The sequence below is a fragment of the Mycolicibacterium chengduense genome (assembly GCF_033741155.1).
Taxonomy (GTDB): Bacteria; Actinomycetota; Actinomycetes; order Mycobacteriales; family Mycobacteriaceae; genus Mycobacterium.
This window is the reverse complement of record NZ_JAWQNH010000003.1, coordinates 735,218-850,560: the sequence shown is the minus strand read 5'-3', so window position 1 is coordinate 850,560 and position 115,343 is coordinate 735,218. Positions and strand designations below refer to the sequence as shown.

At 64.8% G+C, this 115,343-nt stretch carries 92 protein-coding genes and 5 pseudogenes (2 of these 97 running past the window's edge); 57 read left to right on the top strand and 40 right to left on the bottom strand.

The genetic code is table 11. From position 1 onward, the window contains the following. Positions 1-2,260, bottom strand: partial view of a DUF6049 family protein gene (locus SBI67_RS14555; RefSeq protein WP_318981214.1) — the 5' portion only. It extends 131 nt beyond the left edge of the window; 2,260 of the gene's 2,391 nt are visible here — the first part of the coding sequence; the start codon lies at positions 2,258-2,260; its stop codon lies beyond the left edge, outside the window. A gap of 23 nt (positions 2,261-2,283) precedes the next feature. Continuing rightward, positions 2,284-3,057, bottom strand: a complete 774-nt coding sequence (locus SBI67_RS14550) for an NUDIX hydrolase (protein ID WP_318981213.1) — start codon at positions 3,055-3,057, stop codon at positions 2,284-2,286. A 111-nt stretch (positions 3,058-3,168) separates the two neighbouring features. Here SBI67_RS14550 and SBI67_RS14545 point away from each other — a divergent pair, with 111 nt between their 5' ends. Continuing rightward, positions 3,169-4,644 carry a CCA tRNA nucleotidyltransferase gene (locus tag SBI67_RS14545; protein ID WP_318981212.1) on the top strand — a complete coding sequence of 492 codons (1,476 nt, stop codon included), beginning with the start codon at positions 3,169-3,171 and terminating at the stop codon, positions 4,642-4,644. A gap of 16 nt (positions 4,645-4,660) precedes the next feature. Beyond that, positions 4,661-5,161, top strand: a complete 501-nt coding sequence (locus SBI67_RS14540; protein ID WP_318981211.1) for a pullulanase — start codon at positions 4,661-4,663, stop codon at positions 5,159-5,161. Positions 5,162-5,179: 18 nt separating this feature from the next. Here the strand turns inward: SBI67_RS14540 and SBI67_RS14535 are convergent, their stop codons facing one another. Both SBI67_RS14535 and SBI67_RS14530 read right to left on the bottom strand, forming a co-directional pair. Then, entirely contained in the window at positions 5,180-5,956 is a 777-nt protein-coding gene (locus SBI67_RS14535) for a TIGR03084 family metal-binding protein (RefSeq protein WP_318981210.1), read from the bottom strand. Between the two features lie 10 nt (positions 5,957-5,966). Further along, positions 5,967-7,265: an MFS transporter gene (locus SBI67_RS14530; RefSeq protein WP_318981209.1), complete on the bottom strand. Its 1,299-nt coding sequence runs from the start codon at positions 7,263-7,265 to the stop codon at positions 5,967-5,969. Between the two features lie 129 nt (positions 7,266-7,394). Here SBI67_RS14530 and SBI67_RS14525 point away from each other — a divergent pair, with 129 nt between their 5' ends. Beyond that, positions 7,395-8,000, top strand: coding sequence for a YqgE/AlgH family protein (locus SBI67_RS14525; protein ID WP_266047978.1), 606 nt, complete (start codon positions 7,395-7,397; stop codon positions 7,998-8,000). A gap of 9 nt (positions 8,001-8,009) precedes the next feature. Here the strand turns inward: SBI67_RS14525 and SBI67_RS14520 are convergent, their stop codons facing one another. Together SBI67_RS14520 and SBI67_RS14515 are read right to left on the bottom strand one after the other, a co-directional pair. Beyond that, positions 8,010-8,375: a hypothetical protein gene (locus tag SBI67_RS14520; protein ID WP_318981208.1), complete on the bottom strand. Its 366-nt coding sequence runs from the start codon at positions 8,373-8,375 to the stop codon at positions 8,010-8,012. Positions 8,376-8,406: 31 nt separating this feature from the next. Next, a complete protein-coding gene (locus SBI67_RS14515; RefSeq protein ID WP_318981207.1) occupies positions 8,407-9,462 on the bottom strand; it encodes an LpqN/LpqT family lipoprotein in 1,056 nt (351 codons plus the stop codon). A gap of 184 nt (positions 9,463-9,646) precedes the next feature. Between SBI67_RS14515 and leuS the strand changes: the two genes are divergently transcribed. Together leuS and fdhA are read left to right on the top strand one after the other, a co-directional pair. Then, a complete protein-coding gene (gene leuS, locus SBI67_RS14510; protein WP_318981206.1) occupies positions 9,647-12,499 on the top strand; it encodes a leucine--tRNA ligase in 2,853 nt (950 codons plus the stop codon). A gap of 184 nt (positions 12,500-12,683) precedes the next feature. Continuing rightward, on the top strand, positions 12,684-13,901 hold the full coding sequence (gene fdhA, locus SBI67_RS14505; RefSeq protein ID WP_318981205.1) for a formaldehyde dehydrogenase, glutathione-independent: 1,218 nt from the start codon (positions 12,684-12,686) through the stop codon (positions 13,899-13,901). A gap of 4 nt (positions 13,902-13,905) precedes the next feature. Here fdhA and SBI67_RS14500 read toward each other — a convergent pair whose 3' ends face one another. Continuing rightward, positions 13,906-14,571, bottom strand: coding sequence for an SDR family oxidoreductase (locus SBI67_RS14500; protein ID WP_318981204.1), 666 nt, complete (start codon positions 14,569-14,571; stop codon positions 13,906-13,908). Positions 14,572-14,639: 68 nt separating this feature from the next. Between SBI67_RS14500 and ggh the strand changes: the two genes are divergently transcribed. After that, positions 14,640-15,980, top strand: a complete 1,341-nt coding sequence (gene ggh / locus SBI67_RS14495; protein WP_318981203.1) for a glucosylglycerate hydrolase — start codon at positions 14,640-14,642, stop codon at positions 15,978-15,980. Here the strand turns inward: ggh and SBI67_RS14490 are convergent. The 11 genes from SBI67_RS14490 to SBI67_RS14440 all read right to left on the bottom strand — a co-directional run bounded on the left by SBI67_RS14490 (position 15,977) and on the right by SBI67_RS14440 (position 27,314). Next, positions 15,977-16,444, bottom strand: coding sequence for a MarR family winged helix-turn-helix transcriptional regulator (locus tag SBI67_RS14490; protein ID WP_266047984.1), 468 nt, complete (start codon positions 16,442-16,444; stop codon positions 15,977-15,979). The genes ggh and SBI67_RS14490 overlap by 4 nt on opposite strands. 69 nt (positions 16,445-16,513) lie before the next feature. Beyond that, positions 16,514-17,335, bottom strand: coding sequence for an amino acid ABC transporter ATP-binding protein (locus SBI67_RS14485; protein ID WP_318981202.1), 822 nt, complete (start codon positions 17,333-17,335; stop codon positions 16,514-16,516). Then, positions 17,335-19,095: an ABC transporter substrate-binding protein/permease gene (locus SBI67_RS14480; RefSeq protein ID WP_318981201.1), complete on the bottom strand. Its 1,761-nt coding sequence runs from the start codon at positions 19,093-19,095 to the stop codon at positions 17,335-17,337. Before SBI67_RS14480 ends, SBI67_RS14485 begins: the two co-directional genes overlap by 1 nt. 82 nt (positions 19,096-19,177) lie before the next feature. Continuing rightward, positions 19,178-19,840: a GntR family transcriptional regulator gene (locus tag SBI67_RS14475; RefSeq protein WP_318981200.1), complete on the bottom strand. Its 663-nt coding sequence runs from the start codon at positions 19,838-19,840 to the stop codon at positions 19,178-19,180. Between the two features lies 1 nt (position 19,841). Continuing rightward, positions 19,842-20,618 carry an LLM class F420-dependent oxidoreductase gene (locus SBI67_RS14470; RefSeq protein WP_318981199.1) on the bottom strand — a complete coding sequence of 259 codons (777 nt, stop codon included), beginning with the start codon at positions 20,616-20,618 and terminating at the stop codon, positions 19,842-19,844. A 45-nt stretch (positions 20,619-20,663) separates the two neighbouring features. Continuing rightward, entirely contained in the window at positions 20,664-22,718 is a 2,055-nt protein-coding gene (locus SBI67_RS14465; RefSeq protein ID WP_318981198.1) for a PhoX family protein, read from the bottom strand. A gap of 58 nt (positions 22,719-22,776) precedes the next feature. After that, positions 22,777-23,673 (bottom strand): Rv0045c family esterase, encoded by an 897-nt coding sequence (locus tag SBI67_RS14460; protein WP_318981197.1) that lies wholly within the window; start codon positions 23,671-23,673, stop codon positions 22,777-22,779. A gap of 39 nt (positions 23,674-23,712) precedes the next feature. Then, a complete protein-coding gene (locus SBI67_RS14455) occupies positions 23,713-24,801 on the bottom strand; it encodes an inositol-3-phosphate synthase (protein WP_266047990.1) in 1,089 nt (362 codons plus the stop codon). A 49-nt stretch (positions 24,802-24,850) separates the two neighbouring features. Next, positions 24,851-25,411: a PadR family transcriptional regulator gene (locus tag SBI67_RS14450; RefSeq protein WP_318981196.1), complete on the bottom strand. Its 561-nt coding sequence runs from the start codon at positions 25,409-25,411 to the stop codon at positions 24,851-24,853. A 135-nt stretch (positions 25,412-25,546) separates the two neighbouring features. Beyond that, positions 25,547-26,407: a DUF1707 SHOCT-like domain-containing protein gene (locus SBI67_RS14445; RefSeq protein WP_318981195.1), complete on the bottom strand. Its 861-nt coding sequence runs from the start codon at positions 26,405-26,407 to the stop codon at positions 25,547-25,549. Between the two features lie 37 nt (positions 26,408-26,444). After that, positions 26,445-27,314: a DUF1707 SHOCT-like domain-containing protein gene (locus SBI67_RS14440; protein ID WP_318981194.1), complete on the bottom strand. Its 870-nt coding sequence runs from the start codon at positions 27,312-27,314 to the stop codon at positions 26,445-26,447. A gap of 79 nt (positions 27,315-27,393) precedes the next feature. On the opposite strand from SBI67_RS14440, the gene SBI67_RS14435 reads away from it, so the two are divergent. From SBI67_RS14435 to SBI67_RS14380, 12 genes are all read left to right on the top strand, one after another. Then, positions 27,394-27,825 (top strand): DUF5318 family protein, encoded by a 432-nt coding sequence (locus SBI67_RS14435; RefSeq protein WP_318981193.1) that lies wholly within the window; start codon positions 27,394-27,396, stop codon positions 27,823-27,825. Continuing rightward, positions 27,818-30,226, top strand: coding sequence for a transglycosylase domain-containing protein (locus SBI67_RS14430; protein WP_318981192.1), 2,409 nt, complete (start codon positions 27,818-27,820; stop codon positions 30,224-30,226). The genes SBI67_RS14435 and SBI67_RS14430 overlap by 8 nt, the downstream gene beginning before the upstream one ends. After that, positions 30,223-31,869, top strand: coding sequence for a glycosyltransferase family 87 protein (locus SBI67_RS14425; RefSeq protein ID WP_318981191.1), 1,647 nt, complete (start codon positions 30,223-30,225; stop codon positions 31,867-31,869). The genes SBI67_RS14430 and SBI67_RS14425 overlap by 4 nt, the downstream gene beginning before the upstream one ends. Positions 31,870-32,052: 183 nt before the next feature. Further along, positions 32,053-32,343 (top strand): 30S ribosomal protein S6, encoded by a 291-nt coding sequence (rpsF, locus tag SBI67_RS14420; RefSeq protein ID WP_018603055.1) that lies wholly within the window; start codon positions 32,053-32,055, stop codon positions 32,341-32,343. 79 nt (positions 32,344-32,422) lie between these two features. Further along, complete coding sequence (locus tag SBI67_RS14415; RefSeq protein WP_062657614.1) at positions 32,423-32,920, top strand: single-stranded DNA-binding protein; 498 nt, start codon at positions 32,423-32,425, stop codon at positions 32,918-32,920. Between the two features lie 40 nt (positions 32,921-32,960). Further along, the gene (gene rpsR, locus SBI67_RS14410; protein WP_024452435.1) at positions 32,961-33,224 is read left to right on the top strand and encodes a 30S ribosomal protein S18; all 264 of its coding nucleotides are present in this window, start codon (positions 32,961-32,963) and stop codon (positions 33,222-33,224) included. A 15-nt stretch (positions 33,225-33,239) separates the two neighbouring features. Continuing rightward, the gene (gene rplI, locus SBI67_RS14405; RefSeq protein ID WP_266047995.1) at positions 33,240-33,692 is read left to right on the top strand and encodes a 50S ribosomal protein L9; all 453 of its coding nucleotides are present in this window, start codon (positions 33,240-33,242) and stop codon (positions 33,690-33,692) included. A gap of 442 nt (positions 33,693-34,134) precedes the next feature. Then, positions 34,135-36,762: a replicative DNA helicase gene (dnaB, locus tag SBI67_RS14400; RefSeq protein ID WP_318981190.1), complete on the top strand. Its 2,628-nt coding sequence runs from the start codon at positions 34,135-34,137 to the stop codon at positions 36,760-36,762. Between the two features lie 182 nt (positions 36,763-36,944). Then, on the top strand, positions 36,945-37,718 hold the full coding sequence (locus SBI67_RS14395; protein WP_318981189.1) for a TnsA-like heteromeric transposase endonuclease subunit: 774 nt from the start codon (positions 36,945-36,947) through the stop codon (positions 37,716-37,718). Then, a complete protein-coding gene (locus SBI67_RS14390; RefSeq protein WP_318981188.1) occupies positions 37,715-39,871 on the top strand; it encodes a TnsB C-terminal domain-containing protein in 2,157 nt (718 codons plus the stop codon). The genes SBI67_RS14395 and SBI67_RS14390 overlap by 4 nt, the downstream gene beginning before the upstream one ends. Beyond that, positions 39,868-40,995 carry an AAA family ATPase gene (locus tag SBI67_RS14385; RefSeq protein WP_318981187.1) on the top strand — a complete coding sequence of 376 codons (1,128 nt, stop codon included), beginning with the start codon at positions 39,868-39,870 and terminating at the stop codon, positions 40,993-40,995. Before SBI67_RS14390 ends, SBI67_RS14385 begins: the two co-directional genes overlap by 4 nt. Before the next feature lie 27 nt (positions 40,996-41,022). Further along, positions 41,023-43,656, top strand: a complete 2,634-nt coding sequence (locus tag SBI67_RS14380) for a TniQ family protein (RefSeq protein WP_318981186.1) — start codon at positions 41,023-41,025, stop codon at positions 43,654-43,656. A gap of 141 nt (positions 43,657-43,797) precedes the next feature. On the opposite strand, the gene SBI67_RS14375 is transcribed toward SBI67_RS14380, so the two are convergent. Further along, a complete protein-coding gene (locus tag SBI67_RS14375) occupies positions 43,798-44,184 on the bottom strand; it encodes a hypothetical protein (protein ID WP_318981185.1) in 387 nt (128 codons plus the stop codon). Positions 44,185-44,189: 5 nt separating this feature from the next. On the opposite strand from SBI67_RS14375, the gene SBI67_RS14370 reads away from it, so the two are divergent. Next, positions 44,190-44,339: a hypothetical protein gene (locus SBI67_RS14370; RefSeq protein ID WP_318981184.1), complete on the top strand. Its 150-nt coding sequence runs from the start codon at positions 44,190-44,192 to the stop codon at positions 44,337-44,339. 43 nt (positions 44,340-44,382) lie between these two features. Here the strand turns inward: SBI67_RS14370 and SBI67_RS14365 are convergent, their stop codons facing one another. Beyond that, positions 44,383-45,228, bottom strand: a complete 846-nt coding sequence (locus SBI67_RS14365; RefSeq protein WP_318981183.1) for a hypothetical protein — start codon at positions 45,226-45,228, stop codon at positions 44,383-44,385. 165 nt (positions 45,229-45,393) lie between these two features. Between SBI67_RS14365 and SBI67_RS14360 the strand changes: the two genes are divergently transcribed. Together SBI67_RS14360 and SBI67_RS14355 are read left to right on the top strand one after the other, a co-directional pair. Beyond that, entirely contained in the window at positions 45,394-46,782 is a 1,389-nt protein-coding gene (locus SBI67_RS14360; RefSeq protein WP_318981182.1) for an AAA family ATPase, read from the top strand. A 504-nt stretch (positions 46,783-47,286) separates the two neighbouring features. After that, positions 47,287-48,036: a hypothetical protein gene (locus SBI67_RS14355; RefSeq protein ID WP_318981181.1), complete on the top strand. Its 750-nt coding sequence runs from the start codon at positions 47,287-47,289 to the stop codon at positions 48,034-48,036. On the opposite strand, the gene SBI67_RS14350 is transcribed toward SBI67_RS14355, so the two are convergent. Next, on the bottom strand, positions 48,037-49,044 hold the full coding sequence (locus tag SBI67_RS14350) for a hypothetical protein (protein ID WP_318981180.1): 1,008 nt from the start codon (positions 49,042-49,044) through the stop codon (positions 48,037-48,039). Positions 49,045-49,646: 602 nt separating this feature from the next. Here SBI67_RS14350 and SBI67_RS14345 point away from each other — a divergent pair. Further along, positions 49,647-50,120, top strand: coding sequence for a hypothetical protein (locus SBI67_RS14345; RefSeq protein ID WP_318981179.1), 474 nt, complete (start codon positions 49,647-49,649; stop codon positions 50,118-50,120). On the opposite strand, the gene SBI67_RS14340 is transcribed toward SBI67_RS14345, so the two are convergent. Next, positions 50,114-50,797 (bottom strand): DUF1889 family protein, encoded by a 684-nt coding sequence (locus tag SBI67_RS14340; protein ID WP_318981178.1) that lies wholly within the window; start codon positions 50,795-50,797, stop codon positions 50,114-50,116. The two genes, SBI67_RS14345 and SBI67_RS14340, sit on opposite strands and share 7 nt — an antisense overlap. A 377-nt stretch (positions 50,798-51,174) precedes the next feature. Between SBI67_RS14340 and SBI67_RS14335 the strand changes: the two genes are divergently transcribed. The 4 genes and pseudogenes from SBI67_RS14335 (at position 51,175) to SBI67_RS14320 (ending at position 57,596) form a co-directional block, all read left to right on the top strand. Further along, positions 51,175-52,899 (top strand): ATP-dependent nuclease, encoded by a 1,725-nt coding sequence (locus SBI67_RS14335; RefSeq protein WP_318981177.1) that lies wholly within the window; start codon positions 51,175-51,177, stop codon positions 52,897-52,899. Further along, complete coding sequence (locus SBI67_RS14330) at positions 52,896-54,539, top strand: UvrD-helicase domain-containing protein (RefSeq protein ID WP_318981176.1); 1,644 nt, start codon at positions 52,896-52,898, stop codon at positions 54,537-54,539. The genes SBI67_RS14335 and SBI67_RS14330 overlap by 4 nt, the downstream gene beginning before the upstream one ends. Before the next feature lie 30 nt (positions 54,540-54,569). Then, positions 54,570-55,729, top strand: a protein-coding gene (locus SBI67_RS14325; RefSeq protein ID WP_318981175.1) for an IS3 family transposase whose coding sequence is annotated in 2 segments (ribosomal slippage) — positions 54,570-54,861 and positions 54,861-55,729 — 1,161 coding nt in all. Because the reading frame shifts where the segments join, the coding sequence is not laid out codon by codon here. 591 nt (positions 55,730-56,320) lie between these two features. Beyond that, a pseudogene (locus SBI67_RS14320) lies at positions 56,321-57,596 on the top strand (ISL3 family transposase). A 181-nt stretch (positions 57,597-57,777) separates the two neighbouring features. On the opposite strand, the gene SBI67_RS29125 reads toward SBI67_RS14320, so the two are convergent. Together SBI67_RS29125 and SBI67_RS14315 are read right to left on the bottom strand one after the other, a co-directional pair. Then, entirely contained in the window at positions 57,778-58,404 is a 627-nt protein-coding gene (locus tag SBI67_RS29125; protein ID WP_413232474.1) for a class I SAM-dependent methyltransferase, read from the bottom strand. Positions 58,405-58,597: 193 nt separating this feature from the next. Further along, the gene (locus tag SBI67_RS14315; protein WP_318981174.1) at positions 58,598-60,853 is read right to left on the bottom strand and encodes a YcaO-like family protein; all 2,256 of its coding nucleotides are present in this window, start codon (positions 60,851-60,853) and stop codon (positions 58,598-58,600) included. A gap of 553 nt (positions 60,854-61,406) precedes the next feature. Between SBI67_RS14315 and SBI67_RS14310 the strand changes: the two genes are divergently transcribed. From SBI67_RS14310 to SBI67_RS14300, 3 genes are all read left to right on the top strand, one after another. Further along, a complete protein-coding gene (locus SBI67_RS14310) occupies positions 61,407-61,916 on the top strand; it encodes a hypothetical protein (protein ID WP_318981173.1) in 510 nt (169 codons plus the stop codon). Positions 61,917-62,299: 383 nt separating this feature from the next. Then, on the top strand, positions 62,300-63,493 hold the full coding sequence (locus tag SBI67_RS14305) for a hypothetical protein (protein ID WP_318981172.1): 1,194 nt from the start codon (positions 62,300-62,302) through the stop codon (positions 63,491-63,493). 1,255 nt (positions 63,494-64,748) lie between these two features. Next, positions 64,749-69,284 carry a helicase-related protein gene (locus SBI67_RS14300; RefSeq protein ID WP_318981171.1) on the top strand — a complete coding sequence of 1,512 codons (4,536 nt, stop codon included), beginning with the start codon at positions 64,749-64,751 and terminating at the stop codon, positions 69,282-69,284. Between the two features lie 293 nt (positions 69,285-69,577). Here the strand turns inward: SBI67_RS14300 and SBI67_RS29120 are convergent, their stop codons facing one another. The 3 genes from SBI67_RS29120 to SBI67_RS14290 all read right to left on the bottom strand — a co-directional run bounded on the left by SBI67_RS29120 (position 69,578) and on the right by SBI67_RS14290 (position 70,877). Continuing rightward, on the bottom strand, positions 69,578-69,682 hold the full coding sequence (locus SBI67_RS29120) for an integrase core domain-containing protein (protein WP_413232491.1): 105 nt from the start codon (positions 69,680-69,682) through the stop codon (positions 69,578-69,580). Between the two features lie 548 nt (positions 69,683-70,230). Then, positions 70,231-70,464 (bottom strand): hypothetical protein, encoded by a 234-nt coding sequence (locus SBI67_RS29220; RefSeq protein ID WP_318981170.1) that lies wholly within the window; start codon positions 70,462-70,464, stop codon positions 70,231-70,233. A gap of 95 nt (positions 70,465-70,559) precedes the next feature. After that, entirely contained in the window at positions 70,560-70,877 is a 318-nt protein-coding gene (locus tag SBI67_RS14290) for a hypothetical protein (RefSeq protein ID WP_318981169.1), read from the bottom strand. 50 nt (positions 70,878-70,927) lie between these two features. Between SBI67_RS14290 and SBI67_RS14285 the strand changes: the two genes are divergently transcribed. Then, on the top strand, positions 70,928-72,001 hold the full coding sequence (locus SBI67_RS14285; protein ID WP_318981168.1) for a nucleotide kinase domain-containing protein: 1,074 nt from the start codon (positions 70,928-70,930) through the stop codon (positions 71,999-72,001). Between the two features lie 242 nt (positions 72,002-72,243). Here the strand turns inward: SBI67_RS14285 and SBI67_RS14280 are convergent, their stop codons facing one another. The 4 genes from SBI67_RS14280 to SBI67_RS14265 are packed head-to-tail and all read right to left on the bottom strand — an operon-like array spanning position 72,244 to position 74,648. Beyond that, positions 72,244-73,077, bottom strand: coding sequence for a thymidylate synthase family protein (locus SBI67_RS14280; protein ID WP_318981167.1), 834 nt, complete (start codon positions 73,075-73,077; stop codon positions 72,244-72,246). Next, a complete protein-coding gene (locus tag SBI67_RS14275) occupies positions 73,074-74,009 on the bottom strand; it encodes an ImmA/IrrE family metallo-endopeptidase (RefSeq protein ID WP_318981166.1) in 936 nt (311 codons plus the stop codon). Before SBI67_RS14275 ends, SBI67_RS14280 begins: the two co-directional genes overlap by 4 nt. A gap of 4 nt (positions 74,010-74,013) precedes the next feature. Then, positions 74,014-74,373, bottom strand: a complete 360-nt coding sequence (locus SBI67_RS14270; RefSeq protein ID WP_318981165.1) for a helix-turn-helix domain-containing protein — start codon at positions 74,371-74,373, stop codon at positions 74,014-74,016. Continuing rightward, a complete protein-coding gene (locus SBI67_RS14265) occupies positions 74,370-74,648 on the bottom strand; it encodes an acyl carrier protein (protein ID WP_318981164.1) in 279 nt (92 codons plus the stop codon). Before SBI67_RS14265 ends, SBI67_RS14270 begins: the two co-directional genes overlap by 4 nt. Positions 74,649-74,749: 101 nt before the next feature. Between SBI67_RS14265 and SBI67_RS14260 the strand changes: the two genes are divergently transcribed. The 17 genes and pseudogenes from SBI67_RS14260 to SBI67_RS29110 all read left to right on the top strand — a co-directional run. Then, entirely contained in the window at positions 74,750-75,640 is an 891-nt protein-coding gene (locus tag SBI67_RS14260) for a nucleoside triphosphate pyrophosphohydrolase family protein (protein WP_318981163.1), read from the top strand. Between the two features lie 431 nt (positions 75,641-76,071). Continuing rightward, on the top strand, positions 76,072-76,806 hold the full coding sequence (locus SBI67_RS14255; RefSeq protein ID WP_318981162.1) for a TnsA-like heteromeric transposase endonuclease subunit: 735 nt from the start codon (positions 76,072-76,074) through the stop codon (positions 76,804-76,806). Next, positions 76,803-78,947, top strand: a complete 2,145-nt coding sequence (locus SBI67_RS14250) for a TnsB C-terminal domain-containing protein (protein ID WP_318981161.1) — start codon at positions 76,803-76,805, stop codon at positions 78,945-78,947. Before SBI67_RS14255 ends, SBI67_RS14250 begins: the two co-directional genes overlap by 4 nt. Beyond that, positions 78,947-80,072, top strand: a pseudogene (locus SBI67_RS14245) (ATP-binding protein). Before SBI67_RS14250 ends, SBI67_RS14245 begins: the two are co-directional and overlap by 1 nt. Continuing rightward, entirely contained in the window at positions 80,069-82,684 is a 2,616-nt protein-coding gene (locus tag SBI67_RS14240; RefSeq protein WP_318981160.1) for a TniQ family protein, read from the top strand. The pseudogene SBI67_RS14245 and the gene SBI67_RS14240 overlap by 4 nt, the downstream one beginning before the upstream one ends. A gap of 256 nt (positions 82,685-82,940) precedes the next feature. Then, positions 82,941-84,449 (top strand): DUF3375 family protein, encoded by a 1,509-nt coding sequence (locus SBI67_RS14235; protein WP_318981159.1) that lies wholly within the window; start codon positions 82,941-82,943, stop codon positions 84,447-84,449. Further along, the gene (locus SBI67_RS14230; protein WP_318981158.1) at positions 84,446-85,177 is read left to right on the top strand and encodes a DUF4194 domain-containing protein; all 732 of its coding nucleotides are present in this window, start codon (positions 84,446-84,448) and stop codon (positions 85,175-85,177) included. Before SBI67_RS14235 ends, SBI67_RS14230 begins: the two co-directional genes overlap by 4 nt. Further along, complete coding sequence (locus tag SBI67_RS14225) at positions 85,170-88,523, top strand: ATP-binding protein (protein ID WP_318981157.1); 3,354 nt, start codon at positions 85,170-85,172, stop codon at positions 88,521-88,523. Before SBI67_RS14230 ends, SBI67_RS14225 begins: the two co-directional genes overlap by 8 nt. Continuing rightward, entirely contained in the window at positions 88,510-89,727 is a 1,218-nt protein-coding gene (locus SBI67_RS14220) for a Wadjet anti-phage system protein JetD domain-containing protein (protein ID WP_318981156.1), read from the top strand. The genes SBI67_RS14225 and SBI67_RS14220 overlap by 14 nt, the downstream gene beginning before the upstream one ends. A 341-nt stretch (positions 89,728-90,068) precedes the next feature. Further along, positions 90,069-91,046: an AAA family ATPase gene (locus tag SBI67_RS14215; RefSeq protein ID WP_318981155.1), complete on the top strand. Its 978-nt coding sequence runs from the start codon at positions 90,069-90,071 to the stop codon at positions 91,044-91,046. A 156-nt stretch (positions 91,047-91,202) separates the two neighbouring features. Then, the gene (locus tag SBI67_RS14210; RefSeq protein WP_318981154.1) at positions 91,203-93,557 is read left to right on the top strand and encodes a S8 family peptidase; all 2,355 of its coding nucleotides are present in this window, start codon (positions 91,203-91,205) and stop codon (positions 93,555-93,557) included. Positions 93,558-93,902: 345 nt separating this feature from the next. Next, positions 93,903-94,748 (top strand): helix-turn-helix domain-containing protein, encoded by an 846-nt coding sequence (locus SBI67_RS14205; RefSeq protein ID WP_318981153.1) that lies wholly within the window; start codon positions 93,903-93,905, stop codon positions 94,746-94,748. A gap of 117 nt (positions 94,749-94,865) precedes the next feature. Next, positions 94,866-95,609 carry an SDR family NAD(P)-dependent oxidoreductase gene (locus SBI67_RS14200; RefSeq protein WP_318981152.1) on the top strand — a complete coding sequence of 248 codons (744 nt, stop codon included), beginning with the start codon at positions 94,866-94,868 and terminating at the stop codon, positions 95,607-95,609. A 21-nt stretch (positions 95,610-95,630) separates the two neighbouring features. Next, the gene (locus tag SBI67_RS14195) at positions 95,631-96,032 is read left to right on the top strand and encodes a VOC family protein (RefSeq protein ID WP_318981151.1); all 402 of its coding nucleotides are present in this window, start codon (positions 95,631-95,633) and stop codon (positions 96,030-96,032) included. A gap of 2 nt (positions 96,033-96,034) precedes the next feature. Further along, a complete protein-coding gene (locus SBI67_RS14190; RefSeq protein ID WP_318981150.1) occupies positions 96,035-97,015 on the top strand; it encodes a saccharopine dehydrogenase family protein in 981 nt (326 codons plus the stop codon). 24 nt (positions 97,016-97,039) lie between these two features. Beyond that, on the top strand, positions 97,040-97,426 hold the full coding sequence (locus SBI67_RS14185) for a nuclear transport factor 2 family protein (RefSeq protein ID WP_318981149.1): 387 nt from the start codon (positions 97,040-97,042) through the stop codon (positions 97,424-97,426). A 90-nt stretch (positions 97,427-97,516) separates the two neighbouring features. Further along, positions 97,517-97,705 (top strand): annotated as a pseudogene (locus SBI67_RS29110) (VOC family protein); the annotation flags it as partial. Positions 97,706-97,838: 133 nt separating this feature from the next. On the opposite strand, the gene SBI67_RS14175 reads toward SBI67_RS29110, so the two are convergent. Beyond that, positions 97,839-98,294 (bottom strand): Rrf2 family transcriptional regulator, encoded by a 456-nt coding sequence (locus SBI67_RS14175; protein WP_318981148.1) that lies wholly within the window; start codon positions 98,292-98,294, stop codon positions 97,839-97,841. Between the two features lie 141 nt (positions 98,295-98,435). Here SBI67_RS14175 and SBI67_RS14170 point away from each other — a divergent pair, with 141 nt between their 5' ends. After that, positions 98,436-99,488 carry a zinc-dependent alcohol dehydrogenase family protein gene (locus SBI67_RS14170; RefSeq protein ID WP_318981147.1) on the top strand — a complete coding sequence of 351 codons (1,053 nt, stop codon included), beginning with the start codon at positions 98,436-98,438 and terminating at the stop codon, positions 99,486-99,488. 39 nt (positions 99,489-99,527) lie between these two features. Further along, positions 99,528-100,454 (top strand): LLM class F420-dependent oxidoreductase, encoded by a 927-nt coding sequence (locus SBI67_RS14165; protein ID WP_318981146.1) that lies wholly within the window; start codon positions 99,528-99,530, stop codon positions 100,452-100,454. Positions 100,455-101,099: 645 nt separating this feature from the next. Here the strand turns inward: SBI67_RS14165 and SBI67_RS14160 are convergent. The 4 genes from SBI67_RS14160 to SBI67_RS14145 all read right to left on the bottom strand — a co-directional run bounded on the left by SBI67_RS14160 (position 101,100) and on the right by SBI67_RS14145 (position 106,038). Continuing rightward, positions 101,100-102,047, bottom strand: coding sequence for a hydroxyquinol 1,2-dioxygenase (locus SBI67_RS14160; protein WP_318981145.1), 948 nt, complete (start codon positions 102,045-102,047; stop codon positions 101,100-101,102). Beyond that, positions 102,044-103,105 (bottom strand): maleylacetate reductase, encoded by a 1,062-nt coding sequence (locus SBI67_RS14155; RefSeq protein WP_318981144.1) that lies wholly within the window; start codon positions 103,103-103,105, stop codon positions 102,044-102,046. The genes SBI67_RS14160 and SBI67_RS14155 overlap by 4 nt, the downstream gene beginning before the upstream one ends. Continuing rightward, positions 103,102-104,901 (bottom strand): FAD-dependent oxidoreductase, encoded by a 1,800-nt coding sequence (locus tag SBI67_RS14150; RefSeq protein WP_318981143.1) that lies wholly within the window; start codon positions 104,899-104,901, stop codon positions 103,102-103,104. Before SBI67_RS14150 ends, SBI67_RS14155 begins: the two co-directional genes overlap by 4 nt. A 171-nt stretch (positions 104,902-105,072) precedes the next feature. Then, positions 105,073-106,038, bottom strand: a complete 966-nt coding sequence (locus SBI67_RS14145; RefSeq protein WP_318981142.1) for a helix-turn-helix transcriptional regulator — start codon at positions 106,036-106,038, stop codon at positions 105,073-105,075. Positions 106,039-106,104: 66 nt separating this feature from the next. Here SBI67_RS14145 and SBI67_RS14140 point away from each other — a divergent pair, with 66 nt between their 5' ends. Both SBI67_RS14140 and SBI67_RS14135 read left to right on the top strand, forming a co-directional pair. Continuing rightward, the gene (locus SBI67_RS14140; RefSeq protein WP_318981141.1) at positions 106,105-107,382 is read left to right on the top strand and encodes a PucR family transcriptional regulator; all 1,278 of its coding nucleotides are present in this window, start codon (positions 106,105-106,107) and stop codon (positions 107,380-107,382) included. A 162-nt stretch (positions 107,383-107,544) separates the two neighbouring features. After that, entirely contained in the window at positions 107,545-109,074 is a 1,530-nt protein-coding gene (locus SBI67_RS14135) for a carotenoid oxygenase family protein (RefSeq protein ID WP_318981140.1), read from the top strand. Between the two features lie 36 nt (positions 109,075-109,110). Here the strand turns inward: SBI67_RS14135 and SBI67_RS14130 are convergent, their stop codons facing one another. The 4 genes and pseudogenes from SBI67_RS14130 to SBI67_RS14115 form a co-directional block, all read right to left on the bottom strand. Continuing rightward, positions 109,111-109,389, bottom strand: a complete 279-nt coding sequence (locus tag SBI67_RS14130) for a lysophospholipid acyltransferase family protein (protein ID WP_318981139.1) — start codon at positions 109,387-109,389, stop codon at positions 109,111-109,113. After that, positions 109,386-109,700 (bottom strand): annotated as a pseudogene (locus tag SBI67_RS14125) (integrase core domain-containing protein); the annotation flags it as partial. The gene SBI67_RS14130 and the pseudogene SBI67_RS14125, both read right to left, overlap by 4 nt. Positions 109,701-110,151: 451 nt before the next feature. After that, positions 110,152-110,292 (bottom strand): hypothetical protein, encoded by a 141-nt coding sequence (locus SBI67_RS29215; RefSeq protein ID WP_489685558.1) that lies wholly within the window; start codon positions 110,290-110,292, stop codon positions 110,152-110,154. A gap of 100 nt (positions 110,293-110,392) precedes the next feature. Further along, positions 110,393-110,761: pseudogene (locus tag SBI67_RS14115) on the bottom strand (AMP-binding enzyme); the annotation flags it as partial. A gap of 48 nt (positions 110,762-110,809) precedes the next feature. On the opposite strand from SBI67_RS14115, the gene SBI67_RS14110 reads away from it, so the two are divergent. The 6 genes from SBI67_RS14110 to SBI67_RS14085 all read left to right on the top strand — a co-directional run. Then, positions 110,810-111,364, top strand: a complete 555-nt coding sequence (locus tag SBI67_RS14110) for a helix-turn-helix domain-containing protein (RefSeq protein ID WP_318981138.1) — start codon at positions 110,810-110,812, stop codon at positions 111,362-111,364. 343 nt (positions 111,365-111,707) lie between these two features. Then, positions 111,708-112,148: a hypothetical protein gene (locus SBI67_RS14105; protein ID WP_318981137.1), complete on the top strand. Its 441-nt coding sequence runs from the start codon at positions 111,708-111,710 to the stop codon at positions 112,146-112,148. A gap of 3 nt (positions 112,149-112,151) precedes the next feature. Beyond that, complete coding sequence (locus SBI67_RS14100; RefSeq protein WP_318981136.1) at positions 112,152-113,147, top strand: fumarylacetoacetate hydrolase family protein; 996 nt, start codon at positions 112,152-112,154, stop codon at positions 113,145-113,147. Further along, positions 113,147-113,788 carry a TetR/AcrR family transcriptional regulator gene (locus SBI67_RS14095; RefSeq protein ID WP_318981135.1) on the top strand — a complete coding sequence of 214 codons (642 nt, stop codon included), beginning with the start codon at positions 113,147-113,149 and terminating at the stop codon, positions 113,786-113,788. Before SBI67_RS14100 ends, SBI67_RS14095 begins: the two co-directional genes overlap by 1 nt. A 28-nt stretch (positions 113,789-113,816) precedes the next feature. Further along, positions 113,817-114,236 (top strand): nuclear transport factor 2 family protein, encoded by a 420-nt coding sequence (locus tag SBI67_RS14090; RefSeq protein ID WP_318981134.1) that lies wholly within the window; start codon positions 113,817-113,819, stop codon positions 114,234-114,236. 400 nt (positions 114,237-114,636) lie between these two features. Continuing rightward, on the top strand, positions 114,637-115,343 hold the 5' portion of the coding sequence (locus tag SBI67_RS14085; RefSeq protein WP_318981133.1) for a spinster family MFS transporter. 574 nt of this gene lie beyond the right edge of the window; 707 of the gene's 1,281 nt are visible here — the first part of the coding sequence; its start codon is at positions 114,637-114,639; its stop codon lies beyond the right edge, outside the window.

The following is a 115,343-nucleotide window of genomic DNA, read 5'->3' as shown; positions in this document are numbered from 1 at the left end:
GGCCGACCAGCAGGGCCAGGATCACCCCACCGGTGAGGGTGATGAAGAACAGCACCTTGCCATAGGCGTTGGAGTGCACCGACAACCGGACCTGCTCACCCAGTGGCATGCCGTCGGCGGTGCTCAACCCGACGTCGACGGCGACGCGTTGGGTGAAGTGCACCTCGATCGGCACGCGCAGCGGCAGATAGCCGGGCGGCAGTTCGATCTCCCCGGGATCGGTCACCGTCATCCCGGGCGGCGCGTCGATGTGCAACCGCACCCGGATGGGCACCGGAAGGTCGTTGCGCAGGGCCAGCGGCAGCGGGCTGCGTTCGGTCGCCAGGGTGTACGAGCCGCCGGGGTTGACGATGGTGACCGCGTGGACGATGTCGGACACCGTGCGGGTGACGGTCGAAAGCCGCTGCTGCGCAAGCCCGTTACGGGCATCGGGGAGTACGGTCTGGCTCAGTGCGCGCAGCATGTCCTCACGCAGCGGCGCGGTGTAGGTCGCGCCGGTGAGTCCGGTCTGCTGGTCGGTGGTCAGCGCGGAGGTGAGCTGCGACAGCCGCCCGGTGGTCAGGCCGATGCCGGCGATGACGTCGTCGTCGATCCGGGCGCGCGGGTTGGCGTCGATGGCCGGGGGGCCGCTGTCCACCGGCGGCGCGCCGGCCGAGGTCTCGGCGATCAGGGCGGGCAGTGGTCGTGGCACCGCCAGCCCGGCGCGGATGGTGCTGGAGATCGCGCTGAACACCGCCTGGGCTTCGTCCGGCCGCAGATTCCACCCCAGCGGCGGCATGACGATCTGGGTGCGGGGTTCGCTGTCGGGTAGCAGGCCACGCCACAACAGCGCGCCCAGCGCGTCCTGCAGGCGGGCCACCGCGGAGTCGTGTTTGAGCGGGATGGTCAGCGCCGAATCGACGTAGGTAGGGGTTTGCGGATCGCTCCCGGCGCCGGCCAGCGCGGCTCCCACCATGGGATCGAACGGGGCGGTGACCAGCTGCGGTCCGTCGCGGCGCGGCTGCAACGCCACCGTGCCGGAACCGTCACCGGTCAGTGGGGCGGCGGCGATCGCGACGGTCGGCCCCTGGGTGCCCAGAACCTGGGCCGCCCGCTGGGTCAGCGGTCCGTCACCGAGCAGCGTCGCCCCCCGCACCGACTTCACCCCGAGGATCTGGTCGACGATATCGGCGGCCGAGGCGATGGCGGTGCCGTTCAGCGCGGCGTCCCCGACCCGGTCCAGGGCGTCCAGATCGGCTTGGGCGTAGACCGTCGAGGTCACACACGTGCGCTGGGCCAGCACCTTGAGCCGGTTGAGCCAGTCCACCGCCGCTTCCTTGCCGGTGCCGGGCCGGGTCGGCGTGCCCATGCCGCCGTCGGGTTCGGCGCTGACCACATAACCGGCGGTCATCGCGTTCACGGTGACCAGCAGGTCCGGGTCCACCGCCAGGCACAGCGCGGTGCGCACCGTGCCGTCCGGATCGACCTCGGGGCTGGTCGCGAAATCGGCCGCCGACAGCAGGGTGTCCAGGCGACCGCCCGAGGCCAGCGAGGCGGCCAGGTCGTCGTCGATCAATCGCACCGGTGTGGTGCCGCCGGGAATGCCTGCGGCCAGCCGGGGCCGGTCGGCCAGCGGCCACAGCACCGTGGTGGCCACCGGCTTGGTGGTGTCGGGTGCGACGACGGCGCCGAGCGCGGCGCCCTCGCCCGGGTCGGCGCTGGCGGTCGGGTCGGCAGGCACCCCGAGCACCGGAAGCAGGAAGCGGGCGTCGTCAAGGCGGGCCGGCTCGCCGTAGTCGGGGGTGCCGTTGACGTTGACCAGCACCGGATAGACACCGGGCTTGTCGATGCGCAGCGATGGTGTCCGGTCGGCCCGCACGGGATAGCTCAGGGTGAACGGGACTTGCTGTCCGCGTTCCAATTCCGGTGCCACCGTGATGAAGTCGGCCACCGGTTCGTACTGATCCAGGTTCCCGGACAGATTGGTACGCAGCCCCGGTGCGGCCGTCACGGCGGCGGCGTGCTCGAGCCGCACGACGATATCGCGCACCGGCCGGTCGCCGACATTGCTCACGGTGCCGGTCACGGTGACCACCGCGTCGCTGGTGGTCGTGACGATGTCGGGGGTGATGCGGTCGATCTGCAGGTGCAGGAACTGCGCCGAGCCGGGTTCACCCGCGGCCGCGCGCGGCGAGATCGCGGGGGCGGCGAAAAGGATGAGCAGCGCGGCGGCGGCGAGGAAGCGCAGGATCGGCGGGCAGGAGCGGAGCGACAGGGACATGTGGGCCGCCACCGCCGTCGACGTCACGGGCCGTTTCCGCATCCGTTCGCCCGTCGCCTGGGTGAGTCCTCCTGGCGCCGGTTCCTGGTGTGCGAATGGGTCTGCGGGCGCCGTCTCGGTGAGCTGTGCGGTAAGGGCGGCAGTGCTGCGGGGCCGTCGGTCTGCAGCTTGTCGATGAGTTCGCCGGCGACTTCGGCGAGCCGCCGCTCGTCGGCGTAGGCCAGTCGGGCCGGCAGGTCCTCCAGCGGGACCCACGCGACCTCGGTGACCTCGACATCGTCATCGCACAGTTCGCCGCCCAGGAAACGCATCAGGTAATGGTGCACCGTCTTGTGTACGCGGCGCCCCTCGGTGACGAACCAGTAGTCGATGCTGCCGAGGGCGGCTAGCACGCTGCCCTGGATACCGGTCTCCTCGGCGACCTCGCGGATGGCGGTCTGTTCGGCGGTCTCACCCATCTCGATATGGCCCTTGGGCAGCGACCAGAGCATCCGCCCGCGCCGGTCGATCCGGCCGATCAGCGCGGCGACCTGGCCCTCCCTCGGACCGTCGATTCCGTCGATGACGAGTCCGCCCGCGGAGGTCTCGTGCACCGTGCGTAACCGTTCCTGGGCCCGTCGCGGCGGACGTTGCTGGCGGTTCTGGCCGGGTTTGGCCGGACTGGCGGTCTTCTCGGTGGCCGGTTCGTCGGCGTTCGAGGCGGACTGCTCGGATGCGGGTGTCGGGGGACCGGCAGCGCGGCGTCCGCGGCGACGCCCTCGGCGCCGTCGCGGTTTGGCTTGTTCGCCGTCCGACACCCAAGCGATAGTAGCTGCCGCGGCAGGCCGTCCTCGCCACACTGGCCCGGTCGTGGCCGGGCTGTCGCCGGGTCGTTATCGCCGGGATGGTCGTCACTAGACTCACCGAACGTGCCGAACCACCCGACCCCGGAAGCCGCCGACGCCGAACTGCTGGCCGGCGCCTGGGTGGCGCTAAGCGAATACCGGCCGCTGCTCGCCGACCTCGGCGCGGTGTTCACCGCCGCCGGACATGAGCTGTACCTGGTGGGCGGGAGCGTCCGCGACGCCCTGCTCGGCCGGGGGTGCACGGACCTGGACTTCACCACCGACGCGCGGCCGGAGCAGATGCAGAAGCTGCTGCGCGGCTGGGGCGACGCGCTGTGGGACACCGGCATCGAGTTCGGCACGATCGGCGTGGCCAAGGGTGCGCACCGGCTGGAGATCACGACCTTCCGCTCCGACAGTTACGACCAGGTGACGCGTAACCCGCAGGTCCGCTTCGGTGACACCCTCGACGAGGATCTGGTGCGCCGCGATTTCACGGTCAACGCGATGGCCGTGCGGATCACCGCGGACGGGCCGACCGAGTTCTGCGACCCGCTGGGCGGGCTGGCGGCGCTGCGCGCCAGGGTGCTCGACACCCCGTCGGCGCCGCAGGTGTCGTTCGGCGACGATCCGTTGCGGATGCTGCGGGCGGCCCGGTTCGTCTCCCAGCTGGGCTTCACCGTCGCACCGCGGGTGCTGGAGGCGCTGCTGGACATGGCGCCGCAGCTGGAGCGGATCACCGCCGAGCGGGTGGCCGCCGAACTGGACAAGCTGCTCTTGGGCGTCGACCCGGTCGCCGGGGTGGATCTGATGGTGCAGACCGGTCTCGGTGATGTGGTGTTGCCCGAGGTCGGCGAGATGCGGATGGCGATCGACGAACACCATCAGCACAAGGATGTGTATTGGCATTCGCTGACGGTGCTGCGCCAAGCCGTCGACCTGGAGGACCCCTTGCCCGAGGGCGGCCCGGATCTGGTGCTGCGCTGGGCGGCGCTGCTGCACGACATCGGCAAGCCCGCCACCCGCAGGCACGAATCCGACGGCGGGGTGAGCTTCCATCATCACGAGGTGGTCGGCGCCAAGATGGCGCGCAAGCGGCTGCGCGCGCTGAAGTACTCCAAGCAGATGGTCGACGACGTGTCCCAGCTGGTGTACCTGCACCTGCGCTTCCACGGGTATGCGGATGCGGCCGGGACGGGCCGGTGGACCGATTCGGCGGTGCGCCGGTACGTCACCGACGCCGGGCCGTTGCTCAGCCGGCTGCACAAGCTGGTGCGGGCGGACTGCACCACCCGCAACAAACGGCGGGCGGCCCGGCTGCAGGCCAACTACGACGACCTGGAGGCGCGGATCGCCGAACTGGCCGAGAAAGAGGACCTGCAGCGGGTGCGCCCCGATCTGGACGGCAACGAGATCATGGAGATTCTCGGCATCCCGGCGGGTCCCGAGGTCGGCCAGGCGTGGAAGTACCTCAAGGAACTACGGCTGGACCGCGGACCCCTCGAGCACGACGAGGCCGTCGCCGAACTCAAGAAATGGTGGAACGCGCGCCCACGCTGATGCGTCTGTAAAGGGCATGGACTATTGCTTGGCCGACGGTGACGGCGGCGCCACCATGTTCTCCGCGGAGCCGGTCGTCGACGTCGACGCCGACGGCCTGCTCGACGGTGTCGGACTCGATCTCGACGGGGACGGTCTGGTCGATGACGCGCTCGCCGATCTGGACCGCGATGGGCTGGCCGAGCACGGGGTGCACGACGTGGGGGCCGCCGGCGCCGCGTACTTCACCGACGACGGTTCTGGCACTTGGGCTTTGGCGGCGGATGCCGGCGCTCGGGGTGGGCAGCTGCGCTGGTTCGGGCTGGACGGGGTCGAGCAGAGCGGGGGCCCCGTCGTGGATTTCGACGGCGACGGTCAGGTGGACGACCGGCTGCTGGACACCGATGGCGACGGACTGGCCGACCGGGCGTTGGCGGGGGAGGCCGCCTACGCCGATCGCGATGCCGACGGGCACTGGGACATCAAGCTCGTCGATACCGACGGGGACGGGGCCGCGGATTCGGCGAGCGAGATGTAGGCCCGCGGGCCCCGCTGCTCAGCCCCGGCCGGCGCCGGGTGGTCCCGCGAACGCCTGCGCGATGGTCAGCCAGGTCGCGGCGTCCGCGCCGACGGCTGTCACGTCCAGTTCGGCCGGGGCCCGGCGCTGGGTGACCAGCATGCAGAAATCCTCGGCCGACCCGGTCACCGACTGGTCCGCATCGTCGGGCCCCCAGGTCCACGAATCTCCGTCTGGCGCTTGCAGTTTCACGTGAAACGGTGCGGTTGGCGGCGTCCGGCCGTGCACGGTGAAGGCGAAGTCGCGGGTCCGTACGCCGATGTGGGCGATGGACCGCAGCCGTGCCGTCGGCTCGCGGCGCACGCCGAGCGCGTCGGCGACGTCGAGGCCGTGCGCCCAGGTCTCCATCAGCCGGGCGGTCGCCATCGACGCAGCGCTCATCGGCGGTCCGAACCACGGCAGCTTGCGACCGTCCTCGACGGTGCGCAGGGCGTCGTGCAACCGGGACCGGTCGGTGCGCCAACCCGCCAGCAACTCCGCCGGGGGAGTGCCGGCCAGCAGCTCGGCACCTTCATCGACGAAGCCGAGCGGGTTCTTGGCGGCCTCGGCCAGCACCCGCCCGAAGGCGGCTTCGTCGGTGACCGCCTGCAGCGAGGTCTGGTCCGTCCACCACAGATGGGCGATCTGATGCGCGATGGTCCAGCCGGGGGCGGGGGTCGGGGTCTGCCAGGCCTGCTCGGGCAGCTCGGCAACCAACGCGTCCAGCACGTCGCTCTCGGCCTGCAGGTCGGCGATGATCGGTCCGGCTCCAGCCACGGGTGACACCCTAGCCCCGGTCCGGCACCGGTCTGCCGCGTCTACCGATCCAGGCGTGCAGCGCCAGTCCGATCAGGTAGAGCGCCGCGCCGGCACAGACCAGTGCCGGCGACCGGCCGTCGGCCGGGATCACCGCGGCCGCCGCGGTGACGGCCAGCACGAACGACATCCAGAACAGCGCGTCCTGGACGGTGAACACGTGCCCGCGCAGGGCGTCGTCGACGTCGATCTGCATGGCACTGTCCGCGCACAGCTTCACCACCTGTCCGGCCGCACCCAAGATGAAGCCGCAGACGATCATCACCGGCACGGCGAGGGTGATCGCGCACAGCTGCACCGCGGCCGCCAGCGCGAGTGCCCCGTTGGCCGCGCGGTACCGGCCCCAGCGCCCGACCAGGGCCGGGGTCAGCAGGGTGGCCAGCAGCGCACCGGCCCCGGCGGCGCCGACGAACAGCACCGTGGTGCCTAATCCGACGCCCGCGACTTCCTGATCACCGATGTGCCGAACGATCACCAACACCATCAGGGTGTTGATGCCGAAGGCCATCCGGTGCGCGGCCAGCCCACTGAGCGTCGCGGCGACGGTCGGCACCGACAGCACCGTGCGCGCCCCGTGCACCCAGCCGGTGAACACGGCGTAGGCCACCGACCCGTGTACCGCGCGGGCGCTGTCGTCGGGGCCCAGCACGTGCGGGGAGAAACGCACCGACAGCCACAGTGCACCCAGGATGGGCACCGCGGCCAAGAAGATCACCACGGCGGCCCCGGCGTCGTTCGCGCCGAGCAGCCACCGCGGCAGCAGCATGAAATTGGCGCCGAGGAAGGTCGCCACGGAGGCCGTCGCGGTGGCCACCGAGTTCATGGCGACCACCTTGTCGCGCGGCACCACGTGCGGCAGCGCGGCCGACAACCCCGACGACACGAATCGGGTGAACCCGTTGACGAGCAGCGCTCCGAGCAGCAGCACCAGATTGGGTGAGTCGACGGCCAGCGCGGTGGCCACGGCAAGCACCAGCGCCAGCCGGCCGGCATTGGCGCCCACCAGCACCCAGCGGCGGTCCCAGCGGTCCAGCAGCGGGCCGGCGAACGGGCCGAGGATCGAATAGGGCAGGAACAGCACGGCGAACGACAGTGCGACCTCCCACGGCCGCGCCGCCCGTTCGGGGTTGAACAGGATGGCGCCGGCCAGGCCGGCCTGGAACAGTCCGTCGCCGAACTGGCTGACTGCCCGCAGTTCCAGCAGTCGCCGGAATTCGGGCATGCCGCGGACCGCCTGCCAGCCGGTGTCAGGTGGGCGGGTGTCGGTCATGTGGTTTCAGATCCTGTCCGGGCCGGGCGGTGCCAACGAGCCGTCCGCACCCGGAATCCACCCTACAAATATCCCGGCGGGCCGTGCTTGTTCGTCACGACGCGCGGCCGCTGGTGCGATGATGGACGGGTGGCGCACCCAGAGGATCCGGAGGATTACCCGACTCCGACGGCACCTCGGGTGCGGGCCGGAACCCTGTTGCTCGCCGAGACGGATCTGCTCGAGCCGACGTTCCGGCGCAGCGTCATCTACATCGTGGAGCACAACGAGGGCGGCACGCTCGGAGTGGTGCTCAACCGCGCCAGCGAGACGGCGGTGTACAACGTGCTCCCGCAGTGGGCCAAGCTTGCGGTGAAGCCCAAGACGATGTTCGTCGGCGGACCGGTGAAGCGCGATTCCGCATTGTGTCTGGCCACCCTGCGGGTCGGGATGAGTGCGAGCGACGCGCCCGGATTGCGTCACGTGCAGGGCCGGGTGGTGATGGTCGACCTGGACGCCGATCCCGAGGCGATCGCCCCGGTGGTGGAGGGCGTGCGGATTTTCGCCGGTTACTCCGGGTGGACCATCGGCCAGCTCGACGGCGAGATCGAACGCGACGACTGGATCGTGCTGTCGGCGCTGCCCTCGGACATCCTGGTGGAACCGCGGGTGGACCTGTGGGCCCGGGTGCTGCGGCGCCAGCCGCTACCACTGTCCATGCTGGCCACCCATCCGATCGACCTCAGCAGGAACTGACTCCGGCGGTCAGCCGCAGGACAGGGTGCACGAGGCGCATGACCCGGCGCAGCTCGAACCGGTCTGCGCCTTGGCGAGTTCCTCGGCGGCCTCGGCCCTGGCGACCAGCTTGGCGTTCTGCCAGCACCCGGCCGCGACGGTGCCGATCGCACCCAGCACGCACACCACGAGCACCAGCAGCGCCGTCGACCCCGGCTTGACCAGGGTCACCACCCCACCGGCGGCGAGCATCGCCGCGGCCGCGAACTGAGTTGGCGCGACGGCGCGCAGCACCTGACGCACGGGATCGGCGGCGTGCGGGCGGGTCAGCGTCCAGCCGGCAACACCGGCCGTGGCGGCCGCGGCGCACAGACACAACACGGCGGCGACGAGCATGCGCCCCAGGATACGAGGCGCCCGGAATCCGTCAGCGGGCGAGGCCCAGCGCCGCCGGTGCGACGGCGCCGGCGCCGGTGGCCAGCGGCGTGGCGGAACCCGCCGGAGCCGCGGGTGCGGGCGCTGCCGGTACCGCAGGACTTGCCGGCGCAGCGGGAGCCGCGGCGGCACCGGGAACCCCGGGAGCGGCCGGTGCGGCCGGAGCCGCGGCGGGCACCGCACCGGGCGGCAGCACCTTGAAGCCGTTGATGATCGCGTCGGTGGCATCTCCGGAGGCAACCGCCACGCTCGCCCCGGTGGTCACCGCGAGCGACACCAGGTAGCGGTCCGGCCCGGAGGTGGCGATCAGGTTGTGCCGCGACGTGTTGAGCGTCATGTTGTTCTCGCGGTACGTGCCTTCGATCCACGAGGTGGGCACGTCGTTGATGACCGAGATCCGGCCGTCGGTGGGACGCCACGCGGTGAGCTGCTGGCTGTCGACGAACCCGTGCCGGATGGCTTCGCGGGGGTCGAAATCGCCGACCAGCTTGTAGACCACCACCTGGGCGTTGGAGGTGTACAGCCCGTCACCGCCGGTCCGGTCGGCGATCACGGCGAAGGCGTCGGGCACGTTCGGGTCGGGCACCTGCGACCAGCCGCTCGGCATGGGCAGCACGATGTGCAGCGCCGTGAAATCGCGGGGGTTCTGCGGCTCCAGCGTGACGCCCTTGGAGGTGAGGTAGTCCCTGATGGTGCCCGAGTTGTCCGGGTTGAGCGGGATGGCGACCGGCTGAGTGATCGCCTGGGTGACCGGCGCCGTGCCGGCCGGGGCCATCATGGCACCGGCCGCGGCGGGTGCTACCGGGGCGGCCGGGGTGCCGGCCAGCCCGGCGGCGGGGACACTGGCCGCCTGTGCGGGTGCAAGCCCGGCGTTCGGGACGACGGTGACGGTCTGGGTCACGGTGGCAGGAGCGGGCAGCACCGGCTGCGGCGCCAGCGGCTCGGCGGCGGCGGTGTTGCCCGCCAGGCCGACCACACCGGCCAGTCCTGCCGCGGTGCCGGCGAGCACCATCCGCCAACGGTGCCGCACGCTCGGATTGTCGGCCATCTCCCTCATCTGACGTCGGTCCTTCCCCTGCTCGTTCCCAAGTCAGGGGCCGACTGTATCCACGCCCGCGGCGTGCTCACCAGGGCCGGAATCGAGCTGCAACCGTGCGCTGACCGCTCTGCAACGCAACCTTTATCAACCCGTGGCCGAAGCCTCCCTCAGCGGCGCTTATACCCTGTTTGGCGTGACAGACGCCCCGGCCGGCCCCGAGACCGCCACCGATGTTGACGCCCCGACCCATCGCTACACCGCGCAGTTGGCCGGTGCGATAGAGGCCGACTGGCAACAGCGCTGGCACGCCATGGGCACCTTCAACGTGCCGAATCCGGTCGGCTCGCTGGCGCCGGCCGACGGCGGCCCGGTGCCTGCGGACAAGATGTTCGTCCAGGACATGTTCCCGTACCCGTCCGGCGACGGCCTGCACGTCGGGCATCCGCTGGGGTACATCGCGACCGACGTCTATGCCCGGTACTTCCGGATGACCGGTCGCAACGTGCTGCACGCGCTGGGGTTCGACGCGTTCGGTCTGCCCGCCGAGCAGTACGCGGTGCAGACCGGGACCCACCCCCGCACCCGCACCGAGGCCAATATCGTCAACTTCCGGCGCCAATTGGGACGCCTGGGCCTGGGGCACGACACCCGGCGCAGCTTCGCCACCACCGATGTCGACTTCTACAAGTGGACCCAGTGGATCTTCCTGCAGATCTTCAACGCCTGGTTCGACCCCGAGCTCAAGCGGGCCCGGCCCATCGCCGAACTGGTCGACGAGTTCGGCTCGGGTACCAGGACACTGCCCGATGGCCGGGACTGGGCGAGCCTGTCGGATGCCGAACGGGCCGACGTGGTGGACGGCTACCGGCTGGTCTACCGCGCCGACTCGATGGTCAACTGGTGCCCGGGGCTGGGCACCGTGCTGGCCAACGAAGAGGTCACCGCCGACGGCCGCAGTGACCGCGGCAATTTCCCGGTGTTCCGGAAACGCCTGCGGCAGTGGATGATGCGCATCACCGCGTACTCCGATCGGCTGCTCGACGACCTGGACGTGCTGGACTGGCCCGACAAGGTCAAGACCATGCAGCGCAACTGGATCGGCCGGTCCACCGGTGCGTCGGTCGAATTCAGTACGCCGGCAGGCGATGTCGAGGTGTTCACCACCCGGCCGGACACCCTGTTCGGCGCCACCTACCTGGTGCTGGCGCCCGAGCACGACCTGGTGGACGCGCTGGCTGCGGCCGAATGGCCGGCCGGCGTGGACCAGCGCTGGACCTACGGCGCGGCCTCCCCGGCAGCGGCGGTGGCGGCCTACCGCGCCGCGATCGCGGCGAAATCTGATCTGGAACGCCAGGAGAACAAGACCAAGACCGGGGTGTTCCTCGGCGCGTATGCCACCAATCCGGTCAACGGCGCCCAGGTGCCAGTCTTCATCGCCGACTACGTGCTGGCCGGCTACGGTACCGGCGCCATCATGGCGGTTCCCGCTCATGACCAGCGGGACTGGGAGTTCGCCACCGAGTTCGGTCTGCCGATCGTGGAAGTCATTGCCGGCGGCGATATTTCGGAACAGGCGTATTCCGGCGACGGCCAGCTGGTCAACTCCGACTACCTGAACGGGCTGGCGGTGCCTGCCGCCAAGGAGGCGGTGGTGGCCCGGCTGGAGGCCGACGGCCGCGGCCGGTCCCGGGTCGAATACAAACTGCGTGACTGGCTTTTCGCCAGGCAGCGTTACTGGGGCGAACCGTTCCCCATCGTCTACGACGCCGACGGCCGCGCCCACGCTCTGCCGGAATCGGCTCTGCCGGTAGAACTTCCGGATGTCCCAGACTATGCGCCGGTGTCCTTCGACCCTGATGACGCCGACAGTGAACCATCGCCCCCGTTGGGCAAGGCCACCGAGTGGGTGCACGTCGAACTGGACCTCGGCGACGGGCTGCAGACCTACACCCGCGACACCAACGTGATGCCGCAGTGGGCCGGCAGCTCCTGGTACGAGCTGCGTTACACCGACCCGCACAACCCGGATGAACTGTGCGCCAAGGAAAACGAGGCGTACTGGATGGGTCCGCGGCCGGAGATCCATGGGCCGGGCGACCCGGGCGGCGTCGACCTGTACGTCGGCGGTGTCGAGCACGCGGTGCTGCACCTGCTGTATTCGCGGTTCTGGCACAAGGTGCTCTACGACTTGGGCTTCGTCAGCTCCGCGGAGCCCTACCGGCGGTTGGTCAACCAGGGCTACATCCAGGCCTTTGCCTACACCGATGCCCGCGGCAGCTATGTGCCCGCCGCCGACGTGGTCGAGCGCGACGGCAAGTTCTGGTACGGGGATCAAGAGGTCAACCAGGAATTCGGCAAGATCGGCAAGAGCCTGAAGAACTCGGTGTCGCCGGACGAGATCTGCGACGCCTACGGCGCGGACACCTTGCGTGTCTACGAGATGTCGATGGGTCCGCTGGAGGCGTCGCGACCCTGGGCCACCAAGGACGTGGTCGGCGCACACCGTTTCCTGCAGCGGGTCTGGCGCACCGTCGTCGACGAGACCACCGGCGGGCAGCGGGTCGTCGAGCACGAGGCACTGTCGCAGGACACACTGCGCCACCTGCACAAGACGATCGCCGGAGTGGCCGAAGACTATGCGGCACTGCGCAACAACACCGCCGCGGCCAAGCTCATCGAGTACACCAACCATCTGACCAAGGAGGGGGTGGCCGCCCGCGCGGCCATCGAACCGCTGGTGCTGATGGTGGCCCCGCTGGCGCCGCACCTGGCCGAGGAACTGTGGCGCCGGCTCGGCCACGACACCTCGCTGGCGCACGGACCGTTCCCGGTGGCCGACGAGCGCTATCTGGTGGACGACACCGTCGAACTGCCGGTCCAGGTGAACGGCAAGGTGCGGGGCAAGATCACCGTCGCCGCCGATGCCGACAAGGCGGCGCTGGAGGCGGCGGCGCTGGCCGACGAGAAGGTGCTGGCATTCCTGGACGGCGCCACCCCGAAGAAGGTCATCGTGGTGCCCGGCCGGCTGGTGAACCTCGTCGTCTGAGGTCGACCGCCGGCGCGGTGGGGGCAGTCCCCACCGTTCGGTTAGTTTCCGCCGCCGATATGCACACATTCGCCCGTGCGCATATCGGCGCGCGGATACTGGACGGCAGGGCCGCGCTGGTGCGGGCGGAAATCCCGCCTGAGAGAACGACGTACGGTGTCCGCGGCCCAGTATGGAGTGTGCCGTGTCTGACAACCGGATCGTCGTCTACAAGGGTCCCGGCAAGGTGGCCGTCGAGACGTTGCCGTATCCCAAACTCGAAGTTCCCGCCGAGGTTGCCGATGCGATGGGCATGAGTCGCAAAGCCGACCACGGCGTCATCCTCAAATGCGTATCGACCAACATCTGCGGGTCGGACCAGCACATGGTTCGCGGGCGCACCACCGCGCCGGTCGGTCAGACCCTCGGCCATGAGATCACCGGGGAGATCGTCGAAAAAGGTTCCGACGTCCAATTTCTGGAAGTCGGGGACATCTGCTCGGTGCCCTTCAACATCGCCTGCGGGCGGTGCCGCAACTGCCGCGAGGGCCAGACCGGCATCTGCCTGAACGTCAATCCCGCCCGGGCCGGATCGGCCTACGGGTACGTCGACATGGGTGGCTGGCTCGGTGGGCAGGCCGACTACGTCATGGTGCCGTTCGCCGACTTCAACCTGCTCAAGTTCCCCGATCGGGATGCCGCTCTTGCCAAGATCCGCGATCTGACCATGTTGTCCGACATCTTCCCCACCGGTTACCACGGAGCCAAGACGGCGGGCGTCACCACGGGATCGACGGTGTACGTCGCCGGCGCGGGCCCGGTCGGTCTGGCGGCCGCGTACTCGGCGCACCTGCTGGGGGCCGCGGTGGTGATCGTCGGCGACCTGAATGCCGACCGGCTCAAGCAGGCCGCATCCTTCGGCTGCGAGACCATCGACATCAGCGCCGATGCCACGCTGGAAGAACAGATCGCCGACATCCTGAACACCGATGAGGTGGATTGCGCTGTGGACGCGGTGGGATTCGAGGCCAGCGGCCACGGACACGGGGCCGGGGAGCAGCCGGCCGCGGTGCTCAACTCGATCATGAACGTCACCCGTGCCGGCGGATCACTGGGCATTCCGGGCCTGTACGTGACCGGGGATCCGGGCGGCACGGACGACGATGCCAAGCACGGGACGCTCAAGGTGCGCCTGGGCCTGGGCTGGGCGAAGAGCCACAGCTTCTACACCGGCCAGTGCCCGGTGCTGAAGTACAACCGCGGGCTGATGATGAGCATCCTGCACGACAAGGCCCATATCGCGGACGCGGTGAACGCGACCGTCATCGGACTGGACAAGGCGCCGGAGGGCTATGCCGCGTTCGACTCCGGGGTCGCCCAGAAGTTCGTGCTCGACCCACACGGAATGGTGCCGGCGGCCTGACCGGTCAGCGCGGCCGGACCACGATCTCGTGCACGTGGCCGTCCGGCGGGGTGGCCACCGCGTGGGCGACCAGTTCGGCGACGGTCTCCGGCCGCAGGAAATGCTCGGGCTGGTAGTCACGTTCCTCGTAGGCGACCAGGTCGCGCTGCATCTCGGAGTCGGTGCGGCCGGGGAACACCGACGTCACCCGCAGCGACGGTTCGTCGGCGCGCAGTGAATCGGCGAACGCCCGCAACGCGAATTTGCTCGCCGAGTAGGACGCCATCCCGGCCGACACCGTGCGGCCGGCGCCGGAATTGACGAACACCACATGCCCGCGGACGGCCCGCAGCGCCGGCAACAACGCCAGGGTCAGCGCCACCGCGCCGGTCACGTTCACCTCGAAGCTGGCCCGCCACTGTTCGGCGGTGGACTCGGCCACCCGCCCCGGATAGAGCACACCGGCGTTGTGCACCAGCACGTCGAGTTCGGAGAGCACCTCGGTGGCCGATTCGATCGATTCCGGGTCGGTGAGCTCCAACGGCCAGGTCGGAGCGCCGAGGCGGTCGGCGAGAGCGTCCAGGCGGGCCGACGGGCGACCGGCCAGCAGCACGGTGTGGGTGGGGGCGAGCGCGGCGGCGATGGCGGAACCGATGCCGCCCGCCGCGCCGGTGATCAATGCGGTCGGCACACCGTCGAGGGTAGCGATATGCCCGGTCCAATCTGCACGATGCCGCCCGGCGACGCATTATGGATGCGATGCCACCCGACCCGAGCTTTGCGCCCACGCAGCTGGCCGCCCGCGCCGCCTATCTCCTGCGCGGTAACGACCTGGGCGTGATGACCACCGCGGCCCCATTGCTGTACCCGCACATGTGGAGTTGGGACGCCGCGTTCGTCGCGATCGGCCTGGCGCCGCTGAGTGTGGAGCGGGCCGTCGTCGAACTGGACACGCTGCTCTCGGCGCAGTGGCGCAACGGCATGATCCCGCACATCGTCTTCGCCAACGGGGTCGACGGTTACTTTCCCGGCCCCGCCCGCTGGGCTACCTCGGCGCTGGCCGCCAACGCCTCGCGGGTGCGGCACACCTCAGGTATCACCCAGCCGCCGGTGCATGCCATCGCCGTGCAGCGGATCCTGGATCATGCCAAGACCAGGGGGCGCAGCACCCGGGCGGTCGCCGAGGCATTCCTGGACCGGCGCTGGCCCGACCTGGTGCGCTGGCATCGCTGGCTGGCCGAGTGCCGCGATCAGCAGAGCCGCGGCCGGGTGACCCTGTACCACGGCTGGGAATCCGGGATGGACAACTCGCCGCGCTGGGACAGCGCCTACGCCAACGTGATTCCGGGCAACGTGCCCGAATACCAGCGCGAGGACAACAAGATCAACACCGACGCCACCCAGCGCCCGTCGGATCTGGAGTACGACCGCTATCTGTGGCTGGTCGAGGAGATGAAGTCGGTCCGCTACGACGACGAGCTGCTGCCCAAGGTGATGAGCTTCGCCGTGGAGGACGTGTTCGTCTCGGCGGTGTTCTCGGTGGCCTGCACCGTGCTGGCCGAGATCGGCGAGGACTACAAGCGCCCGCTCGCCGACGTCCGCGACCTGCACTCGTGGGCCGACCGCTTCCGTACCGGTGTCGTCGAGACCGCTGACGAAAGAACGGGTGCGGCAAGGGATTTCGACGTACGGGCGGAGAAGTGGGTGGCCACTGAGACCGTCGCGCAGTTCGCCCCGCTGCTGTGCGGCGGGCTGCCGCACGACAAGGAACGCGCCCTGCTGAAATTGCTTGAGGGGCCGCGGTTCTGCGGCCACCCGGACCTGAAGTACGCGTTGATCCCGTCGACCTCGCCGGTGTCGCGGGACTTCCGGCCGCGCGAATACTGGCGGGGTCCGGTGTGGCCGGTGATGACGTGGTTGTTCTCGTGGTGTTTCGCCCGCCGCGGCTGGGCAGAGCGGTCGTCGGTGTTGCGCCGCGAAGGTCTGCGGCAGGCCAGCGACGGCACCTTCGCCGAGTACTACGAACCGTTCACCGGCGAGCCATTGGGCAGCATGCAACAGTCCTGGACGGCGGCCGCCGTGCTGGACTGGCTGGGTTAGTTCGGCTTCTCGGCCGGGGCCTGGTCGCCGAGGCGGTCCAACGAGCCCAGCGCGGCGGCCAGGGTGCGCTGATCGTCCTCACTGAGGTTGCTCACCAGTTCGGCCAGGAACGCCCGCCGGGCGTCGAGGGCCTCCCGGTGCTGAACCAGCCCGCGCGGGGTCACCTCGACCAGTACGGCCCGCAGGTCGGAGGGGTCACGCGACCGCTTGACCAGCCCCAACTTCTCCAGCCGGCGGATCGCCACGGTGGTGGTCGGGGTGCGGACGCGCTCGTGCGCGGCCAGCTCGGTCATCCGGATGGGGCCGCAGTCGAGGAGGGTCAGCAGGATCGACAACTGAGCCAGCGTGAGGTCACCGGCCTGACCCTTGTTGGTGTCACCGCGACGCAGCACGGAGAACAGCTTCGAGAGCACTCGTTGGAGCTCTCCGGCCAGCTCAGCGACCTGCGGTTCGGTCTCGACCATAATTTCGCTAGTCTAACCTGTCAGGGCATGCCAGGTCGGTTCCGCACCGATTTTCCCCTGCCGGAATGCTCACAGCACCTGCGACAGGAAGCGACGCAACCGGTCGGTTTCGGCGGCCTCGAAAATCTGCTCCGGCGGCCCGGATTCGACCACCTTGCCGTGATCCATGAACACCACTGCGTCGGCGGTGGACCGGGCGAAGCCCATCTCATGCGTGACCACCACCATGGTCATGCCACCGGAGCCCAGCTCGGCGATGAGTTCCAGGATGCCCTTGACCAATTCGGGGTCCAGCGCGGAGGTGGCCTCGTCGAAGAACATCACCTGTGGTGACATGGCCAGCGCCCTGGCGATCGCCACCCGCTGCTGCTGGCCGCCCGACAACGTCGACGGACGCACGTCGGCCTTGTGCCGCAAACCAACTCGATCCAGCTGGGCCAGTCCAAGCTCGCGGGCGGCGTCGGCGGCCATGCCCTTGAGTTTGCGCGGCGCCAGGGTGACGTTGTCCAGCACCGTGCGGTGCGGAAACAGGTTGAACTGCTGGAACACCATGCCGATCCGTTGCCGCAGCACATCCGGATTGTCGGCCAGCACCGAGCGGCCGTCGAGCAGGATGTCGCCGCGGTCGGGTTCGTAGAGCCGGTTCAGGGTCCGCAGCAGTGTGGACTTCCCCGAACCGGACGGTCCGATCACCACGGCCGTGCTGCCCGCGGGCACCTCAAGGTCCACCCCGCGCAGTACCGCGTTGGGACCGAACGACAGATGGATGTCCTTGGCACTCAGGGAAACCGCAGCATTCCCCGTCGCTTCGCTCGCCCCTGGACCTTCCCCCGTCGCTTCGCTCGCCCTGGAATCTTTCCCCGTCGCTTCGCTCGCCCTGGAATCAGCCATCAGATCATCTCCTCTTGCACCGGGGCCGGCTGACGGCCGGTGCGCAGCCGCTCGTCGATGAGATTCACCACGTGGGTCAGTGGGATGGTGAGCATCAGATAGAACAATCCGGCCGCCACCAAGGGGGACAGGTTGCCGGTTTGGGCGTTGAGGTCGCGGCCGACCTGGAACAGCTCGCGCTGGTTGGCCACCAGCCCGAGGAAGTACACCAGCGACGAGGCCTTGAGCAACGAGATGAACTGGTTCACCAATGCCGGGAGCACCCGGCGCACGCCCTGGGGCACCACGACCAGCCGCATCGACGAGCGGTAGCTGAAACCCAGCGCACGCGACGCCTCCAGCTGACCGGCCTCCACGCTCTGGATGCCGGACCGGAAGATCTCGCCCACATAGGCCGCCGACATCAACCCCAGTGCCGCAATCCCCAACGGGTACGGGTTGTTTCCGGTCAGGCCACCGACGACCGGCCCGATGCCCAGCCCGATCACCAGGATGATCACCACCTCGGGCAGACCGCGGAAGATGTCGGTGTACACCCGCGCCGGCCAGCGCAGCCAGCGGGACCGCGAGATACCCGCCATGGCGAGCACCAGCCCGAGCAGCACGCCGATGACGGCGGCGCAGACGGTGAGGATCAGCGTGTTCGGTAATCCGGTCTTGAACAGGTCCGGGATGGCCTGCCGATACAGGTCCCAGTCCAGGAAGGCCGCACCCAGTTGCGCCAGAGTCGATTTCGGTGCCGCCGCGCCGGCGGCCGGAGCACCGGCGTGCTGGGCGGCGATGGCCGCGAAGTCGGGGAGCTGCGGGACGGGAGCGGCTTTGGAGCCCGGCTTCCAGCCCGGCGGCAGCGCGCGCGGCACCCAGTCGGAGTACAACCGGGCCCAGGTGCCGTCGGCGATCACGGCGTCCAGACCGGCGTTGAGCGCATCGATGAGCGGTTTGTTCTCCTTGGCGACCGCCCACGCCACGAAGTTGTCCAGGCTGAAGGTGTTCTCGACGATCACCGTGGGGTCCCCGGCCTGCACCGTGCCGACGGCCTGCTGTGACGGCGCCACCCAGGCGTCGATCTGGCGGGTCTTCAGGCTGGCGTAGACGGTGTTGTAATCCGGGAATTTCACCGGGTCCAGGTGCAACGTGTCGACGACGTAGGCCTCCTGGACGGTGCCCTGCACGACACCGATGCGCTGCCCCTTCGCCAGCTGGGAGAAGCCGGTGATGGCCGATCCGGTCGGCACGACCAACGAAAAGTAGCCGAAGTCATAGCCGTTGGTGAACCCGACCGTCTTGCGGCGGGCGTCGGTGGTGGTGATCGACGAGGAGCCGACATCGAACCGTCGGGAGGCCACCTGGGCCAGCAGCCCGGAGAAATCGGTGCCGACGAAGTTGATCTTCAACCCGATCCGGTCGGCGACGGCGCGCAGCAGCTCGTTGTCGAATCCGGTGAACTGACCCTTGGCATCGATGCAGATGCTCGGTGGCGCGTCGGACAGGGTGCCGACGGTGAGCACGCCGGGAACGCCGAGCCCGAGCGCGTTGACGTCGATGCTCTGCAACGGCTCGACCGAAGCCGTGGTGTATTTGTCCGCGCCTGGACCCTTGGCGGCGGCCGCCAGGTTCGTCGGTAGCGCGCTGGCGCTGTCGACGCCGGGTGGGGCGCACTGGTCGGCGTTCGCCGGGGCGGCCAGTGCCAGCCCGCCCGCCAGTACGGCGACCAGCACGCAGACCACCGCCCGGAGAATGCGGTTGGGTACAGACGTCATCGTGGAAACCTAACCGGTCGGTGGCCAACGGAGAATGCTTCGGCTCAGGGCTGCGTCATTTCGGTGCCTGCCGGGCCCCGCCTCAATCGGAGCCGGACGGGATCAGCGGGGCCAGCACCCCGCGCCGCACCAGCTCGGTGAGCATCACCCGGCCCATCAGCGCCGCGCCCGTCTGGCATGCGACGCGGGCGGCGTCGGGGTCACCGTCGGCGATGGCGTTGGTCTCGTTCTCGTAGTGCGCCAACAGGGCTGGCCCGGCGTGCAGGTGGTCGGCCCAGAAGGCGCGCGGGATGAAGGTCTGCGCGGCGTCGATCGCGGCCTGCAGCCGCGGTCCGGCGTGCTGGTCGGTCAGCAGCTGCCGATACTCCCACGCGATGTCGTGAAAGTTCTCGGCCCGCAACTGGCCGGTCAGGTCCTTGAGCCGGTCGATGGTTTGCGGGGTGGCCTCGGCCGCCGCGCCAGCGGACACCAGGCCGTTGAGCACCCCGAACAGGTAGTAGTGCTCCAACAGCACGTGCGCGTCGAACCGCGCGATGAACGCGCCGCGGTGGTAGCGGGTGACCACGATGCCGTCGTGTTCCAGCTGGGCCACCGCCTCCTGGACCGGTACCCGGCTGACTCCGAGAGACGCGGCAAGATCGTTGCGGTCCAAGCGATCTCCGGACCGGAGCTTTCCGGTCAGGATCAGCTGCGCAACGTGCCCGACGACCTGCTCGCGCTCGTTGACGCCGTACCGCTTGGGCAAGTCAGCTCCGGCTGTCGCGCCACCGGACCAGTTCTTCGGCCTCCGACAGGTCGTAGTCCGGGCCGTTCACGCCGACGGTCAGTAGCGAAACCCCCAGCGCGGTGAGCGCTTCGGCATTGGCGATCAACCCGGCGCCGCTGCGGTCGACGCCGGCGGATCGTTCGATGGCGCCCGGATCGCGGCCGGCGTCGGCGCAGTGCCGGTCCAGCACCGCGGCCTTGTCCGGATAGCTTTCCGCGGTGGTGAAACCGTGCCAGATGTGGGCGTACTGCGCGACGAGCTTGAGCGTCTTGCGTTCACCCTGGCCGCCGATCAGGATCGGGATCTCGCGCACCGGTTGCGGGTTGAGTTTCGCCAGCCGTCCGGTGATGCGGGGCATCGCGGCGGCCAGGTCGTCGAGTCTGCTTCCTGCCGTGCCGAATTCGTAGCCGTACTCGTCGTAGTCCTTCTCCTTCCAGCCCGACCCGATGCCCAGGATCAGCCGGCCGTCGGAGATGTTGTCGACGGTGCGGGCCATATCGGCCAGCAGTTCGGGATTGCGGTAGGAGTTGCACGTGACCAGTGCGCCGATCTCGATGCGCGAGGTCTGTTCGGCCCAGGCGCCCAGCATGGTCCAACACTCGTAATGCGCCCCGTCCGGGTCGCCGTACAACGGGAAGAAGTGATCCCAGTTGAAGGCGATGTCCACGCCGAGGTCCTCACAGCGGCGCACGGCGTCGCGGAGGTGACCGTAGTTGGGGGAGTGCTGGGGTTGCAGCTGGACGCCGATCCGAGTCATGACCTCAACGGTAGCCCGCCGCGGCGTTTTCCAAACTCGGTCGGCCTACACGCCGATGGCGCCGCCGTCCCGCCACACCGCCACCACGGCGGGCCGCGCCGGGGCGGTACCGCCGTCGGGCCAGTGCGACAGCGGGTTGTCCAGGCTGTGGTCGTCGCCTTCGCCGGGGTGCTGCACGCTGACGGTGATCAGGTCGTCGGTGATCACCGGACCGCAGGTCTCCGCGCCCACCGGCACGGTGAGGAACTGTTTGGTCTCGCCCCGCCGGTCGCCGTCGAGTGCCACCGCGAACAGTCCGTCGTTGGAGTCCAGCGCATTGCCGTCGGTCGAGATCCACAGGTTGCCGTACCCGTCGAAAGCGACATTGTCCGGGCAGGAGATGGGGCTGACCTGCGTCTTGTCGAAGCCGCCGTAATACGTGTCGGCCGCCGCCGGGTCACCGCAGACCAGCAGCAGGTCCCAGGTGAAGGTGGTGCCGGCGTGGTCGTCGGTGATCTCCAGGACCTGGCCGTTCTTGTTCTCGCTGCGCGGGTTGGCCGCATCCGGCTTGGCCTTGCCGTCGGCGCCGCGCTTGTCGTTGTTGGTCAGCGCGACGTACAGCTTGCCGGTCGCGGGGTTGGCCTCGAAATCCTCGGGGCGGTCCATCTTGGTGGCGCCGGCCTTGTCGGCGGCCAGCCGGGTGAACACCGCGACATCCTGCGCGGAGAATCCTTCGACCAGGGACTCGGCCTTACCGGCGGGCCCGCAGTGCAGCAGCGGGAGCCAGGTGCCGGAGCCGGCGAAGCGTCCCGTGGCGGGCAGCGTGCCGCTGCCGTCGATCTGGTCGGTCGGGATATCGCTGGACAGCTTGGCGACGTACAGCGTGCCCTCGTCGAGCAGCGTCATGTTGTGTGCCATGTTGCCGGGCTCGATCTTCTTGTCCGACACGAATTTGTACATGTAGTCGAAGCGTTCGTCGTCGCCGGTGTACACCACCACGGTGCCGTCCCCGGTGACGTACACGTTGGCGGCCTCATGCTTGAACCGGCCCAGCGCGGAGTGTTTCACCGGTGTCGAGGCGGGGTCCCAGGGGTTGATCTCGATGACGTAGCCGAATCGGTTCACCTCGGTCGGTGTCTTCGCCAGGTCGAAGCGCGGGTCGAAGTTCTCCCACCGTAGTTCCGACGGTTCGGTGAGAACCCCGTAGCGCTTGTACCGGTCGGGGTCCGCCGGCGGTGTGCCCGCGGCGGCACCGAAATACGTATGGAAGTTCTCCTCGCCGGAAAGAATTGTGCCCCAGGGTGTTACGCCGCCGGAGCAGTTGGCGAAGGTGCCGATCACGGTGCGCCCGGCCGGGTCGGCGGCGGTCCGCACGGCGGGAGCGCCGGCGGCCGGCCCGGTCAGGGTGAAGGGCGTGTCGGCGGTGATGCGGCGGTTGTACCGGCCCATGACGGGACGCAATCCGCCCTGCGGGCCGCGCTCGACCTCGACCACCGACAGGCCGACCGCGCCGGTCTCGACGTCGAACTGTTCGCGGGTGGGGGCGTCGGCGTCGTAGCCGTGAAACATGAACTGCGGGCTCACGTACTCGTGGTTGGACACCAGCAGGTAGCGCCCGGACGCGCCGCGGATCGGCAACAGCGCGGCGAAATCGTTGTTGAAGCCGAACTGCTGGCGCTGTGCGGCACCCGTCTGCCGGTTGATATCGAACACCGGGGCGCCGGGCAGCACCGGGTCGCCCCAGGCGATCACGACGCGCTGTTGGTACCCCGCTGGCACGACGACGGTGTCTTCGGTGTTGGGGGCCACGCTGTCGAATCGCATACCGGCCGGTGGCTGCCCCTGCGGTGCCGGCGTCGTGGATGCGGTGCCTTCGGTCGGTTTGTCGCCGGAACAGGCGGCCAGCGCCGAACCCGCTCCCACGGCGAGCACCGCGATACCGGTGGCCCGCAGCACCGACCGGCGCGACATCTCGGTCACGAGGTCACCGAAGTACTCGTTGGCACTGGTGTTGGGTGCCGGCCTGGCGCAGGCGTCCCCGCAGCGATTGCGGCAGGTCACATGCTGGCGGCCAGAGCGGCCGTGGTGGGAGACAAGCAGATTCAGCGGAACGAGGGCCATGGCCGGCGAACCTACGCGAGCCTGGCAATCAGCTGGTGAACTGCTGGGAAAGTCCCGGTTATCCGAGGATCTCGCGCAGCAACTCGACCAGTTTCGCCGGCTGGTCACCCTGGACGGAATGCCCGGCGCCCTCCACCACATGGGTGCGCTGGAATCCCGGTGCGGTGCGGGCGAACGTCGCGGCGTCCTCGTCGTTGACGAAGAACGACTTGGCCCCGCGGATCAGGGTGGTGGGCATGGTGATCGCCGGGACCTCGTCCCACAGGCCGGTAAAACCGTCCCCGTTGCGCAACGAGTCGTAGCGCCAGGTCCAACTGCCGTCGTCGAGTTGCTTGGAATTGTGGAACACGCCGCGCCGCAACGAATTCCGGTCCCGGTGCGGCGCCGCGGCGACGGTGACATCGAGCATGTCGGCGAACGTCGGGAAGGTCCGGTTCTCGTTGACCAGCGCGACGGTGCCCATCTGCGCCTTGGTCATCTCGGTGTGCCGTTCCGGCGCGGACGGGGTGACGTCGACCAGCACCAGTTCGCGCACCAGCTCCGGGGCGGTGGCCGCGATGCGCAGCGCGGTCAGCCCGCCCAGTGACATGCCGACCACCAGCCGCGCGTCGGGGGCGTGTTCGCGCAGGATCGGGGCGATCAGCTCGGCCGCCCGCTTGGGGCCGTAGTCGCCGTCGGTGCGCCAACCGGAGCGGCCGTGGCCGGGCAGGTCGATCGCGAGAGCGGGCACACCCAAGCCGAGGATGACGGTGTCCCAGGTGTGCGCGTTCTGCCCGCCGCCGTGCAGGAACACCACCTCGGGTGCGTCGGTGCCCCACTTGAGAAAGCTGATCGTCCCGGAGTCCGCGCGCGTCACCGGCGGGATCCGGGTGGCCCCGATCTGCGCGGCGTTCTCGGGCAGCAGGCCGAACTCGTCCAGGCCGGCCAGCTCGTCATCCGAGATTTGTGGAGTCATACCCGCAATCATTACGGGTAGGACTCCACAAATCACCGACTAGCCCTGAATGAAGGTTTCCAGCTCCGCGCGGGCGATATCGTCGGCCAGCTGCTTGGGCGGGCTCTTCATCAGGTAGGCCGAGGCCGGGATGATCGGGCCGCCGATGCCGCGGTCCTTGGCGATCTTCGCGGCGCGCACGGCGTCGATGATGATGCCTGCCGAGTTCGGCGAGTCCCACACCTCGAGCTTGTACTCCAGGTTCAGCGGCACGTCACCGAAGGCGCGGCCTTCGAGGCGGACGTAGGCCCACTTGCGGTCGTCGAGCCAGGCGACGTGGTCGGACGGGCCGATGTGCACGTTCTTGTCCTCGACCTTGCCGGCCAGCGAGCCGGTCAGGTTCGACGTCACGGCCTGGGTCTTGGAGACCTTCTTGGACTCCAGGCGCTCACGCTCGAGCATGTTCTTGAAGTCCATGTTGCCGCCGACGTTGAGCTGGTAGGTGCGGTCCAGGGTGACACCGCGGTCCTCGAACAGCTTGGCCATCACGCGGTGGGTGATGGTCGCGCCGACCTGGCTTTTGATGTCGTCGCCGACGATCGGCACGCCGGCATCTTCGAACTTCTTGGCCCACACCGGATCGGAGGCGATGAACACCGGCAGCGCGTTGACGAAGGCCACGCCGGCGTCGATCGCGCACTGGGCGTAGAACTTGTCGGCCTCTTCGGAGCCCACCGGCAGGTAGGACACCAGCACGTCGACCTTGGCGTCCTTGAGCGCCTTGACCACGTCGACGGGCTCGGAGTCGGAGATCTCGATGGTCTCGGCGTAGTACTTGCCGATACCGTCCAGCGTCGGCCCGCGCTGCACGACGATGTCCATCGGCGGCACGTCGGCGATCTTGATGGTGTTGTTCTCCGAGGCGAAGATCGCCTCGGACAAGTCGAAGCCGACCTTCTTGGCATCGACGTCGAACGCGGCGACGAACTTCACGTCGCGGACGTGATACTGCCCGAACTTGACGTGCATCAGGCCCGGGACGGTTCCGTTCTCGTCGGCGTCCCGGTAGTAGTGCACACCCTGCACCAGCGAGGACGCGCAGTTGCCCACGCCGACGATGGCGACCCGAACCTCATTCGACTCAGACATGTGACGCTCTCCTTTTCTTACTTAGGTGCTTGTGCCGGATGCGGGCTGATCAGGGCTGATTGTCGGGGCGGCTCTGCCCCACCCGTTCGGCTGCGATCAATTCGTTGAGCCACTTCACTTCACGCTCACTGGACTCCAGACCGAGCTGGTGGAGTTGCTTGGTGTAGCGGTCCAATGAACTGCTCGCCCGGGCCACCGCCTCGCGCAGACCTTCCCGGCGCTCCTCGACCTGACGCCGCCGGCCTTCCAGGATGCGCATCCTGGCTTCGGCGGGGGTGCGGTTGAAGAACGCCAGATGCACACCGAAACCGTCGTCGGTGTAGTTCTGCGGGCCGGTGTCGGCGACCAGTTCGGTGAAGCGTTGGGTACCGGCCTCGGTGAGCTGGTACACCCGCCGCGCCCGGCGCACTTTTGTCGCACCGAGGACGGTGCCGACGGGTGCGGCGTCCTCGACGATCAGACCGTCGGCTTGCATGCGCCGCAGAGCGGGATAGAGCGAGCCATAGGAGAACGCGCGGAACGCACCCAGCAGGCCGGTCAGCCGCTTACGGAGCTCGTATCCGTGCATCGGCGATTCGAGCAGCAACCCCAGAATGGCGAGCTCCAGCATCGAATCACCTCCTCCTTGGTGGGAACCCAGTCAAAGCCGAACAAATGTCACGTCGGCTCGACACGTCGCGCAATTGTATCGCGCCGATATATTGAGTGCCAGCTGAGGTTGCCAAAGGTGTCGATTTGTCAGGTGCTATTTCTTGGCTTCGTTGACGCGCTTGACGGTGCCGTCGCCGTTGAGCTCGATATAGCCGCTGTTGCCGAACTTCGGGGTGACGTAGATGGAGATCTCGATGCTGCCCGGCGGCTGGGTGATATCGCTGTTGGGTTCGATGCTGACGTGGGTGTTCTTGACCTCGGCGGGGTTGATGCCGACGCTCTCGGCCGCCCCCCGGATCAGCCCCACCATCTTCGGGATGTCGAATGCGCCGAGGTCGACCACCTTCGCGTCACTGCTGACGCTGGTCTCCGACGGGTCGTCCCAGCCGCCGCGGTAGTAGTAGTTCAGGGCGCGCCGCGGTTCCGAGGGATCGGGCCGGGTCAGTGAGGCGTAGTCCTCGAAGATGGTGATGCTGTAACCCTTGGTGTCGCCGAACTTCTGCCGCATCTGCTCGAACAGGCCCGTCAGCCCGCCGAGCGACTGCAGCTGCCGCGGCGGGGTGAGCACCGTGCCGGTGATGCCGTCGGCCTTGGCGCCCGGATCGGTGGTGAAACTCAGCGGGGACGACGTGTTGCCGTACAGCCCCCACCCGATGGCGATGCCCAGCAGCACCAGCACGGCCGCCGTCGCCACCCGCAAACCCCAGCCCGCGCCGGGGGCCAGGCTGCGTTCGGGCTTGAGGTTCGGCAGCTTGACCGGTGCGTTGGCCACCTGTAGGTCGCTGACCAAGCCTTGCAACTCGCCGAGCGTGGCGGCATTGGTGGCGGCGCTGACCCGCTGCCGATGTTCCTCCATGGACAGCTGGCCCTCGGACAACGCGGTGTCGAGCACCTTGCAGGTGTCGTTGCGGTCGCTGTCCTTGGCCCGCGTGCCTGCGGTCTGCCGTGTCGCCACGCGATGATCGTAAGAGCTGCTGTACGCCCGCTGCTGGTCAGCTGGGATTCTTCTCGACGCGTTTCACGGTGGCGGCCGGATCCAGATACAGGTAGCCGGTGGAGCCCGACTTGGTGGTGATCTTCACCAGCAGCTCCAGCCCACCCTGTTCGGCGATGTAGTCGACGTCCAGATAGGTGCTCGCCACGTCGGCCGGTGCGATGTTGAGCGTCGCGGGCGCGGCGGCCACCGCGGCGGCCGTGGCCGCGGTGTCGAATGCGGCCACGTCGGTCAGGTCGTCGGTGTCCGACCGATCGCGCCGGGACGGGTCATCCCAGCCGCCGCGATACGGGTACACCATCTTCTGCTGATCGTCGGCCGGATCGGGGCGGGCGAGGTAGGCCTGGTCGGTGGTGATGGCCAGTTCGTAGCCCGTGGTGTCGCCGAACCGGCCGCGGATCGAGTCGATGATCGCGCTCAGCCCTTCGGCGGTGAGCAGGTCGCGCGCCGGTTTGACGACCACGGGCGGCACGGTGTCCGGGACGGCAACGGTGCTCAGCGCCTTGTGCGATTCCGGGACCGGCACCGCGGAGCTCGGCTGCGGGCTCGGGCTGCTCGCCGGAGTGGTGGCATCGGGCCCGCCGCTGAATGCGACGACGGCGATGACGATGGCGGCCGCCGCCCCGACGCCCGCCAAGATCAGGTTTCGGCGCCGCCGTCCCTGGCGTACCGGCGCCGGACGCTGCTCGTCGGGAATCTGAAGATCGGCCAGCAGCGGATCGAGCTCGCCGAGGGTGGTGGCCGTCACGGCGGCGCTCACCCGGCGCCGGTGCTCGTCCCCGGACAGCTGCCCGTCGGCCAGGGCGTTGTCCAGTAATCGGCAGGTCGCGTCGCGGTCGCTGTCCTTCGCCCGAGTCCATGCGGCCATGGCGAAGATCGTATTCCTGGGGTACGTGTGGCGCTGGTCCTCCCTCGACTGCCCAGACGACCGACGTACTCTGGTCATCGTGCGATTGCAGCGACAGGTGGTGGATTACGCGCTTCGGCGCCGATCCCTGCTGGCCGAGGTGTATTCCGGACGGACCGGAGTCACCGAGGTGTGCGACGCCAATCCCTACTTGTTACGCGCCGCCAAATACCACGGGAAGCCCAGTTCGGTGATGTGCCCGATCTGCCGTAAGGAACAGCTCACCCTGGTGTCCTGGGTTTTCGGCGACCACCTCGGTCCGGTGTCGGGTTCGGCCCGCACCGCCGAAGAGTTGGTGCTGCTGGCGACGCGTTACGACGAATTCGCAGTACATGTGGTGGAGGTATGTCGGACCTGCAGTTGGAATCACCTGGTCAAGTCCTATGTGCTCGGAACGCCGAGGCCGCCCAAGGCCCCCAAGGCGCCCCGCACTCGAGCGGCGCGCTCCGGCGCGCGTACGGCCAGTGAATAACGAAGGGCGCCATTCGAGGTCAGCGGGGGATGCCGAACGGGAGCCTTCCGCTGCCCCGGGCGCACACCGCCGGGCCAACGTCGCGCCCGATGATCGGCAGACCACTCTGCTGCCCCCGGTGCGCAACCCCACCGAGCCGCATCTGCGTGATCCCATCGACGTCGTCAAGGCGGCGCTCGACGGTGCGCCCCCGCGCAAACCACCGCCTCCGGTGCCACCGCGCCCGCCTGTCGGTGGGCCGCCGCCCGGCCCCACCGGGCCACCCAAGCCGGCGCGTGCCCGCTTCCAGTGGAAGTGGGTGCGCCGGGCGGTCTACCTGGGCCTGGTGTTGTTCCTGGTGCTGCCGTCGGTCACGTTCGCGATGGCCTATCTCATCGTCGACGTGCCCAAGCCCGGTGACATCCGCACCGCGCAGGTGTCGACGATCCTGGCCAGCGACGGCAGCGAGCTGGCGAGAATCGTTCCGCCGGAAGGCAACCGCGTCGATGTCAGCATCAACCAGATCCCGGTGCACGTGCGCGACGCCGTGATGGCCGCCGAGGACCGGGACTTCTACAGCAATCCGGGCTTCTCGCTGTCCGGGTTCGCACGGGCGTTCAAGAACAACATCTTCGGCGGCGATCTGCAGGGCGGGTCGACCATCACCCAGCAGTACGTCAAGAACGCCTTCGTCGGCGATGCCCGATCCGGGGTGGGCGGCCTGGTGCGCAAAGCGAAAGAACTCGTCATCTCGACGAAGATGTCGCGCGAGTGGAGCAAGGACCAGGTCCTGGAGTCCTACCTCAACATCATCTATTTCGGCCGCGGCGCCTACGGCATCTCGGCCGCCGCCAAGGCCTATTTCGACAAGCCCGTCGAACAGCTCAATGTCGCCGAGGGCGCCCTGCTGGCCGCGCTGATCCAGCGGCCGTCCACCCTGGACCCCGCCGTCGACCCGGAGGGTGCGGCCGACCGGTGGAACTGGGTGCTCGACGGCATGGTCGACATCGGTGCGCTGTCCAAGGCCGACCGGGCCGCGCAGGTGTTCCCGCCGACGGTGCCGCCCGAGCAGGCCAGCCAGCAGAACCAGACCACCGGGCCCAACGGCCTGATCGAACGCCAGGTCACCAAAGAGCTGATGGATCTGTTCAACATCAACGAGCAGACGCTGAATACCGAAGGCCTGCAGGTCACCACCACCATCGATCCGACCGCGCAGAAGGCGGCCGAGGACGCGGTGACCAAGACGCTGGACGGGCAGATGCCCGATATGCGGTCGGCGGTGGTCTCGATCGACCCCAAGACCGGCGGGATCAAGGCCTATTACGGTGGCTCGGACGCCCAGGGCTTCGACTTCGCGCAGGCGGGGTTGCCGACGGGATCGTCGTTCAAAGTGTTCGCGTTGGTAGCGGCCCTTGAGCAGGGCATCGGGTTGGGGTACCAGATCGACAGCTCCCCGGTGACCGTAAACGGCATCAAGATCACCAACGTGGAGGGCGAGGGCTGCGGCGTCTGCAATATCGCCGAGGCGCTCAAACGCTCGCTCAACACCAGCTACTACCGGCTGATGCTGAAGCTCAAGAACGGGCCGCAGGACGTCGCCGACGCCGCGCACCAGGCTGGTGTCGCCGAGAGCTTCCCCGGCGTCGACCACACCCTGAGCGAGGACGGCAAGGGCGGTCCGCCCAACAACGGCATCGTGCTGGGCCAGTATCAGAGCCGAGTGCTCGATATGGCTTCGGCGTACGCCACGTTGGCGAACTCCGGCGTCTATCACAAACCGCACTTCGTGCAGAAGGTCGTCGACTCCGACGGCAAGGTGCTCTTCGACGCATCGCAACAGAGCGATCAAGGCGAGCAGCGTATCGACAAGGCGGTCGCCGACAACGTGACCGCGGCCATGCAGCCGATCGCCGGCTGGTCCAGAGGCCACAACCTGGCCGGCGGCCGGCCCTCGGCGGCCAAGACCGGCACCAACCAGCTGGGAGACACCGGCGCCAACCGGGATGCCTGGATGGTCGGCTACACCCCGTCGCTGTCGACGGCGGTGTGGGTGGGCACCACCTCGGGTACCGAGCCGCTGGTCAATCAGGGGGGTGGCCCGGTGTACGGATCCGGCCTGCCGTCGGACATCTGGAAGGCGACGATGGACGGTGCGCTCAAAGGCACCGACAATGAGTCGTTCCCCAAGCCCACCGAGATCGGTGGCTATGCCGGGGTGCCGCAGGCGCCTCCGCCACCGCCGCCGGCGCCCTCTCCGCCGCCGGGCATGCCCTCGGAGACGGTCATCCAGCCGACGCTGGAAATCGCGCCGGGAGTGACCATCCCGTGGGGTCCGCCGACGACGGTGCCCGTCGCGCCGCCCCCGCCGGGTGATCCCAATGCGCCGCCCGCGCCGCCCGGAGCGCCGCCGCCACCGTGACCGAACCCGAAGAGCCGCAGACGGTTTCGCCTGCGCCGCTGGCGCGCGATGTCCGCAGTGCCGACGACCGAGACCTGCCCAGCCGCACCGACGTGCTCGGGTCTGCGCTGTCGCAGACCATCGGTGGCCCGGTCGGGCGGCACGCGCTGATCGGACGGGCGCGGTTCTTCACCCCGCTGCGAGCCATGCTGGTGATCGGTGTCATCTTCCTGGCGCTGGGGTATTCGACGAAGGCGGCGTGCCTGCAGTCGACCCACACGGGCACCGCGGCGCAACGCGTCGCCAACTGGGAGAACCAGCGGGCCTACTACGAGCTCTGTTACTCGGACACGGTGCCGCTCTACACCGCGGAACTGTTGAACCTGGGCAAGTTTCCGTACAAGTCCAGCTGGGTCGACGTGGACAGCACCGGTAAGCCCAACGTCCAGTACGACGGCAGCCCGGCCATCCGCTACATGGAATATCCGGTGCTGACCGGTATCTACCAGTACCTGTCGATGACGCTGGCCAAGACGTACTCGGCGCTCACCACGGTGGTATCGGTGCCGAAGGTGGCCGAGGTGGTGATGTTCTTCAACATCTCGGCGTTCGGGCTGGCGCTGGCGTGGCTGGCGACGGTGTGGGCGACGGCGCTGCTGGCCGGGCGCCGGATCTGGGACGCCGCCCTGGTTGCCGGGTCACCACTGCTGATCTTCCAGATTTTCACCAATTTCGACGCGCTCGCCGTGGCCTGCGCCACCGGTGCCCTGTTGGCGTGGGCGCGGCGAAGACCCGCGTTGGCCGGTGTCCTCGTCGGCGTCGGGGTGGCGCTCAAGCTGTATCCGCTCTTGCTGTTGGTGCCGCTGGCGATGCTGGCGCTGCGCACCGGCCGCTGGCGCGCGGTGGTGACCACGGCGCTGACCGCGGTGGTCACCTGGATCGTCGTGAATCTGCCTGTGCTGGTGCTGTTTCCCCGCGGGTGGTCGGAATTCTTCCGACTCAATGCCCGCCGCGGCGACGATATGGATTCGCTGTACAACGTGATCAAGTCGTTCACCGGGTGGAAGGGCTTCGATCCGAACCTCGGGTTCTGGGAGCCGCCGTCGGTGACCAACGCGGTATCTGCGGCGCTGTTCGCGCTGTGCTGCATCGGTATCGGCTACGTGGCGCTGACCGCGCGGCAGCGGCCGCGGGTGGCGCAGCTGGCCTTCCTGGTGGTGGCTGCGTTCCTGATGACCAACAAGGTGTGGAGTCCGCAGTACTCGCTGTGGCTGGTGCCGCTGGCCGTGCTGGCGCTGCCGCACCGCCGAATCCTGTTGGCGTGGATGACCATCGACGCGCTGGTGTGGATACCGCGGATGTTGTTCCTGTACGGCGAGCAGAATCGTGGCCTGCCCGAACAGTGGTTCACCGCGACGGTGCTGCTGCGCGATATCGCGGTCGCGGCACTCATCGCCTTGGTGATCCGCCAGATCTACCGGCCCGAGCTGGATCTGGTACGCCGCAACGGCACCATCGACGACCCGTCCGGCGGGGTGTTCGCCGACGCGCCGGACGCCTTCCCGACGTGGGTACCGGCCTGGCTGCGGCCCCGTCCCGTCCCGATCGGGCCCGAGCCGGCGCCCGAGGGCAACTCCGACGTCGAACCGGCGCGGGTCGGCTGAGTGCGGTTTCATCCGCAGCACGCGGCTGCGGCTGTATCGAATCGCACATTCGCGGCCGAGCATTCGGCGTGATTTCGCAGATCAGCGGGCGGACCTGTAGCCTGGGCAGGTTGCCGACGCAGGCGACCCTCCTGCCACGGAACGACCGTGGCCGCAACGACCATAGGAGGTGATGGGTTTCTCATGCGTCCATACGAAATCATGGTCATTCTCGACCCCACTCTCGACGAGCGCACCGTAGCTCCGTCGCTGGAGACGTTCCTGAACGTCATCCGCAAGGACGGCGGTTCCGTCGACAAGGTCGACATCTGGGGCCGTCGCCGGCTGGCCTACGAAATCGCCAAGCACGCCGAGGGCATCTACGCCGTCGTCGACGTGAAGGCCGAGCCCGCCACGGTGTCCGAGCTGGACCGTCAGCTCAACCTGAACGAGTCCGTGCTGCGGACCAAGGTGATGCGGACCGACAAGCACTAGGCCGATACCCGCCGCCGATGTCGGGCGACTTGCGTAGGCTCGCGCCCAACATAGGCTGCCCACTGCCCAGGAGGATCTTGTGGCTGGTGATACCACCATCACTGTTGTCGGAAATCTGACCGCCGACCCGGAACTGCGTTTCACGCCGTCCGGCGCGGCTGTCGCGAACTTCACGGTGGCGTCCACGCCCCGGACGTTCGACCGCCAGACCAATGAGTGGAAGGACGGCGAAGCGCTGTTCCTCCGCTGCAACATCTGGCGGGAAGCGGCCGAGAACGTGGCCGAGAGCCTGACCCGGGGTTCCCGCGTGATCGTCACCGGCCGGCTCAAGCAGCGGTCCTTCGAAACCCGTGAGGGTGAGAAGCGCACCGTCGTCGAGGTCGAGGTCGACGAGATCGGCCCGTCGCTGCGGTACGCGACGGCCAAGGTGAACAAGGCCAGCCGCGGTGGCGGCGGCGGCGGTGGATTCGGCGGCGGATCGAGTCAGCCGCGCAGTGCGGAGCCGAAAGACGATCCGTGGGGCAGCGCCCCCGCGGCCGGCTCCTACAGCGGCGCTGACGAAGAACCGCCCTTCTAAATCAACACTGACACGTTTGAACTGAGAAAGAGATAGACCCATGGCCAAATCGAGCAACAAGCGGCGGCCGGCCCCCGAGAAGCCGGTCAAGACCCGCAAGTGCGTGTTCTGCTCCAAGAAGGGCAAGAACCAGGACATCGACTACAAGGACACCGCGCTGCTGCGCACCTACATCAGCGAGCGCGGCAAGATCCGTGCCCGCCGGGTGACCGGCAACTGCGTCCAGCACCAGCGCGACGTCGCCGTCGCCGTGAAGAACGCCCGTGAGGTGGCTCTGCTGCCGTTCGGTTCGTCGACGCGGTAAGGGAGGAACCACATCATGAAGCTGATTCTCACCGCTGAGGTCGATCACCTGGGTGTCGCCGGCGATGCCGTCGAGGTCAAGGACGGCTACGGCCGTAACTACCTGCTCCCGCGTGGGCTGGCCATCGTGGCCACCCGTGGCGCCGAGCGTCAGGCCGACGAGATCCGTCGGGCCCGCGAGACCAAGGAAATCCGCGGCGTCGAGCACGCCAACGAGGTCAAGCAGGCCATCGAGGCCCTCGGCCCGGTCACGCTGCCCGTGCGGGCCGGCGAGGGCGGCAAGCTCTTCGGCTCGGTCACCCAGGCCTCCGTGGTCGCCGCCATCAAGAAGGCCGGTGGCCCGAACCTGGACAAGCGCACCGTCGAGTTGCCCAAGGCGCACATCAAGAGCGTCGGAACGCACCCGGTCGGGGTGCGGCTGCACGCGGGCGTCACCGTGTCGGTGCCGCTCAACGTCGTCGCCGAGTAGTCAAGCGATTCTGGTAACGCCCGGGTGGGTCACCACCCGGGCGTTGTCATGTCTGCAGCGAACGCGTACCGGAATTTGCTCCCAGCAACCGCAACCGACTGTTAACCGCGACGGCCCTTCCGGGCAACACAACACGCCCGAGATGGCAACCCTGGGCGACACGCCGGAGATGTTTGCATCCACAACTATGGACGGTTTGACGATAGCCTTGACCTGCGGGTTATTCGATTACCGATGAGTTGATCCACAAGTTCTCCCCATCCGCTCAACACGGTTGTCCACGGCTGTCCACACGCCATCCACAGAGGTGTCCACAAGCTCGTTTGCATGCCGTCCAGCAACGTCTAATGTTGGCCGTCGCGAGCCGATGGCACCGCACCATCACGGCAGCTATAATCGAACAGGTGTTCGACACCTTTGAACTCAGGGGGAGGGACGCTTAGTGGCTGTCGTGGACGATCTCGGTCATCACGGTGTGGACGAGCCGCCCAGCGAGGATTTCGGGCGTCAGCCACCCCAGGATATGGCGGCCGAGCAGGCGGTGTTGGGCGGCATGATGCTCAGCAAGGACGCCATCGCCGACGTCCTGGAACGCATGCAGCCGGGCGACTTCTACCGACCCGCGCACCAAGATGTCGCGATGGTCATCCTGGACCTCTATGACCGCGGCGAGCCTGCCGATGCGGTCACCGTTGCCGCCGAGCTGGACCGCCGCGGCCAGCTGCGCCGCGTCGGTGGGGCGCCGTACCTGCACACGTTGATCTCCACCGTGCCCACCGCCGCGAACGCCGGCTTCTACGCCGGGATCGTGGCCGAGAAGGCGCTGCTGCGCCGGTTGGTGGAGGCCGGCACCCGGGTGGTCCAGTATGGGTACGCCGGAGCCGACGGTGCCGATGTGCACGACATCGTGGACCGGGCCCAGGCCGAGATCTACGACGTCACCGACAAGCGGCGCCAGTCCGAGGATTTCGTCCCGCTCGAGGACCTGCTGCAGCCCACCATGGACGAGATCGACGCGATCGCCTCGCAGGGCGGCATCTCGCGCGGCGTGCCGACCGGGTTCATCGACCTCGACGAGGTGACCAACGGTCTACATGCCGGGCAGATGATCATCGTGGCGGCGAGGCCTGGTGTTGGGAAGGCGTTGGCGTTGGACACCCTGCTGCCGACGCCGACCGGCTGGACCACCATGGGTGAGGTCGAGGTGGGCGACCAGTTGATCGGCGATGACGGGCAGCCGACCCTAGTGGTCGCCGCGACCGACGTGATGACCGACCGCCCGTGCTATCGCGTCGAGTTCTCTGACGGAACGGTGATCGTTGCCGATGAGCAGCACCAGTGGCTGACCGAGACCCGTGCCTCTCGGCGGTCCGCACAAGCTGCCGCAGCAGGCTACAACCGGATGAGGAATCAGCGCACCTTCTCCGAGGTCAGGACCACCCGGGAGATCCTGGATACGCTGCGGTGCCCGACGGCCGATCGACGACTGAACCACTCTGTGGCGAATACGAGGGCAATCGAGTGCCCGGATGCTGATCTGCTGGTTCCGCCTTACACGTTGGGCGCATGGCTGGGTGATGGCACGACAGCGTCCGCACAGATCACGACCGCCGACCCTGAAATCGTCGCGCGCATCGAAGGCGAGGGGATCGTTGCCGTCCCGTCCACCGTCTCGCCCATGCGGTATCAGCTGACGTTGCCGCCTGCACCGGAGATCGAAGCGCGCGCGTGCGTGGTGTGCGGTGCCCGGTTCGTCCCGCGGACCAGCCAGGTCCGTACCTGTGGACGGCGTTGTGGCGGTGCCGCCCGCACTACCGCCTCGGTGCCGGCACCGACGTGTTCGCATTGTGGTGGACCATCGATCGGCTTGGTGTTGTGCCAGCGGTGCCGGAACACGGTCGGCACGTTGCAGGCCCGGCTTCGCACCATCGGGGTGTTGGGAGACAAGCACATTCCGCTGCAGTATCTGCGTGCTTCGGAATCGCAGCGCCGGGCGGTCCTAGCGGGCCTCCTCGATACCGATGGCACCGTCACACGCGGTGGCTCGGTGCAGTTCTCGGTGACCAACCGTCGGTTGGCCGCCGACGTGTACGAGCTGATCGTGAGTTTGGGCTATCGCTGCCAGACGTCGACGAAGCGGGTTGCCGGTCGAAGTGAGGAATCCTCGACCGCCTACACACTGACCTTTGCGACCGATGACATCGTGTTCGGTCTCGAGCGGAAGGCGATGCGGCACAAAGAGCGTCGTGCGGTGTGCGGGACTAGCCGGCACACATCGCGATTCATCGTCGACGTGCGCAAGGTCGACTCGGTGCCCGTGCGGTGCGTTGAAGTCGATAACGCCAGTCACATGTACCTCGCGTCGAGGTCCATGGTGCCCACCCACAATTCAACCCTCGGACTGGATTTCATGCGGTCCTGCTCCATCAAGCACCGGATGGCCAGCGTCATCTTCTCGCTGGAAATGAGCAAGTCCGAGATCGTGATGCGGCTGCTGTCGGCCGAGGCCAACATCAAGCTCGGTGACATGCGCTCCGGCCGGATGAACGATGACGACTGGACCCGGCTCGCCCGCCGTATGAGCGAGATCAGCGAGGCACCGCTGTACATCGACGACTCGCCGAACCTGACCATGATGGAAATCCGCGCCAAGGCTCGGCGGCTGAAGAAGAAAGCCGATCTGCAGCTGATCGTCGTGGACTACATGCAGCTGATGACCTCGGGCAAGAAGTACGAGTCGCGCCAGCAGGAGGTGTCGGACTTTTCCCGAAGCCTCAAGCTGATGGCCAAGGAACTCGATGTGCCCGTGGTGGCGATCAGTCAGCTCAACCGTGGTCCCGAACAGCGCACCGACAAGCGGCCCCAGGTGTCGGATCTTCGCGAGTCGGGTTCACTCGAGCAGGACGCCGACATGGTCATCCTGTTGCATCGCCCGGACGCGATCGACCGCGACGATCCGCGCGGCGGTGAGGCCGACCTGATCCTGGGCAAGCACCGTAACGGGCCGACCGCGAATATTACTGTGGCGCACCAGCTTCACTTGTCGCGGTTCACGAATATGGCGCGGTAGTTCGGGCTCATTTGTAGGGTCTCATTTCAGATGGCCAAATCTCAACCGTACTGGCCACTGATTGGCCAATTGGCCACAAGTTGAGATTTTCCGGGGGTGCACCCGGCGTGTCGTAGCTGGTGGAGCCTGTCGCAGGCGCAATCTGGTGGCTGGAGATACCCAGCTCGCGCAAGGGGCGGCCGATGGCTACCACCCAACTTCCCTCGAATGCGGCAGACGGCGGCCCGGCGTCGGTAGTGGATCTCACATCGGTGATAGTGAAAGTCCGGTCTCGGCTCGATTGCTCCGAACGGTCAGGACCGTGGAAGGACGTGACGACGCAGCGTCTGCGTGCGGCGGCTCCGTGGAGGACGTTCCGGTGGTTCAAGGGGCAGAAGCATTACTCGGGCACATACTGGACTGCGACCTGCGCCGGCCACGTGACTTATGAGTCACGTCTGGAGCTTGGCCGATTGCTGCTCGCCGACTTCGATAAGTCGGTGTCGTGGGTAGTTTCGCAACCGTTCTTGTTGGAGGCGGTCGTCGAAGGCCAAGTGCGGCGCCACGTTCCGGACTACTTGCTGTTCACCGATGACGGCCCAGTGGTCGTGGACGTGAAACCAGCAGCGCAGATACTTAAACCTGTTGTCGCACGGACATTTGCGTGGACGCAGGAAGTTGTTCACTCGCGAGGTTGGTCCTATGAAGTGTGGACTGGTGACGCGTCGGTGCATCTGTCCAACATCCGATTCTTGGCGGGATTCCGTCGGCATCAATACTTCCGTGAGGAGGCGATCGAGCGAATGTCTCTACCCCATTTGATTGGAATGACTGTCAGAGAGGCGATTTCACAGGAGCAACATCTGTCGGCCGATACCGCCCGTGCGGCGTTGATGCATGTGCTGTGGCGCCAGCAGTTCGCAGTTGACCTCTTGCGACCGTTGAGTGGGGCTCGGGTACTGGAGAGCGCCGTATGACTATGCATGTCTCGGTGGGGGTGGGGACGCGTCTCGTCTATGACGGTGAAATCGTCGAAGTCACTGAGCTATTACCGAGTGCGGCAGGCACGGTAGTCGTCGTGCGCTACAGCAGGACCCAACGAGTTGCACAACTAGCGGTCAAAGAGATCTTTGGCGGTGAGCGTGTCCGGATACTGTCGGGCAATCCCGGCCCATCTGCCGATGATCCGATCGAGCTACCCGCGGTCGTGTTGTCGAATTTAACTGCACCCGAACGCGAAACCGTGTTGGAGCGCGCGGCCCATCTGCATGAGATGCTGACCGGCTACCGGTCAGGGCATCCGGAGACCGCAAACGCAGATGAGCCACGTCCCCAGTACCGACCAGACGTCCCGCTGATGAAGCGCTACCAATCGAAGGCAGCAGAACTTGGCGTCGGGGTCCGAACGTTGCGTCGCTGGACGAGCGAGTTTCGTCAGACCGGAGAAGCGGGATTGGTGGAAGCCAAGCCGCCGTCGTCACCGACAGGCAATGTTGACGATCGCTGGGTGCAGACAGCGATTGAGGTCATGGTCGAACACCGAGACCAATCCAAGCCGTCGCAGACCATGGTGATCAAACGCACGAACGCGCGCGTCGCTGCCCGCTTCGGCGAAGGAACGGTGGAATTGCCCTCGCGCGCCACCTCTTTCCGGGTGTTGGACAAGCTCGAGCGTCGTCACCCGACGTTTCACCTGAGTGCAAAGCGCAATCGGGATATCGCTGACCGTCCCGACGGGGTATATGGAAAGTTACGGCCGACCCGCCCGGGCGAGTACCTCCTGATGGACACCACCCGCTTGGACGTCTTCGCATTGGATCCGCTCACGCTGCGGTGGATGCAGGCCGAGCTGACCGTCGGGATGGATTGGTACACCCGGTGTATCACCGGAGTTCGGGTCACGCCGGTGTCCACGAAAGCTGTCGATGCTGCCGCTGTGCTCTATCAGGGATTCCGGCCGCTACCCGCGGACGAGGAATGGCCAGCACGAGCGGTGTGGCCCGAACATGGCGTGCCACGATCGGTCCTAGTTGATCCTGAAGCGATCGAACGCCCCTCGGCCAGAGGCAAAGCAGGCCCGGCGATCCTGCCCGAGACGATCGTCGTTGACCATGGCAAGATCTACATCTCCGAACACCTCACCAGTACGTGCGAAAGATTGGGTATCTCGATTCAGCCAGCACGGCTGCGCACTGGCCGAGACAAGGGGCCAATCGAACGGTTCTTTCGCACTCTACGAGAAGACCTACTGCAGACACTGCCCGGATACAAAGGTCCCGACGTGTATTCGCGCGGCCTCGATGTCGAGTCGGAAGCATTCTTCTATCTCGATGAGCTGGAAGCGATCATCCGGGAGTGGATCGCGGTGGTGTACCACCATCGCCCGCATGACGGCTTACTGGATCCTGGCTTACCTGGCCTTGAGCTATCGCCGGCGATAATGTTCGAACATGGCATCGCCCGCGCCGGATACATTGAAGTGCCCAACGATCCGGACCTGGCGTATGAGTTCCTAGATGTCGAATGGCGCACCATCCAGCACTACGGCATCGATTTCGACAACCGGCGATACAACGGGGCCGGGCTGAATCCGTATCGAAACATCAGCAGTCCGTACACGGGAAAGGCGAAAGGCCGTTGGCCGATCCACCACAACCCCGACGACATCACTCACGTGTACTTCCGCGACCCTGAGAACCGCAAGTGGCACACCCTGACCTGGGAGCATGCTGCTGGTTTGACGATGCCGATGAGTGCGGATGGGTTGCACTTCGGCCGAAAGTTGGCCGCGTCGAAATACCGCTACCCGGACGATCGCCTTGCTGTCGCGGACCTGTTGGAGCGCTGGAATCTGGGCCTCGGTAAGACGCTTGCCGAACGGCGAATCGCACTGCGTTTGGCCCGAGATGCGGCCGCCCTCGTGGGTCGCGACGAGGGTGAGATCGCCGTGACGAGCTTGCCGTCGGTGGCAAGAGTTCTTGCCTCCACCATTCCGACGCAGTCCTCAGACGCCGGCGAGGACGATCAGGAAATCGTCCCGGAGATCGGCGACGACGATGACGCCGACTTCGACGTCGACAACGACGCGGAGTGGGGCAACTTCTACGCCGAAGCGCTGGAGGACGTATGACAAGTCCGAAGGAGTCGGATGGGACGAGTGCGGGGCCTGCGCGTCTGGACAATCTGACTCTGGCCCGCAAAGAAGGATGGCGGCAATTCGTCAACACCCCGGCTCGGATCCCGCCGGAGTCGTTGACCCGAGCCGAATTCGATGCGCTCAGAGATGCGGCGGCCGAGGACTATAACCGGCAGCGCCGCGAGTGGCACGCCAATCTTGGTCCCATCAAGACACCCCAGCTGGCTGCGCTCCACGAGGATCTGTGGGACATCGTCGACAGTAACGCCCAGGACGGAGACAAAGCCAAGGGCGCGGTGGCAATCGATGCGTTTCCGGGTCTGGGAAAAACCACATCGGTGCTGGCATTCGCGCGTCAGTACCACCGTCGTGAGATTACTGCGTTGGGACAGACCACCGAATCCGGTGACGAACGGTGGCCCGTCTGCCGGGTCGGGTTGACGGGCAACACCGGGATGAAGGAATTCAACCGCGCGATGCTGGAGTTCTTCGCCCACCCCGGCGCGCGACGCGGGACCGCTGCGGACTATGCCCGCCGCGCTCTGGACTGCGTATTGACATGCGAAGTACGGGTCTTGATCATCGACGACCTCCATTTCCTGCAGTGGCGCAACAGCTCCGGGATCGCCATTAGCAACCACTTCAAGTACATCGCCAATGAGTTCCCCGTGACCATGGTCTTCATCGGTGTCGGACTCGCGGCTCGAGGCCTGTTCTCCGAGGGCAGTGATTACCAAGACGCCGTGCTGGCCCAAACCGGCCGTCGCACCACCGCTTTGGACATGGAACCGTTCGCCGTGAACAACGAACGCGGTCGACGCCAATGGCGCCAGCTGCTGCTGGCCATCGAGCAGCGCGTGGTCCTGACCGAGAAGTATCCCGGCATGGTCGCCGATGACCTCTGCGACTACCTCTACGCGAGATCAACCGGCCACATCGGATCACTCATGACCTTGATCAACCGCGGATGCCAACGCGCAGTCCGCAGCGGCGCAGAAAAACTGAGCACTGAACTGCTCGACCAGGTCAAGATCGACGCCGCCTCCGAAAAAGCACGCCAGGAACTCGAACTGGCGATCAATACCGGCAAGATCAGAGCCCGCCGCAAAGCCGGATAGCTCCCCGCACATCATGGAGGTACGGCTATGGACACGTCGGTTCGAACACTACCCCTGCGGACCGAACCCCTCGACGGGGAAGCCCTGGACTCCTGGCTTGAAGCGATCAGTCACCGACTCTCAACGGCATGGGGAGATCTCGCCGAAGCCGTCGCGCTGCCGGTAGCCGCCGGAAGCACCGCATGGCTGTGTCGACTGACACCCGAGCAGGCCGCCGCGATCACCACGGCCACCGGGCAACCGACAGCTCGACTGCACGCGATGACCTTGTCACACTACGACGGCACAGGGCTGCGGATCCGCACAGACACCGGAGCCGCGGACCGGACCTTTCCCTGGGCGAGGGCCCGCTTCACCCGCTTCTGCCCCGACTGCTTGCAGGAGAACGGCGGTCGCTGGCAGCTGTCCTGGCGGCTCGGGTGGACGTTCCTGTGCCCGCGGCACCGATGCTTGCTCATCGATGAATGTCCGTGCTGCGGGCAACGCCAAGGTGAGCGCCGCTGTCCTGCCGAGCTGACTCCCGAGCCCGGCCACTGTGCGCTACCCGCGCCCGGGGCCACCGGTCGGGCACCACAACGCTGCGGCGCCGAACTGTCCGCTACCTCGACCGTGCGATTCCCGCAGGGACACCCCGTCATATCGGCACAACGAACAATCTTCGACGTCATCGATTCCGGCAAGGCAGCTTTCGGCATCTACCGGCAGTACCCCCAGACCGCCGAGGCGATGCTCTCCGACGTCCGGGCGGTGGCCGGACGCATCCTGTGTTATGCCACCGATGACGATCTCGGCCGAATCTTGGCACCCGATCTGGTCGAGGTATATCGAGAACTGAAGAGCCGAGGAAGAGAGCGTGGCGCCGCACCTATGCCCGAGGACAAGCCTGGGTTGGCCGCACCCGCGCACGCGATCACCGCTGCGGTGGGGGTCACTGCCGCGATAGATGTACTCAACTCAGCGGATAGCGCCGCGGCGGGTGAACGGCTGCACTGGCTGGTTAACAGTGGGCGAGCCAACGGCCTGGCCGTCAACACCAGCAACATCGGGTGGGGACGCAGCACAACAGCGGTACTGACCGGGGCGCAGATCGACGCGCTCGCGCCACTGCTGAAGCCCAGCGAACAGTTGCGCTACCGGGTAGGAACCCTTTTGCCTAGTAAGCCTTCCCACGCCGCCGTCGACGTTGCCGCTCTCGTTGCGAAGTTGCCAGCCGCGATGTGGCCGTCCTGGGCGCTACGGCTGTGCCTGCCCCGGCAAGATTACCCACATCTATCGACTGCATTGCCTTGCGCGACCCTGCTGGTCAACAGCCGACTATCACTCAGGGAAGCCACTGCGGCGATGGGCCGCCGCGATGTCGAAGGCCCCTCTCTGAGTTACACGCTGCAGCAATTCCACGAGAATTCACGCTGGAATCACCTGCGGGACGCCCTCGTTCGGCTCGCCGACTACCTGTACGTCCACCATTGTCCTATCGACTACCAGCGCCGCCGCGAGCTGGACTACAGCACCTTGCTGACACCGGGCACCTGGAAACGGATCTGCCGCGAGGTCGACATCCGCACTGGCGGCGATCGTCGACCCCGGCTGGCGCGCTGCTATCTGTACGGCACAGTCAGCGGAAGTCCGGCGCGCTGGGCACCGTGGTTCACTGACGTCTACGACTTCGCATCGATGTTGGCGAACTTTCCGGCCGTGCTCACCCCGCCCCTGGCGTCGGCGCTGAACGCCGAAGCCCAACGATTCCTGGCAGACATGGGCATCGACGAGCCCGTCACCTGGAGCCCACCCCTGGATCTCCTGGCCGGTCTAATACTTCCTGGATCCGATCCAAACGACATCGACACCGTCCGACTGCACCGACTAGCGCGAAAGCCATTGCCGCTAGGCGATATTGCCGGACAACTCTCCACGCCCCTTGAGTGCGTCAGGTATGCACTCAGTGTGCGGCCCGCAGCCGACCCCGAGCGCGGTCCGTCCTCCAGACCAGCGCCGGCGTTGTCCGACCTTGCCCAGGTGCTGTCGGCAGCCGAACTGGCAGATCTTTATCAGGAACAGAGATCCTCGCTCAAGCAGATTGCCGACCGCTACGGTGTCGGGCGCCAACTTGTCGCGCGGCTGGCCCGCCAGTACGGGATCGAGCTGCGCCCTCCGCAAGGCCCCCGGCGGCACGACGAGATCGACCGGGACTGGCTCTACACCGAGTACGTCGTCCATCGGCGTGCTCTGCCCGACCTGGCGGCCGAGAAGGGCATGAGCACCGCGAACATGTCACGGTGGGCCAAGACGCATGGGATACCGCTGCGGGGACGGGGCGGTCCGAGCCATACTGCCAACATCAACGCCGCCGAAGCCGCCCGAAATGCTCCCGCCCTCCTTCGGCCCGCCCTCACCACGATCGGCGGGGCCGAACGACTCTCAAGATTCGCCGCCGCGGCCAACTACTCCACCGTGACGGCCGCCGCGGCCGCTCTCGGGTTGAACCAGCCGGTGCTGCAGGGCCAAATCGCCCGGCTTGAAGCCGAACTCGGCGGCCCACTGTTCACCCGGGCCCAGCGAGGACACCCCATGGCGTTGACTTACCTGGGCACCCGAGTCCTACACGCTTGGACTGGTCGCGACCCAGCAGGCGCCGGCAGCGGTACCGTCGAGCACAGCTAGCTGGGTATAGAGCGATCTTGGCCGGCGAAGCCGCCGCCGCCGCGGATAATTCATCAACGATCACGAGTAATAAAGTGGCACTGATGATTTCAGGACATTCACCCAAAGCGGACGCTACGTCGCTGCGCCATACACGTGGGACTACGTGAACTCTTCACGCGTCGGCATCCATACCACCCCGGGAGCACGGTCGCGGTAGTGCGCAACGTCGTCGACACCACGAACCACGACCGCTCCCTGGCTGGCTGGCATATCGGTGTCTGCCGGCGTCGGGTTGTCCAGACCAGCCACCAGCGACTGGAGTTCGTCCCGAGTGAGCTCGATAACTCCTTCTGCCGCCAACGCCGCCCGTGCAATCGAGTCACCGCGAACGCTGGCCGATTCGACCGCCCGGACGAGAATCTTTTCGTCCGGGTCAACCAACGCCCTGGCCGACAACGGATCATCCAGCTTCGCCAATAGCGCCTGAAGGTTGCGGCGCGTTAATTCAATTACCCTGCAGCCAGTCTCGTTATCGATGACCTTCATAACTGATGAGTACCTCTTCTTCCGCGCTGGACATGCTGGTGGCGATAGGCGACGCCGCGTTCGCGAACCACTTCAGCCATGACTCTAAAACCAAGCGCCGACAACGGGCCTTGCTGGGCGAGATGCGCCGCCGCCTATCCGAAGTGAGGACGTGACCGATCCGAAGCTCGGCCGCGCTGGGATACAGCGCCACGGTCGCTACCGAGCAGGCAGGCGAGTTCCGCACGCTGGGCACCAGCGGGCCCCTGCACCGAGAAGGGCATCGATCGCTGGCAGATCGTCGAGGTGATGTGGGCACTCCTGGCGGCCAAGGTGGACCCGGATGGTGTCGACGACGAACTGTGCCCGCTCGACCGGGGTTCTCCCGTAACCGGCCGCAGACGTCGTGCCCTCGGCGATGACGTCACTGTCTTCCAGCTCGCGCTGCCCGTACCGGACGCTGCCGTCATCGTTGGTGCCCGCGATGGTGCGCACGAAGCGACCGCTGGGCCGAAGATCGAGCTCAATGCGCCACTCGTCGTGACGCTCACGAAAGTAGAAGCTGTGACCGTCGACCTGGCCGGTCCACTGTTCGGGTGCCAGCCCGCCGTGACTACCCACGACCACTCCCGGCTGGTCAGCGAGCCAGGCTTGCAGCTCGGCCTCGGCGGCCTGCTCGGCTTCGGTGATCCGCCGGCCTTCGGGTGATTGCCAGGAGGACTCAATGTCGTTGCGCCACTGGTCGAATGCGCGACGGCGCTCGGGGGGCGTGCGTGCGCAGACGCAGTCGAACCCGTAATCGTGCAGATCGCTCTCGGGCAGCCGCGGATGGCACGAACACCGACACACCTCACCGCTGTCGATGTGCCGCCACACGGTAAGCGCATCCAGCGCCGCATCGGCCAGATCTTCGGGCGCCGTGACACCGTGCTGGTCGAACACCGCCACCAGGTGCTCACGGTAACGCCCGCGCGCCTCGCCGCGGGCGCGGGCGATGCGCTCTCGATATTCAGCCGCGGGCGAACCGGAGAAGTCGGTCACCTGCAGCTCCGGTTCTGGGTCCACGATGATCGAGGGTGACACGCCGTGACGGCTCGTGTCGCTCGAATTTTGCGGCCCGCCGCGGACGGCGCGTCCAACACTTCGATATGGACAGCTAAAACCAGTTGACCGATGTCTGTCGGGGTGGGATTCTGTTCGGCTGCCTTGTCCCCCGACTACTTGAACGCGATGACTCTGACTGACGACGAACTGTCCGACCCGACCGCCGGGATGACCGGCCGCGCTGATGCGCACCGCCGACCGATCACCGACGTCAGTGCTTGGCTGGATGGTCTGGAAGGCGGTGTGCGGCCTGCGCTGCGCGCACTCGGCGAGCTGCTGATCGGCGTCACCGAGCGCGAGGGCGCCGAGACCGCCGACGGGTTCACCGCCCGCTGCCTCGGCGTGGCCGACTGCGGCCACCTGCTCGACGAGGAACGCCCCCTCAACCCGGTGTCTCGGTTGACCACTGCGGTCGCACTCGCGGAATGGATCAACGAACACGCCGACGGCTGCGAGATCGGGCCGGGCCAGCACACCCACCCGCCGAAGTGGACGCAAACCGAGATCGGTGGCCAACGCTACCGCCACCCACTGTGTCTGCGGGTGCACTTCCCCGCCGGATCGCTACTTGATGACACCGGCTGCGTCATCGGCATCGAGGCACGCGAGAGCATCATGCGTTCTGCCGAATTGAGCGCCTACGTGATGCCGGAGGCCCAGGATCGCGCCCGGGCGGTGTTGGAGCGGCTCGCGCAGCGGGCTAACGAGCTCAACCCATACCGCGGCCGCGCCCTGCGCGCCACTCACACCCACGGCCTGGAATTGGCTGTCATCGACCTACCTTCGACGGTGAACCGCGACACCGTCGTCGTGCCCGACGAGGTATGGACCGAGGTCGACCTCGGTGTGAGCGCCGTGCGCGACCGTCACGGGTTGCTCAACGCGCACGGCCTGGGTGCACGGCGCGGCGTGTTGCTGTGCGGCCCACCCGGCACGGGCAAGTCAGCGGTCAGCGCCGTCGTCGCCAGGGAGGTGGCCGGCGAATTCACCGTCATCTACGTCGAGGCCAGGGCCGGCGCTCAACTGCTGACCGCGGTGGTTGAAGAGGCGCAGCGCCTCGGCGGTCCTGTGCTGCTCGTGCTCGAAGACGTCGACCTATGGTGCCGGGACCGCGCCACCGGCGGCGGCGGTTTGTCCGAGTTGTTGCAAGCCATGGACATTCAACCCGAGGCCCGCATCCTGACTCTTGCCTCCACCAACGACGCCAGCACTCTCGACAAGGCCGCCATCCGCACCGGTCGGTTCGACTCCATCGTCGAGGTCGGCTACCCCAACCGCACGGATGCCGCCCGAATCCTGGCGGCGCTGATTAACGACCTACCGGGTGCACAAGCCATCGACCCTGCAGCTGTGGTGGCTGCCCTGCCCGAGGGCACCAGCGGCAGCGATATCCGCGAAATCGTCCGTCGCGTCGTGTTGGTCCGCGACGACGGACACGTCACGACGGCCGCGCTGCTCGCCGAGGTGGGCAGCGGACGGTACCGCGCCACCGTTCCGCACGGACAGTATCTGTGATTTAGCACCACCTCACGTTCGCCAACTCGCCGATGCGTGAAGAGATGTCGCCAGTTTGTGTTAGCGGGTCGGGCCTTTTACTACCGAACGCGTCATCATCAACATACGGGTGCCCGTAGCCGGGGTGGGAGCACTGGCTAGGTACTGCTGGTAACGGAAGCCGCAGCAGCGCGTCAATCAGAAGTCTGCAACCGCATCGATCGCGTTGTCGGCGTTCATCTTTAGCAGCTACCGTAAACGCGTTGTTGAGGTCGCCGAGCCACTCGTACGCGTCGAGGTCGACAGTCATCGTGAGAGGCTTGGGCCGACTGAAGACACTGCGTTAATGTGAGTGACTCCGAAGCAGACGGCTCACACGGCGACGGCTTCTGGCCACACACTTGTTGTGTGGCGACTTCGGAACATCACGCGCAGATCGGTGAGTCGTGGGCATATCGTGCCCGCCAGATCGATGATGTCGTCGAAGTTGAGGTGCTCAAACGCGGTACGCAACGACCACCCCGAATGTTGGTGCGGTTTGTCGACGAAAAGTTCGAGGGCCGTCAGGAGTGGGTCCCGCCGGCACGTTTGAAGGTGCGCTGGGCCGCGGTCGAGGGGTTCCGGGCTCATGAGGCGCGCTGGAACCGCATCGACGAGTTAGGTATCGGTGACGATTCGGTCGGCAGGGCCGCCGAGGTGGTCTTCGAAACGGTGATCGATAGCGATGTCGCGCGCATGGAGTATCGGGAGTCCGGTGCTTGTCGGATCACCAACTCAGCTCGACTCGTCGAGATCACCGGCCTGGATGAAGTGTTGTGGATGCAATGCTCGGACGGATTCACCCAGGGTGACGATTGGGTAGTGCCTTGGCCGGTGACCGAAGCGATCGCGACGGCCGCTGCACGGCGTCACCCGAACCCGATCCTCGAGGCCGTGGAGAAAGAGGAGGGCGAGGCCCGCTATCAGGCAATCCACGGCCATTGGTATCGCGGTCGAGGCTCCCGGCCGGACTACACCATTCCCGCCGACATCTGCATCCAGACCGACAACGAGTATTACAAGCCGCGCCGGGCGCTCTTGCGACAGTGGTGCGGCATCGAGGCGGCCGATCGGTACGACGAGTTGGTGGAACTGCGCAAGGAGATTCGCCGCGTCGGGCAGATCGCCGAGTCCGCGATTAAGGCGCTGCGGGCGGCGGGCCGAAAGCAGGAGGCCGAGCAGCTGGCCCGCCAGCTCGGTACCCCGGTGGAAATGCTCCGCCCCAGCGAGTCGTAGTCACTGAGTGGGGCGTCGGTGCGCATGCATGCCGTGGGGCATGAACGGGGCGTAGTCGTCGGGCGCGATGGTGTCGGGTTCGAGGGAACAGAGCATGTCGGGGTGGTTGGTCGGGTCGATCCTGTCGGCCTCGTCGAGGGCCGAGTGCTGCCACTGGCGGATCGGCTCGGTGGCTGAGGCGTCGGCGCAACCGGCGATGACATCGTCGAGGGCGGCGGCATAATCTCGTAGAGCCTGTGCCTGTGCGTGCTGGACGGCCTGTTCCTGCAGCCGCTGCCGGTTGAGGTCGACTACGTACGCCTGCTTCGCATCGAGAACCGCGGTGTCCCATTCCTGTTGTCGCCGAGCCAAATCCGCCTCGCGTTGCTGCCTCTGCGTGGTCGCTTCGGCCACCCGGCCGTCGAGTTCGGCGAACAACGCACCCAGCTTGCTGTCCAGCGTCCAGCGGCGGCGATCCGACCAGGACTTCGTGCGGTAATACTGGCCCAGCTGCAAGGTGAGGCGGCCCGACCCAACCTTTCTGACGTGTAGGGGGACTCGCTGCCAGGAGTACTTCGCCGCGCCGAGTTTCTCGTCGTCGGGCACCTCGCGGTCGACGAGTTCTTCACGAAGGCTCAGTTCGAAGGAACACTCGCTCGTGGTGATCTGGAACCGGCGGTCATCACGTGGATCACGGCCGAGGGTCCAGCCCCGCGACGCGCATTCGTCGGTGACGGCCTGCAGGATCCGCAACGCCCGCTCCCTCGACGGATCGGTGACCGCCATCCGGACGGTAGACGCCACCGCACGCACCTCACCGCTGACCTGAACCGTCGACGGCGGCACCACAACCTGCGGTGGCGGTGTGGGCCGAGGCTCATCGGCCTCGCGAATGAGCCGGATGACGAGATCGCCGCGATCGCGACCGGTATGACGCAGTACGAACCCTTCGGGTATCTGGTGGTCGGTGATCAGGTGGTGAATCGCCCGCCGGTATCGCGCCCGCTCGCGATCCGTGGGCGAAACCACTGTAAGTCGCCCATCCCCGGAACTAAGCTGCGCGAGCAACTTCATCGCGAAAGCATCTGTAGCCGAGCTACTCTCAGGCGTTTGGATATCGCCGTCAGGTGTGGCGCCGGTGGGGTACCGGCCGTGCAGGAGGTAGAACTCGCCGTCAATAGTGGTCGAAGCCGACCACTGCTTGCGACGTCGGTCGACAGTCACCATGCCCCGTGCCGCCAACGCGTACGCGGTGGTCTTGTACGTGAAGTCCCGCCAGACGCCGTCGGGGCAGCCGTCTGCGATCCACGTCAAGACCTGAACCTGTCGAACGGTCAGCGGCTGGTCGCGGCGCATGAGTTCAGCATCGAATCATTTTCGGACGGCAGAGGAGGTGAGAATATGTGTGGCCTGCGGCGATGTTGCCATGGTCATGTCCATGACAGGGGATAGTCCCATGGTCGAGCGGCTCACTGCACGCCTCAGAGCGCGCGATTCTCCGGGCGACGACTTGTAGTGATGTCTGGTCCGTCCACTGGTTCGCTCTTGGCCAACTGCTCAGGCGTGTCGGATGCTGGCGCCGATCTGAGGGGCGGCTGCGCGGCGGCTCACTGGTCCTGCACGATTGTCCGATGGCAAGGCCAACCGTATGGATATCGACCACCACAGACGACGTTGATGTGGACGGGGCGCATCCCGGAAGCCATTGGCAGCTCGTGGGCTTCATCGAGACAAGCCAACAAGCTGATTTTTACACGCACATCCAGGTGTACATCGGCGCTCGACGGACGGCTAAAGGTAAGCCCGAGTTCTACTTGAGCGGCGATGCGGACAGGGAATGGGTCCAGCAGGCCAAAAGCGACCCCGCTGGGCAGGTGCCGTTTTGGATCCTCATCAATCCCTACGGCGACGCACCGATTCATTACAGCGGTGGCAGCATCAAATACCTCGTCGGCGCGGACAAAGCGATAATCGCGCCTTCGTTGGCCCTGCGTGAACCCGCGACGCATCCGGGTTCCCTGGTCAAGGCAGTGATGGTGGCGATCCGACTGCGCCGCCGCAACGGGCGTTTATTCAACCCGTTGCGAACAGCCGAACATCACTGAGAGTCAGCCCACTCACGGAGGGCCTGCGGCGATACACGTTTGTCGAATCGAAGCTTCTTGCCCTTGTTCACTTCGATCGCGATCTCCCGCAGATCCTCCGCGCCGCGACCACCCCACTGATTTCTCAACGCCTCGACCATGAGTGCGTCCGGATCGATCTCGACGCCGCGGCTTCGAAAATATGACAGCACCTGCACCACCTCTGAGCGTTCCCGGTTGTCGACGAGACCCTGGTTGCTCACCGCCAGGCCTGTCAGCCCCTTGACCGCCGCCTTAATCGGCGGCGATGCGTCGGCCAACGGGGCAATCGCGTCGCCGCCCAGGCATTCGACATCGAATGCCTGGATCCACGGTGCGTGCCCGGACATTGTTGGCAGCAACTTGTGCCTGCCGTGCGCAGGCACCACGACGATGCCATTCACGTTGTCGCCGCGCTCAAGCTCCAGAACCTCTGAGAGATTCAGAAACGTACCGATCACCGTTCCACGGGCCAGGCCGTGGAATCGAGAACGCGACGACGCGCTCGTGATGGGGATGCCGAGCTGTTCCAACCACTTGTTGCTCTCCACCGTGGCGGTGTCCCCCACGCGGATGGCTGCATCCTCGCCGGCCCACCGCAACGCGAGATGGAACCCGTCGACAAACGGAATATGACCTTCTACGTAAGCGCGGCGCATCACCTCACGGTAAACGGCAGGCCCGACAAAGCTGAGATGCCGAACAACAGGGACACAGGTGTACACGGCTGGCTGGCCCCCCATCGCGGAACTGACGGCGTCATTGGTCACGCCGGTCGCGGAACACGTGTCGGCGGCGATGCTGCGAAAGCGCGCCGAACAGCCGCATGCGCCTTCTCACGGATTCCCGACGGGCACGATCCGCGTGTCGATCCGTATTCGCCGATTCGTCAGTGTCGGCTGGCCTACGCTAGCCGCCACGACAGCAAACCGGGAGGGAGCAGTATGGCGAAGGTCAATGGCGACCGCACGTCAGGCCCCGTTCAACTGAACACACGTGCCAACGGATCTTCACCCGTGAGACCGGTGACAGCGCGATGCGCGTAACCCGCATAACAGTCCGCAACTTCCGCAACCTCGCCGACGTCGACATCCGCCTGCAACCAGGCGCGGTCATCGTCGGAGAGAACAGAGCCGGCAAGACCAACCTCATCTATGCCCTGCGACTGGTGCTCGACACCAACTTGGCCTACGCCGACCGTCAGCTCGGACCCGAAGACTTCTGGGATGGGCTGTCCGACGGCACAGAGGACTGGGACCCGATGACCGCCGGCGAGATCATCGATATCGCTGTCGAACTGGAGGATTTCGAGAACGACTCGCGGCTGGTGGCCGCGTTGGCCGACGCGTTGCTCACCGAGGATCCACTTCGTGCGAGGCTGACCTACCGCTTCGGCCCGGTCGACACCGGCGACGAGGTATCGGACACACCGCGATATGAGGGCCGTGTGTTCGGTGGCACCAACGAGGAGTTGACCATCTCCTCGGGGTTGCGGCGCTACGTCCACCTCGAGACGCTCGGCGCGCTGCGAGACGTCGAAGCTGACATCCGCAGCTGGCGCCGTTCCCCGCTGCGGAATCTGCTCAAAGCCGCCTCCCGCGCACTCGGAGAAGAGGACCTCGGCGCAGTTCGTGGCGCGATGAAGTCGGCGAACGCCAAGATCAACGCCCTGCCGCCCATCACCCAACTCGGCCAATCGATCTCAGCGCGGCTACTGGACATGGTCGGGCAGGCGCAGGCGATGGACACCGAACTGGCTGCCACGCCGGATGATCCACTACGGATCATCCGCAACATGCGCTTATTCGTCGAAGGTGACGCTCACCGCGCGTTGGCCACCGCCAGCGTCGGCACACTCAACGTTCTGTACCTGGCACTCCTGGAACTCGGGCTCGAACACCGATTGAGCGAATCGGACATCGCCCACATCATCATCGCCATCGAAGAACCGGAAGCCCACCTGCATCCGCACCTGCAGAGGCTGGTGTTCCGACGCCTGCTCGCCAGCGCAGACCAATCCCACACCGTCGCTGTCACAACCCAGTCGCCCCACATCGCCAGCGTCGCCGACCCACGCAGCCTAGTGGTACTGCGCACCGCCGACGGTGCCACCACAGCCAAAGCAGCCCGCGATGCGGCGCTGACCGACCCCGAGTGGGCCGACATCGGCCGCTACCTGGACGCCACGCGCGCAGAACTGGTGTTCGCCCGCTCGGTGCTGCTGGTCGAAGGTTTCGGTGAGGAGGTCCTCGTGCCCGCCATGGCCCGCACGATGTCACTGGATCTCGACAAACTCGGCATCTCGGTGTGCGCTATTCACGGCACACACTTCTCGTCCTACGTATCGTTCTGCCAGGCCCTGGGCATCCGTTGGGCGGTGATCACCGACGGCGACACCACGAAGGACACCGAGCCCGGCCAGGCGCGCGCCCAGGCAATACTCACTCAACTCGGTGTCGAGGGGTCTCCTGCCGATCACGGCATCTTCGTCGGCACAACCACATTCGAGTACGACATGCTCGATGCCGAGGGCAGCGACAACCGACAAACCTGTTACGACACCTTGAGTGACCTGTGTGCAGCCCCGTCGCGTTCGGTGATCGAGGGCTGGGCGCAGCAGGCACCGGACTACGCCTCGTTCATCGCGATGATCAAGAACGCCGGCGGGAAGGGCCGCTACGCGCAACGTCTGGCGCTCAACGCAGTCCAACCCCCGCAGTACGTGGCCGACGCGCTCGCCTACCTGGCGACGCCGCCGTGACGGCGCTGACCGCCTCGGTGCGCGAACTGGCCACCAACCCCGACCAGTGGGCCGCGCTGGGCACCGAAGGACACTGCGTCGTGCTGGCCCCACCCGGCAGCGGCAAGACCAAGTTGTTGGCCACCCGGATCGCCTGCGACCTCGTCAACAAGATTCCCGAACCACACGGCGCGGCCTGCGTGACACTGACCAACCCGGCCGCCGACGAATTGCGCGACCGCATCGCCGCGCTGGGAGTGCCGTCTCGTCCCGCGCTGTTCATCGGAACCGTTCACAGCTTCGTGTTGACACGTGTCGTGATCCCCTTCGCCGCGCTCATCGGCCGACCCGAACTCGCTCACGTCTCGATCGCCAGCCCCGCAGATCAGACGCGTGCCTTCCAGATAGCCATGGACGACGCGAAGATCGACCGCTGGGATCGCCGCAACGTCCCCTCAACGGTCAACTACCACCGCCGCCGATTCTCGACGGCCGAAGAGTGGGCACGCTCAGGAGACCAAATCCAGGACGTGGCTCGGCGATATCTCGCCGACCTCCATGGGCGCGGGATGATCGACTTCGATGAACTCATCGAGATCGGCGTCGATATGGTCGAACGCCATCAACAGATCCGCCGGGTACTCAACGCCCGCCATCCCCACATCTACATCGATGAATACCAAGACCTCGCCCCCGGACTGGACCGGCTAGTCAAAGCGCTGTGCTTCGACTACATCACCGGTTCAGAGCTCTTCGCCGTCGGCGATCCCGACCAAGCCATCCTGGCATTCACCGGCACCCGGCCGGAACTGCTCACCGAACTGGCAGCCCGACCCGATGTCACCCCCGTACACCTCCAACGCAACTATCGCTGCGGCCAAGAGATCATCCGCGTCGCACAGTTCGTCAAACACGGCAAAGCCGAGGTCATCGCCGATCGAGCCGGCGGAGCCGTCACCGAGCAATACTGCCCCGGAGGCTTCGCCGAACAATGCGCTGCTACCGCCCAACGGATCGCTGAAGACCAACAACGCGGCATCCCACTGCATGAGATCGTCGTCATCTGCCCCGCCAACGACCAGTGCGAAACCCTCACCGACATCCTGCGCGATCGAGGCATACCCGCCTTCTTCCGCAACACCAGTGACTACCGGACGACCGCGGCGACCGCCCTCGTCGAAGGCTGTGCAGCCTGGGCCTGCCGCGGCCGCGAGCGCAGCGGATACCGTCTGGGAGCCCTTCTGCGGCAATGGCGCTCACTGCATGGTCCCGGATGGCGCCGCGAACGCGACGCCGACCTGACCGCCTTGCTCCTAAGTTGGGGTGTGCGGGGCACCGAGCCCGCCCGCGCCTTCTTGGCCGACCTGCTCGCCGCGGGCCTGGACGTCGCTCTACGACGCACGACGCGCGCAGACGACGCGCTGAACATCACTGCGATGACCACCGCATTGACCGATGGACGCCTTGCCGACTTATCGGTTGAGGATCTCGCGGACCGAGCACTACGGACCGACCGCGTAGAGGTCACCACGATGACCTCTAGCAAGGGCCTGGAGTTCGACATCGTCATCCTCCTCGGTCTAGACCAAGGTCGCATGCCGTTCTTCAAATCGCTGTCCAACCCGGGTCTGCCCCCGGTTTGGTTGACTCCTGACCTGTGAGGATTCGTCCTTGCTGGAAGGATCAACCTCGTGCCGACACCGTTTCCTGCCGAGTTCCGAGCTGATGTCATCGCCGTGGCCCGCAAGGGCGAGGCACCGCTGCGCCAGATCGCGAAGGACTTCGGCATCTCGGAGGCCTGCCTGCACCGCTGGCTCAAGATCGCCGACCGTGAGGATGGCCGCCGCCAAAGCTCGTCGCCGGCCGATGCCGACGACATGGCTGCACAGCTGCGCGAAGCGCATAAGCGGATCAAACTCCTCGAGCAAGAGGCCGAAGTGATGCGCCGCGCGGTCGGCTATCTGTCCCGGGACGCCAACCCAAAATGATGTACCCGCTGGTCCTCGACCTTGCCGCCGACGGGATCCCCGTCACGGTGACCTGCCGGGTCCTGGGATTCACCACCCAGGCGTTCTACAAATGGCGCAAAGCGCCCGTCTCACAGCGGGATTGGGACGATGCACACCTGATCAACGCTGCCCGCGACATCCACACCGATGACCCCGCCTTCGGCTACCGATTCATCGCCGACGAACTTCCTGGACGCGGGATCACCGCCGGGGAGAACCGTGTCGCGCGGCTATGCTCCCAGGAGCGGATCTGGTCGATCTTCGCCAAGAAGCGAGGACTGAACCGCCGATCCGGCCCACCGGTGCATGACGACCTCGTGCAACGCCGGTTCAGCGCCCGCGCCGCCAACCAGGTCTGGCTGGCTGACATCACCGAACACCGCACCGACGAGGGCAAGCTCTACCTGTGCGCCATCAAGGACGTCTACTCCAACCGGATTGTCGGCTACTCGATCGACTCCCGAATGAAGTCCACGTTGGCGGTGGCCGCCCTCGATCACGCCGTGGCACTGCGCTCGCCGGTCGCGACGATCGTCCACACCGACAGGGGCAGTCAATTTCGATCCCGAAAGTTCGTCCATGCACTGTCCCACAATGGTTTACAGGGATCAATGGGCCGTGTTGGCGCCTGTGGGGATAACGCCGCCATGGAGTCATTCTTCGCCCTGCTCCAACGCAACGTCCTGGATCGCAGGCGCTGGTCCACCCGAGCCCAACTACGCCTGGCAATCGTGACCTGGATCGAGCGGACCTACCACCGCCGCCGGCGCCAACGCGCCCTCGGCAGGCTCACCCCGATAGAGTTCGAACTGCTCCACACACCAGTCGCAACCGCGGCCTGAAATACACACCCCGCGAGTCAACTAAACCCGGGGCAGACCCCCCCGCAGAACTAGCCGAGGACCGCAGAAAGTTCTACGTGTCGCTGACGCGGGCCCGAGACGAGGTCCACCTCTACTATTCCGGCTTTGTTGAATGGTCGACCGGAACGATTAAGCAAGACGGCCCCAGCATGTTTCTCTACGAAGTCGGTTTGCTCGCCAGCGGATAGGTATACCCATCGTGGGTACCCGATACTAGCGATTTCTTATAGGCGGCCGGTTTGCGGGCGCTGACGCGCTTGTTTCGACAAATCAGAGTGACCAGATGGCGGCGGACCCTGCGCATATTCATCGCTTCGAGCAAGGTATCGAGAGCAAATGGAATGATGAATTTTTAGAAATGCAAGTAGTTCGTAGGACAAAAGCGGCTCTTCGTGATCGAGGGTGCATCGGTTGCTGCGGATATCCGCGCTGATTGGTCGTGTCGGTGAGCTGAGGTGGGCCCTCGGTGGGTGACGATTCGGGTTCCTACACCTGCCAACAACCACCGCGCCGAGGGGACCCGTGCCTGAGGTTACTGCTTGTCCACCGTCTGTTGTTGCCGACACGATCATGCGGACCATCGAGTTGGGGGTGACGACCACCGACGCTGCCGTTGACGACACCCAGACCATCATCTTCTGCACCCCGGTGGCTCGCGATCCTCGGTGCCCGGATTGCGGCCGTGACGGCGCTTATCGCGACACCGTAGTGCGGTCGTTGACCGATCTGCCGGTGGCCGGTTACCCGCTGGTGTTGTGGGTGGCCGTGCCGCGCTACCGCTGCATCACCGTCGAGTGTGGGCGGGCGGTGTTCAATCAGAACCTGGGCACGCTGGCCGCGCCACGGTCGTCAACGACGCGGCGTTGCGCCCGCTATGTGTTGCGGCGGTTGATGATCGACCGAACCACCATCGCCGCGATCGCCACCGAACTCGGTGTCAGCTGGCATACCGTGAGCACGATCGCGATGCGAGCGGTGGCCGGGTTGATCGCCGCCGCTGGCCCGGATCGGCTGGCTGGCGTGCGGGTCATCGGGGTTGACGAACACCGTTGGGCGCCGCGCCGACGCGGCGCCGAGGGGTTCGTCACCCTGATCGTCGACCTCACCCCGGTCCACGATGGCACCGGTCCCGCGCGGCTGCTGGATTTGGTCGCGGGCCGCTCAGCGGGCGCACTGACCAGCTGGCTCGGTGAGCAGCCGCCGGCGTTCCGCGCCCAGGTCGAAGTCATCGCCATGGACGGTTTCGGCGGCTACAAGACCGCTGCCACCGAGCGGTTGCCCGACGCGACCGCGGTGATGGATCCTTTCCACGTCGTCGCCCTGGCGGGCCTGAAGCTGGATCTGTGCCGCCAACGTATCCAACAGCTAACCTGCGGGCACCGGGGCCGCACCGGTGATCCGCTCTACGGGGTGCGCCGCACCCTGCGCACCCGGCTGCCGCTGCTCACCGACCGCCAGCGGGCACGACTGGAAGCGGTGTTCGCCGACGACGACCATCTCGCCGTCCAGGTGACCTGGAGTGTGTATCAGCGCATCATCGCCGCCTACGGCCATCCCGACCGGCGTCGCGGCAAGACCATGATGGGCGCGGTCATCGACTCGCTACGCCGCGGCGTGCCCGCCGTGCTCGACGAGCTGGCCCAGCTCGGACGCACCCTGCACCGCCGTCGCGCCGACATCTTGGCGTTCTTCGATCACCACACCTCCAACGGCCCCACCGAAGCCATCAACGGCCGCCTGGAAGCCCTACGCCGCAACGCACTCGGATTCCGGCAACCTGGGCCACTACCGCTGGCGCTCACTGCTCCACAGCGGAGCTCTCCACCAACTCGTCAACGCACTCTGAATTACGAAGAGCCACAAAAGCACCGATAGTCGCGTGACAAATCGGAAAACGTACTGGTAAGTTGCGGTCCCAACGTAAGAACTTGCGCAATCTTGATGGGTTTCAGATAAACACTTGGTGGTGCCTGCAGGTAGCCGCCGGACGGTTCTGCCTCCGCGAATGATCGGAAGTCTCATCTGTGTCAGGACCGAACGAACGCCTCGACTTCCACTCTGTAGACGTGTACGTGGCGCGAGTTCATCGCGTCTGGGAGCATCCATACTAAGTCAGTTGCAGGGCTCTCTCGTCGGAATCCCGCACGTCGCAAATAGTCCGGGATTCTGTCCGCAAGCGCAGGCTCGGGACTGTGCGCCCAATCATGTGTCGAGGCAACAACGAGAAGCCCACCTTGGTGAGTAACGCGACCGCACTCTGCTAATACGATCTCCGGATTATGTACGCGGTCAAGTAGATTGATCAGTAGTGCCACGTCCACTGACTCGGTCGCGATTGGAAGGCTGGTCGCGTCCGCTCTAGCCAACCGTGCCGTCGCCTTGGGAAGGTATTCGTAAGCGTGTACCAATGACGCTGCGTTGACGTCTAGACCGTAGGCAGGGGTTTCGATTCTGGCCAGTAACTCACCCATGAGACGGCCTGTAGCGCAACCAATGTCGAGAACAGGTCCCTGTGGGGTTCGTAGATTAAGCACGTAATCGGCGAGCGCCCGATAGAAGTCGAGCGAGTTCCCTACTCCTTCGATGTGTAGAAGTGGGCTCCATTCTCCATTGGTGAGAGTGGGGGGCAAGAAGTGGGTACGAAAGTACTGCATCGCGCGAACGGCCGGATCAATCCCAAGCGGGTCCGCCGGAAGTACGTCCTCGCTGAGGAAGTCAAGGCCGAAATTGATGCGTCGGTAGGACCGGTTGCAGTTCGCGCATTGCTCTGTGTCTGGAATGAGCGGCGAGCTGCAGCCAACGCACGCCCATATCTCGCCCGCATTTCCACTGCACATGGCTTGCGCCTCATGCAATGAAGTGCGGAACGGCCGAGGGCCGCCTGTCGACCGACGGCTCAAGGGTCGGGTGGGTACGGTGCTCCATGCCAACTCCAAAGTTGATTGGCAGCATTTTTTCTGACAGCATTCGAACTACTTTTAGCCCAGACGCTCCTTCAGGGTCTAAGTCGACCTCGATCGGATCCAAGATCTGCAGAACACTGTGCCAACTGAATGAGGCAACTGAGAGCTCGCTGGGTTCCGTATTCGCGGTCATGAACTCGTCAAGGAGGTTGCTGTGACTTTGGGCATAGAATAAACCGTGGTCGAGTGGTGTTCGAAGATTGGCCAGTTGAAGTCTGTCGGGACGAGTTTGCGCACGGTATCCCGCTAGCGCCACCTCTGCCTCCTGATAGGCTTTCACGAGGGCGTCCGTTGGCGTGTCGAACGAGGCGGCAGAACCGAAGCAAAAGTGAGGGAACTTCGAGTCGCTGACGATAGACACTCCTATCACCACCGCAGAAGCGCACGGAAACCGGTGAACTCGTAGAGTGAAGCCGCGTTGGTGCCAATAGTCCGCGCGACGCTTTATATAGGCAGTCCAAGCGTCTTGGTGCACTTGAGGCGGTGCGTTTTCCGTATACCACGCACGCAGTATTGCGTCGCGCTCAATCAACTCTAATAAGGCGTTCTTCCGTGCATCCAGGGCAGTAGAATGCGCTGCTACTCCACTTGAATTAGCAAAAGCTGTGAGTGGCCGACCAAGCCGAGAACCTGACAAAGGATAGAACGTGATGTCGATCGGCACTGGAAATGCTGCGCCGCTGACCACGCGACGGCCGATGACCCACTCGAAGACGGCGTCATCTCTGAATTCTTGAAGGCGACCATCTTGTGCGTCGATCTGCTCTGCGGTAAGAGGCGAGAACATGTTGTGCGCGTACGCGGCATTTATCTCGGCAGACGTACCCAACGCGTCTACGCGGACCATGCCACTGTAGTAGCGCTCGAGCGCCTCGACGATTGCCTTCGTTCGTGCTAGGAGACTCGAGGGTGCGGTCCCCCCGCACAGCCTTTCGTCTGAGTCGGCCCGCGAATCGTGCGCTGTGGGAGCGAACAGTGAAAGCGCTTGGTGGCACGATAAGTCGCCCGGCAGCCGTGAACCGTTAACGAGGCTGGCCCACCGTACTGGGCGGCCTTCTCCGACCGCCGGTTCGACTAATTGATAGGTACTGTCGAGCCTCTCCGCGCGTGCGTTCGGGTATTCAGCCGCTGTTCCAAGTGCGACGCATATCAAAGGCGCGGGCGCGGATGCAGGTCGCGTGGCAATCAACTGTGCTAGTGCGGCATCGTTGAACCCGCCATACACAAGGCTCGAAATATTCAATCGGCTTGAGCAATCGAGAATTCGCTCAACTGCGAGACCAGATTCTATCAGCGCATAACGATATCCCCGATTTGCATACTTGCTCGCGTTGTATTCAAGAGCTGCACAGATGATTACTACAACCGCACTATTGTAAATGGCGGACTCTTCATTTAACGCAAACCGAACTTCCGGGTCGCCGAATGGAAAATTGTGAATAATCCTGATGGAGTGGCTAACCTGGTTGTATTCGTAGATGCCCGGAGCAATCGGTGCGCGTTCGCAATTCTGCACTATGAAGAACCTCAGCGTCTGAAGATTCCCCGCGGATGGCTTCTGATGACTTGCAGCAGCCAGGATATCGGCTAGTTCCTGATGTTTGATCGGCTGGCCGTCGAAGCGTCGACAACTTCTGCCTCGTCTAGAATAGGCGTTGATATGGGGTCGAGGTAGTTGTATGCCGGCGGTGTCGGGGTGGCAGGGGCTAGAAAGCTTCTCCAATTCAATAATCTGGCCGATACGGAGGAATCCGTTGTATCGCATTGGGTTCTGAGATTCAGCATGAAGGCGCGTGTAAAGCATTCTGCTGTCTATCAATATTCCCAGTCTGAACAGGTCAACAATGATGCCTGCGACGATTTCCGGCGCATACCCCAGTTGCGCAAGAGTCTGTACGACGTCGTCGTATGAGCACTCCCCGTTCGCGGTCTCGATAAGGTCCCAGATCGCGTCCGAGTGGTTGCGTACTGTGACTCTATTGGTTCCCGAGAAGAAAACTATGCCGTCGCGAGATGGTCGGGCGGCACACGCCATCAGCGGGTATGTAGGAAGCCTCGCGGCCGAAAGCACTACATCTACCGAGTCGCTGCTCTCGGTGCTGAACGAAAATTCGCTAGGTGAATCCGCCGCTGCGCCCACGGTCGCAGCCTAACCAACCTCGCAGTGTCGAACGTTGCCGATCGCGTGGCTGCTTTCCTCTGCGCGGGACAATGAGCGGGGCGTGAATCTGCCCGCAGCCTGGCAGAAGGCTGTAACCTCTGCTTAGAAGCTACCTCACTGGGAGATAGGCAGTTCATGGACGATCTTTCAACGCTCGATGTAGTGATCGAGACGCGGACACAAGCTTCCGCCGTGGCCAATAGTGGAAGCGGTGGCAATTGCGGGAACAGCGGCTCCTCGAGCAACGGTGGCGGCGGCGGCGGCTGCCACATCAGAACCGAAGACTAGGTCGACTCGACACCGCCGGTTCGCACGGTGCACCGTCTCGTCCCAGAGATCGGCGAGCCGCTCTGCGGAAACGCTGCGGTCACTCGATTCAGTTCGGTGCCCGCCTTCGCCGGTCGCTAACCACGCTGAGTACTGGTGTCGGACTGTGCATGGCGCTGACGTGGCGCAGCACGCTGGACTGGCACGTGCGAAATACGCTGTTGCGACGGGGTAGGAAATGGGATGTTCAAACTTTCTGGATCAGTTGATCGAGGTTAAAGCCTCTCCTCGCAACACGGGAGCCCTTGGTTCGTTCGGAGAGGCGGCTGCCGAAGTATTCCTGAGCGAAGTGATGGGTCATGAGGTTGTCGCAGACGAATCGAGCCGCGATAAGCCGCAAGGTGTCGATCTCGTCACATTTGACCCTGCCAAAGACCGGATTATTGTCGTCGAGGTAAAGACGACTGGGCGTGAAGCGGTCGTCGGTCCAAAGCTGGCCAAGACAACCTCAACCCGTCAAATGAGCGACGCGTGGGTCGCCGACCCCGGTGCGTCACGCAGCGGTACATCGCGAGCCGCTGAAGCCGGGCTGGACGTCGTCCAGTTCGACGACATTGGCGGAGCTGTGGCGAAGATGGTCGCCCACGTCAACATTGCGACCGGAACCGTTTCGCTGCATGAGATGAATGGAGATCGGGTGGATCCGGTGGCGGCTGTGGTGGTCGGTCTAGAGGATCTGGCGAGGTTCTCGGACGCACTTCGCGAGAAGAGCTAGGCAGCTTGGCAGCTGAGCACAGGCGCAACCCGCGCCACCGAAGTCGATCGTCCGCAAGGCCACGTCAGGGTCCGGTCTTTCAGCGTGGTGACCCGCCCGACTCCATCGCAGTAGGCGACTTTGCTGCCCAGTACGGTCTGGGTGAGATCCCTGCGCGCTGGCAAGCGTGGCTAAGCCGTTACGGATGGCAACATCAGCCTGAATTTGGTTGGGAAATACTAGGGTTGACACCCGCTCCCTCTGGCCTTGACGTTCGATCGCTCCTAGCGGGCATCAGATTCACCTTCCCTCACTTTCCGCGCGATCTCGTTCCGATCGAATGGCTGCCCGAACAACAGGTCGCCTGCCTGCGTCTGTCTGACCACGTTGAGGACCCCGAAGTCGTGATCGTCGACCTCGACAAACCGGTTACGTGGACCTACGCACAGCCTCCAGTGAGCACATTTACCGAGTACGCTCGCGAGTTTCTTGCGCATGCGCACGAAGTTCGTCGTATCCAGCAGTTCCTCGCCAATCAACGTGCGGCGATTGCTGCGGGACGGCGTGCCGCTGACCAGATGCCGCGGCCCGACGACTGGCGGGTGTACCGCTTTTGCTCGCAGAATGTGGTCATCGCAATGCCGTTGTTGAGGTTCGATCGGAACATGCAGGCGCTTGTTGTCGGTGCCTGCCCTATAACTGAACTTTCGCAGTTGGATCCCGACGCGCCGGCCCGGGCAGTGTGCACTCTGCTCTTCTCAGAGGCGTATCGAGCTGGTGGAGATTTAACTGTCCATTTCGCTGCCGGCGTTGGCCGAAACGCAGAGCCAGCGCCTATCCCTTACCCGCTCATGCGATGGGCAGGCCGGTGCGGCGTAAAGCTCGATCGACAGTCGGGCGTCATCGATGCTGAGTCGGCCCAGACGTTGTTTCTATCATCCGGAGAGTTCTCGGATGGCATGCGCAGGCGCCTGAGTGAACTCTCTCCCGGCGGACTCGCGGCGGTATGTTTCGGGGTTGCGAGCGGCACGTGGTCTGCGCCGGCCGCCGAAGCCATCCTTGCTTGGGCCGAAGGCCCTGCCGCGATCCTCAGAGGCGATTCGAATCCGCTTGAACGCGCTCGGTACGCGCTCGATCTGCTCGAGGCACGGTCGGCGTTGATGCTTGCCACGCTCGTCACGCGTGTCGGGGCTGGCTCGGGAATGAGTTCGTTGGATGCGGAAGATTCGGAGCAACCTGTGAACTTGACTGTGCTACCCAACCGCTGTGCCGTGGTAGCGGCGCGGGATATCCAACTGATGGATTGGTGGGTGCCAGGCTCGGCGCCGCCACCGATATCCGACTTCCATGTCCAAGTGGTTGATGCCGAACACGATCAGCTCATCGAAGCGTTGGCCGCAGCCGTCAGGGCGGCGCCCGAAGGCCGTGTGCTGTTGTGCCCGAAGGATTTACACTCGCTAAGCAGCATGGCAATGGCTGAGGTGTTGGAGTCAGCCCGCTTACGGAATGTAGTGGTCTTGTCGGGGCCCGAGTACACGACAACGATCGCGCTTCGCGCAGCAGACGCGCTGAGCCGCGCAGCAGGGGCGCGTCTATGACCGGCACTACGCTCTTACTGCTGGGCATGGCTGGACCATGGTCCGGTAGCGAACAGCCCGACCCCGTGGGGTTTCGCGACCTGGTCCGATCGCTACAAGCAGTCGAGCGGCGACATGCGCGGGGGCACCACCTGACCCGCGATGACCTCCGCCGCTACGATGCGGCAAGCGCTGGGATCGAGCGGCTCGCCCGCCTACACGGGCAAACACTCGCAAGTGTGGACGCCACGCTAATCCGCAACATCGACTCCGTAGGCAGGGGGCGTGCTGGTTTCCATCCGCCGGACACCGCTCCGCAATGGCTGCGAACTGTGGCGAGCAGGCTAACGGCACCGGGGCGATCGCAGGCGTTGCAGATGGCGGACTTAATCGCCGCGAGGCGATACGGATTGGTGCTAACGCCTTCCATCGCGCCAGCAGCTGTGCACTGGGAGGTGGAAGCGGTAGAAGGAGGAAGCTCGGCTGAGTGGACTCCGACCGCCCCAGAAATAGCTGCTGAGATTCGCGGCCACCTGCCGAGGTGGGATGTTTTTGCTGACAGATCTGACCGCGTCAGATCCGCAGACCGACTTTGGAGTGACTGCGCATCCGCAGTTGAAGCCGGTAGGCCCATCGCCGTCGGAGCAGGCGCTCGCCACGATGTGATCACGGAGGTGTTCAACCATGCGGGCGCCGTGGTCTCGGTGCCAGTCGAAGTAGGCATCTTGTACGTCGACGGCTCGCGGGCGGAGCCGTTTACTTTTCGAGCACCGCGAGTCAATGCCTCAGTGGGTGGCGGGACTTTGAGAGTCGGACTGATGTCGATGCGTCACACCGAACTAGATCTAGATGTTGACGGCTACTGGTTCCGTAACCGTGCCGTTTCCACCACCCGCACAATGGCTGAAACCGATTCCTATTGCGCGGCCACAAGCACTACTCGACTGGCCGACCTCGCGGCTGCTGGTATTGGACGAATTGAGCTAGTACACACTGGCTTTGAACCCGCGGTAATCGGGTTCTACCGGGGTCTTCAGCGATACATGATGGAGGCTTCGCATCCCGTGCAGGTACAGCCGATTTACCTTGCAGACGAATACATTTCGGGCTCGTTATGGGGTGCTGTGTGACGCGCGACTGGAAGGTGGAGTGCAAAGGTTGCGGCCATCAGTTTACCTACTCTGATGCGTCCGCCAGAGCGGCTGCTGAGCGAGGAGAGTCCCGACCTGAACGTTGTTTGTCGTGTCGGCAGCGCCATAACCGCCAGACGGCTCGAATGGGCGCCGCGTACGTCGATCTAAACCCCGGAGAACGTCCCGTACCTCCAGGAGGGCTTAAAGCCGGCCGTCTGGGGCGGATTGACCGCGGCCCGCGTCCGCATCGTGCGGATACCACGCCCGTACCCAGTATCGAACCGGGAACGTTTGGCATTGAGGACAAGCACATTCGTGACTTGATTACGCTCTTCGAACAGCATCAGGTAATCGTTGTGCACGCTCCGACAGGCTCGGGAAAGTCGACCTTCCTTCCATGGCGCCTGCTCAACCCCCCTGACCCATATCCGCACGATGCAATCACGCGGCATGGGACGATTGTGGTCACACAACCACGAATCGAGGCTACGCAAGGAATCCCACGCTTCCTGGCATCGAAACTGCACGGGGCAGCAGTCGGAGCAGGTGTCGACATCGGATTCAGGCACTCAAAGGCGGTCGATAAGTCGGATTCCCGCAATCGCTTGCTATTCGCCACGGATGGCACCTTGTTGAACATGATTCGCAGAGGGGAACTCAACTCCTGCTCGACGGTGGTCATCGACGAGGCTCACGAACGAAGCCTCAACATAGACCTCATCCTCGCGCTGGTGCGCCGTCAACTCGTCATGTTGCCCCAACTGCGGCTGTTGATCGTGTCTGCCACGATCAACACGGACTCTTTTGTCAGCTTCTTCGGCCCCGAGATAAGTGCCACCGCGATCTCGATGCCAGGGAAGCCGGACAACCCGGTGTATGAGCGCTGGCGAGGGTCTGAGGAGATTCCCACGAGCCAGTGGCCTGCGCGCATGGCAGGCGAGGTCGCGCACCGGACCCTGGAGATCTTGCAATGGATGGCCGGCGGCCCGCGCCCTGCGGATATACCAATTCATGTCCCCTGCTACAACGGCGACATTCTCGCTTTTCTACCCGGGACAAGAATGATCAAGGCCGCAGTCGCTGAACTGGGCGAGTTGATTGAAGAGGACGATCACTTACAAGGAGCCGTGGAGGTACTTCCGCTTTACGCCGAACTCCCGCAGCGGCAACGTGCTCGAGCACTCCGTCCTGAGAACCGGAGCCAACGCACCAAATGGCGCGTCATCGTATCGACGAACATTGCTGAAACGTCACTCACGATCGACGGTATTCGACACGTGGTCGACTCCGGGCTAATCAACTCGACGGAATGGGATTCGTCCACCCTTACAACGGTCGTGCGGCCTAAGCCGCATTCGAGATCAGGTCTACTCCAGCGCCGCGGTCGAGCGGGTCGCACGGCATCCGGAATTTGGCACTGCTTGTTCTCCAGGACCCAGTTCGAAGCTCTTCCGTTCGAGACTCCTCCAGAGATCGTGCGCGCGCCTCTTGAACGTGTCGTGCTCACCGCGGCCGCTGCTGGAATCAGCGATTCCGCCGCACTCAAGTGGCTCGAGCCCGGACCCCCGGAGGGTGAGTTGCGGCGCGCAACCGCAACGCTTCGAGGTATTGGCGCAATTACTGCTGACGGAGACCCAACCCCTTTCGGCACTGAACTAGCGGCTTCGCCGGAGGCATTCGACGCGGCGGCCGTCCTGATGTGCGCGGACGAGGCAGGCGTAGCAGTAGAGGCCGCAACCGTGCTTGCTGCGGTCCGGGATCGCCGCTGGGTCAAGGTGCTTAGGTGGAGCGACAATTGGCCAGCAGTCACCCGCCTACACGCGGACCGGGTGCACTCCGCGCTCTTGTCGGAGTGTCGAGACGATCTCGACGCAGTCCTGCTGCTCTTCCACTTATGGGAGATGGCAGAACCAGGAGAACGATCCGCAGTGAGTAAGCGCTATCTGCTGGACGATGGGGCTTTGCGGAGCATTCTGGAAGCACGCGCAAAACTTCTCCAATCACTGCAATCGCGGACGAAAACTGTGGAGATTCGCCCTGTCGAACCTGGTTTGGCCGACCGATTGCGTCGAGTTATAGCTTGGTCATCGCCGAACGCACTATATGGCGCCGCCGAAGAGGGTTGGCGGCCGGTTCTCGTGCCACGGGCCGATCGCGAAGTAGTTACGCGCCTTCACAGCGGAGCCGTTTCGGAGTTGGACTCCGACACACTGATCTCACGTGGAGGTCGAACACCCGAGTTCCTTGCGAGCCTGGTAAGGGATCGCCGCATACAATGGATATCGCCACTTCAAGATCCTGCCGACCGGGTTACTTTATCGTTCTGTGTCGCACTCACTCACAATCATCTTTCCGACGATGTTCCACTGCTTGCGCACGTCGCTGGCCACGGCATCGCCGCAGCTGCGAAGCCCCCCTTAGTCATTCCCGGTGAGCGAATAAGAGCCGAGCTTGTGGGCGAGCGCCGAGACGGCATTCAGGTGAGGAGGATCTTCTCTGAGGCTCCGCTGCTTGTGCCGGATTTGCACCTGACTGAACTGGAAGATGCGGTGCCTGAAACGGGCGACCTGGATCAACGTAGCGGGGAGAGAGCCGATCTTGGCAGCCTCGAACCGGATTTGTCCAGCGCAGTGGAATTCTTGGATTCCGACGACTCCGCCCTACCAAGTTCTGAAGCTGAAGATACTGCGCTGCAAGATAACCCATACGCAGAGCTTGAAATAGTTAGTACAGGGTTTGATGCGCAGCATCCGATTGTGGCAGTGACCGGCGTGGTCGACGGAGTCGTTTATGCAGAGCCGGATCCCATCGCTGCAGCCGAGAGCTTTGCCGCTCGGTTCAGGCCCGGAAGCGAATGCCGTGTGCTTGTCAAAGAGATCCGCACACTCAACAGGGACCGCACCCGAGTGCTAGTAGGCCAAGAGCCCACCACCGGGGTGAACGTTCCGATATCGGCCATCGAGATTGGCTTCGGTGTCCGGTATTCGATGCTCGACGATCGAATGGTCGGAAGCTGGCGGAATCTCGCGGTCGTGGGAACTGACCCCTCGAATGCGCTTGTGGCGCTCTCCGCGCTGCCGTGGACAGTGGGCGTACTCACGCGCATCGCCAAGAACGGTGCCGCGCCACTCACGGCTACCATCGTGGATGCGGCGAGCGATCAAATCTGGCTAGCGCTGGAGGCAGATGGCCTGCGTATTCGATCGGAAGATCCGCCCATCGCAGTCGGGATTCCAAGCGACTATCTACCCCTACGCCCGCAGGAGCTATCGGTAGGCCAAACCGTTCGGGTGCTCCCATTGAAGTCGAGGCCGCGTCGTAGCGAAGTGGACCTAGATGTTGACAACTTTCATTTGCCGACCGGACCCTTCCAACGACGGGGCAAGACACTAACGCTCGACGGCGAAGTGACGCCGACCGACGTACTGGCGATGTACAGGGCGATGCAGACATTGAGCCCCGCCGAACAGATCGCGATGGGACGGGCATTGGAACGGCTTGTCGCGAGGACGCTTCGTCCGCGACTTCGGGTCATCGATACTACGGGACTTCAAGCGCTCGCAGGTCGTGTCAGATCCACAGCAACGATATTGGAGACGAACACTGAAAGAATCACCGTGCGGACCGATACCGGACTCGTAACTTCGATAGTCAACGCCCACTTGGCCTGGCCGGGCAGGCCGATTCCGACATTGTCAGCTGGGCAGACCGTCGAAGCCTTCATCGATGAAGTTGACGTTGCGAAGGGCCGGGCCTATCTCAGCCTGCGGCATCCCGACGAGGATCCGCTACGCCTGATCGACGACGCACGGTCATACCGAGGTCTGGTAGTCGATTCAAACCGGGCGGGATTGTTGGTGAACTGCGCAGACTTGCCAGAAACGGTATTCATCCCGTCAAGCGAGACAATGGTGTCGGGTAAGAATCCCCGACCTGAGGCTAACACCCACGTGAGCTTCAAGGTGATCGAGGTCGACATCGAGCGGCGAAGGATCGTAGCCTCTCTCGCCCAATATCGGCGCCAGTGGTCATTGCCCAACGATCTGACGGCAGTACTTCGAAACAGGGACCGAATCGATCCAAATCGACTGCGTCCCTTGGTAGGTGATACTCCGCACCTACGAATCGATGAGAGACAGAACTTGGTTGTGCGTTGGAGCAGCGAGTTAGGCGGTGTTCCACCGGAAATCGCGGCAGGTGTAATCGACGATCTTGTTAGCGGTCAGGTCACTGAAATAGTCGTCCCGTTCCTATGGCCCATCTCCACCAGCGAGTTCCGGGCGACACTCGCTGCAGACTTCCGTGCGCTCCTGGGTAACGAGAAGGTCGAGCAACAGTGGCATACGTACGTCGTACACCCGAGTCGGATTGCGGCGGAAGCGATTGTCGAGACGATCCGGGGCGCCTTCCCATATCGGATCGTGGCGACGGGGTTGAGGTGTGCTTCAGCGGGTCAGTTCGCCTCTGCGCTCAGGGCATTCCGAGAGGCGGAGCGGACGCGCGGCCAAGAGGCGGCGAGGCTCACCTTCGAGCGTCCTCTCAACTACGTCGACCTCGCGGTGGGTGATACGTGGGAAGCCTTCGCGCAGCGACTCGCGAGCCACTCTCTGACTCTAACGGAACCAAAGTACTGCGTAGACAGCCGTATTCAATGGGTATCCACCGGGCCGGTGACTTAGGTGGCGTGGTCGGCGGCGCTGGTATTGGCTGGATCAGTGAACGGGAAGTTCCAGTGACTGGCGCCTTGAGCACATCCGTATGAGCAGCGGAGTGGCGAGTTCCCGATACCAAGTCTACCCAGAGTTAGAGTCAGGCTTGTTTAATCCAGATTCAGTTGATCTCGCAGGCCACCGGAGTTTGGGTGCACCTGCATGCGGCAGCGTACTCGGCTGGTGTGCGGGTAGCCCAGCGACGAGTGACGGTGTCGGTGGTTGTGTTCCGTCTTGAAGTCGCTGATCACTACGCGGGTCGATCAGGTCTTCCAGTGGTTGCGGTTGAGGCACTCCTTGCGGAGTCGGTTATTGAGCGATTCGATATGCCCATTGTTCCATGGCGTTCCCGGCGGGATACACGACATTCCGGTCTTGCCGTCAGAGAACTGTTGCAGCGCTTGAGAAATGAACTCGGACCGTTGTCCATCCGCAGCACCCGCGGCGGCCCGCCGGCGAGGTTGAACACCTTGGCGGGCTCGGCGACCATCGAGGCGATCTTGATGGCCTTGCCGCCGATGGTGGAGTCGAACTGGAAATCGATCGCCCACAACACATTCGGGCGTCGGCCTCGATCGACAGGATCGAGGACACCCCGGCACGCTTGCGCGGACTGTGCACCCGCACCTTCAGCCCTTCCTCCCGCCACAGTAGGTGGATCTTCTTTTGTTGACCTCACGGCGCTCGTTGTAACGCAACGACGCCCAGGCACGGCGAATCCATGGCAGGGGTGTTTGGTGGCGTAGGAGCGCAGCCAGGCCCGCATCTCGGTGCCAGGATCGGCGGGGTCTGCGACAACGGCAAGCGGCGACCAGGTGGAGCGCGCCAGTCAACAGCCTTGCACGCCAATCGCTCCGGTAGGGACTGCCCCAACGTGGAGGTGAGCATGTCGACGGCGCGGCACTTGGCAGCTGGCTCAGAATTTCCCTTGGGAAGCGACCTCCCGTAGGGCGTCTTTGACCAGTTCGGCTTCAGCGCGCAGTCGTTTGAGGCTGGCCTTCCGCTCGCGCAGCTCTTTTTGCGGCGTCGGTATCCATGCCGCCGTGGGCGCGGCGCCAGTTGTACAACGTCGCCGCCGACACACGCCGAGTTCAGCGGCGATCTCCTCGCCGGTCTTGCCCTCCGCGGAATGCCGCTTCCGACCAGCCATACGATGAATGTATCTTCATCGAAGATCAGGTCGAGCGCAGCATCGACGGTGTTGAGAAACGTCGGCGAGGGCGGCATCGAGCAGTGACGGTTCAGCTACTGGCTGTCCTGTGCGAGGGCCTTGCACAAGGCTCTCAATTCGGTCCACGTGTTCTTCTTGGCGGCGCGAAAGTACGTGGCTCCCCGTGGACCTGGCAATCGTCGGGCCTCTTCGAGGATCCCTGCGGCGAATAGACGGTGAATGACCGGGCGGACCAAGCTGTCGGGAAGACCAGTTGCTACGGCGATCCCGCGAGTGGTGAAACCGCCGTCGCCGCGCACCTTGGCGATCGCGCCGACGACCGTAACTAGATGACGGTTATTGAACAACGCCGCTGAGCGCTCGGCATGTCCATCATGGGTAGAAACCGTCACGTGTATACAGTGACACGTATAGCGAATAACTTCACGCAAGCGAGGTCCCAATGGTCGCGGTGCCGAGCCCTCAGCAGATGGTGCTTGACGGAGTGGGCGATGATGTCTTCGTGACACCACCTGCGGCGTACATGCCCGGTCCCGTCGTGCGGGTTGGTGGTGAGCTCTTCGAAACGACGCCGGTATTCGACACTTATTGGAGATTCGCGGCTCAACGCCAGCAGGTTTACGAGGCCCGGTTGGCGGGATGTCCCGGACCATGGACATCGGACCCGGTGCTGCGCAACCACAGGTTCACCAATTGCTTCCGCGCCTCCGATCGCGTGAGCCAATTCCTCATTCGTGACGTCGCTTATGGGGGGTCCCAGCGGCCCGATGAGCTGGTATTCCGGGTGATGCTGTTCAAACTGTTCAACAAGATCGACACCTGGCAGTTGCTGACCCAGCAGCTGGGCTTCCCCACTCTGGACGGGTTCGACGTCGATCTCTACAGCGGTGTGCTCGATGAGGCCTTCTCGCGCGGACACCGCCTGTACTCGGCGGCGTACGTGGTTCCTCCGCCACAGTTGGGTGCAGACCGAAAGCACCGCAACCATTTACGCTTGCTGCGTCACATGCTCGATACACGCTTGGCCGATCAACTGTGCAGCGCCGATAGCATGCAGGATGCTTTCGCCGTCCTCAAGAGCTATCCGGCCATCGGCGACTTCCTAGCTTTTCAGTTCCTCATCGACATCAACTACAGCACCGCCTTGGATTTCGACGAAATGGACTTCGTCGTCGCCGGGCCCGGTGCCCGCGACGGGATCCGCAAGTGCTTCGGGCCGTCGAGTGCAGGCAAGGAACGTGAACTGATCGAATACATGGCCACCTCCCAAACCGAGCACTTCGCCCGCCTCGGGCTGCAGTTCGGGGGGCTGTTCGGGCGTCCACTACAGCTGATCGATTGCCAGAACTTGTTCTGTGAGGTGGATAAGTACGCCCGCGTCATGCATCCCGAGATCGCCGGCTACAGCGGTCGCACTCGGATCAAACAGAAGTTCCGTCCCGTGGCCAGCGCGGTGTCGGCGTGGTTCCCACCGAAGTGGCGGCTCACCCTCCCACAACAGCGGGTAACGGCCTGAGGGTCGGTGCGCCTGGCTTAGGATCGGGCCCAGCAGGCGATGAAGGGGACGTTCGACGGTGGATGCAGATGTCGTGGGAGACCGCGAGTTGTTGATGGTGGTCGCGAGCCTGGAGCGGCTGGCGATCCGCGTGGAGGCGCGGTTCAACCCCGATGTGAACGAGTCCGCAGATGACGGTGCGGCCGGGGCCGAACTTCTCGACTACGCCCACGCCTGCCTTTCCGTGCTCGATGACCCCGCGGTTAGCGCACGCCTTCTCGCAGCGTCGCCTCACCGCTGGTAGCAGCAGCCAGATCCTGCCGCAGCGCGGCCAAGGCGGCGATGCGGTCCTGGCGGAGATGGTCGGCGTGCGCGTGGCCGACCACCACGGTCAGATGGCCGGCGCTCAGGCCCGCTTGGTCGGCGAGGTAGCGCTGCAGTCGGGCGATTCCGAGGTAGTTGCCAAGCCCACGCTGCATCAGCCATTGCGAGCGGTAATGGGCGACTGCGTGCAGAGATGAGCAGTCATGTTGGAATGACAGGAACGACAGGCATGGAAAGCCCATCGGAGAGCTGTCCTTGCTCGGCTCGAATATCGGCGCGCTCTCGCTGAGCGGATCGGCGGCCTCGGCCGGTGTTTCCAACGTGGCTTCGTATCGGGCGCGTTTGGGGCCGTTGGTGCCTAGCTCGACGGTGAGGGCACTGACGATGCGCTCCAGCTGATTCGTCGTGCCCGTCGCCCCCGGATAGGCGACCAGCCGATGAAAGTACGTGCCGTTGCGGTTGTTGCGATCTAGACGCCGCAACTCTGGGAAGACCTGCTGATAGCGGGCGCCCAACGCCGTGACGTCGGGGGTCTGTGCCGCCATCGCGGCAGGGAAGATGGTGTTGGCGACGGTTCTCACCCCCGGCAGTCGCACGTCGGCCAGCAGGTCAGCCGCAGCTCGATGGATCCGGGGGTTGCCATCGACACCGGCGTCGAGGATCCGGGTCACGGTGTGAAACGCCTTGCGTTGCGGCTGCGCGGCTACCCACAGGATGGTGTCCAACCATCCAGCCGCGATGTCGTCCACTTCGAGATAGCAGAAGTCGGTCATACGGCACCTTCCGTTGCCTGCGTGGCCGTTTCGGCGCTCGGCCTGTAGATCCCGTACGGGCGTCGACCCAGTACGACGGAATACGACCGTGACGATGTGCTGAGTGTGACGGGGGTGTCGACGTCACCGGGATCACCGCAGCGCGCCGCCCACCCGCCCGCCACTGGTCCGAGGATGTCGGCAGGGCCCTGCACCGTGCACGTCTCGCCGCTGCCGGTCGTGACCACCACGACGTCGCCTGGCGATGCGACGGAGACCGGCGTGTAGACCGGTGCCGCGGCAAGATCCCAGACGTCCATTCCGCGGGTGGAGGCAATGTCCTCGCCAGCAAGCTGGCGTTTGAGTGTCGCCGGCGCGACGGCCGCCCAGCTGCGGGCTTGAGCCTGACTGATCAACCTCAATACGCCAAGGTGGCGTACCGTCGCGGCGAACGTGGTGCCCAGCCGCAATGCGAGCTGGTAGGCCTGTGCGGCGGTATGTGGCGCGGTCACCGCCATGTCGGCACACACCGCCTTTACCGCGGGCCGCGGCATCAGAAACCACGACGCGAACGCCTCGGCGACCTTCTCCTCGTCAGACCAACCACCTCGCCGTGCCGCACGCAGCGACGCCGACGGGTCTGTAGCGTCCGCGCCGGCCTCGATTGACGATTGATGGCCGAAGCGGTGATGGCCGAGCTCATGGGCAGCGGTATGCCGGCGCACAGCCCGAGTAAGGGCGTTGTTCACCATGATCCCGGGATCGGTCCCCGCGCTGTACAAGTACACGCCGAACAAGGAGGGCAGCGGGCGGTACATCAAGGCCACGCCCGCCGCGTCGATCGCAGCACCCACGTCGACCGGCGACGCTTGGGTGTCGATTCCCAAATCGCCGTGTGCTTGGGCCGCCGCGATCGCGGCCACCCGGTTGGCGCCCTGCCAGGTCATCGCCATGGGCTCACCGCGTACCCGTGCGCCGCACGTGTTGCAGGTATTCAGCGAACTTGAGGATTTCGCGGTGATCGGCCGCGGTCAGATCAGTGAGTACCCGACCGAGTGCCACTGGTATGTCGGTGGGTCCGGCATCGGGCGCATCGACACCGAGGAAGTAGCTCGGTGGGTACTGGTACAGGCGAGACAACTTACGGAGTTCTAGGCTGTCGACCTTACGGTTGCCGCGCTCGATTTCCGAGATCGCCGACCGCGGGATTCCTGTCATCGAAGTGACGTACTGCTGAGAAAGGCCAAGGTACTCGCGCACTTCCCTAAGCCGCCGAGCCAGAGCCTGCTGGTCGAACTCCAGGCCGCCGTCGGTCACGCCGTCTCCTGTCCGGGCTGCGTCCGCTCAAGTTGGCGCCGGACGGCGGCGGCGAAGCCACGCACCGACAACAGCGCTTCTGCGGTCTCTTCGGTCGCGGGCAGCACAACGCCCGTCGCCTCCTGCACCCGAACCAGGATCTCCACCGCCAGAAGGGAATCGAGCGGCATTTCCTCACCCAACGCAAGAAGTTCGTCACGGAGATCTCCGACCGAGACACCAGCTTGCTCGGCAAGTAGCTCCAAGATGAGTTCCTCTATCTCGATCTGAATCAAGCTGCCCACCTTCCTGTTCGCTTTGCAGACCGCTTGTTGGATGATACAACAGTGTTGGGAAACCAGACCAGCTGTCTGCAAATCAAGCAGGGAGGAAACTGATGGAGTTCGACGCCTACCAACACACAGCGCTCGACACCGCGCAGAAGCAGCACGCAGCAGCGGACCGCCCAACCGGCGTCACCATGCTGATGGTGTACCTGCTGGGCTTGGCAGGTGAGGCCGGCTCGGTCGACACCGTCTACAAAAAGCACCTGCGCGACGGCGACGCCTACGGCAGCTGGAAGAAACAAATGCGCGAAGAACTCGGCGACGTGCTGTGGTACCTGGCTGCCATCGCTACCGAAGTCGATCTGCGCCTGGAGGACATCGCGCAGGCCAATCTGCACAAGACCCGTTCGCGTTGGTTGCCGTCCACCAACTACCAGCTCGACGCTGCCGCTCCTGCCCACGAGCAGCTGCCGAGATCGGGCACGATGGAATTCCGACAGACGATCAACGACGACGGTCGTCCGGAAATCACAGTGTGGATGGATGGCCGCCAACTCGGTGACCCGCTCACGGATAACTCCCTCGACGAGGACGGCTATCGCTTCCACGACGTGTTCCACCTCGCGTACGCGGCAATCCTTGGCTGGTCGCCGCAAGTCCGAAAAATGCTGGGCTGCAAGCGGAAATCCATGCCCGACATAGACGAAGCCGAAGATGGCGGCCGCGCCATTGTCGCTGAGGAAGGCCTAGCTCACTTCGCGTTCGCCTACGGCACCCAGCACAACAATCTCGAGGGGATCGAACGTATCGACCAACCGTTCTTGGACTCGATCGCCATGATGACCAACACATTTGAGGTTGGCGCCCGCACCGCCGCCGACTGGGAGTTGGCGATCCTGGAAGGCCATCGGCTGTTCCGCGAACTGCGGCGCTACGGAGGAGGCTCGGTGACCTTTGACGCCGATCAGCGCGTCATGGTGTTCACTCCTCCGACAGAGTAAACGTTGGTGGGCAGTCCCCCAGGGTCTTGGCCATCGGTCCCCGTAGATGCCGTCACTGTGACGAAGCTGCCGAAGTGTCTGGCGCTGTGGACGGGGGATTCAGCTGCGATCTTGTCCGAGAACATCGAGCGAGCAAATGAACGTAGAGCGCGATTGGCCATCGGCAAGAGACAAAGTGTGTTGGCCACTGGCTGAGACACAATGCAAGGTCGCAGCTCAGTGAGCCGCGACTGGCCATCGGAGTTGAGAACCTACATCATTGTAGGTTCTCACGGAACGTGGCGGAATCTCACGAGTGATGGCGGAGCGATGGCGGATCCGCCAGGTTCGTGAGACACGCGAGCTGTTCAATACCAAGGACGCGTTGATCGTCATGTAACGATCAGGTCACCAAAGCAGTCTGATCCGATTGCAGGGCCGAGGTGATCGCCATGGGCCGCAGTGGAGACGAGGCGTCGACTGCCTCTGTCTCGTACCGACGTGCTGACGACCTCAGTGAGGTTGCGCGAGAGTGGACTGCGGCCGGGATCGACGAACTTACCAACGCTACTCCCTGGCGGACCTTTCGGTGGTACCGCGGGCAGAAACACTACTCGGGAAGCTACTGGTCGAGCACCGTTGGCGGTCACGTCATCTACGAATCGCGACTTGAATTGGCACGCTTGCTTTTTGCCGACTTTGACACGAGTGTGCAGTGCATCATCGCTCAGCCGTTCCTGCTCCGGACATCGGTTGACCGCAAGTCACGCAAGCACATCCCGGATTATCTGTTGATCACAGATAACGGCCCCGTGGTCGTGGACGTGAAACCCGCGCACCGTCTCGCCGATCCCAAGGTGACTTTCACATTCGAATGGACTCGCGAACTCATTGAGTCGCGCGGTTGGCGTTATGAAGTGGCGACCGAGCCCATAGCCGTGGAGCTGGCAAATGTCCGCTTCCTTGCGGGATATCGGCGCGGCTGGTTGTTCCGGTCGGAGCTCCTCGCACAACTACGGCAGCAGAATCTGGACGGTTCACCTCTTGCGGACGCCCTCAGTTGTCTGCCGGAGGAGCCAATCCAACATGTCAAAGCTGCTGTGCTGCATCTTCTCTGGCGACAGGAACTGTTGATCGACCTGAGCAAACCACTAAGCCGACGAACGGAACTGAGGAGGCCGGGATGACTTCTGCTGGGGTGCGGTTCGGTGTGGGAACTCGGCTCGTGCACGACGGGGAGTTGGTGGAGGTCGTCGAGATCCACGCCGGCCAGACAGGTATGGACGTCGTATTGAAGGCGACGTCGAAGCAGGCTGTCATCCGAGTTCGTCTCAACGAACTTCTCGTGTCAGACAACACGCGAGTAATCCCGGATTCGGAGGGACCGTGCAGCAATGACGACTTCGAGCATGCCGGGGTTGTTCTCGCTCAGCTCAGCGACGTCGAGCGCAAAGAGATGGTCGAGCGAGCGGCGCACATCCGTGAGGTACTTACTGGGTTCCGTTCGGGCAGTGAGGAGTTGGCGCTTCCTGAGGAGCCGCGGCCGGAGTACCGAGCCAATGTGCCGCTGTCGAGACGTTACGTGAGCAAAGCGCGCGAACTTGACGCCGGGGTGCGCTCCATCGAGCGTTGGGTTCAACAGTTCCAGAAGAACGGTGAAGCGGGGCTGGCGTCCACGAGGGAAAAGAGGACCGCCGGCCTGGGTGCGAACGTGGACCCACGGTGGACTGAAACTGCCGTCGAAGTAATGGTAGAGCACATAGACCAATCGCGCCCATCACAGACGATGGTGATCACGCGCACCAACGCCCGTGTCGTCGCGAGGTTCGGCGACGGAGCAGTAGAGTTACCCTCCCGCGCAACGGCGTTCCGTGTTCTTGCCGAGTTGGAGAACCGGTATCCGACCTTTAGGTTGAGCACCAAGAGGAACCGCGACATTGCTGAGCGGCCTGACGGCGTGTACGGAAAGCTACGTCCTACCCGGCCGGGTGAGTATCTGCTGATGGACACCACGCGGCTGGACGTATTCGCGATGGATCCGATCACCTTGCGGTGGGTGCAGGCTGAACTGACGATCGGAATGGACTGGTACACCCGCTGCGTCACTGGAATCAGACTGACGCCGGTGTCCACGAAGTCGATGGACGCTGCGTCCGTGTTGTATCAGGCCTATAGGCCCCGGCCAGCCGGAAAGGATTGGCCAGCCCATGCGGTCTGGCCTGAACACGGTATACCGAAATCAGTTCTCATCGATGTCGATGCGGTTGAACAGCCCGGTGCGGCCGGACCGGTGATCGTGCCGGAAACCATCGTCATTGATCACGGCAAGATCTATGTATCCGAACATCTGACGAGTGTGTGCCAGCGGATGGGGATTTCGATACAGCCTGCGCGATTGCGGACGGGTCGGGATAAGGGGCCGGTGGAGCGATTCTTTCGCACCATCCGCGAGGACCTGCTCCAAGCCTTGCCGGGATACAAGGGCCCTGATGTGCACTCCCGCGGGCTGGATCCGGAATCGGAGGCGTTCTTCTACCTTGACGAGTTGGAGGCGATCATCCGTGAGTGGGTTGCCGTGGTGTATCACCGCCGACCGCACGACAGTCTGATCGACCCGCATATACCGGGGTTGCGGATGTCCCCGGCGCAGATGTTCGAGAACGGTATCGCCCGCGCCGGCTACATCGAAGTCCCACGCGATCCTGATTTGGCCTATGAGTTTCTGAAGGTGGAGTTCCGGAAGATTCAGCACTACGGGGTGGACTTCGGCAGCCGCCGCTACAACGGGCCGTCACTGAACCCCTATCGCAACATGACAAGCCCGTACAAGGGGAAAGCCAAGGGCCGTTGGCCCGTTCATCACGATCCCGACGACATCGCCCGCGTGTACTTCCGTGATAAGGATACCCGCAGGTGGCACACCCTGATGTGGGAGCAAGCCCCGTCGTTGGAAATGCCGCTCAGTGAGGACGCGCTGCAATTCGCGCGCAAGCTCGCCGCTTCTAAGTACACCTACCCCGATGATCGACTTGCGGTTGCGGATCTCTTGGAGCGGTGGAACCTCGGACTGGGTTCAACATTGGCGGAACGCCGCATGGCATTGCGGCTCTCCCGCGAAGACACCCTGATCGACCAGAGCGTTGCGCAGGACGAGGTCGCCACTCTGCCGTCGGTCGCCCGTGTCCTGGCCACAGCAGATCCTCCCGCCGCCGACGACACAGACAAGACGATCGAAGAACCCGATCCCGAGACCGGCGATGACGACGCCGAGGACGAACTCGACGACTACGCCAACGACTTCTACGCCGACGCCCTGGACGACGCGTGATGGCCAAGCCGAACTCGGCACAGCAACAAGCGGAGTCCCCGTTAGACAACCTCACGTTGGCCCGCAAGGAGGGTTGGCAGCGGTTTGTGAACACCGCCGCGCGGAGCTCACCGGAGCCTTTGACCCGTAAGGAGCTTGAGGACCTCAGCGAAGAAGCGTTCGACGATTACAACCGGCAGCGCCGCGAATGGCACGCCAATCTCGGCCCGATCAAAACACCGCAGCTGGCCGCCCTGCATGAAGATTTATGGGACATCGTAGACAGCAACGCCCAGGACGGCGACAAGGCCAAAGGCGCGGTGGCGGTCGACGCCTTTCCCGGACTAGGGAAGACCACATCGGTGCTGGATTTCGCCAAGAAGTTCCACCGTCGCGAAATCAAAGAACAGGGGACCGAAACCAGCGCGGGCCACGAGCGGTGGCCGGTATGCCGGGTCGGGTTGACCGGTAACACCGGCATGGTCGAGTTCAACCGGGCGATGCTGTCGTTCTTCGCCCATCCTGGGATGTCCCGCGGCAACGCCGCCCACTTCGCTCACCGAGCGTTGGACTGCGTACTGACGTGTGAGACCAAGCTGCTGATCGTCGATGATCTGCACTTTCTGCGTTGGCGCAACACCGTCGGGGTGGAGATCAGCAACCACTTCAAGTTACATCGCCAACGAGTTTCCCGTCACCCTGATCTTCGTCGGCGTGGGGCTGGCGGCACGGGGATTGTTCTCCGAAGGGCATTCCTACGAGGACGCGGTGATAGCCCAAACCGGCCGACGCACCACCAAACTCGACATGCGCCCATTCGTGATCGACACCGATGAGGGTAGGCGCGAATGGCGCCAACTGCTCCTGGCCTTGGAGAAGCGGATCGTGCTTGCTGACAAGCATCCCGGCATGCTGGCCGACGACCTCTCGGAGTATCTGTTCGCCCGCAGCACCGGACATATCGGTTCGCTGATGACCCTGATCAATCGGGGCTGCCAGCGAGCTGTGCGTACCGGTGCCGAACTTCTATCCCGTGAGCTGCTGGATCTGGTCAAGAACGACGAGGCGTCGGAGAAAGCACGCCAGGAACTCGTGACGGCCTTCGAGGCGCGGCGACTGACGACAAGGATCGGCAAGGCCGGATGAACACCGTGCGCACCCTGCCGATCCGCGTCGGCCCGATCGGGGGTGAGGCGATCGACTCGTGGCTGGAAGCGATCGCTCACCGCACCCACACCGCGTTCGGCGACCTCCTGGCCGCGGTCGGCCTGAGCCCGTACAACGGGATGGGTACCACTGACTGGATCGTGCGCCTGAATCTTGACGAAGCAGCGACGATCAGCGCGGCGACCGGAATCACCCCTGACGTGCTGGAAATGATGACGCTACAGCATTATTCGGGACGTGCGGTGCGTATCAAATCCGATGCCCGAATGCTCAGCCGAGCATTCCCCTGGGGACGTGGACGGGGATCGCGATTCTGCCCAGAATGTTTGGAAGCGACTGGTGGACGCTGGCAACTGAGATGGCGCCTGGGCTGGACATTCGCCTGCACCATCCACAACTGCTTGCTCGCCGACGCCTGTCCACACTGCGGCGCGGTCCAGCGCCGCCGCACACACATCGGTGACATCATTCCCCAACCCGGCCGCTGCTCGCACCGGGCGCCTGACGCAATCGGCCGCACCCCACCAAGGTGCGGCGTCGACCTCACCACCGCGACCGTCAACTCATTCGATCCAGATCACCCCGTGATACACGCGCAGCGGGTCGTGAACTCCGTCCTCGACAGCGAGACCGTGACGTTCGGGGTGTACCAGACCGTGCCGCAGCCACGGCTCAAGGTTCTCTCGGATATTCGTGCTGTCGCTGGCCGGGTACTGGCGTTCGCCACACCACAAGAACTGGAAGCCGTGATCCCGTACGAACTCAACCGCATGTACCGAGCTACCTCGGAGTCCGCGGATTCGCTGTCCGGTCCTGCCCGCACCGGTACGAAGCCTGGGCTAGCGGCGCCGGCACGGGCCGCGACTGCCGCGGTCGGCGTGGTAGCCGCCCTGAATGCCTTGGATCGTCTCGACGTGGCGTCTGCCGGGGACGCACTGCGCTGGCTGGTGTCCTCCTCGCGGGAGCGCGGATCGGCGGTGAATGCGACGAATGTCGCGTGGGGTAAGAACACGTCGCCGGTGCTCACCGCAGTCCAACTCGCCGCCCTCGGACCGATGCTCAACCCCAGCGATCAACTGCGCTACCGCATCGGCACACCAATGCCAGCGCGACCGGCGCCGGGTGCGGAGCGCACCGCGACCCTGGCACGCCGGTTACCCGCGATGCTGTGGCCGACGTGGTCACTACAATTGGCAATTCCGAATTGTCACCAATGGCAGCTACGCCCAGCACTGTCTAACATCCTTCTGCTGGTCAACAGCAGGATGAACCTCGACGAAGCCGCCGGCGTGATTGACAGTTCCATAGATGGCCACGCCGTCTCCCGCGTCCTGCAGCTCCTGGAAAAGCAGGACAAGTGGCCAAGCGTTCGCGCCGCTCTCATCCGAATGGCCGACTACCTCGCTGGCAATGACATCCCGATTGACTATCAACGCCGTCGCCGCGCCGACTACAGCATGCTGCTGCCGGACAAGGTATGGGCGCAGATCTGCCGCGACACGGCCACCCCGGGACCGCGGTCGGTTCGGGCACGTATAGCCCGATGCTTTCTGTTCGAGCGCTTGAGCGGGTGGCCAGCGAGCACGTCGCCGTGGGCCCTGGACGACAGCGCCTTTCGTACAAAGACCGCCGACTTTCCTGGCCATCTGACACCCGGACTCGCCCAGGCTCTCAGCGAACATGCCCACGAGTTCCTGGCCGAGCAGGGTATCGACGACGAACCAGTGACATGGCATCCGCCAAAGGGAGTGCTCGACGGGCTCGACCTCCCCGGACCCAACCCGGACGTAGTCGACATCGTCGGCTTGCACCACGTCATGGCCGCGGACGGAATCAAGCTCGGGACCGCCGCGCACTGTCTGAACACCAGCCTCGACACCGTGCGCTACCTACTGGAGACCCACCCCGCGCCCAGGCCGGAGCCGAGCGCTCCGCTACCAGCTCCCTACAACCGCGCCTACTCGACCGCCAAAGCGTTGCTCTCGCGGGCACGCCTGGTCGATCTTTACGAGCGCGAGCACATGTCGCTGAAGGATATTGCGGCGATGGTTGGAGTCAGCCGCCAGATCATCGCCCGGCTTGCCCGTGACTACGACCTCCCGCTACGCGAACCCGGCCTGCAGGCACGGACGACGATCGACCGGGACTGGCTCTACGACCAGTACGTCAACAAACGTCGCGCCCTACCCGACATCGCCAAAGCGGCCGGCATGAGCACCGCCAACATCGCGCGTTGGGCCAAGACCCACGCCATCCCCATGCGGGAGCGAGGCGGTGGCAGCCACAGCTCCACCCTCGCCGCCGAACGCGACGCAGTTGAGGCACCGGATCTGATCAGGCCCGCACTGGTGGGAATTGGTGGACGCGAACGACTTGAGAGATTCGCCGCGGCAACGCGTTACAGCACGCTCGCGGTCGCCGCCGAAGAACTCAGCGTCGGTCAGGCCGCACTCGTGTCCCAAATCAACCGCATCGAGCGCGAGCTCGGCACCCGGTTACTTATTCGCGCCGAGCGCGGACACCCTATGCAACTCACCGACGACGGCGCACGTGTGGTGGCTACCATTCGAGCCTGTCAACGCAGGGGCTAACAGCACCATTTCAGCTGGGAGCGAGAACGAGCCAGAAAATCGTGCAGTGTTCCTATTCCCGGCCGCTCGTTTTGCGGAGGTGGCCCGGAAGCTGCCGTCTCGGTAGAGCCCCGCCCCGTCGGTCCACGCAACCTCACCTGAACATTCGGCCCACCGCCGGTTGGAGTGAAGAGGGAGCGCATGTCGGTGGGGGCGGTCATGATGTTGCTCATCGCACCGAAGTCAGGAGGCAACTGTGTCCGACATCGTCAGGCGCGTGCGCGCTGCACGGGAGGTGATGCAGAAGCCGACCTTCGGCCTGTTTCGCAAGCTCAGCCCGGAGGTGGCGTTGGCGATTCTGGAGTCGGCCTTCCCCGACTCGGATGCGGTGGTAGATGCCGATGTGCTGCATTCACGGGTCGATGCCCTGCTCGATGAGCTGGTTGCCGCCGGGGAACGAGTTCCGCAGCGCAGTGGCGGGGAAAACGGCTACCGGATCACCGGCCGCGAGATGTGCCGGGAGTTGCTCGGCGACAAGCTCCTGGGTCGCCCAGCCGACACCGACGGCTACCTGCTGACCCCCGCAGCCGTGCAGGCACACGAAATCGTAGGGCGCATGCGCGTCGACAGGCCGTTGGCGAATAGTTCGAGGCTCAACGCGATTTTGCAGGCTGCACGGGAACTCTCACGTTTGGCGACCGTCGACCGGGCAAGCCGCCTAGCGCAGCTGGACTCCGACATTGTCGCTGCGCGTGCGCGAGTCGATGAGTTGGCGGCTGAACGGGACCGCATCGCCGGTGGCGGGGAGATCGAGGCCGCCGATTACGGGGCGCTGATCGAGTCTTACACCCACCTTGAAGACTTGGTGCGCAGGTTGCCAACGGACCTGGCCAGGGTGCGTGAGTCGATCGACGTCGAGCATCGGCGCACCATCGCCGAATTGCGCGCCGACGAACGATCCACCGGCCAGGCAGTCATCGACCACTTGGACAAGACGGGAACCTTGCTGCTCGACACCCCGGAGGGGCAGGCCTTCCAGGGTGTTCGGGAGTTGTTGGCCGACCAGACCCGGTTGGCGTCGTTGCGGGACGACCTCGACACAATCCTGTCGCATGCGGTGTTTCAGGAGGCTTTGCGGCCCGACGAACAAGACGCGTTGGCCCACACTCCGGGGCGGTTGCGGATGAACATGGGGCTGGTTCAGGAAAAGCTCGATCGCGCCATGTCGACACTGTCCGGCTACATCGTCTCCCGCGGCCTGGTCTCGGAACGGGAATTAGGGCGCGTCCTCAACGACCTGGGCACCGCCCTAGCCACCATCCTGGAACGGACTCCGCGCGCGGTGATCGATCTCGACGTTCTCCCGGAAGGTATCGAATTGGCATATCTGCGTGAGCGGTTCGACCTTTCCATCGCAGAGCCGGATCCGCAGGACTTGGCCGACACCTGGGACGAGCAGCCCGACCCGCCGTCGCTGGCCGAGCTGGTCGCGTTGGGCGGGCCCCGGCCTGAAACGGTGCGCCACATCGTGGAGAAGCTGGCGCAGCGGCCCGAAGCCAGCCTCGGGGAAGTGTTCAACGGCCTGCCCGTCGAATTCCGTCGACCGGTGGAGCTGTGGGGATTGTGGCAGGCCGCGGCCTCGTCGGGGTTCGACTTCGGCAGTTGCGGGGACACCGAAGAATTCCACGTCGTGCGACCTGACGGTAGCGCTGCGACGTTCGTGGCGGACCGGATCTTTTTGAGCCCCGGCCAGATTTGGTACCTGCAATCCCTGGAGGCGTCGTGAGCATCAGCATCGACCCTGAAGGTGAGGACTTCACCGACGATGAGGTTTTCGTCGAGTCGGCCCGGCCGCTGTTCAATGGCGATGGCGGCGGCCTGACGTTGCCGCAACGCGTTGCGTTGATCAAACTCGTCAAACAGCCGTACTTGTCGGCCGCCGAACACCCCGAGGACTGGGCGACCCTGGTGGCGTCCCAACCGGTGATCACCCACCGGTTGCACGACCTGCTGTTGGACCTGCGCGTCGACGCCGCTAGCAAGGTGGCCTACAAGGTGGCTGCTGCCTTGACCGACGATGTGGCTGCGCCGAGCCTGCTGCGCAAGACCCGGTGGACGGCCAACCAGACCGCTCTGCTGGTGGTCCTACGGCAACGGCTGCGCCTGAGGGCGACCCCGTCAGACCCCGTCTTTGTCGACTTCGAGGAACTCGTCGCGGCCATGACCACTCTGTTGCCCGCCCACGTCGACGAATCCCGGCCCAAGACGGTCACCAAAGCGGCCCTCGAATCCTTGGGAAACCTGGGTGTCGTCAAATCTGCCCCCGGCAGCGACGACCGCTACTGGATCAACCCCGTCCTGGAATCGTTGCTGCCGATCAACAAGCTGCGCCAGCTGCTCGATGCCCTCACCCAGTCCACACCGGCACACGCAGATAGTCGCGGGCCGGATCAGAACCACCCCGAGGCCGATCCGCTCACCGCCGCCGGCGGCGAAGGTGCGCGCGGTGAGTGAGCGCGAGCCAACGTGGCGGCTGCACTCCCTGCAGATGACGAACTGGGGGACCTTCCATGGCTCGGGGCACGTCCTGGAGTTCTCACCCAGCACGACACTGATCTCCGGGGCGCCCGGCAGCGGCAAATCCACCCTGCTCGACGCCTACCTGGCCGTGATGATGCCCGGAAGCCGACTGCGTTTCAACGAGGCATCCAACGAAACCACCGGCCGCAACCGCGACGCCACAACCGGACAACGAACCCTGCTGTCCTACCTTCGAGGAAAAACCGGCGAGTTCCGCGAGCGAGGCTCAGCTGAAAAGCGCGACAAACTCCTGCGCGGCAACGGTGTACCCACGTGGGGCGCCATCGCCGCCAATTTCATCAACGACGCGGGAGGGCAGTTCGCCGCCATCCGACTGTACTTCGTGGGCACCGCCGCCGACACCGATAGCGACATCACCAAGATCGGCCTCACTGCGGACACACACATCGACACCGACATGTTCGACAAGATCAAAACCAACAAGGGATTTCGCCGCGAAGACCTCGAAACGCACTTCCCCGTCAAGTACCACACCCGCTCCACCGAGTTCGACGCGAGAGTGCAACTGCGACTCGGTATCGGTGCCGGAGGAGAGGGCGCCGAAGCACTGATCCTATTGTCGCGCATCCAATCCGGCAAGGCCATGGAATCCGTCGACACCATGTTCAAAGAACTCGTGCTCGACGAGCCCGAAACCTTCGAACGCGCTGACAACGTCGCCGCCGCCTTCACCGACACCGAGTCGGCCTACCGCACCGCCGTGGAAGCCGGCGCCAAACGGGACGCATTGTCACGGATCGTCGAGCTGCACACACAGATCAGTGAATGCACGGCCCAAGTCGGCACCTTTGAAGCCATCGAACGCCAAACCGAGACGGGTGCGAGCGTGCTGCGGACCTGGCTGCGCCGAAAAGAACTGCAGCACCTCGAATCTGCAGTGGACGCCAACATCGTCGCACGCGATCAGCTCGAACCCGACCACAAACGCACCGAACGCGCCGCCAATGAAAAACTGGAACACTTCGAGCGCCTCACCAAACTCCTTGCCGCCGAAGGACGCGACCTCGAAGCCCTCGAAGGCGAGCGCACCCTGGCCGACAAGCGGCTAGACGACATCACCACGAACAAGGCCGCATTCGACCAGGACACCGAAGTGCTGAACCTCACGCTGGCCACACCTGAAGATCTCACCGCCGCCCAGGCCGCGGCAGCCCAGTTCCTCAACAGCCACGCCGACGAGAAACAGCGACTGAGCGCACTGCGCAAAACGGCCACCATCGACGCGGGCAAGGCCGACGCCTTGGCGCGCCACCTCACCGAGGAACGCGAACAGGCCGAAAAAGCGCCAGGCCGCATGCCCGTTCGGCTGCTACGAGCGCGGAACACGATCATCGAACACACCGGCCTGAGCGTGGAGGAACTACCGTTCGTCGGAGAGCTGCTCGACATCAAAGACACCCATAGACAATGGCGCGTGGCGGCCGAGGTCACACTGGCGGGCCTGGCCCGCATCATGCTCGTCGACGAGACGCGGCTCAGTGAATTCTCCGTCAGCATCGACAGTTTGACGATGCATCGCATCAACTTCGAAGGTGTCCCACTCGGCGCGACACGTACAGCCACACCCCTGGCCGGCCACATCTCCGAGGTTCTGCAATTCGCCGATGACTCACCGTTCATCGGCTGGATATATGACCGGATTTGCGGCTCCAGCGACGACGCGCAACGCGTAGACAGCCCCGACCGACTTGGCGGGACGACCCTGAAAGTCACCCAAGCCGGACAAACCCGGCGAGGCAAACGCGGCGCCGCCGGCACCGCCGACGTCGACCCGGTGATCGGGTTCTCCAACGAGGCGCGCCTGGCCGAGCTCGACGAGCAGATCCTCGCCGCACGCCAGGAACGCGACGCCTCCGACGCGCGGGCGCGTGAGTTCGACAAGCAAATCACCCATCTCGATACTGTCGCGGCCGCGCAGGTGACGGTGACCCGAGCCCACTGGGACCGCATCGACAAAGACGGCGCCGCGCAGGCTGTCGAAAAACTCGACCGCGCCATTCGTGATGTCGTGGAAAACAATCCAGTGCTGCAGAAGCTGCGCACCGACAAGGACGCGGCCGAGGAGGCCTATAAGGAAGCCGCCAAACGCGCTGCCGAAGTGCGACTTCGCATCGAAGATCTCTCGGATCAATTCGACGCCCTCGTACGCCGCGAGACCGCACTGGTAGGGCAACAAACACTCGATGTCACCGTCAGCGACGACCAGGCAGCGGTACTGGGCGAACTCCACACCGAAGTCACCGCAGTCGACGTGCCGGACTACAGCGAAAAAGGGTTCGGCAGCACCGCTGCTGCAGTGGGACGTAAACTGCGCGACGAACGTGCCCGCGCCGGCGAACGCGCCGCCGCAGCCCAAGACGCCATTGAGCTCATCTTCGCCAGCTACAACAAGCAGTGGCCAGATGACCCCAACCGCGGCGTGCACTACGACTCCTACCAGCAATACGCCGACATCCTCGAACAGATCACCGCCGACGAGGTGTATCTGCTCCGGGAGAAGTGGCGCCAAAGCATGGACGACCAGGCCGTCAACCACCTCATCCAGCTCAAGAACGCCTACGACGACGCGCATGCCCGCATCGAGGAGCGCCTGGCACCCATCCGCCGCATCCTGGCCACGCTGCCGTTCGGGGAACGCCGCCGCCGCATCAGCATCGAGCGCGACTTGCGCGTACTCGATGAGGTCGTTGCCCTGCGCGCCAGCATCGACGCACTCACCACCGAGCTGGCCAAGCAACGCACCGACGAGGAATACGAGGTGCGTTACCACCAGATGCGCGAAATCATCGACCAAATCCGCAGACCAGAACCGGGAGCCGGTGGGGCAGCGCGCCGGCGTCGGCTACTGAACGTCAACGAGCACATCTACATCACCGCCATCGAATACGACCCGGGCGACCCCGACCACGTTGAGATCAAACGCTACGACCAGCTTGCCCCACTCAGTGGTGGCGAACGCCAGGAGTTCGTCGCTTTCATGTCGGCGGCCGCACTGCGCTACCGGCTCGGCGACACACACCACGAGCGACCGAGGTTCGCACCGGTCGTGCTCGACGAGGCCTTCATCAAGGCCAACGGCGACTTCGCACGCCGCGGCGTGGACGCCTGGACCGAGCTCGGCTTCCAGCTCGTGATAGCGGCCCCGCAGGACAAGGTGACTGGTGTGGAGACGCTCATGGCTGAACGCAAGTGCATCACCAAGAACCCCGAGAATCGTTCCTACATATCCGACTATCGCCTCGATAATGAAGACGCCTGACGATGTCGCGGCGTCGGCCGCAGCCAAACTCAAACGCTGCTGGGCGCACAGTCTGGTTGACCCCGACGGCGGCGACTGGCCACAGAGTTGGGCGATCCTGCCAAAGGCGACCACCAATAAGTCGATCGCGGCAATTCCCGCACCACATCTGCGGGAGTTGATCCGCCGTTGGCACATCGCGGCCGCCCAACGGCCCGGTGTCGCCATCAAAGAGCAGTTTTGGAAGGTGCATGGAGGGCAAACCCTGCCGCAGGAGGTGACTATCACCGACGTCGACTCGGCAGCAGCAGTGGCCGGTGAGAGGGATTGCCCCCTCGGCCACTGGTCCGTGCTGTTGACGATTGCTCGGGCGCGCGAGCTGCGATTGCGCGAAGTGAACCCTAGCCTGCCAGAAAGCCAGATGGAATTCCTGCTGCGCTCCACAATCGGTTACAGCGAAACGGATTTCGCACTGCTATGCGCGGTCGCCACGTGGTTCGCCGCCAATGAGGCCGCCGCGCTGGGGTTGACCCCGAGACAGGTGCCCCTACCCGGGGTCCATGCCAAGTGGCTCAACGCACACCAGGAGCAAGTCGCGACTTTGGCCGGCTGCGGTGACGGGCTTCGGCTGCTGCCGAATCACGCGCCACGGATCCACTTCACCTACCTTGACCCCTATTATCGGCGGTCCGGTGGGCGCGTCCAGGACTCTCACACCCTGGGGGACGCCCTGCAGTTGCCCTACCGGCCAAACGTGATCGTCATCTCCGAGAACAAGGACACCGCAATCCTGTTTCCTCCAACGTCCGACGCGATCGCTGTCGAAGGTGGGGGCAACGAAGGGGCGAAGAGGTTGCACCTCTTCGATTGGATCACCCACTGTCCCAACATTATTTACTGGGGAGACCTCGACGCAGCAGGGTTCGCCATCGTCAACACCTACCGCAATGAACTGCCAGTCCGCACCATCCTGATGGATCACTCCACCTACTTGCGGTACGCGCAGTTCGGTACCAACCACTACCCCGACGGGCGCTTGATCCCGGCGGGCGGACCGCCCCTGCCACGTCTCACCGACCACGAGGCGGTGGCGTACGCCGCGGTTACGGACCGGACTGCCGATCCTCGGCGCATTGAGCAAGAACGCATTCCACTAGCTATCGCTGCGGAGGCGTTGGCATCCTCTTGTGCTGCCCAGCGGGTCGCCGACCCGGATAAGAGTTGATCGAGTACCAATCTCATCCCGCTATCGATGATGGGAACGTCACTGTGCCGAAAAGCGTGGCGCCGTGTTTGTTGAAGCCACGGTGGCAGGTGTCTCTGAATCGACCTGCTGAGCCGTCGACGCCGGATGTGTGTTCTCCGGTGTTCCAAAGCGGCTGGTTGCTCGGATGTTGAGGGCGGGCGTGTCATCGCAATGTGCCCTGAGCGTGTTAGACAATGAGGCGCTGCGGTGACGTGCGAAAGGGCGTCAACCGTGGTCGGCAGGTTCTTGGTCAGACGCGTGGGCGTTCGGTAAAGTACACCTTGCGGTGACTGCCGTGCGGGTTGAGGAGAACGAGGGCGATGGCACGTGCAGATCTCCTCCTAGCACTCGTGCAATCCGGTGCGGGCGGTGATGACCTCGCGTTCAGACGTGCTGCAGAGGCATTGATCGCCGAGGAGGAAAACAAGCGGCATAACGTCCTGGCTTCGCAACTCACCGAGGCGCTGCGCCGAAGGCGGCCCCAGTCGTCGGCGAATGTGACTGCGCTGAGCCGCAACGAGGCGAAGAGGGGTTTGTTCTACGAACAGGAGCCGGAGCGCCGCGTATCGGAGTTGGTTCTGCCACCGGAGGTGCGCCACGCCGTCGGGCAGCTCATCGAAGAGCACTATCGACGCGATCTCTTACGTAGCCATGGGGTCGAACCTCGCCACCGCGTCCTACTCGTGGGCCCACCCGGTGGCGGCAAGACGTCCTTGGCAGAAGCGATGGCCACCGAGCTTGCCGTGCCGCTACTCAGCGTTCGTTACGAGGGTCTGATCGGAAGCTTCCTTGGAGAAACAGCCTCGCGGATGGAAGCGCTTTTCGACGCAGTCCGCGTCCGTCCGTGCGTCTTGTTCTTTGACGAATTCGATGTTGTCGCTAAGGAACGCGGGGACACACACGAGACTGGCGAGATCAAACGAGTAGTCAGCTCGTTGCTGTTGCAGGTCGATCGCCTTCCCAGCCATGTGGTAGTTGTAGCAGCTACGAACCATGCTGAATTGCTGGACCGGGCGGTTTGGCGCCGGATGCAGCTGAGGCTCAACCTTCCCTACCCCACACGGGCTGGGAAGATCGAATGGCTGCAAGGTTGGTCCGCAAAGACTGGAATTCAGCTCGGGTTGACCGCGCGCACTATTGCCGACCGGCTTGGCCGGGTGAGCTTCGCTGAGCTGGAAGAGTTCGCACTCGATGTTCAGCGACGTTCGATCTTGTCCGGCCCTGAGCCGGATGAAGTCGCAGTTACCCAGCAAGTGATTAAGCAGTGGGCCGCCCGAGCCGGCGGTGAAGACGAGTAAATGTCGCCTGAAGAACGTGCCTCGAGTAGGCCGGTGATCTTGGGGCGCGTCGCACCACCCCGTGCCATCCGACCCCGCCGTGGAGGAGGCGGCCGAGCTCAATTCACAGATCCCGATGCGCGTGCTAGGCGTATTGACGCGCAGTTCGATGCTGCAATGGCGGCGATTGGTGATCAGGTCCGCATCTCGGATTCAATCCAGGCAGCTGATCCCCAACTTGTCTTGGTGTTCGAGGCGCTTGACGAGCAGATCGACCTCACAAATGTCGCCGAGAAGCTCGGTATCGAAGTGTTGATCGAAGCTGAAGATGCTGTATTACCGACCGACGATGTCCAGCTCAGGAGCGACAAGCCTCGAAATCCGTTCATTGCGTCATGCCTGCATGCGGTCTGCATGAACCAACGGGCTTTCGACAACCTATTGTCACTGTGGCGCGTATGGAGAGGTGGACGAGATCTGCCGCGCGGGTACTCCCCATTGCGAGACTTGTTCGCGCACCTCAAAGAGGTCCGGCCTTGGGGGCCGCAAGACCGGTTGCAGTCGATTGATTGGGACGAGTATTTCGAAGGCCGAATCGATGACCGCCCCCACTCAATCGAGGTCGAGCTTTGGTATCGACGCACGCCCGCTGCACGCGACAAGAGCCAGCGCGAAGTCACAGCGCTTGTCGAGCAGGCAGGCGGGCAAGTCACGGCGGTAGCGGTCATCGATCAGATTGGGTATCACGGACTCAAATGCGAGGTTCCAACCGCCCTATTGCACGAACTGGCGGCTGGCAACTTCGAGGGCGTTCGCCTTGTTCGATCGGCCGACGTGATGTACCTCCGAATCACGGGGCAGTCACTACCGATAGTTGGGCCGGCGATGGAGATACCCGGCGAGATCGACGACCCGCTGCCGGGTGGCGACCCTGTTCTGTGCCTTCTGGACGGCGTCCCAATGGAGAATCACGTCCTACTACAGGATCGTGTAATCGTTTATGATCCAGACGATCTCACGCAATCAGCTGCGGTCAAGGAACGACGACACGGCACTTGGACAGCGTCGATCGCTGTATGGGGAGACCGTAGCTCAAATCAGGCGCCGGCGACTCGACCGATCTTGGTTCGCCCTGTATTGGCACCGTCGGACGAGACAGCTGATCGGATAGAAGAGCTACCGGCAGACGAATTGGTGCCAGACCTGATGTGGCGCGTTTTTCGGGAACTGTTCGAGGATCAAGCGGGAACACCTGCGGCAGCCCCCACAATCGCTGTCGTCAACATTTCAGTTGGTGACCCTGCGGCCCCATTTGAGACGGTCATATCGTCCTGGGCACGCATGCTTGACTGGCTGAGCTACGAATATGGCGTTCTGATCGTTGTATCTGCTGGAAATCATGGGAGGCTCGCCCTATCTCCATTAACGTCAGCCGATCTCGCGGCAGCTGCAGGTATCGAGCGGCGTCAGGCACTGATGGACGCCATCGACCGCCGACAGAATGAGCGGAGGCTGCTCGCCCCTGCGGAAGCGGTCAACGCCATTGCCGTGGGCGCTACTCACGACGATGGTTCCGCTGCGGTCGCGCAAGGCTACCTTGTCGACCCAACCGACGGTCAGCCGAGTATCAGCCCCGTGACAGCGACAGGAAGTGGCTATCGGCGCAGCATAAAGCCGGACCTTATGGCGACGGGCGGTCGAGCGTTCTACGTCGACGGCGTCGGCTCACAGGAGGCGATCGCGTTTCGCGGCGTCTCGCCGTTAGGGCCGGGGCTCAAGGTGGCGACTCCGGCAGGCAGCAATGAAACCCATGTAGCAGGAACAAGTTTCGCTGCAGCGATGGTGTCCAGACAGGCTGCGCGACTTCATGATCTCGTCGGAGATATTACCGTGGGGACCCCCATGACTCGGCGGCAGCGAGCCGCTGCGACGAAGGCACTTCTTGTCCACGGCACTGATTGGCCATCTGATCTGGCGTACGATCCCTTGCCTCCTGAAATCGCCATAGGGAATGGCGTTATAGCAAGGGATTACTCTGATGGATGCAGCAGCAACGAGGCGGTGATCCTGTACTTCGGATCTATCGGAGCGGCCGAGGAGCAAGAGCTTCTCTTTCCGTTGCCCGATGGCCTCAACGTCCGTGAAACCAAACGGATCGACGCTACACTCGCTTGGCTTACGCCAGTGAACTGGAGAAACCGTCAATACCGTTGTGCAAGCCTATCTTTCGTCGCACCTTCCGGTTCCATTCCGAATCTAGGCACGCCAACGGGTCACCCGCCGGCCATAACCACTCGCGGTGCCACAACTGTCCAGCACCAAACGTGGGAGCTGGAGAAGACATTCGCCTCGGGTCAGGGAAACGATATGAGTATCCGGGTGAAGTGCTACGAACAAGCTGGCGGGCTTGCCGGCCGGACGGTGGATTATGCCGTCGCGGTTTCGCTCTGGGTTGCCCCAACCGTCAACGTCGATGTCTACAGCCAGGTCCGTAACCAGGTCGCGGCACGCGTGGCGGTACGACCGCAATGAAGCACCTCGGCCGGGTGCCAGATCGTCTTCCGCACGTTCGCTAGGAATTGCAGCGCTTCGTGAGACAAACCACGGGTCGCGATCGTGAGACAAAGTCGAATCGGCCCTGGTTAAGAGTGCTTTCAAATGCAGCGAAAGGTGAGAACCTACAGGCGCTGTAGGTTCTCAGATTTGACTGCACTTTCTCACGCTCGGCTGCACCAGCGCTGCACTTGTGCAGGCTGTGTGAGACGCGGGGCCGTGACGTTCGACCGACCGCATCGGGTTCAGCGACTGTTTGCCCCGCGCGTCGTCGACCGTGTACAGGAATCGTCGCAGGAGTGTTGTCGGGGTAGCGTCTGACCTGTGGTGTTGCAGAGTTCCTCCAGTGGGCTGGGTGTCTTTCTCAAGGCTCAGCGCGGCAGGACAGCGCCGCGAGATGCCGGGCTGCCCGAGTTGGCGGGCCGGCGGGTCGCAGGTCTGCGACGCGAGGAGGTCGCGGTGTTGTCTGGGGTGAGCGCGGATTACTACACCCGGTTGGAGCAGGGGCGTGAGCGTAACCCCTCAGCACCGGTGCTGGACGCCATCTGTGAAGCACTGCGAATGACGCCGGATGCGCGTGATCACGCGTTTAGGTTGGCACGGTTAGCGCCGAGGGTCGGCCGTGACACCGAGATGGTCAGCCCGGAGCTGTTGCAGACGATGGGGGCGTTTGAGCACACCGCTGCCTATGTCACCAATGCGGCATTTCGTGTGCTGATCGCCAATCCCATCGCCGCAGCGATGATCGCACCCCTGCAGCGCCGCAACAGCAGCGTGCTCGCGGCGATCTTCGTCGACCCGATCGCACGGGAGTATTACGTGAATTGGGATGAGGTGGCTCGCGCGGCGGTGAGTGCACTGCGGCTGGCGCAAGGGTTCGACCCGCCGATCGCCGAGGTCACCGAGATGGTGCAACGGCTCTATCAACGCAGCGAGCCTTTTCGCCAGATGTGGGACGACCAGCGGGTGGCGGGATTGTCGGCAACCCGCAAGACGATCCGCCACCCGGATGTGGGGTTGCTCGAACTGAGTTTTCAGACCTTCGACGTCAACAACGCCCCGGGCCAGCAGCTGACAGTGGCCACGGCCGCGCCCGGTTCGTCCAGCGCCCAAGCACTCGCCTTGCTGGGGTCGTTGGAGGCCACCCGCCGCCGGGAGCACGCCCGGTAGACACGGTGCCCTCGGTTCCTGGGTGTGGCGCACCCAGGAAGCGCCGCCCTCCCTAAGGGGCTCCGTTCGGCGTTGACTTGCTTTCGTCAGCAGTCAACCCAGGAGAAGCGGAAGTCCATGAGCGTTGTCGTCATCACCGGAGGCAGTAGAGGGCTGGGCGCGGCTACGGCACGTGCCTGCGCGCAACGGGGCATGGGTGTAGCCCTGACCTATAAGAGCAGTCCTGATGCAGCGATGCGGGTGGTCGACGACATCACCGTCGCCGGAGGCACTGCGGTCGCTCTGAGGCTGGACGTCGCCGACATCGACTCATTTGTCGACTTCCGTGAAGGGTTGCGCTCCGCTCTTGAAGACACCTGGCAGACCGATTGTTTCGATGCCCTGGTGAACAATGCCGGCTACGGTGAATACACACCGATCGAATCAGTGAGCGAGGCGTCCTTCGATGCGCTGTTCGCGGTGCACCTCAAAGGCCCGTTCTTCCTCACCCAGACGCTGCTGCCGCTGATGGCCGATGGCGGGCACATCGTCAACATGACCAGCGCCACCTCCCGAGTCGCCACAGCGGGCGTAGCCCCTTACGCTGCCTTCAAAGGCGGCCTTGAAGTGTTGACCCGCTACCTGGCCAAGGAACTCGGGGAGCGCCGGATCCGCGCCAACGCCATCGCCCCAGGGCCCATTCGCACCGAGCTAGGTGGCGGGTTGAGCGACGAATTCGAGACGATGCTGGCCGCCCAAACCGCCTTGGGGCGTGTCGGAGAGCCCGAAGAGGTCGGCTCCGTCATCGCCAGCCTGCTCTCAGAAGACCACCGGTGGATCAACGCCCAAACCATCGAGGTCGCCGGCGGCTACGTCATCTAAATCGACACAAGGGAGATCATCATGCTCGACCACGTTTTTCTGACCGTGCGCGACGTACAAGCGTCGATCGCGTTCTACACCGCGGCACTGGCGCCGCTGGGGATCACCACCCGACTGGACTACGACGCCAACGACGGACCCCCCGGTCATCCGGATCTGTACGGGTTCGGAGATCCGGATATCGGGAAGATAATCTTCTGGCTTCGCCACGGCAGCTCTGACGGCAGCTCCGCCCATGTCGGATTCGTCGCCGACAGCGCCGCCGAAGTTGACGCTGCCTACTCCGCGGCGATCGCAGCTGGCGGCACCGACAACGGTGCGCCCGGTCCTCGGCTGCACTACGACCCCCGCTACTACGCGGCCGGGGTCCTTGACCCCGACGGCTACAGCCTGGAGTTCGTCTACAAGAGCTGGCAGCACTGAGCATGGAAACCCTATTGCTCTATGGTGCAACCGGTTACACCGGAACCATGGTGGCCGAACATATTGTGGATCTGGGACTGAAACCAATCCTGGCTGGCCGCAACGCCGCCAAGCTGCAGGCACTGGCCACTCGGTTGGACTGTCGGTATGCGGTGTTCGATGTGACAGACACTGCGGCAGTGGGGGCCGCGCTCGCCGATGTCACGGTGCTGCTCAACTGTGCCGGCCCGTATCTGCGGACAGCGCAGCCCCTGATGGAGGCAGCCATTTCCGCTGGCGTGCACTACCTCGACGTCGCCGCCGAGCTGAACAGTTACCGACTGGCTGAGGCATACGATGCCGACGCCACGGCGGCCGGGGTGATGCTGCTGCCAGGCAGTGGCGGCAGCGTCGCCATGCTGGGGTGTCTGGCCGCCCATGCCGCGGCGCACGTCGACCACCCGCGCAGCATTCGGATCGCGCTACACGTCGCCGGCGCGATGTCACGCGGCTCAGCTCGAAGTGCCAGCGAGAACCTGACGACTGACACGCTGCATCGCGTAGCGGGGACTCTGACGGCCGCCGACCCGGCGGCGGTCGAGGTGTTCGACTTCGGATTCGGCCCGGTGCCGTGTGCGCCGGTGACGCTGCCGGATCTGATCACCGTCTGGCGCTCCACCGGCATCGCCAACATCGACACCTACGTCTACGCCTCAGGCGAGGCTCTCCGCAGCGGTGAGATCCAACAGTTGCCCGACGGCCCTAGTGCCGAGCAGCGCGCCGCTCATCGCTACCACGCAATCGCTCAGGTGCTTGGCGATGACCAGACGGCGCAGTCACGCCTCGAAACCGTCAACGGCTACAGCTTCACCGCGCTGGCCGCCGCACACGCCGCCCACAGGGTTCTCCACGGTCAGCACCAGCCCGGATTCCGCACTCCGGTAGAGGTGTTCGGCGCCGGCTTCGCCGAGACCATCGCCGACACCCGCATCACCAACATCTGAAGGACAAGGAGGAGAACACCCACGATGAACACCGCACAGAGCTTTTTCGCCGACCTGAGCACCGGCGACGTTGCGGCGGCGCTGGCTCGGACGACACTCGACTTCACCTGGACGGTGGCGGGTGTACCGGGTCAGGGCTTCGCGTTGGCCGGAACGTATGACCGGGAGCGGTTCGCGGCGATGCTGAGCCGCGTGGCCGCGGCCTTGCCGGACGGCCCGCACGTGGAGATTACCTCGGTGACCCCCACCGCCGAAAGAATCGTCGTCGAGACCCACACCACCGGCAGATCAGCGAGAGGACTTGACTACGACAACCGGATTGCCTACGTCTTCGACCTCCGGGACGGGCGCATCTGCTCTGTCCGCGAGTACCTCGACACCATTCACGCCGCAGAGATCTTCACCCAGTAGACCGCTGCCGACGCCGCAAGAATGTCTGTAGGAGGCTCTATCAATGTCTGAATCCACTAAACCGCTGCAGATCTCGATGATCACCTTCGACTGCTCCGATCCCAGGCACCAGCGCGGTGGTGGGCTGATGCACTCGCCGGTGAGGTACATGCCGTCAAGCCGGGGGAAATGGTTGTGGTGGCCACGCAGCAGGGCCTGCGGCTGGGATTTCAGCGGGTGCCGCGCCCGACCCCCGGCAAGAATCGGGCGCATCTGGACCTGCACTCCCCGAGTAGAGAAGCAGATGTGACCCGACTGATCACTGCAGGAGCAATCGAGGTCGGCCGCCACCGCGCCGGGCCGGATTTCGGGTGGTGGTGCTCACCGATCCGTTCGGCAACGTCTTCTGCGTCGCCGGCTCGCCGTAGCTGGTCTACCGGGCGGCGGCACCGTCGGCGTACTCGTCCAGCGCACCTTGTAGTACGTCGGCGATCGTCGTTGCGCGCAGCCGCTCGCACAGCGCGGCGGCGGCATCGTCGTACACCCGAGTCAAGACCGGTTGGATGCCGTACCCGACATAGCATTCGGCGTTCGGTGGCGCCGCCGGGATAGCGAAGATCTCGCCGCCACCGGTCGCGCGGTACACGTCGAGCAAGGTGATCTGTGCGGCATCGCGGGTCAACACCCACCCACCTGCGCGGCCCCGACTCGCGGACACCAGTCCCGCCTCCCGCAGTTCACCCAGGCACCGCCGAATCACGACCGGGTTGGTGTTGACGCTGCTGGCAATCCGCGGCGACGTTCCGATCTCCTTGTCGGTGCCCCGACGATCGAACGCCAGCCACGTCAGCACATGGACGGCCAAACTCATTCGGCTGTTCGCACTCACCACGAACTCCCTTCGGCCGGCGCAACGTATGTAACCACCATGATTACATATTGTCATTATGTAACACCTATGGTTACATAAAATTGGGAGGCGCCTGCCCCCTTTTGACGACACACACAACCAACCTCTTTGGGAGAGAAGATGACTGAGCCACTCACCGAGAGCGCGACGCACATCAACGAGGGACAGGACGCTCCCCTGCGGGTGGTGTTCGACCACCTCGGCGGCCCCGAGGTCCTCGATCTGGTGCCGTTCACCCTGGCGCCACTGGCGCCGGGCCACGTCCGCATCGGAGTCCGCGCCATAGGCCTCAACCGATTCGAGGCACTTTTTCGCCGCGACCATTACGTGATCTCGCCACAGCTGCCTGCGGCGATGGGTGTCGAGGGGGTCGGAGTGATCACTGAAACGGCCGCGGGTGTAAACGAATTTGCGGTCGGTGAGCGAGTTGCTGTGCTGCCGATCCACTCGCCGGTCGTCGGCACCGGAACCTATGCCACTCACGCCGACATCCCTGTCGAAGCCCTTGTGCGGGTTGCCGACACCAGTACCGACGAGGATGAGGCCGCCACCTGGATGGCTAGCCTGCAGGCCTACAATCTGGCTACCAAGGTGCCGATCGGCTCCGGCGACACTGTGATCGTTACCGCAGCCACCTCCTCGGTGGGTGCCGCGCTCGTCCAGATCGCCCACGACTTCGGCGCTAGCGTCATTGCGACTACCCGCACCACCGTCCGCAAGGGCGAGCTGCTGCGGCGGGGAGCCGATCTCGCGGTGGCCGCCGACGATGAAGACCTCGCCGAGGCGGTCCGGGACTTCACCAACGGTAGAGGCGCCACCGTTGTCTACGACACCGTGGGCGGGACATTGCTCAATACGCTGCTCGCCGCCACCGCCGAGTTCGGCCATGTGCTGTCCTACGGCGCCCAAACGTCCCCCGATATCCGCGCTGCGCGCATCGACCTACCGCTGATGGCTCTCGACCGCAGAAGTGTCTCGTTCGTCGACCTGTTCGAGATGGTCGAAAGCCCGGAGCGACTCGCCGCGGCGAAGACCTACATCGCCGACGCGCGTCGCCGCGGCGCCCTGCGGATCCCCATCGACCGCGTACTGGACTTCGAGGAGGTCGCCGAGGCACACCGAGTCCTCGAAAGCGGCCGTCTAGCAGGAAAAGTCATTCTCCACGTCAGCTGAATGTCCCACTTCGATCCACCAACGCAGAAGGACAACAACATGAAATTCGGGCTCTTCGGTGTGAACAGCTTCGCCGGGGCACACCCCGGAGCCGCCGCCGCCGTCGCACTCCTGGCCGAGGACATCGGTCTGGATTCGGTGTGGGCAGTCGACCACGTGGTCGTCCCATCGACTTACCAGACGCCCTACCCGTACGACGAGTCGGGAAAAATGATGGGAGGACAAGTCGAATTCGACCTCGCCGACCCGCTGATCTGGCTCACCTACGCCGCAGCATTGACCGAACGAATACTCCTGGCCACAGGAATTCTCATACTGCCGCAACGCAACCCGCTGGTTCTCGCTAAACAGGTCGCCTCACTCGACGTCCTTTCCGGTGGACGAGTGCGCCTGGGCGTGGGTGTGGGCTGGCTGGAAGAAGAGTTCACCGCCGTCGGCGTACCGTTCGCTGACCGCGGCCGCCGCCACGACGACTACGTCGCGGCCCTGCGCGCATTGTGGACGGACACCAAGGCCTCCGTCGACACCCGGTACGCCAGATTCACCGACGTGATCAGCCTGCCGCACCCCACCCACGGCAGCGTGCCGATCGTCATCGGCGGCGGCTCCACCCGTGCCGCCCAGCGAGCCGGCAACCTCGGTGACGGATTCTTCCCCACCGTCGAAGGCCCCGAAGCGCTCAAGGCCCTGTTACAGGTCATGACCGCCGAAGCGAATGCCGCCCAACGCGACCCGTCCACCATCGAGGTCACCATCCCCTACGTCGGCGACCCCACTGGCCTCGAGACACTCGATCAGAACAAGCGACAGCAGGCTTTCGACCGACTGTGCCGCGCCGCCGACGCATACGGCAGCCTCGGGGTCACCCGACTGCTGATACCGGTGCTCGCCGAAGAAGCCCTGCGCGGGTTGGCCGCCATGCTGGCCATCCGATACGGCACCAACGGGTACGTTATCGGTGGCTGACACCCGTCGAGCCGACGACCTCCAGCACAGCACCGGCCAGCAGCGGATACGGTGACGTACCGATGAAGTGAGAAGACCTGCGCGACTGGGCAACACACCACGATCACCGTGGTCGAGACAGGGCACACCACATGTTGAGTAGCCAGCGCAATCGCCGCAGACCAGACCTTGCTTCACCGCCACCGGATCCGCAAGTATCTTCGTCCCCGCTCCCACACACCGCTGTTGTAGGAAATGCAGCGCTTCGTGAGACAAACGTCGGTGCAGCCATCGTGAGACAGATCGAATCTTCGCAGCTCAGAGCGACGGCCATATGCAACTCAACGTGAGAACCTACACTCATTGTGGCTTCTCAAATTTGACTGCACTTTCTCACGACTGACTGCACTACGGTTGCAGCTCTGCAAAAAGACTGAGGCACGTCGTCTGGACGTCGATGTCTGATGAGCATGCCGCAGGCTTGGGTCGTCGAGAATCGGCGGGACCAGGTGGGCTACCACGGTTGGTCCTTTCACGATGTGCGTGACGAGACCATTCTCGGCGTCGCCAACAGAGTGCCAAAGGGCGTGCGGGCTTCGTCGATCGAACGCATCCCCTGAATCCCGTTATGGTGGCGGTCCCGCGTCGTCGGAGATCACCCGGGATCTACTGCTGGAGAACTCTGGCCCGGCCCGGGTCGGTGGCTGGGGCGAGGACGATGTCGAAGCGGGTGCGTGACCACGCCCCACCTCCGAGGTCCCGGCCGTCTGGAGTCGGCGCTCCCGGCGGCTGTTCGCTGAATTCCTTGATCAGCGACTCCTTGACCCCGAACACACTGTCGCGATCCAGGAGGTCGTCGCCACGGACGAAGATGTGCGTGATCAGCGTGCGCATTTTGGGTGCGCTGACCATGAAGTGCAGGTGCGAGGCCCGCATCGGTGAGCGGCCGGCTGCCGTCAGCATCCTGCCCACCGGTCCGTCGTGCGGGATGGGGTAAGGCGTCGGGGTGACGGCCCAGAAGCGGTAGCCGCCGTCCCGATCGCTGAACATGTGGCCTCGCGCAGCCGTGCGGCCGTCGCTGTACTGAACGTCGTAGAAGCCGTCGTCGTCGGCCTCCCACACGTCGATTCGAGCACCGGGAATGGGCTTACCCGAGATGTCGCTGACCGTACCTTCGACCCAGCATGGCTGCCCTTGGGCGCCCGCGGCGATGTCGCCTCCGAGTTCGATCTCGGGGGCGCCGTCGACGAAGAACGGACCGACCACGGTGGCTTCGGTGGCGTCGGCGCGGGCCTCGTTGTTGATCGCGATGGTCTGCATGGATAGGCCGAGGGTGTCGGAGAGCAGAATGAACTCTTGCCGGCGCTCGTCGGTGATGTGGCCGACGGCGGTCAGGAAGTCGATGCCGTGCTTCCACTCGTCCTCGGTGAGTCGGACTTCACGGACGAACGCGTGCGCGTGCCGCACGAGCGCCTGCAGAAGCTGCTTCAAGCGGGGGTCTGTGGTGCCGGCGAAGGAATCGAGTACGCGTTCGAGCAACGCGTCCTCCCTGGCCCGTTGCTCGGCCGAGATGGTCTTGCCGGATGGGGTATCTGGCAGGTCGGGTGTGGTCATTCGGGATCGGCTCCTTCCCAGGCGTTGTGTAGCAGCCGTTGGAGGTCAAGGGCCGTGACCTCGGCTGGGTTGCTGTCTGGTACGACGGGCAGTATCGCCTCGATCGCATCGTCGATCTGTTGCTCCAGGAAACCGTGATCGCGCAAGGCACGAGGGGCGTGCAGCCGGGCTCGAAGAGCCTGCAGTCCGCCTAGCGCGGTCGCCGAGCCGAGTGCCTCTGCGATCCGCTCGGCCGCCTGCGGCGCGGCGGGTGCGTTGAGGGCGACCACGTGTGGCAGCACAATAGCGTGGGTCGCCGCATGGGGGAGGTTGTATCGTCCGCCCAGCACGTGGCAGATCTTGTGGTGTAGCCCCGAGCCGGCCGAGGCGAAAGCAACCGCGGCGAGGTGGGCGCCGCAGAGAGACCGTTCACGGCCATCGAGTCCGGTGGGGTCGTCGATGACCAGGGCCAGACCCTGGGCCAGTGTTTTGATGCCTTCGGTGGCCAGCGCGGCGTTGATCGGGTCGGCTCGTGGCGCCCAGAGGGCATCCACGCAGTGCGCCAAGCCGTTGAGTCCGGATGCCACGCTGAGGTCGACCGGCAGAGTGAGCGTCAGGCAGGCGTCGTACACGACGGCACGCGGAAGCACCCGTGCGTCACTGCCAGTGAGCTTGTGACCATCGTCGGTGAGACCCCAGACGTCGGTCGCTTCGGATCCGGCGTAGGTCGTCGGGACGGCGATCACCGGCAATCCCGATGTCAGTGCGACCGCTTTCGCCAAGCCGGTGGTCGATCCGCCGCCCACACTGATTACGACATCGACGGAGTGGTCGCTCGCAGCCGCACGGGCGCGCTCGGCCACCGATAGCGGTACGTGCATGGCCACCTCGTCGTGCACCAGGGTCACGGGTAATCCCGTGGTCACCGCGCGGGCGAGCGCCGCCTCGGCTGGCGCGGCGATCACCATCACCCGTCGACCGCCGAGGCGGTCGACCTCGTCGGCGACGGCGTCGGCGGCAGCACCGGTGGCGAAATGCACACGCTGCGCCAAGGTTTCGTGCACGAAGCGCATCGTCATACCGGCGCGCGTCCGAGGACACCGGCCAACGCGGCCCGAAGGCTTGCCTCGGGATCGTCGGGAAGGCATCGGCTTCGCCAGGCGATGTACTTGTCCGGTCGCACCAGCAGTGCTCCGCTCTCCTCGACCTCGCGCAGCTTCGCCCAGTCGTAGTAGAGGTCGGTGACAGCGCGTCCCGGCCCGATGATCACGCATGTCAGTGGAACGTCGAGCTCGTGCGCCGCTGACGCTGCCGCGGCTTCCCAGGCTTCCCCGGCGATACCGGTGATGAGGGTGAAGCCGGAGTAGGGAGCGAGGTCCATCATCGCCAGGCGGCGACGGTTGTCGCCCACCCATGCGTGCGGAAGGTGGGACCCTGGCACCGTGGAGGCCTCGTAGTAGAGGTCTGGATCGCGCGAAGGCAGCGGGCGCGGCGTGCCGTCGGACACGACCGCCGAGGATTCGTAGAACTGCCCGAGTTCCACGCCGTGAGCATTGAACTCGTAATGCTTGAGCTCCATCGCCTTCAGCAGCGCCGCGCGTTTGGCCGCGCCCGCCGGAGTGTTCTCCTTGCGTTCCTCGATCTCCCGCAACATCTCCTCTTCGGTCTCCGCGGCGGTGACACCCAGCGCGTGGAACAGGTGGACGAACTCGCGACTCGACTTGTTGGCACGAGTGACGATGCGCGCAGCCACCGGGGCTCGCTCGGCTGAATAGGTTTCCAGCAGAACCGGATTCGCTTGACCCCGGAGCACCGCCGCCAGCTTCCAGGCCAGGTTGTAGGAATCCTGGATCGACGTGTTGGACCCCAGCCCGTTGCTCGGCGGATGCCGGTGTATCGCGTCGCCGACGCAGAACACCCGACCCGACTGCAGGTGTGTCGCGTACATCTCGTTGTTGCCCCACAGCGAAGTACCGGTGATCTCCACATCGAGATCGGGCATTCCGAGCAGGTTACGCACGATCGCAGTGGCCGCCGCATCGTCGATCACCGGAGGCTCGTCGTCGATGTCGTAGCCCCACACCACCAACCACTCGTTCCAAGGCCTCACCATGCGAACCAGCCCGGCACCGATTCCGCCCACATTCGACCCCGGCTGGATCACCCAGTACAGGACCGACGGACGGTGGTTGCAGTGCTCGCTGATATCGGCCTTGAAGGTGATGTTCATCGAACCGGCGATGTCCATCGCCCCTTCGAAGGGCAGCCCGATGTCGTCGGCCACCTTCGAACGCGCACCGTCGGCGCCGATGAGGTACTTGGCGCGGATGCTGTAGCGCAGCCCGGTCAGCCGGTCGCGTACGTCGACGTCGACGCCGTCAGCGTCCTGGGTGTGCCCCAGGTACTCGGTAGAGAAGCGCGTCTCCGTGCCCCGGACGGTGGCGTTGCGCACCAGGATCGGCTCGAGGTAGGTCTGCGGAATGTCGACCGTCAAGCACGGAGATGCCAACTGGTAGTCAGCCTCCCGCTCGGGACTCGTTCCCCAGGTGTGAATGCGGCCGATCTCCTCGCCGGCAATGGATGTGCAGAACACCGTGTCGCCCACCAGGTGGTGCGGCGTGGCATCGGCCAGCACCTGCTGCTCGATACCCAAATCCCGAAAGATCTCCATCGCCCGCTGGTTGGTGATGTGGGCGCGTGGAGTGTTCGCCGTCCATCGGTACTTGGTGATCATCGTGTTCCGAATACCTAGTGACGAGAGAAGCAGCGCCGCCGACGCCCCGGCAGGCCCTGATCCGACGATCACCACGTCGGTCTCGACGATCGTCGAGCTGGGCAGCGCCGTAGCGGCCTGACCGTCGTCGAACTCCGGCATTGGAGTCACCCTCTCCCGGCCGGGTTGGGCACCGGCGCGTGGAATCGAGTGTGGGCACGGATACAGCGACCTGTCGACAACTGGGGCTCGACTCGGCGGGAAACCGAACAGATGGCCATTGCGCAAACGTCCTCGCCAGGCGACACCGCCCATCACCCTGCGGGCGGTGGCTCAGGCTGGTGGTAGCGACCGAGTGGCTTTGGCACGCCGTCGGACGTCGCTCGCGCGTTCACCGAAGCGGGTCGTGAACGCGTTGGAGAAGTGAGAAGCTGATACGAAGCCGCACCTGTGAGCAACCTCGCCAACCGTCATCGATGTGGCCGCGGGCGTCTGAAGCAGGGCTCGGGCGGCTTGCAACCGACGATTCAGCACATACTCGGGCAGTGTGGTTCCCGCCTCGGCGAGCAGACGCGAGAGATGCCGAGTGCTGATCCCAACGGCGGCGGCAACCCGCCGCGCGGATAATGCCGAATCCCGATAGTGCACGTTGAGATAGGTGTACACGGCCGTCAAGTGCGCCGGGCGCAGATCGTGACGGCCAGACGCGCACAGCGCCGCGATCAGATCGAGCAGCAATTCCTCAGCAATCGGTTGCGGCTCGTGAACGTCTACGGCAGCACCCACAGATCGCGCCAAAGCGTGTGCGATCGGCTGCTCGTCGTCGCTGAAGTCACAGACGATGGGCCGCGCAAGCTGGTGAATCTCCGTTACTTCGGCGAAAAGCTCGCGCGGGATCTTCAGCACCAGCTCCTCGAGACCGCGGGAAAAGCCCCGCATGAAGGGCCGGTCAGCGTCGCACATCAGCAGCTGCCCCGGCCGTAGCGACCAGACCCCGTCCTCGTGGTAGAAGAATGCCTCACCCACCAAATTGAAGAACAACGCCACTGACTCCGTCGGGCGCGCCCGGACCAGCGTCTCGTCGCGCTCCACCACGTGTGAGGTGCCGCGGACCCTCGCCAGGTGCACTCGTTCCAACTGAAGGTTGATCTCAGTCGCCTCAAGCACTTCCGCGCGCAAACTCTTACAACGCAGGCCGATGAGGGCGGTGGCGTTGTGGCTTTCCCACAGTTCTATCCGCTGCTGATCAGGCAGACCGGCAGTCGTGAACGCGCGCGGTTGCGTGCGCATGGTCTGCATACCAAGAAGTTACTACTTGAGACTCGCGTCACACACGTGATCAGGTCGGCAACTTATCGTTGTGGGGTGACCCGCGAGGCGGACGGCCATGGTGACTGGATCCGGGCTCTGCACGCCGACGTCTGCGGTGTGCAGAGCTCCCATGCGACGCAAGCCGCGGCGGCGGCGGTGCCGCTGTTGGGTGAACCGCTGACGGCATGGGGTATCGAACTGGCTGCTCGGGTGCATGACAAGGTTCGTGCCGCGTTGCCAGACGCCAACCTGTCCTCGGGCGGGTACGCATCGGCTGCGGTCGAGGCGTCGGTATTGGCACTGCTCACCGGGCTGGTGACGGGGCAGGCATTCGCCACACCCATGGAAGCGCACGACCACGTGCGGTGGTCGGCGCGGCAAGGCATGACATTGGACACCGTCTTACGGGTGATCTGGCAGTCGCACACCGGCGTGCAGGAGCAGCTGGTCGACGCGATGACCAATGCCGTTCCCGCAGAACAGCTGGCCCATGAGGTCAAGCGAGTGACCTCGGGGCTGCTGGAGACGGTGACCACGATGGTCGGCGACCTAAGTGTCGTGTTCGAGCAGGAGAGCGCTGCCTGGGGCAGGCATCGCTCGGCGACCGTCCGCCATCACATCGACGGCCTGGTCGAGACCGGACAGCCAAGTGCTGGCACCGAGGCCGAACTCGGCATCCGGCTCGGCGACCACCATTTGGCAGCGGTGCTGTGGCCGGTGGGTACCTCGATCGGCCGTGGGTGGACCGCCGATATCCCGGCCTGGAGCGAAGGAGTACGCGAACAGCTCTGTGCTGCAACTACTTTGGTGATGCCGCTTGCGGATGGTTCGACCGAGGTGGTGTGGTCGAGCCCTTCGGCACCACAAACCGCTCAGCTCGCTCACATCGCCGCCCCGGCCGATATCGCCGTGGCGTTCGGCGTCAGTGCCGTTGGCGTGGCAGGCCTTCGAGACGCTGTCGTGGAGGCCAGGTGGATCGCCGATGCGGTGCGCAGCAGCACGCAAGCCCGGGTGTGGACCTACGACCAGCACGGTGTCCTCGCCTTGATGGCAGCCGATCACGACGCCTGCCGCCGTTTCGTCCGCCATACCCTGGCTGGCCTGTTGGGCCGCTCGCCGCGGATGCAGCTGATGCGCGAAACGCTGCTGGCCTATCTGGAAAACCAGGGGAGCCGTAATGCGGCAGCCCAGCAACTACACATCGCTGCCACCACCGTTGCCTACCGGGTGCGCCAGGCACAGCAGTCGCTCGACCCGTATCCCATGGGAAAGCGCACCGCGCTCGTCGTGGCGCTGATGCTCGCCAACCAATACCCGGAACTTGCTGAATGACAGGCCCGGCGCCTGTCGTCCGACGACAAATTCCGCCGCGATCTTCATCGTCCCAACAGCAGAAGTTGCCTGCCGCGCTAGACACACTCGTTTGCATGGATGCACGAACCCATCGCCACGGCAGCTAGCCAAGCGACAGGACGAAGAGCGAGGAATGCAACGATGATCACTCCGCAAAACACACTTCCGACCCAGGTCGTCCCGCGTCCGCAGGGCGCCCAACGCCATGCCGCCGACGTCGACTGGAACACCACCAACATGTTCCTCAACGGCCCGTTTGCACCGTGGCACGAGGAAACCGAGGCATTCGACCTACCAGTGGTCGGCAAGCTGCCCGACGACTTGGCCGGGGCACTGTTCCGCGTCGTGGCCAACCCCCGATTCCGCCCCCTGGACCTCGACCGCTACCACTGGTGGGAGGGCGACGGCGGAGTAGCCGGCTGCTACATCCGCGACGGCAAGGCATCGTTGCGGATGCGGTGGGTGATGACCGAGACCATGAAGATCGAAGTGGAAGCCGGCGAAGCCATCTACAGCGGCTTCGTCAACGGGTCTTCCATACACAAGCCACTGCCTGCCGGAGCTCCACCTGCCAAGAATGTGGCCAACACCAATGTCGGACTCTTCGCCGACCACCTACTCGTCTATTACGAAGGCGGCCTTCCCTATTCGCTGAACCCGGAGAACCTGCAGACGTACGGCGAGTTCGACTTCAGCGGTGGCATCGACGTGCTGTGCACCGCACACTACAAAATCGACCCTCACACCGGCGACATGCTGTTCTTCGCGGCCGTCGGCAACAACCTGACGTGGTACCAAGCCGACGTCAAAACGGCCAAGATCGTCGACGCGTACACCTTCGACATGGGTTGCCCGGCGATGGTCCACGACTACGTCACCAGCGAACACCACGCCATTTTCTTGATCTCACCAGCCCAGTTCCGCCGCGACCGAATCCAACAGGGCCGTCCCGGCGTGCTTTGGGACGAAGGAGCAGTACCGACCGGCAGTCGGTTCGCCGTCCTGGACCGGCGAACCCACCACCTGCGGTGGTATGACACGGGGCTGATGCTCGCCCCGACACACTTCTTCAATGCATACGAAACGCAGACCGGAATAACCGTCGACCTTCACGTCATCTCCCGACTGGGCAACCCCGCCGAACACCCCGACGACGCGGTGATTTCACACTCGTGGTTCCCCCCGGCCATGGCCTGGCGATTCCGACTCGACAACATCACCGGTCAGTGCACCCAAGAAATGCTCACCGGCGTAGCCGGCGAATTCCCCAAGATCAACGACGCCTGGGCGGGTCGAGACAATCGATACGGCTATTTCGTCACCACCCGAGCACTGTCCCCGCAGACCATGAGCGACGGCCTGGCCCGCCACGACTTCGCCACCGGGCAAACCATCGTCATCGAAGGACCGGACGGTCTCACCAGTCCAAGTGAACCGGTTTTCGTCCAACGCCGCGGCGCCACGGCCGAAAACGATGGTTACCTACTTTCGATATGGTGGGACCCCGCCGCTGGCCTCTCCGAAATACTCGTCCACGAGACCACGCACTTCACCCGCCAGCCGTTGGCACGGATCAAACTCCCCGTGCGGATTCCGTTCTCATTCCACGGCTCGTGGGCCAACGCCGAGGAACTCGACGCAGCGATCACCGCGGCAGCACGCGCCGATTGACCATGTGGCGCATAGTGCTGGCCCCGCTGACCGATGTCAATGCGGCCTCACCCCGCGCATCAACTGGAAGAACACGTCAGCGAGTCCTGTGAGCTTCGCGCCGGTGGCCAGGGTCAGCGCACCGAGCGCGCTGTCGCGTGTGGTGACGCAGATGCCGTCCCCGCCGACGTGGCCGACGGGCACGATCGGATAGCCATTGGCGATTGCCACCATGGCGATTCCCGCCCGGCCTTCCCAGCTGAGCCGGTAATCCTCACCCTTGAAATTGCTGATCTCGCGTCCACCGCCGGTGGAACACCGGCACCGTCTCGTCATGCGCCATCAATTCGGCCGCATTCTCGGGGCCGGCGGCGGTAGTTGTAGTCGTGCTTCCAGTCGCTGATGACGACGCGGGCTTGGGCCGGCGACCAGAAGCTGTTGATGGTGAGGCATTCGTCGCGGATGCGGGAGTTGAACGATTCGACGTAGCCGTTGTGTCAGGGTTCGCCCGTCGGGATGAAGTGCAACCCGAACTGGCGGTCGGCTCAGTCGGCCGTTGCGCCACAGTCTGATTCGCGTCCGGTTTCGCATCGCAGCACGGTCGGATAGGTCCCACGTTCGGTGGCCACACGGTCGAGCCCGTCTGACGCTGATCCATTCCGGTGGGGGTTTGGAGCGGTCATCAGCTGCCACACTGGCTGTGTACTCGGCGAGCAGGCGGCCCGCAACAACCCGTTGAGCGGTGCCTCTGTTTGGTGAACCCGATCTGTGGACCCGACCGGGTGTCGGCAGGGCACGATGGACCATGCGGTGAAACCTGCCCTGAATGCGTTCGTGATCACCTTCGCCGACCGATTTGCCGCAGCCGAAGCCCACTAATGAAAGCCGCCGGAAATACCGTTGGTGAGAGGGCTAGTCGGATCGTTAAATACCAGGTCCGCCAGACGAATTCAGCAGCTTCTTACGGTCGTCCGGTGTACAGGGCCTCGGGCACCATGCCGATGTGACGTCGCGCCACTGCGCGGGCAACTTGAACTAGTGCGGATACCCTGTATCAGGGCTTGCCCGGCGGATGAGCAACCCGACCTGGCTGTCTGCTCAGTCAACCATTGCGCTGCAGGCCAATTCGGTTCCGTTGTCGCATCGCAGCACGGTCGGATAGGTCCCGCGTTCGGTGGCCACACAGTCGAGCTCGTCGATGAGCGATGCGATCTTGATCGGCTGCCGGTCGGTGGTCACGTCGAACTGGACGCGACGGCCCTCACCCGGTCGGGTGCATCGGCGACGGCCGTCGGCGGGCTCGCTGGAGGTGACGAACGGCTGCTTGCATGAAATCCGTTCAGCGACCAGTGAGATCCATTGGAGTCAACCGCCCCTGCGCATGCCACTCGCGTAGAGACTTCTTGTCGTACTTGCCCGTGGACGTGCGGGGAAGCCGGTCGATGAACGCCCACCGCTCCGGGATCCACCAGCGTGCGACCTTGTCACGCAGGAAATCCTGCAGCTCGGCGATGGACACCTCCGTGTCGCTGCCGAGCACGACCGCTGCGAGGGGGCGTTCTTGCCACTTTTCGTCAGGTACGCCGATGACCGCCGCCTCGAAAACGCCTGGATGCGAACCGATCGCCAGCTCGAGCTGCACCGAAGAGATCCACTCACCGCCCGACTTGATGACGTCTTTGGCACGGTCGGTGAGGGTGACGTACCCATCGGCACCATGATGCAAAACCTAGTGCCGTTCGTCAATAATGACGTAATGACTATTAAAAGTGACAGCACGACGGGGGAGAACCAGCTGGTCGCCCGTAACGTCCGGCGGTTTCGCCGTGAACGGGGCATGTCGCTGGGTGAGTTGGCCCGCCGTTCCGGTCTGGCAAAGCAGACCTTGTCCAAGATCGAGAAGGGCACCGGCAACCCGACGGTGGAAACGCTGGCGCTGCTGGGCGCTGCGCTGGATCTTCCCGCCCGGCGGCTCCTGACCGAATGGGGCACCCCCGTGTATATCCAACGCCGCGATCAGGCGGTGTGGAGCGGGGGGCCGAATGGTCGGAACGACTACTCGACGAGATTTACGGCTCGGGTTACGTGCGCACACTTCGGTTGCGCCTGGAGCGCGGCAGCGTCGAGCCCGCACCGGTTGAACCGTACCCACCGGGCACTCTTCATCACCTGTTCCTGGTTACCGGGAGGCTGCGCACCGGTCCGCTCAGTGAACCGGTCGACTTGGCGGCGGGGGACTTCGTCCGATTCCCAGGCGACGTGGCGCACCGCTTTGTTTGCCTCAGTGATCGAGCGACTGCGCACCTGGTGACCACGTTGCCTCAGATCCGCCAGCTCGGTCCCGTCGTACCGCCCGGCCCCGGCCGTAGTGCCGACGAATGACCCGGCAGATATCGAGATGCCACATTCCCGGCATCGCAAAACGCCAGATCTCGAATGCCGTTATCCGACGTGAGTAAGTCTTAAACCTCTGCCGTACAACGACTTACGTGCACCCGGCGTGGTCAGCGAAGCCGCGGCGACTCGTCACACCTCGATTCCGCGCCCCTTGTTGGTCCCGGATCGCCGGCCCACTGACAGCCGCTTGCACCAAGGCCGTACATGTGCAATTATTTTGTTAATCGATCGATAAAATAGATGGGGGATGGGACGTGGTGGCTGCGATTCAGGTGCTCGTCACCCTTGCGGTGCTCTCCTTCGCGGTGGTGGCGGTGGCGGCTGACCTGAACCGAACGCACGCGACCAATCCGCGCTGGGTGGGGCACGCGAGGTTTCATGTGGTGTGGCAGGCCGCCACCCATGTCGGGATCGGTGTGTTGACGGTGGTGCTGACGTGGGCGCCGTTGGGGCCGAGAGGATTCCGGGTCGGCGTGGCGGTGGCGATCGCGGCCGTAGTGCTGGCGGGGTTTTTCGTGGCAATGGCCGCGATGCGGTCCTACGGTGGACAGCTCGCCGACCCGAACGGGTACCGCCCGGTGCTGATCAGCATCGCGGGTCGCCGCAGAGTGCTGGACAAGAACGTTGCCTTGTTCGTGGGAGCCGCGCTGATGCTCTCGGCGGCAGTGGTGTTGATCGTGATCAATGGGGGTGTGTGAAGGGTGAGACTGGCCACCGTGCGGCGCAGCGGCGCTGACCGAGTCATCGCCGATGCCGTTGACGGGCAACCCTTTATCGATGTGGGAGCAGTCTTGGGTGATGACGCGGTCACGATGGGGACCTTGATCGACCTGCAGCAGGCGGCTCGCGGCGACCTGATGAGGCGCGTACGTGCCGCGTCACCGCAGTGCCGGGTCGGCGATGGTGAGCTGCTGGAATGGCTGCCGCCCGTGCCGCAGCCTTCCAAGATCGTGGGGGTGGCGCTGAACAACGAGGTGTTCAACCATCTGGCGGCGCGTCCCATGACCGCGCCGATGTATTTTCTGGCGCCATCGACCTCGATGGTGGGTCACGGCGGGGCGATCGAGCTGTGCACCGACTGGGGGGTGGTGCATCCCGAGCCCGAGCTGGCTGCGGTGATCGGTGCGCGGGTGCGGCGGGCCTCCCCCGAGGAGGTGTTGGCGGCGGTGTTCGGGTACACGATCGTCAATGACCTCACCTCCCCCGGTATCAAATCGCAGGACAGTGTGGAACTGGTGATGCCACCGGGCGTCCCGGTCGACGAGCCGTGGCGTATCCGGCGCGGTGACAACGATCGTTCGTTGTATCTGACCTATCACGCCCGATCCAAGGGCAGCGATACGTTCACCCCGATGGGGCCGTGGGTCACATTGCGTGACGATGTCGATGATCCCAACGCGTTGGAGGTGCGCGGCTACCTCGACGACGAGCTGGTTTTGCAGGATTCCACGGCCAATCTGACGTTTCCGGTGCAGGAGGTGCTGGCGCATCTTTCGGAGTCGATGACGTTGCTACCCGGCGATATCGTGCATTTCGGAACGGCGGCACGGCCGGCGGCACCGGAGCGGTTTCCGACCATCCGCAGCATCGACTTGAACCGTTACGGTGCGCGGGTCTCGGTGGAGATCGATGGTATCGGCCGGCTGGACAACGTGATTGAGCGCCACGGCCAGCGGTCGACGGGGGAGGGATTGTGATGGCCGATGGGCGGTCAGCGGTCGCCGACGGCCGCCGAGCGCGTGGCGCCGCGTCGCGCGCGGTGATCTTGCAGGCCGCGACCACGTTGTTCTGCACCCGCGGCTACGCCGGCACCGGGATGTCGGCGATCGCCACTGCCGCAGGGGTGCACACCGGCTCGATCTATCACGCCTTCGGCAGCAAACAGGGTTTGCTCGACGCGGTCATCGACGGTGCCGCCGACGCAACGTTCGGCGCCATCGAGAGCGTCGCGTTCGATCCTGCCGCGTCGGTGCGTACCCGCCTGGAGACCACCGCGCGGGTGCTGGTCGGCCATCCCGACTTCTTGCGGTTGTTCTTGCTGTTGGCGTTGGAGAAAGGCGACGACGAGGGGGTCCGGGCAACGGTGGAACGCATCCGCGCCCGTGCTCGTCACGTCGTAGCCGATGCTCTTGCGCCGGTGCTGGAGACCCTCGCGGGTGACGTGCGGGTGGTTGCTACCGAGGTGGCCGGCCGTATCGCGTTGATCTTGCTCGACGGGGTGTTCGTGTCCTACCAGCTCGACAGTGAGAACGCCGATCTCGACCAGACGTTGTCGCTGGTGTCCGCGATGGCGGAGTTGGCATTGGCTGCTTTGCCCGACCTCGTGACCGCAATCTGAGCGCGAGAGCGCAAAGAAAGGTACCACCATGATCGACCCCGCCACCCGTACGGCAATCGAGGAGCTGATCGTGGACTTCGCCTGGCGTATCGATCACCAGCAGGGCCACCGCGTGGAGGAGCTTTTCCACGACGACGGTGAGTACGTCCTGTTCGGGTATCCGGTGCAGGGCCGTGCGGCGATCAAAGCGCTGTACGCGCATCGCCGCAGCAGTGGTGCGCGGACGTCGCGGCACTTGTTCAGCAATGTGCACATCACCGCCGCCGACGACGCCACGATCCACGCTGTCAGCGTGCTGACATTGCATGCCGCCGACGGTCTTCCGCCGCTGCCGCTGCGAGCGCTGATGATCGCCGACTACGACGACGTGATCAGCCGCGGTTCGGATGGCCGCTGGCGCTTTGCGCGCCGAACCACCACGGCGCTGTTTCAGGCCACCGACAGCTGACGTCCACGGCACGGCATCACGGCTCCCGACGTCCGACATTGCGATGCTCGGCGCCGTATCTCTCCAAGAGTGCGGCCGCCGCCGCGGCGAGTGCGTGCGGTCTGGATCACTGCGGCGATTGATGACGTCGCAGGGAGGCTGCCGGGTCGCTGCGAGGCACCTGCGGTGAAGACGGTCCGGTCGCGGTGGTAGTCGGTGTGTGCGTTGTCGTGTCGACGGTTGAGGGTGCTTGGGGGACATGCCGGCAGCAATCGTCACATGCGTCCTGCCGAGGCGTCCATGGTCGCTCCGGTGATGCAGGAGGTGTCGGGGGAGCCGGCCGATGAAGCTGAGCGGGACCACCGATGGGCCGCTGTGGGGCGTCTGCCAAGCTGCTCGGTAGCTATTGCCGAGGAGAACGATGTCGATACCACAGGACACCGCGCCGCCCACTGAGGCAGGGCATCCACCGGCGCGCGCCTGGACCGCGGTTATGGTGCTCGCCCTCGTCGGCACCCTCAACTATGTCGATAGATTCCTGCCGGGCGTCCTTGCCCAGCCGATCAAGCAGGACCTCGCGCTGTCCGACACGGCCATTGGTGTCATCAACGGGTTCGGGTTCCTCATCGTCTACGCCGTGGTGGGCATCCTGATCGCACGCGTCGCCGACCGCGGCGCTTTCGGCGCGGTGATCGCCGGCTGCCTGACGCTGTGGGGTTCGATGACCATGCTCGGCGGTGCGGTCCAGTCCGGCCTGCAGCTCGCGCTGACCCGTGTCGGGGTGGCCATCGGCGAGGCGGGCAGCACACCGGCAGCGCATGCCTATGTGGCGCGCAACTTCGCCCCGGACAAACGATCGGCGCCGCTGGCAGTTGCCTCCATGGCGATCCCGCTGGCCAGCGCCGCCAGCCTGCTCGGAGGCGGGCTACTCGCCGAAAGCATGGGCTGGCGCGGAGCTTTCGTGACCATGGGCGCCATCAGCGTACTTCTGGCCCCGGTGGTGCTGTGGGTTGTCGGGGTCCGCCAGAGCTTGCCGACTCCGCCACCGCGCAGCGGTAATGCATCGCTGCACGGGTGGCATCTTCTGCGCAAGCGCAGCTTTCTCGCGATGGTGGCCGGGACCGCGCT

Bases quoted from the DNA above. Each gene is read 5' to 3' on its own strand.
- SBI67_RS14540 (WP_318981211.1), top strand. From the start codon at position 4,661: ATGGACTATTGCTTGGCCGACGGTGACGGCGGCGCCACCATGTTCTCC.
- SBI67_RS14530 (WP_318981209.1), bottom strand. From the start codon at position 7,265: ATGACCGACACCCGCCCACCTGACACCGGCTGGCAGGCGGTCCGCGGC.
- SBI67_RS14520 (WP_318981208.1), bottom strand. From the start codon at position 8,375: ATGCTCGTCGCCGCCGTGTTGTGTCTGTGCGCCGCGGCCGCCACGGCC.
- SBI67_RS14515 (WP_318981207.1), bottom strand. From the start codon at position 9,462: ATGGCCGACAATCCGAGCGTGCGGCACCGTTGGCGGATGGTGCTCGCC.
- ggh (WP_318981203.1), top strand. From the start codon at position 14,640: ATGCCACCCGACCCGAGCTTTGCGCCCACGCAGCTGGCCGCCCGCGCC.
- SBI67_RS14490 (WP_266047984.1), bottom strand. From the start codon at position 16,444: ATGGTCGAGACCGAACCGCAGGTCGCTGAGCTGGCCGGAGAGCTCCAA.
- SBI67_RS14485 (WP_318981202.1), bottom strand. From the start codon at position 17,335: ATGGCTGATTCCAGGGCGAGCGAAGCGACGGGGAAAGATTCCAGGGCG.
- SBI67_RS14480 (WP_318981201.1), bottom strand. From the start codon at position 19,095: ATGACGTCTGTACCCAACCGCATTCTCCGGGCGGTGGTCTGCGTGCTG.
- SBI67_RS14470 (WP_318981199.1), bottom strand. From the start codon at position 20,618: ATGACTCGGATCGGCGTCCAGCTGCAACCCCAGCACTCCCCCAACTAC.
- SBI67_RS14465 (WP_318981198.1), bottom strand. From the start codon at position 22,718: ATGGCCCTCGTTCCGCTGAATCTGCTTGTCTCCCACCACGGCCGCTCT.
- SBI67_RS14460 (WP_318981197.1), bottom strand. From the start codon at position 23,673: ATGACTCCACAAATCTCGGATGACGAGCTGGCCGGCCTGGACGAGTTC.
- SBI67_RS14455 (WP_266047990.1), bottom strand. From the start codon at position 24,801: ATGTCTGAGTCGAATGAGGTTCGGGTCGCCATCGTCGGCGTGGGCAAC.
- SBI67_RS14450 (WP_318981196.1), bottom strand. From the start codon at position 25,411: ATGCTGGAGCTCGCCATTCTGGGGTTGCTGCTCGAATCGCCGATGCAC.
- SBI67_RS14440 (WP_318981194.1), bottom strand. From the start codon at position 27,314: ATGGCCGCATGGACTCGGGCGAAGGACAGCGACCGCGACGCGACCTGC.
- rpsF (WP_018603055.1), top strand. From the start codon at position 32,053: ATGCGTCCATACGAAATCATGGTCATTCTCGACCCCACTCTCGACGAG.
- rpsR (WP_024452435.1), top strand. From the start codon at position 32,961: ATGGCCAAATCGAGCAACAAGCGGCGGCCGGCCCCCGAGAAGCCGGTC.
- rplI (WP_266047995.1), top strand. From the start codon at position 33,240: ATGAAGCTGATTCTCACCGCTGAGGTCGATCACCTGGGTGTCGCCGGC.
- SBI67_RS14395 (WP_318981189.1), top strand. From the start codon at position 36,945: ATGGCTACCACCCAACTTCCCTCGAATGCGGCAGACGGCGGCCCGGCG.
- SBI67_RS14390 (WP_318981188.1), top strand. From the start codon at position 37,715: ATGACTATGCATGTCTCGGTGGGGGTGGGGACGCGTCTCGTCTATGAC.
- SBI67_RS14385 (WP_318981187.1), top strand. From the start codon at position 39,868: ATGACAAGTCCGAAGGAGTCGGATGGGACGAGTGCGGGGCCTGCGCGT.
- SBI67_RS14380 (WP_318981186.1), top strand. From the start codon at position 41,023: ATGGACACGTCGGTTCGAACACTACCCCTGCGGACCGAACCCCTCGAC.
- SBI67_RS14375 (WP_318981185.1), bottom strand. From the start codon at position 44,184: ATGAAGGTCATCGATAACGAGACTGGCTGCAGGGTAATTGAATTAACG.
- SBI67_RS14370 (WP_318981184.1), top strand. From the start codon at position 44,190: ATGAGTACCTCTTCTTCCGCGCTGGACATGCTGGTGGCGATAGGCGAC.
- SBI67_RS14360 (WP_318981182.1), top strand. From the start codon at position 45,394: ATGACTCTGACTGACGACGAACTGTCCGACCCGACCGCCGGGATGACC.
- SBI67_RS14355 (WP_318981181.1), top strand. From the start codon at position 47,287: ATGTTGGTGCGGTTTGTCGACGAAAAGTTCGAGGGCCGTCAGGAGTGG.
- SBI67_RS14345 (WP_318981179.1), top strand. From the start codon at position 49,647: ATGGCAAGGCCAACCGTATGGATATCGACCACCACAGACGACGTTGAT.
- SBI67_RS14340 (WP_318981178.1), bottom strand. From the start codon at position 50,797: ATGCGCCGCGCTTACGTAGAAGGTCATATTCCGTTTGTCGACGGGTTC.
- SBI67_RS14335 (WP_318981177.1), top strand. From the start codon at position 51,175: ATGCGCGTAACCCGCATAACAGTCCGCAACTTCCGCAACCTCGCCGAC.
- SBI67_RS29125 (WP_413232474.1), bottom strand. From the start codon at position 58,404: ATGCAGTACTTTCGTACCCACTTCTTGCCCCCCACTCTCACCAATGGA.
- SBI67_RS14300 (WP_318981171.1), top strand. From the start codon at position 64,749: ATGGGCGCCGCGTACGTCGATCTAAACCCCGGAGAACGTCCCGTACCT.
- SBI67_RS29120 (WP_413232491.1), bottom strand. From the start codon at position 69,682: ATGTCGTGTATCCCGCCGGGAACGCCATGGAACAATGGGCATATCGAA.
- SBI67_RS29220 (WP_318981170.1), bottom strand. From the start codon at position 70,464: ATGGCTGGTCGGAAGCGGCATTCCGCGGAGGGCAAGACCGGCGAGGAG.
- SBI67_RS14285 (WP_318981168.1), top strand. From the start codon at position 70,928: ATGGTCGCGGTGCCGAGCCCTCAGCAGATGGTGCTTGACGGAGTGGGC.
- SBI67_RS14280 (WP_318981167.1), bottom strand. From the start codon at position 73,077: ATGACCGACTTCTGCTATCTCGAAGTGGACGACATCGCGGCTGGATGG.
- SBI67_RS14275 (WP_318981166.1), bottom strand. From the start codon at position 74,009: ATGGCGATGACCTGGCAGGGCGCCAACCGGGTGGCCGCGATCGCGGCG.
- SBI67_RS14260 (WP_318981163.1), top strand. From the start codon at position 74,750: ATGGAGTTCGACGCCTACCAACACACAGCGCTCGACACCGCGCAGAAG.
- SBI67_RS14255 (WP_318981162.1), top strand. From the start codon at position 76,072: ATGGGCCGCAGTGGAGACGAGGCGTCGACTGCCTCTGTCTCGTACCGA.
- SBI67_RS14250 (WP_318981161.1), top strand. From the start codon at position 76,803: ATGACTTCTGCTGGGGTGCGGTTCGGTGTGGGAACTCGGCTCGTGCAC.
- SBI67_RS14240 (WP_318981160.1), top strand. From the start codon at position 80,069: ATGAACACCGTGCGCACCCTGCCGATCCGCGTCGGCCCGATCGGGGGT.
- SBI67_RS14220 (WP_318981156.1), top strand. From the start codon at position 88,510: ATGAAGACGCCTGACGATGTCGCGGCGTCGGCCGCAGCCAAACTCAAA.
- SBI67_RS14215 (WP_318981155.1), top strand. From the start codon at position 90,069: ATGGCACGTGCAGATCTCCTCCTAGCACTCGTGCAATCCGGTGCGGGC.
- SBI67_RS14210 (WP_318981154.1), top strand. From the start codon at position 91,203: ATGGCGGCGATTGGTGATCAGGTCCGCATCTCGGATTCAATCCAGGCA.
- SBI67_RS14200 (WP_318981152.1), top strand. From the start codon at position 94,866: ATGAGCGTTGTCGTCATCACCGGAGGCAGTAGAGGGCTGGGCGCGGCT.
- SBI67_RS14195 (WP_318981151.1), top strand. From the start codon at position 95,631: ATGCTCGACCACGTTTTTCTGACCGTGCGCGACGTACAAGCGTCGATC.
- SBI67_RS14190 (WP_318981150.1), top strand. From the start codon at position 96,035: ATGGAAACCCTATTGCTCTATGGTGCAACCGGTTACACCGGAACCATG.
- SBI67_RS14185 (WP_318981149.1), top strand. From the start codon at position 97,040: ATGAACACCGCACAGAGCTTTTTCGCCGACCTGAGCACCGGCGACGTT.
- SBI67_RS14170 (WP_318981147.1), top strand. From the start codon at position 98,436: ATGACTGAGCCACTCACCGAGAGCGCGACGCACATCAACGAGGGACAG.
- SBI67_RS14165 (WP_318981146.1), top strand. From the start codon at position 99,528: ATGAAATTCGGGCTCTTCGGTGTGAACAGCTTCGCCGGGGCACACCCC.
- SBI67_RS14160 (WP_318981145.1), bottom strand. From the start codon at position 102,047: ATGACCACACCCGACCTGCCAGATACCCCATCCGGCAAGACCATCTCG.
- SBI67_RS14155 (WP_318981144.1), bottom strand. From the start codon at position 103,105: ATGACGATGCGCTTCGTGCACGAAACCTTGGCGCAGCGTGTGCATTTC.
- SBI67_RS14150 (WP_318981143.1), bottom strand. From the start codon at position 104,901: ATGCCGGAGTTCGACGACGGTCAGGCCGCTACGGCGCTGCCCAGCTCG.
- SBI67_RS14145 (WP_318981142.1), bottom strand. From the start codon at position 106,038: ATGCAGACCATGCGCACGCAACCGCGCGCGTTCACGACTGCCGGTCTG.
- SBI67_RS14135 (WP_318981140.1), top strand. From the start codon at position 107,545: ATGATCACTCCGCAAAACACACTTCCGACCCAGGTCGTCCCGCGTCCG.
- SBI67_RS14130 (WP_318981139.1), bottom strand. From the start codon at position 109,389: ATGACGAGACGGTGCCGGTGTTCCACCGGCGGTGGACGCGAGATCAGC.
- SBI67_RS14110 (WP_318981138.1), top strand. From the start codon at position 110,810: ATGACTATTAAAAGTGACAGCACGACGGGGGAGAACCAGCTGGTCGCC.
- SBI67_RS14095 (WP_318981135.1), top strand. From the start codon at position 113,147: ATGGCCGATGGGCGGTCAGCGGTCGCCGACGGCCGCCGAGCGCGTGGC.
- SBI67_RS14090 (WP_318981134.1), top strand. From the start codon at position 113,817: ATGATCGACCCCGCCACCCGTACGGCAATCGAGGAGCTGATCGTGGAC.